General features: G+C 38.5%; 135 protein-coding genes and 3 pseudogenes (2 of these 138 only partly in view). 51 read left to right on the forward strand and 87 right to left on the reverse strand.

What is annotated here, in order from left to right; genetic code table 11:
* Positions 1–1,066, forward strand: partial view of a MocR-like pyridoxine biosynthesis transcription factor PdxR gene (gene pdxR, locus MMB68_RS07535; RefSeq protein WP_269871697.1) — the 3' portion only. Its footprint begins 368 nt before the window's first position; 1,066 of the gene's 1,434 nt are visible here — the last part of the coding sequence; its start codon lies off the left edge, out of view; the stop codon is at positions 1,064–1,066.
* Positions 1,067–1,144: 78 nt separating this feature from the next.
* On the opposite strand, the gene MMB68_RS07540 is transcribed toward pdxR, so the two are convergent.
* The 3 genes from MMB68_RS07540 to MMB68_RS07550 all read right to left on the reverse strand — a co-directional run bounded on the left by MMB68_RS07540 (position 1,145) and on the right by MMB68_RS07550 (position 3,248).
* Positions 1,145–1,969, reverse strand: a complete 825-nt coding sequence (locus MMB68_RS07540) for an STAS domain-containing protein (protein WP_221784307.1) — start codon at positions 1,967–1,969, stop codon at positions 1,145–1,147.
* Positions 1,956–2,621, reverse strand: a complete 666-nt coding sequence (locus tag MMB68_RS07545; RefSeq protein ID WP_277548507.1) for a cobalamin B12-binding domain-containing protein — start codon at positions 2,619–2,621, stop codon at positions 1,956–1,958. Before MMB68_RS07545 ends, MMB68_RS07540 begins: the two co-directional genes overlap by 14 nt.
* A gap of 363 nt (positions 2,622–2,984) precedes the next feature.
* A complete protein-coding gene (locus tag MMB68_RS07550; RefSeq protein WP_221784303.1) occupies positions 2,985–3,248 on the reverse strand; it encodes a hypothetical protein in 264 nt (87 codons plus the stop codon).
* 152 nt (positions 3,249–3,400) lie between these two features.
* On the opposite strand from MMB68_RS07550, the gene ytvA reads away from it, so the two are divergent.
* Both ytvA and MMB68_RS07560 read left to right on the forward strand, forming a co-directional pair.
* Entirely contained in the window at positions 3,401–4,183 is a 783-nt protein-coding gene (ytvA, locus tag MMB68_RS07555) for a YtvA family blue-light photoreceptor (RefSeq protein ID WP_277548508.1), read from the forward strand.
* 238 nt (positions 4,184–4,421) lie between these two features.
* A complete protein-coding gene (locus MMB68_RS07560) occupies positions 4,422–5,255 on the forward strand; it encodes an STAS domain-containing protein (RefSeq protein WP_221784299.1) in 834 nt (277 codons plus the stop codon).
* Positions 5,256–5,291: 36 nt separating this feature from the next.
* On the opposite strand, the gene MMB68_RS07565 is transcribed toward MMB68_RS07560, so the two are convergent.
* The 3 genes from MMB68_RS07565 to MMB68_RS07575 all read right to left on the reverse strand — a co-directional run bounded on the left by MMB68_RS07565 (position 5,292) and on the right by MMB68_RS07575 (position 7,287).
* Positions 5,292–5,768, reverse strand: a complete 477-nt coding sequence (locus MMB68_RS07565) for a hypothetical protein (RefSeq protein ID WP_277548509.1) — start codon at positions 5,766–5,768, stop codon at positions 5,292–5,294.
* Positions 5,769–5,906: 138 nt separating this feature from the next.
* Positions 5,907–6,383 carry a hypothetical protein gene (locus MMB68_RS07570; RefSeq protein ID WP_221784295.1) on the reverse strand — a complete coding sequence of 159 codons (477 nt, stop codon included), beginning with the start codon at positions 6,381–6,383 and terminating at the stop codon, positions 5,907–5,909.
* Between the two features lie 139 nt (positions 6,384–6,522).
* The gene (locus tag MMB68_RS07575) at positions 6,523–7,287 is read right to left on the reverse strand and encodes a GNAT family N-acetyltransferase (RefSeq protein ID WP_277548510.1); all 765 of its coding nucleotides are present in this window, start codon (positions 7,285–7,287) and stop codon (positions 6,523–6,525) included.
* A gap of 198 nt (positions 7,288–7,485) precedes the next feature.
* Here MMB68_RS07575 and MMB68_RS07580 point away from each other — a divergent pair, with 198 nt between their 5' ends.
* Both MMB68_RS07580 and MMB68_RS07585 read left to right on the forward strand, forming a co-directional pair.
* Positions 7,486–7,749: a GlsB/YeaQ/YmgE family stress response membrane protein gene (locus MMB68_RS07580; RefSeq protein ID WP_013057762.1), complete on the forward strand. Its 264-nt coding sequence runs from the start codon at positions 7,486–7,488 to the stop codon at positions 7,747–7,749.
* Between the two features lie 157 nt (positions 7,750–7,906).
* A complete protein-coding gene (locus MMB68_RS07585; RefSeq protein WP_221784292.1) occupies positions 7,907–8,092 on the forward strand; it encodes an aspartyl-phosphate phosphatase Spo0E family protein in 186 nt (61 codons plus the stop codon).
* A gap of 43 nt (positions 8,093–8,135) precedes the next feature.
* On the opposite strand, the gene MMB68_RS07590 is transcribed toward MMB68_RS07585, so the two are convergent.
* On the reverse strand, positions 8,136–8,951 hold the full coding sequence (locus tag MMB68_RS07590; protein WP_221784290.1) for an STAS domain-containing protein: 816 nt from the start codon (positions 8,949–8,951) through the stop codon (positions 8,136–8,138).
* Positions 8,952–9,301: 350 nt separating this feature from the next.
* Here MMB68_RS07590 and MMB68_RS07595 point away from each other — a divergent pair, with 350 nt between their 5' ends.
* On the forward strand, positions 9,302–9,571 hold the full coding sequence (locus MMB68_RS07595) for a GlsB/YeaQ/YmgE family stress response membrane protein (protein ID WP_013083843.1): 270 nt from the start codon (positions 9,302–9,304) through the stop codon (positions 9,569–9,571).
* Between the two features lie 273 nt (positions 9,572–9,844).
* On the opposite strand, the gene MMB68_RS07600 is transcribed toward MMB68_RS07595, so the two are convergent.
* From MMB68_RS07600 to MMB68_RS07615, 4 genes are all read right to left on the reverse strand, one after another.
* The gene (locus tag MMB68_RS07600) at positions 9,845–10,261 is read right to left on the reverse strand and encodes a YhfM domain-containing protein (RefSeq protein ID WP_013057766.1); all 417 of its coding nucleotides are present in this window, start codon (positions 10,259–10,261) and stop codon (positions 9,845–9,847) included.
* A gap of 161 nt (positions 10,262–10,422) precedes the next feature.
* The gene (locus tag MMB68_RS07605) at positions 10,423–10,587 is read right to left on the reverse strand and encodes a hypothetical protein (RefSeq protein ID WP_165574957.1); all 165 of its coding nucleotides are present in this window, start codon (positions 10,585–10,587) and stop codon (positions 10,423–10,425) included.
* Positions 10,588–10,599: 12 nt separating this feature from the next.
* On the reverse strand, positions 10,600–11,181 hold the full coding sequence (gene clpP / locus MMB68_RS07610) for an ATP-dependent Clp endopeptidase proteolytic subunit ClpP (RefSeq protein ID WP_221784363.1): 582 nt from the start codon (positions 11,179–11,181) through the stop codon (positions 10,600–10,602).
* Between the two features lie 427 nt (positions 11,182–11,608).
* Positions 11,609–12,031, reverse strand: coding sequence for a MerR family transcriptional regulator (locus MMB68_RS07615; protein WP_277548511.1), 423 nt, complete (start codon positions 12,029–12,031; stop codon positions 11,609–11,611).
* A 204-nt stretch (positions 12,032–12,235) separates the two neighbouring features.
* Here MMB68_RS07615 and MMB68_RS07620 point away from each other — a divergent pair, with 204 nt between their 5' ends.
* Positions 12,236–12,679 carry an HIT family protein gene (locus tag MMB68_RS07620; protein ID WP_277548512.1) on the forward strand — a complete coding sequence of 148 codons (444 nt, stop codon included), beginning with the start codon at positions 12,236–12,238 and terminating at the stop codon, positions 12,677–12,679.
* 32 nt (positions 12,680–12,711) lie between these two features.
* On the opposite strand, the gene aspA is transcribed toward MMB68_RS07620, so the two are convergent.
* Both aspA and MMB68_RS07630 read right to left on the reverse strand, forming a co-directional pair.
* Positions 12,712–14,142 (reverse strand): aspartate ammonia-lyase, encoded by a 1,431-nt coding sequence (gene aspA, locus MMB68_RS07625; protein ID WP_014459383.1) that lies wholly within the window; start codon positions 14,140–14,142, stop codon positions 12,712–12,714.
* 20 nt (positions 14,143–14,162) lie between these two features.
* Complete coding sequence (locus tag MMB68_RS07630; protein WP_221784282.1) at positions 14,163–15,146, reverse strand: asparaginase; 984 nt, start codon at positions 15,144–15,146, stop codon at positions 14,163–14,165.
* 267 nt (positions 15,147–15,413) lie between these two features.
* On the opposite strand from MMB68_RS07630, the gene MMB68_RS07635 reads away from it, so the two are divergent.
* On the forward strand, positions 15,414–15,770 hold the full coding sequence (locus MMB68_RS07635; protein WP_029714436.1) for a helix-turn-helix domain-containing protein: 357 nt from the start codon (positions 15,414–15,416) through the stop codon (positions 15,768–15,770).
* A 23-nt stretch (positions 15,771–15,793) separates the two neighbouring features.
* Here the strand turns inward: MMB68_RS07635 and MMB68_RS07640 are convergent, their stop codons facing one another.
* The 3 genes from MMB68_RS07640 to MMB68_RS07650 form a co-directional block, all read right to left on the reverse strand.
* A complete protein-coding gene (locus MMB68_RS07640) occupies positions 15,794–16,186 on the reverse strand; it encodes a hypothetical protein (protein WP_277548514.1) in 393 nt (130 codons plus the stop codon).
* A gap of 145 nt (positions 16,187–16,331) precedes the next feature.
* Positions 16,332–16,502 carry a hypothetical protein gene (locus MMB68_RS07645; protein WP_013057775.1) on the reverse strand — a complete coding sequence of 57 codons (171 nt, stop codon included), beginning with the start codon at positions 16,500–16,502 and terminating at the stop codon, positions 16,332–16,334.
* A 286-nt stretch (positions 16,503–16,788) separates the two neighbouring features.
* Positions 16,789–18,279 (reverse strand): MFS transporter, encoded by a 1,491-nt coding sequence (locus MMB68_RS07650; protein ID WP_277548515.1) that lies wholly within the window; start codon positions 18,277–18,279, stop codon positions 16,789–16,791.
* Between the two features lie 296 nt (positions 18,280–18,575).
* Here MMB68_RS07650 and MMB68_RS07655 point away from each other — a divergent pair, with 296 nt between their 5' ends.
* The 5 genes from MMB68_RS07655 to MMB68_RS07675 all read left to right on the forward strand — a co-directional run bounded on the left by MMB68_RS07655 (position 18,576) and on the right by MMB68_RS07675 (position 22,566).
* Positions 18,576–18,890, forward strand: a complete 315-nt coding sequence (locus MMB68_RS07655; RefSeq protein ID WP_013083854.1) for an ArsR/SmtB family transcription factor — start codon at positions 18,576–18,578, stop codon at positions 18,888–18,890.
* A 70-nt stretch (positions 18,891–18,960) separates the two neighbouring features.
* On the forward strand, positions 18,961–19,389 hold the full coding sequence (locus MMB68_RS07660) for a DMT family transporter (protein ID WP_221784276.1): 429 nt from the start codon (positions 18,961–18,963) through the stop codon (positions 19,387–19,389).
* Positions 19,390–19,401: 12 nt separating this feature from the next.
* Complete coding sequence (locus MMB68_RS07665) at positions 19,402–19,854, forward strand: DMT family transporter (RefSeq protein ID WP_013057779.1); 453 nt, start codon at positions 19,402–19,404, stop codon at positions 19,852–19,854.
* Between the two features lie 239 nt (positions 19,855–20,093).
* Complete coding sequence (locus MMB68_RS07670; RefSeq protein WP_277447599.1) at positions 20,094–20,549, forward strand: hypothetical protein; 456 nt, start codon at positions 20,094–20,096, stop codon at positions 20,547–20,549.
* A 394-nt stretch (positions 20,550–20,943) separates the two neighbouring features.
* Positions 20,944–22,566 carry an APC family permease gene (locus tag MMB68_RS07675; protein WP_153254910.1) on the forward strand — a complete coding sequence of 541 codons (1,623 nt, stop codon included), beginning with the start codon at positions 20,944–20,946 and terminating at the stop codon, positions 22,564–22,566.
* A gap of 31 nt (positions 22,567–22,597) precedes the next feature.
* Here MMB68_RS07675 and MMB68_RS07680 read toward each other — a convergent pair whose 3' ends face one another.
* From MMB68_RS07680 to MMB68_RS07705, 6 genes are all read right to left on the reverse strand, one after another.
* Complete coding sequence (locus MMB68_RS07680; RefSeq protein WP_221784274.1) at positions 22,598–23,017, reverse strand: Rrf2 family transcriptional regulator; 420 nt, start codon at positions 23,015–23,017, stop codon at positions 22,598–22,600.
* A gap of 98 nt (positions 23,018–23,115) precedes the next feature.
* Positions 23,116–23,760: a hypothetical protein gene (locus tag MMB68_RS07685; RefSeq protein ID WP_269871691.1), complete on the reverse strand. Its 645-nt coding sequence runs from the start codon at positions 23,758–23,760 to the stop codon at positions 23,116–23,118.
* A gap of 191 nt (positions 23,761–23,951) precedes the next feature.
* A complete protein-coding gene (locus MMB68_RS07690) occupies positions 23,952–24,317 on the reverse strand; it encodes a hypothetical protein (protein WP_025751140.1) in 366 nt (121 codons plus the stop codon).
* The gene (locus MMB68_RS07695) at positions 24,314–24,619 is read right to left on the reverse strand and encodes an antibiotic biosynthesis monooxygenase family protein (RefSeq protein ID WP_013057785.1); all 306 of its coding nucleotides are present in this window, start codon (positions 24,617–24,619) and stop codon (positions 24,314–24,316) included. Before MMB68_RS07695 ends, MMB68_RS07690 begins: the two co-directional genes overlap by 4 nt.
* Positions 24,620–24,783: 164 nt before the next feature.
* Positions 24,784–26,016 carry an NADP-dependent malic enzyme gene (gene ystJ / locus MMB68_RS07700; RefSeq protein WP_014459372.1) on the reverse strand — a complete coding sequence of 411 codons (1,233 nt, stop codon included), beginning with the start codon at positions 26,014–26,016 and terminating at the stop codon, positions 24,784–24,786.
* A 269-nt stretch (positions 26,017–26,285) separates the two neighbouring features.
* Positions 26,286–27,080 carry an AAC(3) family N-acetyltransferase gene (locus MMB68_RS07705; RefSeq protein WP_277548516.1) on the reverse strand — a complete coding sequence of 265 codons (795 nt, stop codon included), beginning with the start codon at positions 27,078–27,080 and terminating at the stop codon, positions 26,286–26,288.
* A 317-nt stretch (positions 27,081–27,397) separates the two neighbouring features.
* On the opposite strand from MMB68_RS07705, the gene MMB68_RS07710 reads away from it, so the two are divergent.
* Both MMB68_RS07710 and MMB68_RS07715 read left to right on the forward strand, forming a co-directional pair.
* Positions 27,398–28,402 (forward strand): DUF3231 family protein, encoded by a 1,005-nt coding sequence (locus MMB68_RS07710; protein WP_221784268.1) that lies wholly within the window; start codon positions 27,398–27,400, stop codon positions 28,400–28,402.
* Positions 28,403–28,638: 236 nt separating this feature from the next.
* Positions 28,639–29,169 carry a GNAT family N-acetyltransferase gene (locus tag MMB68_RS07715; RefSeq protein WP_221784266.1) on the forward strand — a complete coding sequence of 177 codons (531 nt, stop codon included), beginning with the start codon at positions 28,639–28,641 and terminating at the stop codon, positions 29,167–29,169.
* Positions 29,170–29,209: 40 nt separating this feature from the next.
* Here MMB68_RS07715 and MMB68_RS07720 read toward each other — a convergent pair whose 3' ends face one another.
* Complete coding sequence (locus tag MMB68_RS07720; protein WP_221784264.1) at positions 29,210–29,959, reverse strand: SDR family NAD(P)-dependent oxidoreductase; 750 nt, start codon at positions 29,957–29,959, stop codon at positions 29,210–29,212.
* 196 nt (positions 29,960–30,155) lie between these two features.
* Between MMB68_RS07720 and MMB68_RS07725 the strand changes: the two genes are divergently transcribed.
* Positions 30,156–30,422 (forward strand): hypothetical protein, encoded by a 267-nt coding sequence (locus MMB68_RS07725; protein WP_033580575.1) that lies wholly within the window; start codon positions 30,156–30,158, stop codon positions 30,420–30,422.
* Positions 30,423–30,471: 49 nt separating this feature from the next.
* Here MMB68_RS07725 and cysI read toward each other — a convergent pair whose 3' ends face one another.
* Entirely contained in the window at positions 30,472–32,193 is a 1,722-nt protein-coding gene (cysI, locus tag MMB68_RS07730; protein ID WP_221784263.1) for an assimilatory sulfite reductase (NADPH) hemoprotein subunit, read from the reverse strand.
* A 22-nt stretch (positions 32,194–32,215) separates the two neighbouring features.
* A complete protein-coding gene (locus tag MMB68_RS07735; RefSeq protein WP_214988391.1) occupies positions 32,216–34,024 on the reverse strand; it encodes an assimilatory sulfite reductase (NADPH) flavoprotein subunit in 1,809 nt (602 codons plus the stop codon).
* A 618-nt stretch (positions 34,025–34,642) separates the two neighbouring features.
* On the opposite strand from MMB68_RS07735, the gene MMB68_RS07740 reads away from it, so the two are divergent.
* Both MMB68_RS07740 and MMB68_RS07745 read left to right on the forward strand, forming a co-directional pair.
* A complete protein-coding gene (locus MMB68_RS07740; protein WP_221784261.1) occupies positions 34,643–34,825 on the forward strand; it encodes a YolD-like family protein in 183 nt (60 codons plus the stop codon).
* 25 nt (positions 34,826–34,850) lie between these two features.
* Positions 34,851–35,003, forward strand: a complete 153-nt coding sequence (locus MMB68_RS07745; RefSeq protein WP_013057796.1) for a hypothetical protein — start codon at positions 34,851–34,853, stop codon at positions 35,001–35,003.
* Between the two features lie 34 nt (positions 35,004–35,037).
* Here MMB68_RS07745 and MMB68_RS07750 read toward each other — a convergent pair whose 3' ends face one another.
* Both MMB68_RS07750 and MMB68_RS07755 read right to left on the reverse strand, forming a co-directional pair.
* Complete coding sequence (locus MMB68_RS07750) at positions 35,038–36,645, reverse strand: MDR family MFS transporter (protein ID WP_221784259.1); 1,608 nt, start codon at positions 36,643–36,645, stop codon at positions 35,038–35,040.
* Positions 36,646–36,667: 22 nt separating this feature from the next.
* A complete protein-coding gene (locus MMB68_RS07755) occupies positions 36,668–37,120 on the reverse strand; it encodes a MarR family winged helix-turn-helix transcriptional regulator (protein ID WP_221784258.1) in 453 nt (150 codons plus the stop codon).
* A gap of 158 nt (positions 37,121–37,278) precedes the next feature.
* Between MMB68_RS07755 and MMB68_RS07760 the strand changes: the two genes are divergently transcribed.
* The gene (locus tag MMB68_RS07760) at positions 37,279–38,040 is read left to right on the forward strand and encodes a MerR family transcriptional regulator (RefSeq protein ID WP_221784256.1); all 762 of its coding nucleotides are present in this window, start codon (positions 37,279–37,281) and stop codon (positions 38,038–38,040) included.
* Between the two features lie 239 nt (positions 38,041–38,279).
* On the opposite strand, the gene MMB68_RS07765 is transcribed toward MMB68_RS07760, so the two are convergent.
* The 4 genes from MMB68_RS07765 to MMB68_RS07780 all read right to left on the reverse strand — a co-directional run bounded on the left by MMB68_RS07765 (position 38,280) and on the right by MMB68_RS07780 (position 39,820).
* Positions 38,280–38,813 (reverse strand): GNAT family N-acetyltransferase, encoded by a 534-nt coding sequence (locus MMB68_RS07765; protein ID WP_221784255.1) that lies wholly within the window; start codon positions 38,811–38,813, stop codon positions 38,280–38,282.
* A 44-nt stretch (positions 38,814–38,857) separates the two neighbouring features.
* Positions 38,858–39,229 carry a hypothetical protein gene (locus MMB68_RS07770; protein WP_050691441.1) on the reverse strand — a complete coding sequence of 124 codons (372 nt, stop codon included), beginning with the start codon at positions 39,227–39,229 and terminating at the stop codon, positions 38,858–38,860.
* Positions 39,230–39,271: 42 nt separating this feature from the next.
* Entirely contained in the window at positions 39,272–39,463 is a 192-nt protein-coding gene (locus tag MMB68_RS07775; RefSeq protein WP_014459359.1) for a hypothetical protein, read from the reverse strand.
* Between the two features lie 84 nt (positions 39,464–39,547).
* Positions 39,548–39,820: a hypothetical protein gene (locus tag MMB68_RS07780; RefSeq protein ID WP_221784253.1), complete on the reverse strand. Its 273-nt coding sequence runs from the start codon at positions 39,818–39,820 to the stop codon at positions 39,548–39,550.
* Between the two features lie 220 nt (positions 39,821–40,040).
* Here MMB68_RS07780 and MMB68_RS07785 point away from each other — a divergent pair, with 220 nt between their 5' ends.
* On the forward strand, positions 40,041–40,274 hold the full coding sequence (locus tag MMB68_RS07785) for a hypothetical protein (RefSeq protein ID WP_014459357.1): 234 nt from the start codon (positions 40,041–40,043) through the stop codon (positions 40,272–40,274).
* A gap of 15 nt (positions 40,275–40,289) precedes the next feature.
* Positions 40,290–41,399: a GerAB/ArcD/ProY family transporter gene (locus MMB68_RS07790; RefSeq protein ID WP_115654309.1), complete on the forward strand. Its 1,110-nt coding sequence runs from the start codon at positions 40,290–40,292 to the stop codon at positions 41,397–41,399.
* A 148-nt stretch (positions 41,400–41,547) separates the two neighbouring features.
* Here MMB68_RS07790 and MMB68_RS07795 read toward each other — a convergent pair whose 3' ends face one another.
* Positions 41,548–42,264, reverse strand: a complete 717-nt coding sequence (locus MMB68_RS07795) for a CPBP family intramembrane glutamic endopeptidase (RefSeq protein ID WP_277548518.1) — start codon at positions 42,262–42,264, stop codon at positions 41,548–41,550.
* Between the two features lie 219 nt (positions 42,265–42,483).
* On the opposite strand from MMB68_RS07795, the gene MMB68_RS07800 reads away from it, so the two are divergent.
* On the forward strand, positions 42,484–43,671 hold the full coding sequence (locus MMB68_RS07800) for a macrolide family glycosyltransferase (RefSeq protein ID WP_277548519.1): 1,188 nt from the start codon (positions 42,484–42,486) through the stop codon (positions 43,669–43,671).
* Between the two features lie 30 nt (positions 43,672–43,701).
* On the opposite strand, the gene MMB68_RS07805 is transcribed toward MMB68_RS07800, so the two are convergent.
* Both MMB68_RS07805 and MMB68_RS07810 read right to left on the reverse strand, forming a co-directional pair.
* On the reverse strand, positions 43,702–44,202 hold the full coding sequence (locus MMB68_RS07805) for a DUF6584 family protein (RefSeq protein WP_277447592.1): 501 nt from the start codon (positions 44,200–44,202) through the stop codon (positions 43,702–43,704).
* A gap of 242 nt (positions 44,203–44,444) precedes the next feature.
* Positions 44,445–44,762, reverse strand: a complete 318-nt coding sequence (locus MMB68_RS07810; protein WP_014459353.1) for a hypothetical protein — start codon at positions 44,760–44,762, stop codon at positions 44,445–44,447.
* A 206-nt stretch (positions 44,763–44,968) separates the two neighbouring features.
* On the opposite strand from MMB68_RS07810, the gene MMB68_RS07815 reads away from it, so the two are divergent.
* Positions 44,969–45,088 (forward strand): DUF4023 domain-containing protein, encoded by a 120-nt coding sequence (locus tag MMB68_RS07815; protein ID WP_115654312.1) that lies wholly within the window; start codon positions 44,969–44,971, stop codon positions 45,086–45,088.
* A 173-nt stretch (positions 45,089–45,261) separates the two neighbouring features.
* Positions 45,262–46,302, forward strand: a pseudogene (locus MMB68_RS07820) (alkene reductase); the annotation flags it as partial.
* Positions 46,303–46,331: 29 nt separating this feature from the next.
* Here MMB68_RS07820 and MMB68_RS07825 read toward each other — a convergent pair.
* The 4 genes from MMB68_RS07825 to MMB68_RS07840 all read right to left on the reverse strand — a co-directional run bounded on the left by MMB68_RS07825 (position 46,332) and on the right by MMB68_RS07840 (position 51,518).
* On the reverse strand, positions 46,332–47,054 hold the full coding sequence (locus MMB68_RS07825; RefSeq protein ID WP_098524741.1) for a GDSL-type esterase/lipase family protein: 723 nt from the start codon (positions 47,052–47,054) through the stop codon (positions 46,332–46,334).
* Positions 47,055–47,299: 245 nt separating this feature from the next.
* Complete coding sequence (locus MMB68_RS07830; RefSeq protein WP_221784244.1) at positions 47,300–50,338, reverse strand: efflux RND transporter permease subunit; 3,039 nt, start codon at positions 50,336–50,338, stop codon at positions 47,300–47,302.
* A 121-nt stretch (positions 50,339–50,459) separates the two neighbouring features.
* Positions 50,460–50,909, reverse strand: a complete 450-nt coding sequence (locus MMB68_RS07835; protein ID WP_221784243.1) for a DUF6188 family protein — start codon at positions 50,907–50,909, stop codon at positions 50,460–50,462.
* Positions 50,910–50,942: 33 nt separating this feature from the next.
* Positions 50,943–51,518, reverse strand: coding sequence for a TetR/AcrR family transcriptional regulator (locus MMB68_RS07840; protein WP_221784242.1), 576 nt, complete (start codon positions 51,516–51,518; stop codon positions 50,943–50,945).
* Between the two features lie 259 nt (positions 51,519–51,777).
* Here MMB68_RS07840 and MMB68_RS07845 point away from each other — a divergent pair, with 259 nt between their 5' ends.
* Positions 51,778–52,071: a DUF3817 domain-containing protein gene (locus MMB68_RS07845; protein WP_013083888.1), complete on the forward strand. Its 294-nt coding sequence runs from the start codon at positions 51,778–51,780 to the stop codon at positions 52,069–52,071.
* A gap of 47 nt (positions 52,072–52,118) precedes the next feature.
* On the opposite strand, the gene MMB68_RS07850 is transcribed toward MMB68_RS07845, so the two are convergent.
* A complete protein-coding gene (locus MMB68_RS07850) occupies positions 52,119–52,493 on the reverse strand; it encodes a DUF7674 family protein (RefSeq protein ID WP_221784241.1) in 375 nt (124 codons plus the stop codon).
* Positions 52,494–52,568: 75 nt separating this feature from the next.
* The gene (gene hutI, locus MMB68_RS07855; RefSeq protein ID WP_221784239.1) at positions 52,569–53,846 is read right to left on the reverse strand and encodes an imidazolonepropionase; all 1,278 of its coding nucleotides are present in this window, start codon (positions 53,844–53,846) and stop codon (positions 52,569–52,571) included.
* Between the two features lie 413 nt (positions 53,847–54,259).
* Here hutI and MMB68_RS07860 point away from each other — a divergent pair, with 413 nt between their 5' ends.
* A complete protein-coding gene (locus MMB68_RS07860; protein ID WP_013057818.1) occupies positions 54,260–54,523 on the forward strand; it encodes a hypothetical protein in 264 nt (87 codons plus the stop codon).
* 34 nt (positions 54,524–54,557) lie between these two features.
* Here the strand turns inward: MMB68_RS07860 and MMB68_RS07865 are convergent, their stop codons facing one another.
* The 3 genes from MMB68_RS07865 to MMB68_RS07875 all read right to left on the reverse strand — a co-directional run bounded on the left by MMB68_RS07865 (position 54,558) and on the right by MMB68_RS07875 (position 56,576).
* A complete protein-coding gene (locus MMB68_RS07865) occupies positions 54,558–55,385 on the reverse strand; it encodes an LCP family protein (protein ID WP_221784237.1) in 828 nt (275 codons plus the stop codon).
* A gap of 133 nt (positions 55,386–55,518) precedes the next feature.
* Positions 55,519–56,061 carry a GNAT family N-acetyltransferase gene (locus MMB68_RS07870; protein ID WP_057235178.1) on the reverse strand — a complete coding sequence of 181 codons (543 nt, stop codon included), beginning with the start codon at positions 56,059–56,061 and terminating at the stop codon, positions 55,519–55,521.
* 101 nt (positions 56,062–56,162) lie between these two features.
* Positions 56,163–56,576: a hypothetical protein gene (locus MMB68_RS07875; protein ID WP_277447588.1), complete on the reverse strand. Its 414-nt coding sequence runs from the start codon at positions 56,574–56,576 to the stop codon at positions 56,163–56,165.
* A gap of 181 nt (positions 56,577–56,757) precedes the next feature.
* Here MMB68_RS07875 and MMB68_RS07880 point away from each other — a divergent pair, with 181 nt between their 5' ends.
* Both MMB68_RS07880 and MMB68_RS07885 read left to right on the forward strand, forming a co-directional pair.
* Complete coding sequence (locus tag MMB68_RS07880; protein WP_221784233.1) at positions 56,758–57,537, forward strand: undecaprenyl-diphosphate phosphatase; 780 nt, start codon at positions 56,758–56,760, stop codon at positions 57,535–57,537.
* Position 57,538: 1 nt separating this feature from the next.
* Positions 57,539–57,877: a hypothetical protein gene (locus tag MMB68_RS07885; protein WP_221784232.1), complete on the forward strand. Its 339-nt coding sequence runs from the start codon at positions 57,539–57,541 to the stop codon at positions 57,875–57,877.
* A 29-nt stretch (positions 57,878–57,906) separates the two neighbouring features.
* On the opposite strand, the gene qoxD is transcribed toward MMB68_RS07885, so the two are convergent.
* From qoxD to MMB68_RS07920, 7 genes are all read right to left on the reverse strand, one after another.
* Positions 57,907–58,215 carry a cytochrome aa3 quinol oxidase subunit IV gene (qoxD, locus tag MMB68_RS07890; protein WP_013057824.1) on the reverse strand — a complete coding sequence of 103 codons (309 nt, stop codon included), beginning with the start codon at positions 58,213–58,215 and terminating at the stop codon, positions 57,907–57,909.
* A 3-nt stretch (positions 58,216–58,218) separates the two neighbouring features.
* A complete protein-coding gene (gene qoxC / locus MMB68_RS07895) occupies positions 58,219–58,827 on the reverse strand; it encodes a cytochrome aa3 quinol oxidase subunit III (protein WP_013057825.1) in 609 nt (202 codons plus the stop codon).
* Positions 58,827–60,770, reverse strand: a complete 1,944-nt coding sequence (gene qoxB, locus MMB68_RS07900) for a cytochrome aa3 quinol oxidase subunit I (RefSeq protein WP_013083896.1) — start codon at positions 60,768–60,770, stop codon at positions 58,827–58,829. Before qoxB ends, qoxC begins: the two co-directional genes overlap by 1 nt.
* 46 nt (positions 60,771–60,816) lie before the next feature.
* Complete coding sequence (qoxA, locus tag MMB68_RS07905) at positions 60,817–61,770, reverse strand: cytochrome aa3 quinol oxidase subunit II (protein WP_013057827.1); 954 nt, start codon at positions 61,768–61,770, stop codon at positions 60,817–60,819.
* Between the two features lie 565 nt (positions 61,771–62,335).
* Positions 62,336–62,914, reverse strand: a complete 579-nt coding sequence (locus MMB68_RS07910; protein WP_025751110.1) for a hypothetical protein — start codon at positions 62,912–62,914, stop codon at positions 62,336–62,338.
* A 308-nt stretch (positions 62,915–63,222) separates the two neighbouring features.
* Entirely contained in the window at positions 63,223–63,570 is a 348-nt protein-coding gene (locus tag MMB68_RS07915) for a rhodanese-like domain-containing protein (RefSeq protein ID WP_221784230.1), read from the reverse strand.
* Positions 63,571–64,049: 479 nt separating this feature from the next.
* Entirely contained in the window at positions 64,050–64,202 is a 153-nt protein-coding gene (locus tag MMB68_RS07920) for a hypothetical protein (RefSeq protein WP_221784228.1), read from the reverse strand.
* A 505-nt stretch (positions 64,203–64,707) separates the two neighbouring features.
* Between MMB68_RS07920 and MMB68_RS07925 the strand changes: the two genes are divergently transcribed.
* The 6 genes and pseudogenes from MMB68_RS07925 (at position 64,708) to MMB68_RS07950 (ending at position 70,192) form a co-directional block, all read left to right on the forward strand.
* Positions 64,708–65,139, forward strand: a complete 432-nt coding sequence (locus tag MMB68_RS07925; RefSeq protein ID WP_277548521.1) for a PAS domain-containing protein — start codon at positions 64,708–64,710, stop codon at positions 65,137–65,139.
* A gap of 298 nt (positions 65,140–65,437) precedes the next feature.
* Positions 65,438–65,797 (forward strand): ArsR/SmtB family transcription factor, encoded by a 360-nt coding sequence (locus MMB68_RS07930; RefSeq protein ID WP_013057833.1) that lies wholly within the window; start codon positions 65,438–65,440, stop codon positions 65,795–65,797.
* Between the two features lie 31 nt (positions 65,798–65,828).
* Positions 65,829–68,387, forward strand: a complete 2,559-nt coding sequence (locus MMB68_RS07935; protein ID WP_277548522.1) for a heavy metal translocating P-type ATPase — start codon at positions 65,829–65,831, stop codon at positions 68,385–68,387.
* Between the two features lie 58 nt (positions 68,388–68,445).
* Positions 68,446–69,065 (forward strand): annotated as a pseudogene (locus MMB68_RS07940) (class I SAM-dependent methyltransferase).
* 84 nt (positions 69,066–69,149) lie between these two features.
* Positions 69,150–69,656, forward strand: a complete 507-nt coding sequence (locus MMB68_RS07945; RefSeq protein ID WP_277447584.1) for a PCYCGC motif-containing (lipo)protein — start codon at positions 69,150–69,152, stop codon at positions 69,654–69,656.
* Positions 69,657–69,874: 218 nt separating this feature from the next.
* A complete protein-coding gene (locus tag MMB68_RS07950; protein ID WP_013083905.1) occupies positions 69,875–70,192 on the forward strand; it encodes a DUF3243 domain-containing protein in 318 nt (105 codons plus the stop codon).
* Between the two features lie 47 nt (positions 70,193–70,239).
* Here the strand turns inward: MMB68_RS07950 and MMB68_RS07955 are convergent, their stop codons facing one another.
* From MMB68_RS07955 to MMB68_RS07980, 6 genes are all read right to left on the reverse strand, one after another.
* Entirely contained in the window at positions 70,240–71,085 is an 846-nt protein-coding gene (locus tag MMB68_RS07955; protein ID WP_221784220.1) for an N-acetylmuramoyl-L-alanine amidase family protein, read from the reverse strand.
* A gap of 219 nt (positions 71,086–71,304) precedes the next feature.
* A complete protein-coding gene (locus MMB68_RS07960; protein WP_221784366.1) occupies positions 71,305–71,463 on the reverse strand; it encodes a hypothetical protein in 159 nt (52 codons plus the stop codon).
* A 129-nt stretch (positions 71,464–71,592) separates the two neighbouring features.
* Positions 71,593–72,216 carry a LysE family translocator gene (locus MMB68_RS07965; protein ID WP_013057840.1) on the reverse strand — a complete coding sequence of 208 codons (624 nt, stop codon included), beginning with the start codon at positions 72,214–72,216 and terminating at the stop codon, positions 71,593–71,595.
* Positions 72,217–72,331: 115 nt separating this feature from the next.
* Positions 72,332–72,511 (reverse strand): hypothetical protein, encoded by a 180-nt coding sequence (locus tag MMB68_RS07970; protein ID WP_277548523.1) that lies wholly within the window; start codon positions 72,509–72,511, stop codon positions 72,332–72,334.
* 137 nt (positions 72,512–72,648) lie between these two features.
* Complete coding sequence (locus MMB68_RS07975; RefSeq protein WP_277548524.1) at positions 72,649–74,292, reverse strand: APC family permease; 1,644 nt, start codon at positions 74,290–74,292, stop codon at positions 72,649–72,651.
* 383 nt (positions 74,293–74,675) lie between these two features.
* Positions 74,676–75,233 carry a thioredoxin family protein gene (locus MMB68_RS07980; RefSeq protein WP_277548525.1) on the reverse strand — a complete coding sequence of 186 codons (558 nt, stop codon included), beginning with the start codon at positions 75,231–75,233 and terminating at the stop codon, positions 74,676–74,678.
* 349 nt (positions 75,234–75,582) lie between these two features.
* Here MMB68_RS07980 and MMB68_RS07985 point away from each other — a divergent pair, with 349 nt between their 5' ends.
* From MMB68_RS07985 to MMB68_RS07995, 3 genes are all read left to right on the forward strand, one after another.
* Positions 75,583–75,714 (forward strand): hypothetical protein, encoded by a 132-nt coding sequence (locus MMB68_RS07985; RefSeq protein WP_013057845.1) that lies wholly within the window; start codon positions 75,583–75,585, stop codon positions 75,712–75,714.
* A 342-nt stretch (positions 75,715–76,056) separates the two neighbouring features.
* On the forward strand, positions 76,057–77,190 hold the full coding sequence (locus MMB68_RS07990) for a processed acidic surface protein (RefSeq protein WP_221784212.1): 1,134 nt from the start codon (positions 76,057–76,059) through the stop codon (positions 77,188–77,190).
* Position 77,191: 1 nt separating this feature from the next.
* Entirely contained in the window at positions 77,192–77,917 is a 726-nt protein-coding gene (locus tag MMB68_RS07995) for a class D sortase (RefSeq protein WP_277447582.1), read from the forward strand.
* Positions 77,918–77,946: 29 nt separating this feature from the next.
* On the opposite strand, the gene MMB68_RS08000 is transcribed toward MMB68_RS07995, so the two are convergent.
* Positions 77,947–78,738, reverse strand: a complete 792-nt coding sequence (locus tag MMB68_RS08000; protein ID WP_013057848.1) for a sulfite exporter TauE/SafE family protein — start codon at positions 78,736–78,738, stop codon at positions 77,947–77,949.
* 312 nt (positions 78,739–79,050) lie between these two features.
* Between MMB68_RS08000 and MMB68_RS08005 the strand changes: the two genes are divergently transcribed.
* Positions 79,051–79,620 carry a GNAT family N-acetyltransferase gene (locus MMB68_RS08005; protein WP_013083913.1) on the forward strand — a complete coding sequence of 190 codons (570 nt, stop codon included), beginning with the start codon at positions 79,051–79,053 and terminating at the stop codon, positions 79,618–79,620.
* 127 nt (positions 79,621–79,747) lie between these two features.
* Here MMB68_RS08005 and MMB68_RS08010 read toward each other — a convergent pair whose 3' ends face one another.
* Both MMB68_RS08010 and MMB68_RS08015 read right to left on the reverse strand, forming a co-directional pair.
* Positions 79,748–79,885 (reverse strand): hypothetical protein, encoded by a 138-nt coding sequence (locus MMB68_RS08010; protein ID WP_193377160.1) that lies wholly within the window; start codon positions 79,883–79,885, stop codon positions 79,748–79,750.
* Between the two features lie 127 nt (positions 79,886–80,012).
* Complete coding sequence (locus MMB68_RS08015) at positions 80,013–80,837, reverse strand: 5'-nucleotidase, lipoprotein e(P4) family (RefSeq protein ID WP_277548526.1); 825 nt, start codon at positions 80,835–80,837, stop codon at positions 80,013–80,015.
* Between the two features lie 416 nt (positions 80,838–81,253).
* Between MMB68_RS08015 and MMB68_RS08020 the strand changes: the two genes are divergently transcribed.
* Complete coding sequence (locus tag MMB68_RS08020) at positions 81,254–81,886, forward strand: YitT family protein (RefSeq protein ID WP_098248079.1); 633 nt, start codon at positions 81,254–81,256, stop codon at positions 81,884–81,886.
* 40 nt (positions 81,887–81,926) lie between these two features.
* On the opposite strand, the gene MMB68_RS08025 is transcribed toward MMB68_RS08020, so the two are convergent.
* A complete protein-coding gene (locus MMB68_RS08025) occupies positions 81,927–82,925 on the reverse strand; it encodes an NADP-dependent oxidoreductase (RefSeq protein WP_221784204.1) in 999 nt (332 codons plus the stop codon).
* A 128-nt stretch (positions 82,926–83,053) separates the two neighbouring features.
* Between MMB68_RS08025 and MMB68_RS08030 the strand changes: the two genes are divergently transcribed.
* Positions 83,054–83,281, forward strand: a complete 228-nt coding sequence (locus tag MMB68_RS08030; protein WP_016764806.1) for a hypothetical protein — start codon at positions 83,054–83,056, stop codon at positions 83,279–83,281.
* 243 nt (positions 83,282–83,524) lie between these two features.
* Positions 83,525–83,983: a GyrI-like domain-containing protein gene (locus MMB68_RS08035; RefSeq protein ID WP_195696521.1), complete on the forward strand. Its 459-nt coding sequence runs from the start codon at positions 83,525–83,527 to the stop codon at positions 83,981–83,983.
* A gap of 28 nt (positions 83,984–84,011) precedes the next feature.
* On the opposite strand, the gene MMB68_RS08040 is transcribed toward MMB68_RS08035, so the two are convergent.
* Positions 84,012–84,485 (reverse strand): hypothetical protein, encoded by a 474-nt coding sequence (locus MMB68_RS08040; protein ID WP_221784203.1) that lies wholly within the window; start codon positions 84,483–84,485, stop codon positions 84,012–84,014.
* 98 nt (positions 84,486–84,583) lie between these two features.
* Positions 84,584–84,709, reverse strand: a complete 126-nt coding sequence (locus MMB68_RS08045; RefSeq protein WP_016764808.1) for a hypothetical protein — start codon at positions 84,707–84,709, stop codon at positions 84,584–84,586.
* 301 nt (positions 84,710–85,010) lie between these two features.
* On the opposite strand from MMB68_RS08045, the gene MMB68_RS08050 reads away from it, so the two are divergent.
* Positions 85,011–85,895 carry a YitT family protein gene (locus MMB68_RS08050; RefSeq protein WP_028409242.1) on the forward strand — a complete coding sequence of 295 codons (885 nt, stop codon included), beginning with the start codon at positions 85,011–85,013 and terminating at the stop codon, positions 85,893–85,895.
* A 38-nt stretch (positions 85,896–85,933) separates the two neighbouring features.
* On the opposite strand, the gene MMB68_RS08055 is transcribed toward MMB68_RS08050, so the two are convergent.
* From MMB68_RS08055 to MMB68_RS08095, 9 genes are all read right to left on the reverse strand, one after another.
* Positions 85,934–86,692, reverse strand: a complete 759-nt coding sequence (locus MMB68_RS08055) for a cytochrome c oxidase assembly protein (RefSeq protein ID WP_277447579.1) — start codon at positions 86,690–86,692, stop codon at positions 85,934–85,936.
* A complete protein-coding gene (locus MMB68_RS08060; protein ID WP_277447578.1) occupies positions 86,685–87,167 on the reverse strand; it encodes a DUF2243 domain-containing protein in 483 nt (160 codons plus the stop codon). Before MMB68_RS08060 ends, MMB68_RS08055 begins: the two co-directional genes overlap by 8 nt.
* Before the next feature lie 1,078 nt (positions 87,168–88,245).
* On the reverse strand, positions 88,246–88,656 hold the full coding sequence (locus MMB68_RS08065) for a disulfide oxidoreductase (RefSeq protein ID WP_221784197.1): 411 nt from the start codon (positions 88,654–88,656) through the stop codon (positions 88,246–88,248).
* Positions 88,656–89,363 carry a DsbA family protein gene (locus MMB68_RS08070; RefSeq protein WP_277447577.1) on the reverse strand — a complete coding sequence of 236 codons (708 nt, stop codon included), beginning with the start codon at positions 89,361–89,363 and terminating at the stop codon, positions 88,656–88,658. The genes MMB68_RS08065 and MMB68_RS08070 overlap by 1 nt, the downstream gene beginning before the upstream one ends.
* 36 nt (positions 89,364–89,399) lie before the next feature.
* Positions 89,400–90,251 carry a M56 family metallopeptidase gene (locus MMB68_RS08075; RefSeq protein ID WP_098598593.1) on the reverse strand — a complete coding sequence of 284 codons (852 nt, stop codon included), beginning with the start codon at positions 90,249–90,251 and terminating at the stop codon, positions 89,400–89,402.
* Between the two features lie 3 nt (positions 90,252–90,254).
* Positions 90,255–90,668 carry a BlaI/MecI/CopY family transcriptional regulator gene (locus tag MMB68_RS08080; RefSeq protein ID WP_028409248.1) on the reverse strand — a complete coding sequence of 138 codons (414 nt, stop codon included), beginning with the start codon at positions 90,666–90,668 and terminating at the stop codon, positions 90,255–90,257.
* Positions 90,669–90,752: 84 nt separating this feature from the next.
* Positions 90,753–90,890 carry a YvrJ family protein gene (locus tag MMB68_RS08085; protein ID WP_013057866.1) on the reverse strand — a complete coding sequence of 46 codons (138 nt, stop codon included), beginning with the start codon at positions 90,888–90,890 and terminating at the stop codon, positions 90,753–90,755.
* Positions 90,891–90,945: 55 nt separating this feature from the next.
* Entirely contained in the window at positions 90,946–91,158 is a 213-nt protein-coding gene (locus MMB68_RS08090) for a DUF2922 domain-containing protein (RefSeq protein ID WP_264407955.1), read from the reverse strand.
* Positions 91,159–91,173: 15 nt separating this feature from the next.
* Positions 91,174–91,392 carry a DUF1659 domain-containing protein gene (locus MMB68_RS08095; RefSeq protein ID WP_013057868.1) on the reverse strand — a complete coding sequence of 73 codons (219 nt, stop codon included), beginning with the start codon at positions 91,390–91,392 and terminating at the stop codon, positions 91,174–91,176.
* A 118-nt stretch (positions 91,393–91,510) separates the two neighbouring features.
* On the opposite strand from MMB68_RS08095, the gene MMB68_RS08100 reads away from it, so the two are divergent.
* Positions 91,511–91,954: a hypothetical protein gene (locus MMB68_RS08100; RefSeq protein WP_221784191.1), complete on the forward strand. Its 444-nt coding sequence runs from the start codon at positions 91,511–91,513 to the stop codon at positions 91,952–91,954.
* 38 nt (positions 91,955–91,992) lie between these two features.
* On the opposite strand, the gene MMB68_RS08105 is transcribed toward MMB68_RS08100, so the two are convergent.
* Together MMB68_RS08105 and MMB68_RS08110 are read right to left on the reverse strand one after the other, a co-directional pair.
* Complete coding sequence (locus tag MMB68_RS08105; RefSeq protein ID WP_013057870.1) at positions 91,993–92,139, reverse strand: hypothetical protein; 147 nt, start codon at positions 92,137–92,139, stop codon at positions 91,993–91,995.
* A gap of 157 nt (positions 92,140–92,296) precedes the next feature.
* The gene (locus tag MMB68_RS08110) at positions 92,297–93,619 is read right to left on the reverse strand and encodes an AlbA family DNA-binding domain-containing protein (RefSeq protein WP_264407958.1); all 1,323 of its coding nucleotides are present in this window, start codon (positions 93,617–93,619) and stop codon (positions 92,297–92,299) included.
* Positions 93,620–93,767: 148 nt separating this feature from the next.
* On the opposite strand from MMB68_RS08110, the gene MMB68_RS08115 reads away from it, so the two are divergent.
* Positions 93,768–94,322: an HAD-IIIA family hydrolase gene (locus MMB68_RS08115; RefSeq protein WP_277548527.1), complete on the forward strand. Its 555-nt coding sequence runs from the start codon at positions 93,768–93,770 to the stop codon at positions 94,320–94,322.
* On the opposite strand, the gene MMB68_RS08120 is transcribed toward MMB68_RS08115, so the two are convergent.
* Positions 94,273–94,848 (reverse strand): poly-gamma-glutamate hydrolase family protein, encoded by a 576-nt coding sequence (locus tag MMB68_RS08120; RefSeq protein WP_221784186.1) that lies wholly within the window; start codon positions 94,846–94,848, stop codon positions 94,273–94,275. The two genes, MMB68_RS08115 and MMB68_RS08120, sit on opposite strands and share 50 nt — an antisense overlap.
* Positions 94,849–95,076: 228 nt before the next feature.
* Here MMB68_RS08120 and MMB68_RS08125 point away from each other — a divergent pair, with 228 nt between their 5' ends.
* Together MMB68_RS08125 and MMB68_RS08130 are read left to right on the forward strand one after the other, a co-directional pair.
* Entirely contained in the window at positions 95,077–95,610 is a 534-nt protein-coding gene (locus MMB68_RS08125) for a TetR/AcrR family transcriptional regulator (protein ID WP_221784184.1), read from the forward strand.
* Entirely contained in the window at positions 95,607–95,933 is a 327-nt protein-coding gene (locus MMB68_RS08130; RefSeq protein WP_013057875.1) for a DMT family transporter, read from the forward strand. The genes MMB68_RS08125 and MMB68_RS08130 overlap by 4 nt, the downstream gene beginning before the upstream one ends.
* A 98-nt stretch (positions 95,934–96,031) precedes the next feature.
* On the opposite strand, the gene MMB68_RS08135 is transcribed toward MMB68_RS08130, so the two are convergent.
* Positions 96,032–97,609, reverse strand: a complete 1,578-nt coding sequence (locus tag MMB68_RS08135) for a peptide chain release factor 3 (RefSeq protein WP_221784182.1) — start codon at positions 97,607–97,609, stop codon at positions 96,032–96,034.
* 242 nt (positions 97,610–97,851) lie between these two features.
* Entirely contained in the window at positions 97,852–98,049 is a 198-nt protein-coding gene (gene cspD / locus MMB68_RS08140; RefSeq protein WP_013057877.1) for a cold-shock protein CspD, read from the reverse strand.
* A gap of 327 nt (positions 98,050–98,376) precedes the next feature.
* Between cspD and MMB68_RS08145 the strand changes: the two genes are divergently transcribed.
* Positions 98,377–99,099 (forward strand): DUF421 domain-containing protein, encoded by a 723-nt coding sequence (locus MMB68_RS08145; RefSeq protein WP_277447576.1) that lies wholly within the window; start codon positions 98,377–98,379, stop codon positions 99,097–99,099.
* A gap of 77 nt (positions 99,100–99,176) precedes the next feature.
* Here the strand turns inward: MMB68_RS08145 and MMB68_RS08150 are convergent, their stop codons facing one another.
* The gene (locus MMB68_RS08150; protein WP_221784180.1) at positions 99,177–100,664 is read right to left on the reverse strand and encodes a hypothetical protein; all 1,488 of its coding nucleotides are present in this window, start codon (positions 100,662–100,664) and stop codon (positions 99,177–99,179) included.
* 535 nt (positions 100,665–101,199) lie between these two features.
* Between MMB68_RS08150 and MMB68_RS08155 the strand changes: the two genes are divergently transcribed.
* From MMB68_RS08155 to MMB68_RS08165, 3 genes are all read left to right on the forward strand, one after another.
* Positions 101,200–101,814 carry an NAD(P)-dependent oxidoreductase gene (locus tag MMB68_RS08155; RefSeq protein ID WP_034267848.1) on the forward strand — a complete coding sequence of 205 codons (615 nt, stop codon included), beginning with the start codon at positions 101,200–101,202 and terminating at the stop codon, positions 101,812–101,814.
* Between the two features lie 22 nt (positions 101,815–101,836).
* On the forward strand, positions 101,837–102,085 hold the full coding sequence (locus MMB68_RS08160) for a hypothetical protein (protein ID WP_221784177.1): 249 nt from the start codon (positions 101,837–101,839) through the stop codon (positions 102,083–102,085).
* A 263-nt stretch (positions 102,086–102,348) separates the two neighbouring features.
* Positions 102,349–103,428, forward strand: coding sequence for a PrsW family intramembrane metalloprotease (locus tag MMB68_RS08165; RefSeq protein WP_221784175.1), 1,080 nt, complete (start codon positions 102,349–102,351; stop codon positions 103,426–103,428).
* A gap of 468 nt (positions 103,429–103,896) precedes the next feature.
* Here the strand turns inward: MMB68_RS08165 and MMB68_RS08170 are convergent, their stop codons facing one another.
* The 7 genes and pseudogenes from MMB68_RS08170 to MMB68_RS08200 all read right to left on the reverse strand — a co-directional run bounded on the left by MMB68_RS08170 (position 103,897) and on the right by MMB68_RS08200 (position 109,349).
* A complete protein-coding gene (locus MMB68_RS08170; protein ID WP_221784174.1) occupies positions 103,897–104,037 on the reverse strand; it encodes a hypothetical protein in 141 nt (46 codons plus the stop codon).
* 255 nt (positions 104,038–104,292) lie between these two features.
* Positions 104,293–104,565 (reverse strand): annotated as a pseudogene (locus MMB68_RS08175) (manganese catalase family protein); the annotation flags it as partial.
* 36 nt (positions 104,566–104,601) lie between these two features.
* A complete protein-coding gene (locus tag MMB68_RS08180; protein WP_260506694.1) occupies positions 104,602–105,540 on the reverse strand; it encodes a siderophore ABC transporter substrate-binding protein in 939 nt (312 codons plus the stop codon).
* A 41-nt stretch (positions 105,541–105,581) separates the two neighbouring features.
* A complete protein-coding gene (locus MMB68_RS08185; RefSeq protein WP_277548528.1) occupies positions 105,582–106,340 on the reverse strand; it encodes an iron ABC transporter ATP-binding protein in 759 nt (252 codons plus the stop codon).
* Positions 106,334–107,281 (reverse strand): iron chelate uptake ABC transporter family permease subunit, encoded by a 948-nt coding sequence (locus MMB68_RS08190; protein WP_264407967.1) that lies wholly within the window; start codon positions 107,279–107,281, stop codon positions 106,334–106,336. Before MMB68_RS08190 ends, MMB68_RS08185 begins: the two co-directional genes overlap by 7 nt.
* Entirely contained in the window at positions 107,274–108,224 is a 951-nt protein-coding gene (locus MMB68_RS08195; RefSeq protein ID WP_013057891.1) for an ABC transporter permease, read from the reverse strand. Before MMB68_RS08195 ends, MMB68_RS08190 begins: the two co-directional genes overlap by 8 nt.
* Positions 108,225–108,542: 318 nt before the next feature.
* On the reverse strand, positions 108,543–109,349 hold the full coding sequence (locus MMB68_RS08200; protein ID WP_013057892.1) for a cell wall hydrolase: 807 nt from the start codon (positions 109,347–109,349) through the stop codon (positions 108,543–108,545).
* A 362-nt stretch (positions 109,350–109,711) separates the two neighbouring features.
* On the opposite strand from MMB68_RS08200, the gene MMB68_RS08205 reads away from it, so the two are divergent.
* Positions 109,712–109,966, forward strand: a complete 255-nt coding sequence (locus MMB68_RS08205) for a hypothetical protein (protein WP_013057893.1) — start codon at positions 109,712–109,714, stop codon at positions 109,964–109,966.
* Between the two features lie 81 nt (positions 109,967–110,047).
* On the opposite strand, the gene MMB68_RS08210 is transcribed toward MMB68_RS08205, so the two are convergent.
* The 3 genes from MMB68_RS08210 to MMB68_RS08220 form a co-directional block, all read right to left on the reverse strand.
* Positions 110,048–110,212, reverse strand: a complete 165-nt coding sequence (locus MMB68_RS08210; protein WP_013057894.1) for a hypothetical protein — start codon at positions 110,210–110,212, stop codon at positions 110,048–110,050.
* A gap of 490 nt (positions 110,213–110,702) precedes the next feature.
* Positions 110,703–110,888, reverse strand: a complete 186-nt coding sequence (locus MMB68_RS08215; protein ID WP_014459286.1) for a hypothetical protein — start codon at positions 110,886–110,888, stop codon at positions 110,703–110,705.
* Positions 110,889–111,207: 319 nt separating this feature from the next.
* Positions 111,208–111,670, reverse strand: the 3' portion of a protein-coding gene (locus MMB68_RS08220) for an NAD(P)H-dependent oxidoreductase (RefSeq protein WP_264407969.1). The gene runs 101 nt beyond the window's last position; 463 of the gene's 564 nt are visible here — the last part of the coding sequence; the start codon falls outside the window, past its right edge — the gene reads right to left on this strand; it ends in the stop codon at positions 111,208–111,210.

Genomic DNA, 111,670 nt, shown 5'->3' on the forward strand with positions numbered 1-111,670 from the left:
TCGTCTCCTTCCTAATCAGTTTTTAGCGCAAGAAATGCAAAGTCTGTTACGTACCGATGAGCTTGTTTTAGCCACATACGGTCCAATTCAAGGAGATCGTGAGCTTCGCATAGAGCTTTCTTCTTATTTACAGAGAGAGCAAGGAATAAAAGCTGATCCTCATGAAATTGTGATTACAAGTGGCGCTCAGCAAGGTATTGATTTAATTGCTCAAACACTTTTAAAGCCAGGGGATACGGTTATAGTAGAGAGTCCATGCTACGGAGCTGCAATTGATGTCTTCACCAATAAAGGTGTTAACGTCATTTCAATTGAACTAGATGAAGAAGGAATACAATCTGATTTAGTAGAAGAAGTCTGCCAAAAAATAAAGCCTTCGCTTTTGTACGTAAACCCTTCTTTTCAAAACCCTACAGGTATACTAATGAGCAGACAGCGCCGCAAAGAACTAGTTGATTTGGCCGAATTGTATCACTTTTTTATTGTTGAAGATGATTCGTTTGGAGAGATTTATTTCGATGATATATCGGTGCCTCCACCGATCAAAACGTTTGATAAAAATGGGCATGTTTTGTTTTTGAAGGGGTTTAGTAAAACTTTGGCCCCAGGACTTCGAATTGGATTACTTTATGCACAAGGTTCTGTATTTGATTGGCTATATGCGGTTAAAGCATTGATGGATATTGGTAGTCCCTTACTAACTCAAAAAGCTGTGCTAGCTTTCTTACGCACTGAGCGAATGAAACAGCATATGGAAAAGTTGAGGACCGCTTTGCAATTGAGAAGAGATCATGCAAGCGACCTGCTTTCGCCTCTTTCCGACTACGTTCAATTCCAAGTCCCTAAAGGAGGCTTCAACTTATGGTTAAAACTGCCGCAAAATGTAAACACATTCGCATTATTAAAAAAAGCCCAGGAGCATAATGTTTGCTTTTTACCTGGTGAAGCTTGTTTCGTTCACAAACCTCCTCATGCTTACATTCGAATAAGCTACTCCCTTCTTAGTGATACTGATTTGAACATTGGACTTCAACGTCTTAATGCTATCCTTTCAGCTGAAATATAAAAAGAATGTTTAATTGTAAGCGAAGAAGTGTATACAGAAAGAGGAGAAGAAAGTTATTCTTTCTTCTCCTCCACTCTTTTAACTCACATTTTTATTCACAGCAATAATTTCACTCAGGTTATTCATATAAATAATTTGCTCACCAAACGTTCTATTTTTCAGAGCAGCCGTATGATGCGGCTTCATGCCAATAATATAGCATGTGATGCCCATGAGATAGAAGGACTGCATAAAGCCTGCAAAAGCTTGAATTCCTTCGGTCGTTAATATATCTAGTCCCCCAAAGTCAAATAGAAGCGTGGTGTAATTTCCTTCATGCGCAAAGTTTTGCAAAATGGACGTATTTTCAGCTACAAGAGCTGTATCTAAGTCTCCAAAAAGAGGTATAAGTCCTACTTTAGAGGATAATTTAATAAAAGAAGCGGACAATTGCTTAATTTTTTGTAATGATTTTTCAAGACGTTCTTTTTGTTCAAGCAGTTCAAAATCTGTATCTGCTAATCGTTTCCGATGGTCTTGAACAAGACTCGTTAGCTCTTGTATACGCTCATCTTGGCGAATACAAACTAAGTGACCTACATCACCATCCCATTGAATTAAGCATTCAAACAGTGAATAAGGCGAATCATTGGTTTGCATCACAAGTTCTACTTTCTGAATAGCCTGGCCTCGGCTTTGGACAAGCGTTTGCTCATCATGGGGTTCGTCTACAGACAATTCTCGAGAATCTTTTTGGCGCAAGCTTAAAAACTTTCTCGCCTTTTCTTGACTGAATACATCTACAAGATCTAAAAAATTAGCTGAAGGCTTAAATAAATGACCTGATTGTTGGGACCATTCCAAAATATTAAATTCAGTATCCACTAAAAAGTAAGGAACTGGAACATACTCAAGCATCGACATTAACTTCCACTCCTTTGTGATAACTGATTAACCAGTTATTTAGTTGGTGAAGATCCGGAATTAGGCGTGTATGCTCAGAACAGTAAGAACGGAAATCAATTTGAGAAACTAAGCGCCCTCCTACCATTACCGTTGGTCTTGGTTCTAATTTGTCCAAAGTTTTGGTGTATTCAGCAAGCCTCTCAATATGATAAGGGATGCTGACGGATAATCCTACCATGTGAGGCTTCCATTCTATAGCCATTTTCTCAGCGTATTCCAGAGGGAGATTGGCTCCTAAAAAGCGAGTATTCCAACCGTGTTCCTCAAACAATAAAGCCACCATCTTTAAACCAATGAAGTGCTGTTCTTGTTCCAAGCATAGAAGCAGTGCCCTTGGAGCGGTGTCTGAAGCGTGTCCCTGAATTTTTTTATAAAAGCGATAGCGAGTTAGCACATAATCACATGTCGTAGTTGCAACATGCTCATCAGCTACAGAAATGATATTTTCTTCCCACATATCTCCAGTTACTCGCATTGCGGTTGTAATTAAATTTTCATAAATATCTAGGCTGTTGTTTCCTTGGTGGATTTCTTCTAGCACAACTTCCCAAGCGCTGTCTTGATCACCAGCTAATAAATAGCCTACAAATTTTTGTACTTGAGACTTCATTGTTTCACCTCAGTAAACGTAAAGCTTTTAAGAAACTCTAATAAAAGCTTCTCGTCTCTCTTTTTCAAGATCGCCTAAAATGTATACTACTCTTAGACTAACACATGTTGCCAATAGCAACAACATAAAAATAGAATAATAACTTTTTATTTTACTATACTGAGTGAAATATGACTAGTATTTTTCTAAATATTCTCCTTTCCTTTTTATTTATGAAAAACACCTCGGCATCTTGTACCGAAGTGTTTTTCAAGTTGTTATCATTTCGTTTGCTAAAGGAATGTAAGTGCGTCTCTTTCTCTTTTATGCATCTTTTATGCATCTTTTTTTTTCCACGTTCAATAGACTTTTAAACATATGTATTTATGACTCTTCTGCTCCAACCATAATACTGATAAGATAGAGCGCTGTCATAACTGAGCCGACTGTATTGCATATCAAATGAATATATTGGCTGGTAGCCATAAACAAGTATAAACTTAGCGACAGCAGCACCGTTCCGAACAAAAAAGACCATTTGAATAATGACAGTGGCCGCTTGAACTTTATACGCAAACAAAAAATGAGAATAAAGCCTGCTAGCGCCATCACAAAGAAACTAACATTAAATAAATTGATGGTTATCACATTTGTTCACACTCCCTTTGCCCCTGAAATTATTATAACATATTTTTCCTTATCTTCATTCTTTCTCTAGGAACAAACGCGTCGAAAATTGTTTTTTTGATGTGTTTATGTCACAATATTTTTATAAAAATTCCAAGGAATGAGGGAATGCATTGACTACACCTGAAGCTCAAGATTCAAAATGGTCCATTTTAAACAAAGCCCTTCATAGCTCACAATCTGGTATTATCGTGACGGACCCTTCTCTGCCTGATAACCCAATTATTTACCTCAACCAAGGGTTTTCCCTTATGACCGGCTATAAGGAAGAAGAAGTATTAGGGGAAAATTGCCGTTTCCTACAAGGTCCTCTTACAAACCCGCACCACGTCGATGAAATTCGCAGCGCTATAAGCCGCAATCAGTCAGTCTCTGTTACGCTTGTTAATTATCGAAAAGACGGCTCTTTCTTTCATAATCAGCTAACGATTGACCCGACATATATAGAAGAAGAAGATAAATACTACTTTATTGGTGTTCAAAAAGACGTAACAATAGAAATTACAGCTCAGGAACAGCTTCAGCAAGCTTTGGAAGAAGTTGAAAGGCTATCCACCCCTATCGTGCCAATAGAAGAAGGAATCTCTGTTCTTCCATTAATCGGAACGTTAAACGAACGTCGTATAGAAATGCTATTTAATAGCTTCACCTCGCGTAACACAAGCAGCAAAGATCGTTATTTAATCCTAGACGTCTCAGGGTTAGCGCAATTTAATGATTCATTCGGCCGTGATATTCTTAATATTTACAATTGGCTGAAGCTCATGGGAACTCAGCTTGTTTTAACAGGAATTTCTCCTAACATGGCCATACATATGAGCACTATGGAAGATGATATGTCCTTTATTTTAGTCTATCAAAGCATTAAAGATGCCTTACCCAAGCTAAAGTTATAAGCACAAGAAGTGGTTCTGTATGAAAAATAGGTAAAATGCATGAATATGTTAGTTGAAAAATGTTTATTTTTTAATAAATTGGGTTTGAGAGTATACAGTTAGGGAAAACAAGGCGTATAGGAAAATAAATGCGCTTCATAATGGATTTATTTATAAGCATCCTCACTTTAGATCAGGGGATGCTTTTATGCCTTTATTTATAAATCAATTAGACTATACATATATAAGGAGAGTCTTCATGCATAAAAATCAGGACTTATATCATTTTTTCAAAGAACATTCTCTTCAATTAACTGAAGACTGGTACAATCAGCTCGACGATAAAAATGAGTTCTCTGTCTATTCGAGTAAAAATCCAGCAATTGTGAAAGAACTTAAGCAGCAAAATCAAGATTATTTCCAGCATTTATTTGACGTGTTTATAAAGGATGAGGAATATTTTTTTTCGGATTTTCAGCAGTGGTCAATAGAACTAGCGCGTGATCCAAAGCATTTAAGTACGCCTCTTCACTTTATCGTTCGAGAATATTTTAATTCACAAAAAATTGCCGTTAATTACTTAAAGAAGTTTATCTCTTTGCATTCGGATGAGATAAGCGTAGATAAGATATTTATGTGGTATGACATTATTGTTAAAGCGTTTGATTTATCTATTTACATCTTTATTCAAGAATATCATAAAAATACGCAAGAACAGCTGAACGCTCAGAAAGAGTTAATTAATGAATTAAGTTCTCCTGTCATCATGCTTCAAAATAAAGTTGCACTTCTGCCTCTTGTGGGGGATATTGGAACGGTCAAAAGTCAGTTTATTTTAGAAAACACACTTCAGCAATGCTCGGAAAAAGGCGTTGAACATTTATGTATTGACCTGCTCGGTGTAGCTACGATTGACACGATGATGGCACAAGAGATTTTTAATTTGGTAAAAGCTCTTCGTTTAATTGGTGTGCAAACAATTTTATCTGGAATTCGACCGGAAATTTCTCAAACTGCGATTCGTTTAGGGCTTTCATTTGAACATGTTAAAACTACTTCTTCTCTTGCACAAGCGCTTAATTCTATTAGTTAAGCATAAGGCTCTCTATTACAGCATAGAGAGCCATATCTATGGCGTTTCAAATTTTACCGGGGTATAATAGACACGCCCGATTAGCTTTTTTCCTTTGTTATCCTTCCAGTCCGCTACGAGTATATACCGATCACTGCGAGAGGCAGAATCTACTGTAATAGCGGATGTTTTTTTTATGTCCTTTTTTTCTACTATGTTTTCATAAATAGACTGATTGCGAATTTGTTTGTAATAAAGCGCATTAGGTTTTTTACCATCTATTTCAATGGACACTTGACCATCTTGAGAGACGGGAATACTATCTTTCATAACAATTTGTCTAAAATTTTTTCGTTCGCCAAAATCAGCTTCACATTCAGTCCAGCAAAAAAATAAAGGCTTGATGATGGCTTCTTTGCCTTCGGCTATTATTTTTATAGCGGGTGGATAAGGATCTTCAAGCGTTTCAGCTGTAGGAACCTGACATGCGGCTAATGAAAATAAACTAAATAGGATAACCACCACTTTTTTCATACTATGTCCTCCCTTTTTTGTGAACGTGGTGCACGTAAGTGAGTGGGTGCATAATATACTCTTTCGCCTGCAACCAAAAGATTCCTTTTATAATCAACAAAAAAACAGCTGCCTATTTGTTTAGACAGCTGTTTTGTTCTATTTACTTAGCATGCTTATTTCTTTTTTCATATCTTTTTCTACATATTCCATTAAATCAGATACGTAGGTTTGGAGCGGTTTTGTTGCGTCTTTATGATCATTCATCGTTAATTCATAAATGCTATCGATATTATCAATCATCAGTTCCATATCATCGATGACGCCCGTATGCTTATACATCGTTTTCATCGTAGGATCAAGGGAAGCTAATTCATTATATTCATAGTTTATCGTATTTGAAATATCATCGAGTTCATTGATAAATTGCTTTTTGGTTTTTTTTTCGGCCATAAGCTGATTATACTCTTTAAAAGCAGTTTGAAGGTTTTTCTGAGAGGTAGTCAATACTTTCAGCTGTTCTCGTCCTAAATAATAATCATAAATACTAGTAACAGTAAAATATCCCCCAAATGTGAGCGCGATTCCGACAACCAAACCTATCCAAAACGTGCTCGTTTTAAAAAAATGTTTCATAATGACTCCTTTTATCTGTGTTCTATGTACAACACTAGCTCCTGCTGCTTTTTCCTAGGATACACCAAAAACGAAGTGGAAGCTACACTTTTTTAAAATTTTGTCGAATTTTGTCTCTTATTTCGCAAGCTGCAGCACATTATGTTCCATCTCTATTTCTCCATCTGTATACATCAAATTCGTTAACCGCTGTAAAACCAAGTTTTTCATAGGCTGGCTTTCCTGCACTTGTAGCATGCAAAATACACGTATCCGCCTGTTTTTTTGCTTCAGTAAGAACTTCCTTCAAATATGCGGTGGCCAGGCCTTTTCTCCTCATATGTCTGGCTGTAGTGATACAGTACAAACCCGCTGTACCGTCATAAAAAAAGAGAGACCCAGCTACAGCTGGCCGGTTGTGATAAAGACCCAAATATAAGTGATATTGGTCAGTGTGCTGCATAAGCTCCCTAAACCTTTCAAGAAAGTCATCTTGATATTCTTTTGGTTTTTGATAGCCGTCTATGTATACCGTTATCCATTCTTTCAATTCAGCTTCTGTGTGCACTCGCTTACATTGAAACCCTTCTACTCCTGTATGTGCGTATTCTTTTTCTTGAATGTACTGAATCATTCCAATCCATTTTTCATAAGGAACAAATCCATTTTTACGAAGAACTGGCCTAAGGTTATCATATGAAGATGGACCAACAATCCATAGAGGTTTTTCCCCTTCCGCAGGGCATATCCCTAACGCAGGCTCAATATGATAGGTTCCTGCATATACGCCACGATTGTAAGGAGGTGCAGAAATCCATTTGATTTCTGACGTATCCACCTTCACAGATTTCTTCGTATGCTGAAAATACATCCAGTGCTGAATCAAGTGCCGTTCTACTACATCGCTTTGATTTTTTATTTTCACTTCATGTCTCCTTTCTCTTCTAAACTATGTGCCGTTTTCTATTATATACTAATTAGTCTATTTTCTATGACTCTATCGCAGTTCGTATATCCTTTTACAAGTTTTTTTTATTTTTTTTGCTATTCTATGAATAGTTTTCTTTTAAGTGGGGTACTAACCTATATAAGCAATACATCATTAAAAAGGAGGATGATATTTATGTCATTTTTATGGGCACTTATTGTAGGTGGTATTATTGGGTGGCTTGCCGGATTAATTACAGGAAGAGACGTTCCGGGAGGTATTATTGGTAACATTATTGCTGGTTTTATCGGTTCTTGGTTAGGTTCAGCTATCTTTGGAAGCTTCGGACCAGTTGTAGGTGGATTTGCTATTATTCCTGCTATTATTGGATCAATCATTTTAGTGTTAATCGTAAGTTTCATTATGAGAAAAATGCGTGGGAATCATAAACATGCATAACAAATTATTATATTAAAAAAAGAACCTCTGTTGAAAAAGAGGTTCTTTTTTATGTGAAAAATTCTTAAAATTTACTATTTTTAATTTCATAATATTGAAAAATAAACCTATTAATGTTAATTTAATCATAATCAATATAGAAAAACGAGGAATTAACATGCTGCTTTCAACCCATCAAAAAGACAAATCTATGTACCAAATACTAATAGAAGAAATCGAACAGACACGAACGTTGATGATTCAAACGGCTGTCCGTGAAGGAATGACAAGTCCTAACACACTTCAAATTAGTCAGTCATTAGATGCTTTATTAAATAAGCTTCAAATTTTCTTCTACCAATAAAAGCCCATGATATGGTTACATACTCATGGGCTTTTGTGTTGTATTAGTCCGCTTGATTAACGTATTCCACTGCTTGGTGAAGGCTACTGAAAGTCGTAATGTCAGCCAAATCTAACCCCAAATTCACCATTGTCTGAGCAATTTCAGCACGAATCCCGCTTAAAACCACTTGAATTCCTAATAATCTTAAAGCACCGATTACTTTAAAAATTTGGTCCGCTACCATCGTATCAATAATTGGAACGGCGTACAAATCAATAATCAACCAATTTAGCTTATAGTCACTGCCGTGCTGTAGCGCATTTTCCATTAAAATTTGAGCACGATTTGTATCTAAATCGCCAACAAGAGGAATCACACCAATTTCTTTCGTAATGCGTACCACAGGAATTGATAGTTCATCAATTGCATAGCGCGCGGATTGGATTTTATTTGCAAAGTCGGTCATATATGATTTACTAACCCAGTGCACAGCCTTGTCCACTACTACGTTGAAACGAGAAATAACTTGATAAAAGGCATCAAATGTAAACGTCTCAGCTTTTGCTTCTTCTTTAATAATTTCTCCGATAACATTTCGGTAATAGCTGATTTCTTCTAATGCTACATCCAATGGAAGCTGAAGTACAACGAGTAAATTCGCTACTTCTCTTCCCCATTCCTCAAGCACTTCAAAGTTTTTTATATCATTTGTTGAGATAGAATCAGCATATATTTGAATTAAATGAACGCGCCACGGTTCTAATTGTTGTTGAATATCTTTGTCTTCATATTGTTTTTGTTTTGAGAACTCTTGTTTTTTTTCTAGAATTAAATTTGTAATGTGTTTAAGTTTTTCATCTAATAATAATGATTCCATATTGTTCTCCCGTTAAGAATTTGTTTATTTAAAATGATATCACAAATACCGTTAAAAAAAGTAAAACTAAGGGAAAAAGCTTTTAAAAATGAACCAGATGTCCCCTTTTGCGAATAGAATAAGCTAAATTGAATCTAAAACGTACATAAGCTGAACTTCTCTCCTTTATTTTATCGTTACTTTCACAGTGAATTCTCATACATAACTCTTCAATTTAATGTTGGGCTATCTTAGCATATATGATAAATAGATGAAAAAATGTAAAAGGGTTTGCAGCAAGCATGTCGCATGACAAAATGTGTTTTAGGAAAGACTGAAAAGGAATTCCCTATAAAAAGGAGGTTAGGTATATGTCATTTATTTGGACGCTTATTGTTGGAGGACTTATTGGCTGGCTTGCTGGTGTGTTAACAGGACGAGATGTTCCGGGTGGAATTATCGGAAACATCATCGCTGGGTTCATTGGAGCATGGTTAGGCTCTCTAATTTTTGGAGATTTCGGTCCAGAAATCGGCGGATTCGCAATTGTTCCTGCTATTATTGGTGCTGTTATTTTAGTCTTAATTGTGAGTTTTGTTTTACGCAAAATGCGTGGAAATAATAATCATCGACATGCCTGAATAAAAAAGAGAAATCAGCGTTTTGATTTCTCTTTTTCCCTTACTTCTTATAGCAAAATGTTTTAACAATGACGTACCTGTAAGTGTAATTCTTTATTGCTACATTTAAAAATTGCTGCTTGTCACCTCTCACATTTAATACTTCTACACTCTCATATCAAGCGCGCTAGTAATGAGCAGCTTTGTACCTTCGAGATCCTCAAGCATATCGGTAAAGATAACTTCAATATGAACAGGTACAGCTTTTATTGGACATTGTTTTATAGCTGCTTTCTATTTCGGCTCTACTAATTCAATAAATGATCTTGCTTGTTTGCCCTTTAACTGTGCGTAGTGTGTATCTGTAGCTAATTCAACGGTTTCGTTTCCTAAGTTGACCCACATCCGATAAGATTGTACCTTTATATCCTTTTTTGTTTCTACCGGTTCAAAGTGAAGAATGTAGTTAGGTTTTCGAATCATTTCAGCTTTTTCTTCTCTCCATGATACATCTTTTAACCACTGCTGCACTTTCTGCACTTGATTTTGGTCTTTCATTTTAACCGCATGGCCATATTGATTATCGGCTATGTATTTTTCGATTACGAGCTTTTGTTCAACAGTACCGCTTGAAGCACTGCTTTGCTGACATCCTGTTATCACCCAACAAATAGCAATGAGAACAACTAATCCAGACCATACTTTTTTCATTTACATCTACCTTTCTTTTTGTAATTGAAATGAGATGTTCTTGCTGAATGATGCTACCAGCTGCTCGTTTTTAAATCTCTTTTTGCATTCTCTTTTCTTCATATAAATCCCTGCTTCATTTGCCTAAAAAAACTGAATCCCCGAAAGGATCCAGTTTTTCGTTACGATTCGACATCTTCTATGACATGAACAGCGCGAATAGCAGCGTTTACTTTTGTATGTTGAATGCGCTCTTTTGCTTCTTGTATAGTCATTGCCTCTACTTCTTGATAAAAAATCACGTTCGCCCATTCATATTCTACTGAATAACGATTTATTTTTTCCATACGGTACCCTCCTTATTGATGAACTAAAATTTGATCAATCAAGCCATATTCTTTTGCTTCATCCGCTGTAAAGAATGTATCTCGATCAGTGTCTTTTTTAATTGTTGAAAGCGATTGTCCTGTTCGTTCAGACAGAAGTTCATTTAGGTGATCTTTTAACCGCAAAATACGCTTCGCTCGAATCTCAATTTCAGCTGCTTGCCCTTTTGCTCCTCCTAGCGGCTGATGAATCATCACTTCGCTATTAGGAAGAGCAAAACGTTTCCCTTTTTGACCGCCCGCTAGTAAAAATGAACCCATAGATGCTGCTAGCCCTATACACAATGTGCTTACATCTGCACGTATAAGCTGCATCGTATCAAAAATAGCCATGCCCGCTGTAATAGATCCTCCCGGTGAATTAATATAAATGCTGATATCTTTTTCTGGGTTTTCTGCATCTAAAAATAAAAGCTGAGCGATAATGCTAGTAGCCACTTCATCCGTAACTTCACCTGTGAGCATAATCACTCGGTCAAGCAACAGCCTTGAATAAATATCATAGGCACGCTCTCCCTTGCTTGTTTGTTCCACTACATATGGAGTTAAGTTCATGTGACCGCCTCTTTCCACTGAATTAGTACGAGCAAATTTTTTCACTTTTGCACTGATTTCATGATTTAAAAATGAATCCCCTATTAAATCTTCGTCTGTAAATTTAATCATTAGAGAATGCCTTTCTTGCTGCATATGTAAGCGTTCATCCCGGTAAGTCACAGCAACTGCAATCTCCGCCTGTGGATATAAAACGGTCTCTTCTGTGTAAATCTCTATTAATAGAGGTTCATCGTCAATATGCTTTACTTCAATTTGCCCCTGTTTGTTTTCCCGGTATCCATTTAAGTTTGTCGTTTTAAACAGACCTTCGGGGAGCTGAATATCAATCGTGATGTTTTTAATTTTTACTTGTGAACGTTCAAATGTAATACAAAGGTGGTTCATTCCTTCTTCTTTTTCCATCACTGATTTTGCCAAGGCCAATTTAATCATGCGATGAATGATCCTTTAAAATTTGAGTAACGGACTCAATTACTTTTTGCCGTACGCCCGCTGATAAATTTCGATTCATAGCTACAAACACATCTTCATTGACTTGATGCATCTCTTGGTTTTGAATTTGTCTACTTTGATAAAGAGGAAGCTGCGCACCAATGCTTTTCACTTCTTCATCACTCATTGAACGCAGCGTTTCTTGAATGGAAGCTAGTGACTCACCTGCTTTTGATAATGTTAAAACGGCTCGAAAGTAGTGAACATGCTGATCTGTATACACGCGTTTATTCCCTACTAGCACCAGGGGAGGAACCATTTCTATTTGCGTGTAATACCGTACCGTGCGCAAGTTCAAGTCCGCACCTTCACTATTTAATAACTCCGTAATTTGCTTGCCTGTATACGAGTTCAAACAACCCCTCCTCATTAGTTACAGTTAACTGTTACAATGTCATTATACTGTAAATATCTTGTTTTTACAATTAAAACCATGGTAAATTTTAGATAAACCAGCTGAACATATAAAAAGAACAAAACAAAGAGCCCAGGTCATATATCCGGGCTCTCTTTACTAACCGAAAAAACAACTGTGTATACTTAAAAAAGGAGAGAACATATGATGGGGAATCCAAGTGTAGATTGCTTAGGGTGTCGATTAGCAAATAACCAAGAAAAATCGCATATGATATTTGAAGATTCGTTTGTGATATGCCTGTTAGATCACAAGCCATTTAACGAAGGCCACCTCTTAATTCTTCCTAAAACACATATAGTGGAAATCGACGAATTTGATACTGAACACGTACTGGCCGTGATGAATGCAGCGAAGCTAATGACAAAAGCAGTGAAGACACTCTTTGTTCCAGACGGAGTTACTCTCTCTCAAAACGGGGGAATGTTTAACGAGTTAACTCATTTTCACATGCACATCGTTCCACGCTACCAAGAGGAGTGTTTCGGAGATTTTTATACGCAAATTCCCCAGTTTGCTGAAAAAGATGACGCTTTGGCTGCAACAGCTCAGAAAATGCGCCGCGTCATTCAGCAAATGTCTTTATAAAAAAAACGGCTTCCTTATGGAAGCCGTTCTTTTTACTGACGATCAAACAATGAACTTCCTGCAATACCAGGGTTCGTCATTTCAAATGGATTTAAAATGAGATCTAATTCCTCTTCTGTTAACACATCGTATTGAAGGCAAAGCTCACGAATTGGTTTTCCTGTTAAAATCGCTTCACGCGCAATACGCGATACGACTTCATAGCCTAAGTGAGGGTTAACAGCTGTAATAATTCCTACGCTTTTTTCTACATATTCTTTCATGCGCGTTTCGTTTGCTTCAATTCCTGCTAAACAGTGATCTGTAAAGCTTCTGAAACCGTTATTCATAATGCTGATTGATTGAAGCAAGTTAAATACAAGCACAGGTTCCATGACATTAAGCTCCATCTGACCTGCTTCTGAAGCAAGAGAGATCGTTTGGTCATTTCCCATTACTTGAAACGCAATTTGATTGATCAATTCAGCCATAACCGGGTTTACTTTTCCTGGCATGATTGAAGAACCAGGCTGACGGGCAGGAAGGCTGATTTCTCCTAGACCTGCACGAGGTCCAGATGCCATTAAACGCAGGTCATTTGCGATTTTAGACATGTTCGTCATGCAGATTTTAAGCGCTGCAGATACTTCTGTATAAGCATCTGTATTTTGAGTAGCGTCCACTAAATGCTCTGCATGCACAAGAGGCAGACCGCTGATATCGGCTAAGTGCTTGACTACATTTTCAATATAGCGAGGATCTGCGTTTAAGCCTGTTCCAACAGCTGTCGCTCCCATATTTACTTCATGTAAATGGTCACGCGTTGCGCTAATACGCTTAATGTCGCGCGCCAACACGCGGCTGTATGCTTCAAACTCTTGACCAAGACGAACGGGTACAGCATCTTGAAGGTGCGTACGGCCCATTTTAATCACGTGATCAAATTCTTGCGCTTTTCGTTTAAATACATCATGCATATCATTCATTGTAACAAGAAGTTTATTTAATAAGTTCAGCGTTGAAATATGGATAGCCGTTGGAAATACATCATTTGTTGACTGAGACATATTCACATGGCTGTTAGGACTTAATTTACCGTATTCACCTTTATTGTCTCCCATAATTTCAAGGGCACGGTTTGCAATAACTTCATTAGCATTCATATTCATTGACGTTCCTGCTCCACCTTGGATAGGGTCCACAATAAAGTATTCATGCCACTGACCTGCTAAGATTTCATCAGCTGCTTGCACAATCGCATTTCCAATACCTTCATACAAGCGCTTTGTATCCATATTTGCAAGCGCTGCCGCTTTTTTTACAATAGCAAGCGCTTTAATCATTTCTTCATGTACTTTATAACCCGTAATCGGAAAATTTTCTACGGCACGTGCGGTTTGTACACCGTAGTATACGTCTGCTGGGATTTGTTTTTCTCCTAGAAAATCAGCTTCTGTACGATATCCTGCTGTTTCTTGTTTCATAGCTGTACCTGCTTTCTTTTTTAATTAATATCTTCTGCAATCGATGTTTCCATCATCTTTTTAACTTGGTGAGGATCTTTGGTTTGTCCGAGCACCCACATTAATTTAGGAACAATGGCTTCTGTGTTCATGTTTTTTGAGCGAACGACGCTGTCATGATTAATCATTCGGCCTACTTCATAAATGCCCATGTCTTCTCCTTCTTCAAGACACTGAGTCGTAATGACAACGGATACACCGTGATTTGTTAACTCAACAAGCTTGGCTAAAATGTTACGAACTTGAAATGGAATGCCTCCACTTCCATAGCTTTCAACAACAACGCCTTGATATACATCCTTTAATCCATCGAAAAATTCGGGTTTAATGCCGGGAAACAGTTTAACAACCGCTACATCCGTACAAAGAGATGTATTAACCGCCAACTCTTCTTTACTAGAGCGAACGGATTTTGTATATTCCACCGCATTATCATGGATAGACGCCACGTATGGATAATTAATGCTTTCAAATGCATCATAACTTTTTGTACGAAGCTTGATTGCTCTTGTGCCTTGAATCACACGACCGTCAAAGACTACATAGACTCCGCCTGTTTCTTCACAAGCAAAGCGAATCGCATCTGCAATATTGCGCTTCGCGTCCGTTTTACTAAATGAAATAGGAATTTGAGATCCTGTAATCGCAATTGGTTTTTTAGAATGCTGAAGCATGTAAGAAAGCGCTGCCGATGTGTAGGCCATTGTATCAGTTCCATGGGTGATAACAAAACCATCGTATTCATTATAATGCTCTTCAATCGCTTTTGCCATCTCTATCCAACATTCTGGCTGCATATTTGTACTATCAAGATTCATAAGAGATTTGCTGTCAATTTGACAGTGTTCATTTAAATCAGGTATGTAGCTTAGTAATTGATCTGGCTCCATTCCAGGAACAAGTCCATTTTCGCCTTCAAGTGAAGCGACCGTTCCGCCAGTTGATAACAATAATAGTTTTTTCAAAACCGACATCCCCTTTGCTTAATTTTTGTAAAAAAACCTGACAATCTATCAAATAAATTATATTCATTTCGCGTACTTCACCTGTAATTATAGTAACCAAAAATCAATAAATCAAGAGAAAAATTATTCGTTTCGCGTACACTTTTTTCTGCAGCAATGATATAATGAATAAAAATGTAAATTAGCTCACGGTTTGATTACAAAGATCTGCGCGCGAGCTGAATGCCTCGGTTTTTTACATACTACACCTACAAAGGAGCGTCATGAATGTTAAGCAGATTAGCTCAACTCAGGAAAGAAAAAAAATGGTCTCTTCAATATACAGCTGACCAGCTTGAAATCGCTAAAAGCACCTACGCAGGATACGAATCTGGCTATCGTCGTCCTTCTCTTGAAGCACTCGTTACAATCGCAGAACTATTTGATACATCAACAGACTACTTGCTAGGTAAGGAAAAGGAACCTCATTCTCCTTCAGATGCACCCATCGAATTAACATCGCCTCAAACTCATAGAATTACGGTCGACGGTGCGGAACTGTCTCAAGAAGAAATTCAGCAGCTGACGGCCTTTATTCGTGCTAAAAGACAAATTGAAAAAGAAACTGCACCTTCTTCAATGTAAAGAAGATTAGAAGCAGGTTGCTTCTAATCTTCTAGCTGCATTTCTAAATAGCCTACTACTTCTTTTGTTATTTCCTCTTCTGTTTCTTCCATCAGCTCCCCGGTTATCTTGCTGCCTGGGAGCTTCTTCGAAGAACGAATGCCCAAAAATGTGCGGACACAGTGCCAGATAGGAATAAAAAGACCATCTAAAAACTCATCTTTTTCTAAAATACCCACTTGAATAGTGGCGTGATAACCAGGGTGAAAAGGATTTTCCCCTTCACGGATCACATCTACAGAAAGCTGCATCCCTTTTTTTTCAAAAGCTTCTTTATATTGTGCATGTATTGATTTGAGAAGTTCTTGCACAGACCTTTCAACTGTATGTATATATTGTGCTAACTGCGGCGTAAATTGTTTTGCGGTGTATTCCATCTATCTCCCTCTTCCTTCGGTTCCCTATCCCTTATTTTAGCGACTTTCATTTTATTGTATCATAAGAAAAACGCTCATCTGTCTAGCAGAAAACCCCGCTTTTTGTAGAAAAGCGGGGTTCATACATACCTTTACTAGCAATAACTTACATTGCTTTATCTTGTTTAGAAGATGATTTTAATTTTTTATTTTTAGTTGGATCTGGCTCATTAGAAGACATGATAATGTTTCCTTCGCCGTTGCACACTTTGCACTTTATAAATCCAAATTTCTTACCGGCTCCTTGGCATTGTGGACAAACATATCGAATTGGCATAAACTGTACCTTCCTTCTTTCTAATTTATACCTGCGCATTGAGAGCGCCTGTGGTTAGTTTATAGTTTCATTATAAATTGTACCATTCACCCTATCAAGACGTGCCAAATTGCACATCTTTAATGGTAAGAAATCCTTCCTTTCTAAAATTCACCTAAAAAATGAGTCGATAGACAGGAGAATTTCTTTTCTTGTCAAAAGGCAATACGTCAGAGGAAGTTTCTTATTGGATATAATTAGCGAATCGCCGCGCTAAAAATTTTACTCTTTTTCTTGAAGCTAAAGGTTAAACAACCGTTTTGTCTCGAATTTCTTTTGAAATGGTTACGTCTTTCCAAAGCTGTTCGTATTTATAACCCGTTAAACTTTCACAAACCGCTTTCGCTTCAGGAGTAACGTCTTTCGCTCGGCCTCCCTTTTTTCTTCTTTGAATTTCAGTTAATAAGATTTTGTGATTTTCCGGACTTATTTTAAACCATATGGTTGCGATAATTCCAGCGAGAATCAAAATAGCAGGTACAATCATGAACAGCTTTTGCAAGCCGGCTAGTGTAGACACTGACTGCTCAGCATTTGGTACATAGCCAATATTCTTTAAGGCAACACCAACAAGAAAAATCGCAAGCGCCTGAGAAGATTTTCGAATAAACGACATCAGCCCTGCATACACGCCTTCTCTTCTTTTTGTCGTAATCATTTCATCTACATCTGATACGAACGGCAGTACATTCCATGGAATCATAATCGCTCCAGAATGACCGCTTCCTAAGAAAAATGCTGCTAGATAAATAAGAACTAATGAGCTATCTGCTGTTAGGAAACTGAATAAAACAATGCCCGTTCCCCAGATGATCATGCTGAAATTATAGGTTAATTTATTTCCTAATTTGATGGCTATGTACGTAACAAGAGGAATAAATAGTACTTGTGTAATTTGCACAAAGCTCAGGGTATCTGCATAGATCGCTTCGCGCAGCATGTAATAGGCAATAAAATAAAAGAAAAGAGCATTAAATACATCCATTGCAATGTAAGATGCTAAATACATGGCAAGATACACGTTAAACGACTTATTTTTAAATGCACTTCCAAAACTGATAAAAAGCTGCTTAAATTCTAACCAAAAACCGTTTTTCTTTTTTCGTTCCACTACTTCTCCGCTATCCCATGTTCCTTTATAGACAAAAATCCATGGAAGAGCAAAAAGAAGACCAAAGATAATGCCCATGATTAAATATCCTTGTCCACCTGGAAACGCATCAATGATTCGTTTTGGGAAGAAAGCACCTAAAAATGAAGCGCCTTGTGAAAAGACCATACGTATTCCCGTCATTTTCGAACGAATGCTATAATCTGTCGTCATCTCTGCTGCTAGCGTATTGTAAGGAACCATGACCATACCAAACGCCGTGTTAAATAAAAGATAGGCTAAGATAAAATAGGTGTATTTGAACATATGCGAGCCTTCAATAGGAATCCACAGCATACTGAACGTGATGGCAACTGGAATGATTCCAAAAAGAAAAAAGACTCTTCTTCGTCCTTTTTTTGTCTGAAGATGATCAGATATGTACCCAATGGTTGGATCTAACAAAGCATCCCACACTTTTCCAAGAGCTACAATCGTTCCTGCTTCTACAGGAGAAAGCCCGACTACATCCGTTAAAAAAACCATAAATAATGTGCCGATAATAAAAAAGGATCCTCCGCCAAACAAATCCCCAAATCCATACGCTACCATATTACGAAAGCGCACTTGTTTTGTTTTCCCTTGCATATGCAGCCCTCCCCCTGAGTAAATAGACTAGCTTCTTTTGTTATTCACTTTTTTCTATTCTACTAAACTATCCCTTGAAAAATAAGGAATATGTCACCTTTTCTACTCAAAAGAATAAGATACTTTTTGATCCTATACACAGAAAAATGACTGAGTAAACCGTTTTTCTTTATCCTCAATATATAAGTTGACTTTTTTTGCACAGCTGTTATAATTCAACCCATCGCTTGTTATTCGACTATAAAATGCAAACTTGAACATTTGACATCTGAGCTGTTACGAATAAAATAATAAGTATGAAACCTATTGATATCTTCAAAGCACTATCCAATGAAACTCGATTAAATATATTAGAGTGGTTAAAAGAACCTGAAAAGCATTTTAAAGACAAACAAGCACATTTGCCTAAGGAGGTCAGCAGCAGAGGCGGTGTATGCGTGGGAGATATTCAGGAAAAAGCTCAGCTGTCTCAGTCCACAGTGTCCAGTTATCTTTCCATGATGCAAAAAGCAGGTTTGTTAGAGTCAATTCGGCACGGTCAATGGACATACTATCGCCGAAATGAAGAAACGCTTCAAGAGCTTTCTTCATTCTTACGAAAAAAACTTTAACGAGTTTTTTTCACTTAGTATATCTATTTTTCTAGATATACAAATATAAAGAAATATTGGAGTGATAAATGTGAGGTTGTTGGTTTATTTAGTTGCGGTTCTAGGCGGCGCTGCTTTAAGTATGGAAGGCGCTATTGCCGGAGAACTCGGAAAAACAGTTGGAAAACTTGAAAGCAGTTATTATATTTTTATCATGGGAACGCTCATTTTAGGTCTGACCACTTTATTTGCTGGAAAAGGAGATTTACCTTACGTCTTAAAAGCACCTAAGTGGAATTTAACCGGCGGTTTATTAGGTACGGTTTATTTAACAATTCTAGTGATTAGTATCCCCTTTATCGGAATTGGCGTTTCAATGGTTGCGGTTATTGTGGGGCAAATGATTACAAGCATGATCATTGAGCATTTTGGTTGGCTTGGCAGCAGCAAAATTAAAATTAACAAAGAACGCGTAATGGCTATTGTATGTATGGGAATTGCGCTTGTACTTATTTTCTAGGAGGGTTTTACGATGAGTTTATTGATGGTGATACTTACCTTAATAGGAGGATTGACGCTAAGCGCTCAGTCTTCTATTAACGGCACACTAAGTAAAAAAACAGGTACGTTTGAAACAGCTTTTTTAACCTTTGCGACAGGTGCCATGATTTTAACGATTGTCGTTGTCTTCTTTGGGCAAGGAAACATTCTCTCCGTTTTTGATGTCCCTAAATGGCAGCTTACCTGCGCTTTATTCGGAGCATCTTATTTATTTCTAACGGTTTTAGCTGTACCTAAAATTGGTGTAACAGCAGCTAATATCTCAACTGTTATCGGTCAGTTATTTGCAAGTATGATTATCGACCATTTTGGCTGGTTTGGAAGCAAGGAAGTACCTTTTGATCTATCCCGCTGGATTGGTGTAGCGTTTATGTTATTAGCTCTTTATTTTATTTTTAAAGGCAATAAGAAAACAGCAGCATAAAAAGATCATGAAAATAGCCAAGTGTCTCCATAAAAGTGCACTTGGCTATTTTTTTGTGCGTAAACCGCATTTGAATTTTCAATCAATTATTTAGAACATATTTTATTTAAACTAAATTGATTTTAAATAAGGTAAATTCCACAAAAAAATTGTGCATACCTTCCTGCCTTTGTTCAAAAGATAAAGAGGCAGATCTAGAAAATCGGCTACATAAACGAACAGGTAAGGTGGGTTTTTTCGTGGGAAAATTTTTATTTTTAGCAGCATTTGTCTTTTTTTGTTTTACGCTTTCCATTTCCGCAGAAGAAAATATACCAGAAGAAAATATAGAATCACACGTAAGTCAGCCTGTTGTAAAAGACTTTATTTATCAATCTCTTGAACCTTGGGTACATCAAGATATTACTTCTCATTATGAGAAGGTTTACGGTAGACAGCATAAAAAAGTAAAAGTTCGTCCGATTAAAAAAGATGATATCGGGATACAAATGGGTGAAATACAGCCCGGTAAAGGCGGTAAGTTCACTCATATTGTGCGGGTGAAAATCTTAAACTTAAAAGTAAAACCCGAGGGAGAAGATGAATTTTTTGCAACGGATACGCTTATTTATAAAGTGAATATTAACGAACTTTCTGCTGAAAATGATGTAGAAAACGTCGTAAAACTACTTGAGTATAAACATCAAGAAAGATAAAAGTCCAATTCTTCCCCCCTTTTGAAGGTATTTATCCCTCTCTTCAAAAGGGGCTTTATTATGAAGCGTGTTTTCTCTTCAAAATTTCAGGGAATATAACTACCACTTATCCCCTAATTTTTTCATATTGCTAGTGCATAAGGTATGAACTTGATAACTTTTTGTCGGTTTTTATCTATTTCTGTAGGGTTTCCTGTAGGATGAAAAAGAAAGTAAAGCGCTTTAATTACCGTGACAGAAAGGTTGAGGATAGCTGTCCTATATAACTGGAAATCAATAGGTACCAAGAACTTCATGTAACGACAAAAGTTGACAACTAAAGATTTCAGAATAATAATAATAAAGCAACAATGTTTAATTGAAGGACTTATTTTACATGAAAGGTGTTAGTCAGATGAACAATTTACATCGAAGAATGGGAACATTCGCATTAACTATGACGGGACTTGGATCAATTATTGGTTCTGGCTGGTTATTTGGAGCGTGGCGAGCAGCTCAAATTGCAGGGCCGGCTGCTATTTTATCATGGGTCATTGGAATGGTCGTTATTTTATTTATTGCACTTTCTTACAGTGAATTAGGATCCATGTTTCCTGAAGCCGGCGGAATGGTCAAGTATACGCAGTACTCACACGGTTCGTTTATTGGTTTTATTGCTGCTTGGGCAAACTGGATTGCGATTGTATCCGTTATTCCAGTCGAAGCAGTAGCTTCTGTACAGTATATGAGCTCGTGGCCTTGGAAGTGGGCACAGTGGACAAGCGACCTCGTAGAAAAAGGAACGTTAACGGGCGAAGGATTAGCTATCGCTACTGTGCTATTAGTTATTTATTTTTTACTGAATTATTGGACAGTTGGACTATTTTCCAAGGCCAACTCACTAATTACTATTTTTAAAATTGTTATACCGGGACTTACAATTGGAGCACTTTTGTTTGTAGGCTTTCACGGTGAGAACTTCACTTCTGGAAGCAGCATCGCACCAAACGGCTGGGCTAGTGTGCTAACAGCTGTTGCTACGTCTGGGATTGTATTCGCTTTTAACGGTTTTCAAAGCCCCATTAATATGGCTGGAGAAGCAAAGAATCCTGGAAGATCTATTCCAATTGCGGTTGTAGGCTCAATTTTAGTGGCTACAGTCATTTATTTGCTTCTACAAATTGCCTTTATCGGGGCAGTAAATCCTTCTGATATTGCGAAGGGATGGAGTCATTTAAATTTTAACTCTCCATTTGCGGATTTAGCCATTGCGCTTAACATTAACTGGCTTGTCATTGTACTGTATGCAGATGCGTTTGTTTCGCCATCTGGAACGGGTATTACGTATACAGCTACTACTGCTCGAATGATTTATGGTATGGAACAAAATAAATATTTGCCAAGTGTTCTAGGACGCCTTCATCCTATTTATGGTGTTCCGCGTCAAGCCATGTTTTTTAACTTAGCTGTTGCTCTTGTCTTTTTGTTTTTATTTCGGGGCTGGGGCGTGCTTGCTGAAATTATTTCAGTTGCTACGCTTATCTCTTACATTACAGGTCCTGTTACAGTTATGACGCTAAGACGAACTGGCAGCGATTTATATCGTCCCCTTCGTTTAAAAGGATTAAGTATTATTGCGCCACTCGGCTTTATTTTTGCTTCTTTAACGTTATATTGGGCGCGCTGGCCGCTGACTGGACAAGTTTTGTTTATTATTTTAATCGGCCTTCCTATTTATTTTTATTATCAAGCAAAGGCTAAATGGAAAGGTTTTCGACAAAACTTCAAAGGCGGCGTATGGATGGTTGTATACTTACTTTGTATGATGACTATTTCATGGCTTGGAAGCGAAAAGTTTGGGGGCCTTAATGTCATTAAATATGGATGGGATATGGGAATTATTGTTGTTGTTTCTCTTCTCTTCTACACATGGGCTTTAAAAAGCGGCTTTAAAACTGAGTATTTAGAGAATGGAAGAAAAGTAAATGATGACTTAAAAGCAGCAGCGGCTGAAACAGCTGCTTCCAAAGAGTCATAACAAAAAGCACCTTGCTCATGCAAGGTGCTTTTTAGTGAGCAGTTCTAACTTTTTTCAGCACGTCTTCGATCGTCATTTGCTCTAAATGCCTGATTACGCTTTGCTCACTCTCTGTAAAAATGTCATCCATCACTGTTTGAATGTTTGATTTCACAATACAGTCAGCGTCAGGGTCGCCGCTGCACCAGTGAGGCTTCAGTGTTCCTGTCGATATAACTCGGTAAATCAACCCAAGACTTATTTCAGCAGGACTGCAACCTAAAGTATAACCGCCGCCTAGCCCTTCTTTTGTCCGAACCAAGTTGTTTTTTCTGAGTGTACTCATTATTTTCCGAACCCGTGCAGGATTGGTACAGATGTTATAAGCAATCGATTCACTGCTTGCTCTGTGATCTGGTAAATTCGCTAGGAACACTAAGCTGTGCACGGCAATGGTAAATTCACTGTTCATCTTCCATAAACCACCTTTTTTCTTTCTCTACTGTAACGTTAAGTGACACAGTTGGAAAAGTCAAGAGAGCAAGGAGGGAAAGAAGAACTGTAGTTTATTTATTCACGGTCTTCTTTTTCTATACTTCCTACTTCATTAGCTGAGTTGATTTCAAGGTATACCGTCTTTTCTTTTAAACTGCCTTTTTCTTCTTTTTCAAAATCTGTGCTTTTTTGATACGTTTTTTTGCCGTTTGGAACTTTTACCGTTATATGTTTGTTACTTTCTTCTATAAAAGTACCCACAATTTTACGCTCGTCTCCATCTTGTTCATACACGCCATTTTTATCTGCTTTTGCTTTTGGAGTTAATTCAATACTAGTTGCTTCTTGTTTAGCTGCGTCAATTTCAGCTTCTACTTCTTTATTAATCATGTCTTTTAGCTGTGAGCCTTCCACTTCCATCCTAGAGCTTTTTGGTACTTTAACGAGTTGATCATCGATATTCAGCGTCATTTCTTTTTCAGCGTCTTTTTTTAACGTACCGATCAAGTCAAAATCTTCATCTTTCCCCTTTTTAATGTTTGGGTCGCTCGAATACTGCTGTAGCTTGGTCAATTCTTGACGGTCTTCAATTGGCTTTTCTTCTGCTTTATGATTATCGGATTTTGTTTTATTAGCTGGTTCACCTGAACAAGCTGCCGCACTTCCAACCATACACATAGTGATTAAGAACATGATTCCTTTTGTTAGCTGTTTTTGCATATGTATTCTCCTTTTTCTTTTTTATTTCCACCTTTATACATATGTAAAACAAAAAAGTGAGACATAACTACATATAGGAAACCTACGCTCACCCTACCAATAAAAAAATCCGAACGGGTTAAATTCTCTATCAAGAATCAAACCCGTTCGGATTTTCATTTAACTAAAACACTTTTGTAATAGCCTCTTTTTTAAAGCTGCTGTTGCTTCAGTATATGATTTGCTTCTTCTAAGTAAGTCACATACGCCTGTACTTGTTTATCACCATAATTATCTAGTTCAAACAGCGCTTCTTGTATAAAATTAAAATTATCAATAATATGCTGTGTTTTCATGCCTCTGCTTGTGAGTAAATTATTTAACCATAAGGCATAGTCCGTAAAAATTTGCAGGTTGTCTAACTTATATGTTGTCTCAAGATACTTCATATGGTAGTGATTATCTTCATGACATCTTTCTTTGCCGCGCTCTCCGAATTTTTCGAGCAAAGAAGGTTCTAACTCGTAGATTTTCTCCGTTACTCTTTCGACGATCTTATTAACGGGAAGTGAGCTCATCGTGCCACCACTTTGTACTGAGAAACTTTTGGGATAACGGCTGCCAGTTCTTGATCAGGGTACTTTTTCTCTAAATCATGAATACGCTTGAAATCTTCGCTTCGTACCCAGCTTAAATAATTCTCTTTTGTATCAAATGTAAGCTGAACGGTGAGCTCCCCTGCTCGCTTATCGTTTTGAAGAAGTAGAAAGTCTACAAATCCTGGAGCCTCGTCGACTGATTTTGAACGATTTTTATAAATTCCAATCACTTCTTCAGCTTTTTCATCCGGTACATTAAATGTTGAAAATACGGTGTACATCTTTGTTCCTCCCTTTATGATACAAAACCTGGGTTCTTTTCTCTTTATTGTACATCATAAGGGAGATGAAATGGTGTTACGTTTAGATTTCACTGCGATTACAGCAGGTCTTTAACATAAAAAGCCCTTTGAAACAGCGTTTCAAAGGGCTTTTTTATCCGTTATTAGTTTTCGATTTTTGTTAATTGTTCTGTATGTGTTTTTACACGTGCAGGGTCAATTGTAATGCGGGCAACGCCTGAATCCATTGCCGCTTTTGCTACAGATTCTGCTACAGCTGGCGCTACGCGAGGATCAAATGGTCCAGGGATAACGTAATCTGCGTTTAGCTCTTCTTCTGTAATAAGGGCTGCAATTGCTTCAACAGCAGCTTTTTTCATTTCTTCATTGATATGAGTAGCGCGAACGTCTAACGCACCGCGGAAAATTCCAGGGAATGCAAGAACGTTATTTACTTGGTTAGGGAAGTCTGAACGACCTGTTCCAATAACAGCCGCTCCTGCTTCTTTTGCAGCGTCTGGCTTGATTTCCGGATTAGGGTTTGCCATCGCAAAGATAATTGCATCTTCATTCATTGATTTAACCATCTCTTGAGATAATGCATCTGCTGCAGATACGCCGATAAATACATCTGCGCCTTTAATTACATCGCTTAGCGTACCGCTTTCTTTGTTTACGTTTGTATAAGAAGCCACTTCCGCTTTTACTTTGTTCATACCTTGAGGGCGTCCTTCATAAATAGCACCTCTTGTATCACACATAATCATGTCACGTACGCCGTAAGAATAAAGAAGTTTTGTAATGGCAATGCCGGCAGCTCCTGCTCCGTTTAAGACGATTTTTAAGTCTTCCATTGATTTGTTTACAATTTTCAATGCATTTACAAGTCCTGCTACCGTTACGATTGCTGTACCATGCTGATCATCATGGAATACAGGAATATCTACTTCTTTTTTCAAGCGCTCTTCAATTTCAAAGCACTGTGGAGCTGCGATATCTTCTAAGTTAATGCCTCCGAAAGTGTGAGCCATTAATTTCACAGTTTCAACAATTTTATCTGTATCTGTTGTATCAAGGGCAATTGGGAATGCGTCTACGCCTGCAAAGCTTTTAAATAAAATTGCTTTTCCTTCCATAACAGGAAGTGAAGCTGCAGGTCCGATGTTTCCAAGGCCAAGAACAGCCGTACCATTTGTCACAACGCCAACCATGTTTCCTTTCATTGTGTAATCATACACTGTTTCTGGATGTTCATGAATTTCTTTACAAGGTTCTGCTACTCCTGGAGAGTAAGCTAAGCTTAAATCTTGAGCGTTTTGAACTTCAACTTTTGATTTAACTTCTAACTTACCTTGTTTTTCTTGATGCATATGTAGTGCTTGATCACGTAGTGACATAATTGTATTCTCTCCTTTTTTTCTATACATTTAAATTTTTTAATGAATTTATTTAACACTTGCTTTTTATCTCCATAATTGTAAGACAACCTGACCGAATAAATTCACTGCCAAGTGCCATTATGAAACAAGGAATATAAAAAGTAAACTATCTTGCTTAACCTCTTATGCGCTTTGTTAATATAAAGTCTGGACGCGGCGGCGACTCATGTTTGTCTCACTTTAAGTTGTCTGATATACAGACAACTTAGAAAGCATACAGCCGCTCACTATAGCGCTTTCAAATACGTTTCAGCAAAATCGACGGCTTTAGGCATTGAAAAGAAGTATGCACATGCTGAACCGATTTTTTCAGCTTTTATTCCTTTTGCTTCAATAAACGCTTCACCTATCTTTTCAAACAGCTCTTCTCGAAACTCTAATTCTTTATACGTCTTCCATACTCGCTTTCCTGCATCCATAACTGGAGATCCTTTTTGAATCACGTTTCGATATGGAATACGATATTCCGCTAGATGAAAAGAAGTATTGTTCCCAAACCCGACACCTAATAATAAAACAAAGGCATGTTTTTTGTAAAGCCTTTCAAGAGGAGAATTTTCGCCTAAACTGAATTCAAGGGGATGATCTCTTAAGATATCTTCGCTGTCCTTTCCCCAAGCGGCGAATGAATACATTGGATGGCTGCTTCTTCTTACGCCAGGGTATGTTCGAAAAGTTTCTACGATTTGTCCCATCCCGCTTGTTGGTGTGTACACTGGATCATATGCGGGCATCGTTTCCCGAATAGTTTCCCACCACTCTTTCGGCACAGCCGGATTGCCCCATTCTGATGGATCCGAAAGATCGACCGACTGTGACGGCATAACGATCGTTCCTCCCTCTGTCACTGTCTCCATTAAAGCTTGAACAACGGCTACTGAACCTCCGTTTACCCACCCTAATGAAGATAGCGAAGAATGAACCATGATAGTCATCCCTTGTGTTATGCCTAACCTGCGTAAATCTTCTTTTAATGTATCTTTCGTTCTAGGATGATCTGTTGCTTGAACAATGTGCTTCATCGTAAGCTCCTTACTTATAGTGCTGCTAGAATGTGTTGCCGAACTCTAGCAATATATGTAAAACTTATGTTTCCATAATAGTAAGAATAACAACAATTGTCAAATTATTTAAAGTAATAGAAAAACTTAGTTTTATTCATATCAGTTATCATACAACTGACTTGTTGGTAAGCTTTATTTCCTTCAATTATCTTACTATAATAACGGCTGATGAAGCTTTTCAATAAATTAAAAAGAAGAATATTCCTATAAATAAAAGAAATACTAATGAAGCTATACATATTTACCTATCACTATTTTCAGGAGGAATGTGTACAATGAGCACATCAAAACTTCCGCCGCTCACGTCCTCGGAGCTTGCTAACTTATGGATGACTTATCAGGAAAAAACGATGATTTTGAGGTTTTTAGAATATTTTCTAGAAGATAAACAGGATTACAAAGAACTTTTTGAGCTATATTACAGCCAATCTTTAAAAAGTGTAGCGCAAATTAAAGAAATATTTGAGAACGAAGGCGCTGTTATCCCAATTGGTTTTACGAAAGATGACGTGAATGTAGGAGTTCCTAAGCTATACGATCATATGTTCGAAGTTATGTATATACGCTTAATATCTCAAATTGAAACAGGACTGTTTGCTTTGCATTCGACCATGTCTTACCGAGAAGATATCCGGAATTTCTTCGTAGAGGCAACAGCAGAAGCACAGGGCATATACAATCAATCCACACAAGTATTGTTAGAAACGGGTGTCATCGCAAAACCCCCATACGTTTCTATGCCTAAGGAAGTCCATTTTGTCCATGCGCAAAATTATATAGGCGGATTGAGCTGGTTTAGCGAAAAAAGATCGTTGAATACCATTGAAGTGTCGCTTATTCAACATGCTGTTGATACAAATCTTGTAGGAATGCAGTTGATGATTGGTTTTGCTCAAGTGGCCAACAACAAAGAGGCACAGCAGCATTTTGTCAGGGGTATGAAGCTTTCGAAGAAAATTGAAACAGAACTAGGTGATATTCTACGCGATAGCTACATAGAACCTCCGGCTACTCATGCCGGAAAAGCGACGAATTCAACCGTTCCTCCTTTTTCAGATAAACTGATGATGTACAATACGAGTCTTTTAAGTACGTTCGGTCTGGGGAGTAACGCTTTAGGAGGAGCCTTTAGTTTAAGAAGTGATTTGCCATTAAAGATGCTCCAGCTTGCAAAAGACATTTACAGTTTGGCAAAAGAAGGCGGTAAAATTATGATTCAAAATGGATGGCTTGAAGAGCCTCCTCAAATTGAAGATCGCAATCAGTTAACTAAAAAATAGGTTCTTTCCTGCAGGAAAGCTAGCTGCTCTACGTGCAGCTAGCTCTATTTGTTTTTTTAGTATACTGTTTTTAGTGCTAGTACGTAACAAATGTTTGCGTTATTTAGAAGTTGTTTCTGTCTTTTTTTTAGTCGTTTAGCTCATATTTCTACTTAATTTATAACAGAAAAATAAAATAAAAGGTATTTTCCCTGAGCTGACGAAATCTTTCTATATGAAATAGAAAGGAGAAAAGTATGTTTCCTATTCTTCGTACACCTCGCACTACACTGCGTGAAATAACAGAAGCGGATGCAGATACTATTTTTGACTGCTTCTCTCAGAAAGAAGTTATTAGATATTACGGGCAAGAAAAATTCACAACTATTCAAGAAGCTCGGGTTCTGATTGATATTTTTGCTGAAAATTACACAAATCAAAAAGGTATGCGCTGGGGAATTGAACGGCTCGATACGAGGGAATTAATTGGAACAGTTGGATTTAATCAGTGGAGCCAAAAGCATAAGCGCGCGGAAATTGGCTATGAGCTACACCCTCAGCACTGGGGTCATGGCTATGCTTCGGAAGCTGCTTCGGCTGTTATGGCTTATGGATTTGATACCCTTCAGCTAGTGCGGATTGGAGCTGTTGTGTTTCTTGAAAACAAAGCATCACAGCATGTGCTTGAAAAGCTCGGGTTTCAAAAAGAAGGAGTGTTAAAAAACTATATGTATCAAAACGGAAAAGCTCACGATACGTTTGTTTATAGTTCCCTGCCTACTACATAATAAAAAAGGATTCTTTTATTTAAAAGAATCCTTTTTCCTTTTATTTAAATGCCGCATACCCATCATCAGCCATGATGACACTGCCGTTTACAGCTCCCGCTTCTTCTAAAGAAAGCAAATAAACCATATCTGCAATTTGTTTTGGTGCAGTGAGCTCCCTGCTCATCGTTTTAGCTTTCATTCCTTCAATCATACCGTTGTCTTTATAGCCTTGAATAATGGCCGTGTCAACAAATCCTGGTGCAATGGCGACGACGCGAATACCGTATTTAGCGAGATCTAGCGCAGCTGATTTTGTCATCATCACAACGGCTCCTTTCGTCGCGTGATAAGCATAGGTACCGGGTGAAGCTAAAAAGCTAAAAATAGAGGCTGTATTAATAATAACGCCTTTTATTCCTAACTCTCTCATTTTCCTGCCCGCTGCCATAATGCCATATGTAACGCCGTGCTGATTGACATTAATAATACGGTGATATTCTTCTAAGTCTTGATCTAAAACAGATGTTGGACGTCCAATCCCTGCATTGTTGAACATCACATCAATTCGTCCAAATTTGTTCACCGTTTCCTCAATCAGTGCTTCTACTTCTTCGAACTTTGCGACGTCCGTTTTCACAAACAAAGCGCTGCCTCCAGCTGCTTCAATTTGTTGAAGCGTCTCTTTTCCTTTTCCTTCATCGTAATCAGCAATGACCACCGCGTCTCCTTTTTGGGCAAACTTTAAGGCCGTTTCTTTGCCAATTCCGCTTGCTCCCCCTGTAATAACCGCTACTCGTTTTTGCTGCATGTTTCTCCCTCCTTGGTGAAATTCCTTTCTTTTACATTATAGCATTCTTTTTTCTATGAGCCGTTTCTATTCATCACCTTATTGCCATGAAATTGGTTAATTTAAGCGTAGTTAAACGCCTTTTTACTAAAAATCAGGATGTGTACAAGCAGTCTGTCATTTATTGCATTTACTATAGGGTAAGGAGGTGATGGTTATGCATGAACACACAGGTAATGTATCTATTCCCCGTCCTCCGGATGTGGTGACAATTCTGTGGGAGCGAAATCCTTTGGATAGACAAGCTCCTCGTACCATCGTAGAAGCAACGGTAATTGGCCGCGCAAATCCTTGCGGACGTTTGTTAGCTCAAGGTCAGCGCTACCGCACTGCAGCTCATTGTTTACTTGACAACGGCTTTGAACAAATTACTGCTGAAAGATTAGGGGTATTTGGAGTAGCTGTATTTGTTAGAGAATATTAAAATAGAAAAAGGGACTTTTCTGTAAGTTAGAAAAGTCCCTTCATACGTATTACGCGTGGAAATTCGTGCCGTCTGTTACAGCTTCGATTACACCAGCGCGGATGACAAAGTCACCAAAGTGCTCGCCTTCTTCTCTTTCTTTTGCATAGCGAGGAAGTAAGACGCGCAGTTCCTTTAAAATTTCTTCTTCACTGATATTTTCACGGTACATTTTGCTTAAGCGACTGCCATCAAACGCTGCTCCAAGATACATATTGTATTTGCCCGGTGCTTTACCGATAAAAGCAATTTCACCTAAAGCAGGACGTGCACAGCCGTTAGGACAGCCCGTCATACGAATGGTGATTTCTTTATCGCGAAGACCGTTTTCATCTACAATTGCTTCAATTTTCTCAAGAAGAACTGGGAGATAACGCTCAGCTTCTGCCATCGCAAGCCCGCAAGTTGGAAGCGATACGCAAGCTAATGAGCTGCGGCGAAGAGCCGAATAATGCTTGCCGTCAGTTAATCCGTATTGTTCAATCAAGTCGCTGATTTGCTTTTTCTTTTGAGTGGATACGTTCGCGATAATTAAGTTTTGATTGGCCGTTAAGCGGAAATCACCGCTATGAACTTTTGCAATTTCACGAAGACCCGTCATAAGCTTATAATCTTCAAAGTCAGCAATACGTCCACCTTGAACAAAAAGAGTAAAGTGCCATTTTCCTTTTACACCTTTTTCCCAGCCGTAGCGGTCGCCGTTATGATCAAAGTGATAAGATTTTGCTTCGTCTAAGCTCCAGCCTAGACGATTTTCAAGCTCTTCTTTTACCGTTTCTAATCCAAGACGATCAACCGTGTATTTAAAACGCGCATTTTTACGCACAGAGCGGTTTCCATAATCACGTTGAATCGTAATGATTTTTTCCGCTACTTCTAGAATTTGATCAGGTCGACAGAACCCAACCACTTTTGCAAGCTGAGGGTAAGTTGCTTTATCTCCGTGCGTCATACCCATACCGCCGCCGATTGCTATGTTAAATCCAACAAGTTTCTCGTCTTCTAAAATGGCAATAAAGCCAAGGTCTTGTGAATACACGTCAATATCGTTAGAAGGTGGAACAGCTACGCCAATTTTGAACTTTCTTGGCAAATAGAGCGGACCGTACATTGGTTCTACTTCTTCTTCCACTTCCGGTGTGCTGATCACTTTCTCTTCATCTAGCCAAAGTTCGTGGTACGCTCTTGTACGAGGCAATAAGTAATCACTTAATTTTTTTGACCATTCGAATACTTCAGCGTGTACTTCTGACTGATACGGATTCGGATTGCACATTACGTTACGGTTCACATCTCCGCAAGCTGCAATTGTGTCTAATAAAGAAGCATGAATTTCTTGAATCGTTTTCTTCATGTTCCACTTTAAAATGCCGTGCATTTGGAATGCCTGACGAGTTGTCAGCTTTAACGTTCCATTTCCGTATTTTTGTGCTAAATCATCCATCACTAGCCACTGTTCTGGCGTTGAAACACCGCCTGGCGTACGGACGCGAAGCATGAATTGGTAAGCTGGCTCTAGCTTTTGTTTTTGACGTTCATTACGAAGATCTCGATCATCTTGCAAGTAGCTTCCGTGGAACTTCATCAAACGATTATCGTCTTCAGAAATACCTGAGCTGATGCGGTCGAGCATTGTTTCTCCTAATGTACCGCGCAAATAATTACTTTCATCTTTTATGCGCTCAACGTCACTTGGAGGACCTTCGGGCGCTTTTAAAATTTTGTTTACCATGTTGAAAATCTCCTTTCAATCCTCAGTATACATCACGCTGATAACGTTTTTGTTTCTTCATTTCAGCAAGGTAACCTTCCGCCTGTTCACGGCTCATCTTGCCTTCTGTTTCGATAATTTCAACTAGCGTGTTGTGCACGTCGCGTGCCATATTTGTTTTATCTCCGCACACATAAAAAGATGCGCCTTCCTCTAACCATTGGAATAATTCTTTACTATGTTCGAGCATACGGTTTTGTACGTATACTTTTTCTTCAGTATCGCGTGAAAACGCCACGTCCATTTTTGTCAGTACGCCATCTTTTAACCACTTTTGCCATTCTGTTTGGTAAAGGAAGTCTGTTACGAAGTGCTGATCTCCAAAGAACATCCATGACTTTCCTTTTGCTCCTGTTTCTTCACGCTCTTGCATAAATGAGCGGAACGGAGCCACACCTGTACCAGGTCCTACCATAATAATTGGCGTTTCTTGATCTTGAGGAAGCTTAAAGTTTTTATTGCTTTGAAGGTATACAGGAATCGTATCGCCTGGCTGCAAACGTTCTGAACATAGAACTGAACAAACACCTTTACGCTCGCGTCCATGCGCTTCGTAGCGTACCGCTCCGATTGTTAGATGAACTTCATCAGGGTTTGCTGATAAACTGCTTGCAATCGAGTAAAGGCGCGCTGGCATTTTACGTAAAATGGCTACAAACTCTTGTGCCGATACGTTCCATGGGCCGAAGTCACGAACTAAGTCAATCACATCACGGCCTTGTGTGTATGCTTTTAATTCCTCACGATTTTCTACAAGCGCTTTTAACTTATCGTTTCCAGTAAGCTCAGCTGCTTGCTTTAAAAGCGGTTTTGTTAAAACGGTAATTTCAAAATTAGAGATTAGCGCTTCTCTAAGAGGACGCGTTTCTCCTTCTTTATTAACCGTTACACTTTCACTTGCATCCCACTTGAATTCGTTAAGAAGAAGATCAACAAGCTCCGGGTCATTTTCAGGATAAATACCCAAACTGTCTCCTGGTTCATACGTCAAACCTGAACCTTCTAGAGATAGTTCTAAGTGTCGCGTTTCTTTATTTGATCCGCGGCCGTTTAAGTTTAAGTTCTCAAGCACTTCTGCTTTAAAAGGATTTGTTCTTGAATATGGTGAAGTTCCTGCAGGAGCTTCCGCTGGAACAGCTGCCGAAGCGCTGTGTCCTTTTGCTTCGCTTAATCCGTCAATAACACCTTTAAGCCACTTATTCGCGGGCTCTTCAAAATCTAAATCACAGTCAACGCGCGGATACAGTCTTTCACCGCCAAGTTCTGCTAAGCGCACATCAAATTCTTTTCCTGTTTGACAGAAAAATTCGTATGAGCTGTCTCCAAGCGATAAGACAGAGAAACGGAAGTTCTCAAGTTTTGGTGCTCGACGGCCGTGAAGAAATTCATGGAAAGACAGGGCATTATCAGGCGGCTCTCCTTCTCCATGTGTACTTACGACGATTAATAAATTTTCAAGTTTCTTTAAATTATTTGGTTTGAAATCATTCATAGAAGATACAGTTACATTAAAACCTTTTGCTTCAAGCGTTTTGCCTGTATTTTCAGCAAGTCCTTGAGCATTTCCTGTTTGTGATCCGTAAAGAATCGTTACGTCTTTTGAAACCGTCTGTTTCGTTTGATCAGGCGCTGCTGTAGAAACGTCTGGCGTTCCTTCGGCAGACGTAGATTGAGATGCTGTTAAATAACCGCTCAACCACATTTTTTGTGCTTCTGTTAATGTCGGCAGAAGGCGATTAAGCAAATCTGCTTGTTCTTGATTAAAAGGGCTGTTTACTACCTTAAGTTGCAACACTGTCCACCTCACAAAAATATATAATTTAAATATGTATGCTTTTACGAATCATCTTCAACAACATTTAATACCTGTGTCTAATTAATCAATGATGTTTCCCTTCATACATTATTATTCCTATAGATTATATCAAATTTAATTATATAAATCATTAGAAAATTCTTATCAAATTCGTCTACCTGCATTTTATCGGAGAAGAATAAATTAGTAAAATACATATAATTGATAACTAGTATTAAGATCATTAATATTTGAAGCTGTCGTTACGTTTTTTATAAAAGCAGTTACTTCTATATTTGCTCATTCTACATCCTTCACATAAATATGAATATTTTGTAATTTTTAGAGAAGTTTTGTAGAAACGGTTTTCTTTCTCATCAGAATGTTACATAATAAATGTAACATTAATCCTTTTAAAAAACACTATATGAAAAAGACAGTATATTCTGAAATTTAGGACATTTTATAGGTGAGCTAGCAACCTTTTATTCGATCTATTCATACACATTGAAGAATATAAAGGGAAGCTTGCAGTACATACAATTCCCTTTTGCTCATCTCAAATGAAAGGACTGGCTTTTAAATCAGGTAATCTTTTTTAAGGAGGCTTCTTGAATGTTTTTGCGAGAATTAACGAAAAGTGGGACGATAACTGTTTCTTACTATAAAGATGGAACGTTGCAAACGTGCAAAGGCCGCGTGCACAACTTAAATATCCATCAGCAAATTCTATCCGTAAAAGACGAAAATGAAGCCGTTGTTTCCCTTTTGCTTTCTGATATTAAATCCATTCATTAGTATGTAAAATTAAGGAGGAATTACCATGTGGAAAGATAATAAGCAAGCGCTTACAGATTTTGTGTCAGAAGATAGGTTTGAACTGAACTTATATTTAACGTATTTACTTGATCAAATTTCGTATGACACGTCTAAACAATCCCCTTTTCTTCGTAAGCCTAATGAAACCACTAGTTGATATAGAAAAAAGCGCACAAATTTGTGCGCTTTTTTTAATGTGATGGCTCTACTTCAGCAATGCCTTCTTCTGGTTTTTCTTCGGCTTTTTTATTTGAAAGCTTGATTTGCCTTAAGAACAATGTGCATACCGCCCCTAAAACAATAAAAGCTAAGCCCATGAAAAAGACGCTGTGCAATGCGCTCATTAGCGAGGTCTTCAAAATTGGCACAATGCTGTCTGAAAGCGCAGCTGGGATATTCTTTAGCGCCTCAGGGCTAAACAGCATCTGCAGCACACTTTCAGGATTCGTATCAATCGCTTTTTTAAATCCGTCTGCAAAAGCACTTGCTTGAGCAGGCAATGTGTTTAAATATGGAACGAGTTTGTCAGTAAGAAGCGTACCTGATTTTGCGTTCATTACCGCTCCTAAAATGGTAATACCGAACGTTCCTCCAATTGAACGGAAAAATTGACTTGATGATGTAACCACACCGAGCTCTTCTTTTGAAAAGCTTTCTTGAAGAGCAAGCGTTAAAATTGGCATCACAAGACCCATTCCTAAACCGATTATGGCCATATAAGAAGTGGCAACAAGCTTGCTAGTATGAAGGTCTAATGTTGTTAATAAAAAGAATCCTCCTGCCATAATAAGCATACCCGTAACAATTTGAGGTTTGATTCCAACTTTATAAACAAGCTGTCCTCCAATAATACTCGTTACGATCATTGAAATCATCATCGGCGTCATAATGGTACCTGATTCCGAGGCGCTGACTCCAACGATTCCTTGCATAAAGAACGGAACAAACGTAATGGCTCCGAACATGCCGATGCTCATAAAAAAGCCAACGATATTTAAAAGCGTAAACGTTCGATTCTTAAATAAATACATCGGAAGAATCGGCTCTTTCGCTTTCGTTTCCACAATAATAAAGCTTATGATCCCAACAACAGCCAGTGTAAATAGACTAACAATTTGCCAAGAATTCCAGTCGTAGTCTTTTCCTCCAAAGCTCAGGGCCAAAAGCAAGCTCACTACTCCGATAACCATTGTGAACATACCGGCTACATCGAATTTCACAGGTCCCGTATGTTTCTTTCCTTGAAGTCCCAGTGCAATAAAAACGGTAGCGAGTATCCCTACCGGCAAGTTGATGTAAAACACCCATTTCCAATTCAGTGAATCAACAATCCATCCGCCAATTTGTGGACCAATGACAGAAGCAAGACCGTAAATTCCTCCGAATACTCCTTGAAACTTTGCTCGTTCTTTTCCTGTAAATAAATCACCGATTACAATCATTGCCATCGGCATCATAACGCCGCCGCCAATTCCTTGTAATGCACGGAATAAAATAAGCTCTGTCATATTATTTGCCATTCCACATAGAGCAGAAGCAACCATAAAAATAATAAGTCCTGTAACATAAATTACTCTGCGGCCTACTAAATCAGCGAGCTTCCCTGCAATCGGAACAACCGTTGTGGATGTTAACAAATAGGCTGTTGTCAGCCATGTCATCATGCTTAAACCACCAAGATCTCCTACGATTCTTGGCATAGCTGTTCCGACAATGGTTCCATCAAGTGCAGAAAAGAACATCGCAATAATTAAGCCAATTAATAAAAGCGTGCGCTTTGAATTTTTTTGATTTTCCATCGTGTGTCTCTCCTCTTTTTTGTTACTGCTGCTTCTCTTTATAAGAAGCAGCTGACGTTGCAAGCTTTTTCGTAATAGAAGCCATCATGGAAAGCTCTTCTTCTGTTAGATGCAAAAGATAGCGGTCCATAATGGCTTTTCGACTATTCAGCACATCTTCAAGCTTGCGATGCCCAAATTCCGTTAAGGTAATATCAACGACTCGTCTGTCCTCTTTATTATGTTCTCTTACAACAAAATTGTGCTGTTCGAGACGATCTACTAAAAGAGTCACGGCGCTCGGTTTGACATCCATCATTTCTGCAATTTGAGAAACCTTACTGCTCCCTACTTTCTTTAAATAAGAAAGAACAAATAATTGCGTAGGAGTCATCTCATGCTCATTTAAACTCTCCATCATTTCGGGCTGCATTTTTTCAAATAGCACTTGAAGCGATGAACGAATCTCTCCAAGATACTGATTGCTTTTTGTCACATCTATTCCTCCAGGCTTGCTTATTTATTTCATGTTATAAATAGTTAATGCTAATTAAATATAAATGCATATAAACTAAAAGTCAATTATTTCTTTTTTAGTATTGACCCTTACGCTGCGTTATATTTTATAGTAGATTTCAGAAGGGAGATGAAAGAATGAACAGAAAAGTAAAAGAAGTTGCTGACTTAGTAGGAATCAGCGTCCGCACGCTGCATCATTATGATGAAATCGGGCTATTAAAACCTGATGCCGTCAGCGAATCCGGTTACCGGCTTTATTCACCGGCTAATCTCGATATGCTTCAGCAAATATTATTTTTTAAAGAACTTGGATTCCCTTTAAAACAAATTCACGAGATTATAACAGACCCGACGTTTAATCGTACAGAAGCGTTGATACTGCAAAAAAACATGCTGATTGAAAAACGCAGTCGGCTCGATCAAATGATTGTAACCATTAATAAAACGATTCAATATGAAAAAGGAGCGATTGAAATGAACGAAAAAGAGCGGTTTAACGGACTGGATTTTTCGCATAACCCATACGAAGAAGAAGCACGGAAGCGCTGGGGAAACCAGCGGATAGATCAAGCGAATGAAAAAGTACAAAGCTTTTCACAAGAAGAACAGCAGCACATGTCAAACGAATGGGAAAGTATCTACACTCACTTAGCTTCGCTCCGTGATCTGTCACCCTCTTCTACAGAAGCTCAAAAAGCTATTGCGACATGGTATCAATTTTTAAATGAGAACTTTGGAACGTATTCATTAGAAGCCTTTAAAGGTCTTGGAGAAATGTATGTGCAAGATGAGCGATTTACAACTACCATTGACCGCTATGGAAAAGGATTAGCCAAATTTATGAACGAGGCGATGAGTGTATTTGCGGACGCTAAAAATAATAAACCCAAAGACTGAGATATAACTACATCAATTCAATCTAAAGAAGAACAATTAGCATATATGATCTGACCTGCTTGTTCCGCCGCTGTTGATTTCCGTCCAAGGCTTTGCGTTCCGCGGGCGCCGCTGAGCCTCTGAAACCACTAGAAGCACCTATCTATATGAAGCCTATATTCATCACCACAATGAAAAAATCCGAACGATTCATCGTTCGGATTTTCATTCACTTGATATACTTTTGTCCCAGCCTCTTTTTATAAGTGAAGACCCATAAGCATTGTATTATAGTACACGCCATTTATATAGGTGTCTTTTTCTTTTAATCCTTCTGTTTGAAAACCTAGCTGCTTGTATAAAGCAACAGCTCTTTGATTATCTTCCCGCGTCACCAGTTCAATTTTTTTTGTTTGTTTATTCGTACGTGCCCATTCAATCAGCTCAATCATGAGCTGTCTACCTAATCCTAGCCCGCTATAAGATTTCTCTACTACAATACCGAGGGTTCCCACATGCTTATTGCGCGGGTTTTGAGACGAGGTGATGGATGCAATACTAATGATTTCCTCTTCTTTTTCAACCACAACTATAAGAGAATTGTGCTCTCGATTTACAGAAGCTAAAAATACTTCATACTCTGAAACAGGTCTAAGAAACTCCCCTTCTCCAAATGAAAGAAAATCACTTTCTCCGCCTACCTGGTTGTAAAAAGCAATCATTTTCTCTGCGTCTTTTGGCTCTGCTCCTCGAATAGTGACGCCTATTCCGTTCTTTAATATACGTAAACTCATATATCTATCTTCCTTTTAGTTAATCTGGTTTGCCTAGCTTAATTCTAGCGCTGTTTTTCTCTCCACTGATCTAACCACATGCGATTTCCTAAAGCTGTAAAATCATTTTCGTCGGCGTAGCGTTCGATGACGGAAAGCGCGTTGTCCTCAAGCATTGGTGAATAGCTCATGATTTCTAAAATATGATGTGCAGCCCATAGGTCAATTCGATAAGTAGGATTCGTCAGCAGTGTTGCAAATTCAAACAGCATGCCTGGATAATATAAATGAATGAGCTGCGCAATTTTTTTCATATCTTCTGCAGCTCGATTGCCTTTTTTTACAGATTTTTTATTTCGATAATCGATTTCATAATGAATTTTGGCGCTTTTTTGATAAAGATCAACTAGCGTTTCATACGTACGGTGTTTCCGCATTTCTCATCTTCCTTTGCTTCTAGATTTCCTCGTTTGAAGATGCTATAGTTCATTTTTAGGTTTCATATATTCAAATAAATGCAGCAAAAATATAATACTTCCGCCAATACACATCACAAAACTTAACGTAGCAGGATACTGAATAAAGAAACCGACAACACCAAAAATCAGCATAGCAAGCGCTCCTATCATCATAAACAGATGATAAGCCGGTGTATTTTCTTCATTATTCATACATAACTCCTTTTCACTATTTTTTAAGTTATTAAAAAGATATGACGCTTCTTTTGGACTATGATCTTTTATTTTGCTGCCGCTTTATTTCTTTAGCTTAGCACGAAGTAACGTGAAAAGGCCTCCTCCAAACATGACGCCACCCACAATTTGATACAGATGTATGTAGCTTTTTATCGTTTCAAGATAGAGATCCGTGTCTGCGTTCCCTTGACTTTCTAGCCATTTTTGACCCATGGCCTGCCCTGTTGCAACGCTTTTTAACAAAACGACCAGGCCTCCAAGCATCACAACAGCGGCGATAATAAGCTGCACCTTTTCTTTGTCATCTAGCATTTTTTTGAGCTCATCTGCCATATATATCTCTCCCATCCTTACCTTGTTATGTATCTACTTGTTTGTAATCATGCTGTTTTTTCTATTATAACGCTCAACTTGGTCATTATAACACGGTTTTGCCCTGCCTTTAGTCTCACTTTTCATAAATGAAGCCTTTTTGGTTCATACTATCTTTGAAACACAAACGTCTTTAACATCCCTTCATTATTTTTGAAGGGTTACTAATTGAGGTTGATACATGCTTATATTTTTAGGGATTTTTTTACTTTGTGCATCTGTTTGTTTAGTAGAAATACCTTATTTAAAAAAAGTGAACAATAAAAAAGAAAAGCGAATTTTTTGGAGTTTGTTCACAGTAAGTATTTTGATTGTTAGTTTAAAATACGGCGGTGTGGAAATCCCCAACCCCGGAGACGGCATTGCTTTTTTATTAAAACCTTTTAGTGATTTTTTGTTCAGTCTGCTGAAGTAAAAGGAAGTGAACAACGTGCATAGTCAGATGAAATTATCCGCAGCACAGTTTCGAATACTCGTTATTTTTTATAGCTTAGGCGATACTATTTTAGTCGTGCCTGGAAGCTTAACGGCTGATTCTAAACAAGAGGCATGGATTCCAGCTATTTTAGGCGTAGTTGTAGGCGTTTTACTTGTATGGATGTATATCAAACTCTCTAGCCTTTATCCGAATAAAACCCTTATAGAACTAAACGAAGCCATTTTAGGCAAGTGGCTAGGAAAGTTTGTCTCTCTTTTATTTGTCGCTTCTACTCTTCTTTTTTGCAGTCAAGTTTTGTTTTACGTGGGCTCGTTTCTAACAACTCGCATTATTATTCAAACCCCTATGCTTGCTGTTCATATTTTGTTTATGGGAATTGTGATTGTCGGTGTTCGGCTTGGCATTGAAACGATTGCCCGCTGTGCTGAAATTCTCTTTCCTTGGTTTGTTATTCCGTTTTTAATCTTAGTTTTTTCGATCTTCCCTCAAATTCATTATGAGAATTTGCAGCCTTTGTTAGAGGTGGGCGTTAAGCCTATTATCAGATCTATTCTGGTCTTTACAAGTATTACTTCTCTCACCTTTATTGTATTGCTAACCGTTTTCCCTGCTCACGTAGCGGAACCAGATCAGCGAAATCGCGCTTTTTTTACAGGAAGCTTAATCGGTGGAGGCATTATGATTATTATCTTGTTGCTTGGCATTCTTGTACTTGGAAATACGTATACACGTATCGCTTTATATCCAAGCTATGAGCTTGCAAGGCGGATCGAAGTCGCGGATTTTCTAAAAAACATTGAAGTCATTATGGCTATTATGTGGTTTTTATCTCTTTATTTTAAAACGTCTCTCTACTACTATGCGACCGTTTCTGGACTTGCTCAAATTCTTGAATTAAAAAACTACCGAATTTTAACTCTTCCACTAGGCATTATTGCCGTTACATTTTCACTTATCGTGTATCCAAGCATTCCATATGAACAAACGTGGGACCGAGATACGTGGATTCCGTACAGTCTGTTATTTGGGCTGTTTTACCCTCTTGGATTATTAATAGTCGGGAAAATCCGCGTAAAGCATTCGGCGTCTTTATCGAAATAAAAAGAAATTGAGACATAACAAAATCCATCCAATCAACAGCTAGAAAGAGCTACATACATGAAACTTAGGTACATCCTATCAATAAAAAAATCCGAACGATTCATCGTTCGGATCTTCCCTCAACGAAACTACTTTGTTTCAGCCTCTTTTAAAAGAACACGGTTATACTCACTAATCCATTCCACAGCATATGCAGGATCATAGATGGGAAAATAGATTTTGTTCGATAATAAATAATGGCAAAGACAAGTCCCATGACGGTAGCTGTAATCGGAAAGCCAATATGTAAAAGACCGAATACAAGAGCGGAAACGAAAATGCCCACAAGCACGTGGTGGCGTTTGGTTAAGAAACCACATAAAACACCTCTATAAAGCAGTTCTTCTTTAATAGGCGTGATAACTGCTACACTTATAAAAAATATCCAGCTTGAAAGCAGCGTTTCATTAAAACTGCCTTGATTTAAATCTTTTTGCTGCTGATCTGCGCTTTCTACGTTTAAAAATGAAAGCATCACGTACTGCACCGCGGCTACAATTAAAAAGCCTGCCACAATATATACATACGTTTTTCTTTCTTTTAATACTGAGAAGTTCCACATAGGCTTTAAAAATCTGCGCACAGGTCTATAAAGCACCGCAACTCCTAGAAAAAACGCTGCGTCTACGAGCAGAGCATAGGGTCCTTCTAATAAAATCCCTGTGATATTTGAACCCGTAACTTCATCGTAAACAGCTACTCCAATTCCGGCTATGATTTGCAGTCCAAAGCCCAACACGATAAATAGAAGCAATGTGAAGTAAGTAAACTCTTTTTTCTTTTTAGGCTTTAAAACTGGTTCTGAATTTGTTGATAACGTACTCAAAATAGCAACCTCCAAAAATGATTCTTTCTCTCTAGTGCTCTCAAAATTCTATCATAAACTCAGTTTAATTATGTTATTTTTTAGGAAAAAAGTTATATTTTTTCACATTTTATACACAAAGGAAGTGAGTTAAAAAATAAATGGGCTAACCAAATTAGTTGTCAACTTCCTTATATTTGATTACGCTTGAAGAAATCTTACCGAAAGTGAAGTGAAAAAATGGCAAACATTTTAATGATCAACTTTCCCGCTGAAGGTCACGTAAACCCAACGCTTGGAATGGTAAAAGCTTTTTCAGACCGAGGTGATACCGTTCATTACATTACGGCCGAGCGATTTAAAGAGCGCCTTGAAAACGCCGGGGCTATCGTACACACTCACCCAGACTTATTAAGCGGTGTATCCATCAGGCCTGAAACTCCTCAAGGAATCAACGCTTTTTTAAACATCCACATCCAAACTTCTTTAGATACGCTGAAGCTTGTTCATACATTATCAAAAAAAATTGAATTTGATTTTGTGTTCTACGACAAGTTTGGAGCAGGCGAATTAGTGCGTGATTATTTGCGGATTCCCGGCATTGTCTCATCTGCTTCTTTTTTAATGCCAAAAGACCGCTTAGCAATGATGCCTCTTCATCCGGATTCAGGCGTTCCATTTCAGCCGGATGAACAAGCTCAGTACGGGCTCAGCTTGCTTAAAAATCAGTTTGGCGTAGAGCCTAAAAATCTGCTTCAATTTATGAACAATGAAGGCGAATTAACGGTCGTGTACACAAGCCGCTTTTTCCAGCCTCTTCATGAACATTTTGATGACTCATGTTTATTTATTGGGCCAAGCTTTCCAAAGCGTCACAGCTCTCATGATTTTCCGTTAGAAAAACTAAAAGACGAAAAAGTTCTTTATATTTCAATGGGAACGGTACTTCATGATGTAGAAGGCTTTTTCAACCTGTGCATCGACGCATTTAGCGACTTTGATGGAAAAGTTGTGATTGCCGCGGGCGATCGAGCTGATTTTAAAAAAATTAAAAAAGCCCCGGAGCATTTTATTATTTCGTCTTATGTTCCCCAGCTTGACGTGTTAAAAGAAGCGGACGTTTTTGTCACGCACGGAGGCATGAACAGCGTAAATGAAGCTATTCATTTTAACGTACCGCTGGTCGTTTTACCTCATGGCAAAGATCAGCCTCTCGTTGCTCAAAGGCTCGTGGAACTAAACGCCGGGTATCGCTTAGCAAAAGAAACGGTAAATGCTTCTCTTTTAAGAAATGCCGTTGACGAAGTTGTCAGTGAAGATTCCTATAAAAAAGGAATTAAAGAAATTAACGCAAGTTTCCAAGAGGCATCTGGCCCGGCTGCAGCAGCCGAGCAAATTATCAATCACGTAGTGAAGGAACATTCATAAAGAAAAGGTGCACTGATGTGCACCTTTTTCTCATAAAAAAACCCATGTACAAACGGTATATACGCCAATGATTAGAAAACTGACGACTGTAAGAAAAATCAACGCGCATCCAGCTACAATAAGCTTATCCCCTATCGTTTCTTCCTCCGGCGGTTCAATCAATTTTTCTATGACCGTACGCTGAGTTTGTGAGAGCATTTCCTGAATACGTAAATCGTGAATTTGCTCTTTGTCTCCTTTGAATTTTAATGCTCTTGCAATTACAGCTGGATTATCGCCGCACTTCTTTTCAAAGAGCAGACAAGCGCGAGTCATTTCCACTGTTTTTTCTTTTTCTAAATACCAGTAGCGCCCTGCCATTTGAAGGTCTTGAAGACGATAATAAATATCTCCGAGTTCTTTTCGCAAAGACAGCTCATTTGGATATGTAACGAGCAAACCGTGCAGGCGGTCTCTCACTTTTCCTAAGTTCCCTTGTTCAATGTCTCGATGAATATTTTGCCTTGTTTTTTTGGAAACTACATCCCTCATGCGCCTCTCCTTTTTTATCTTTTATACTCATTTTACTAAGCGTACAATGAACGATAGTTAATTTTTGAAAGAGCATGGTCATGAACAAAGACCTCCTACTCCTTTAAAAGAGAAAAAGCTGAAGAATAGAGGCGTTTCTTAAGCTTTATATAGAATATACCCTGCTTTTTCATCTTCTTGTATGTTCAAAAGTAAGAGACCTATAATTTGCGAAAGCATGTTAACAAAGCTATTCAAAAAAATTATGAATACAAATCCATATGACTGAAATAATCAAAAATATGACGTAAATCTGTAATCTTTATGCTATGAGTGCTATAAGCAACGATTATTTCAGCCAGCATAAGAACGAATAAAATGGCCAATAGCACTTTAACAAGCGGAAATTGTCGGAACTGAGGAGAAAAAAGCAGCTTACTGACTGTATACAAAAACAGCAGGATAAAGTAAATCATCATGGCATTTGTTGCCTGAAGGGGAACATTCCACACAAATATGTACACGCTGAATGTCAAAATTAAAATAAACGACATTTCTTTCCCGCTAAAAAAATCACTCATTGCGTAACACCTTTTCTTGTTCATGAATGAATAAGAAGTTATAAACTCACGAAACATTAACGTTATTTTTACAACAGTATACACGATTTTCCTATTAATTTCTATATACGGATGCATATACGGAGTGGCTTTTAGCGGATTGGGGTCATGTTTTTGAGTGCAATGGGTTATAGTAACAGGGAAAGCTAATAAAGGAGGTTTGAATAATGGAAAACACAAATGAATTTGTTCAAAAGCTGAACGATAATCAAGAAAAGCAGCTTAAAAATAAGCAGGGTCAAGCTACTGGCCACCCTGAGAAAAAACTTCCTAACAAACAGCATTAATGTTGTAAAAGTTGGCTGTAAAGACAGCCGGCTTTTTTTGTGGACATTTTTCGGAAGGCGAAATGTTTGAAGATAAAACAAATCCCCTGTTACAATAAACTGAACCCGCTGCAAAAACGTTCGCAGCTACACTTTCCTCTTAAGGAGCTGAATATAAAATGAGTAAATTTGAAAAATTATTCGAACCAACAAACATTGAAGCATTTGATTTACAAACTCGTACAGCAATGGCACCGATGACAAGATGCTTTGCTGATCCAGAGACAGGCGTAGTCGGTCAGGACGTTGTAGACTACTACCGTCGCCGCGCAAAGGATGGTATTGGCTTAATTATTAGTGAAGGAATTGTTATCAGCGAACGCGCAAAAGGAAATCCTGGCGTTCCGGGTATCTATACCCAAGAACAAATTGATTCATGGAAGCCTGTAACAGAAGCTGTTCACGAAGAAGGCGGCACGATTATCGCTCAAATTTGGCACGTTGGCCGCTTGAGTCATTCCGGGTTAATCAATGGACATAAGCCTCAGGCCCCTTCCGCTATTGCAGCACAAGGCCAAGTGCCTCGTTTCCGCAAGCCCTACGAAGAGCCTGAAGAAATGTCAAAAGAAGATATTAAAAAAGTTGTAGGACAGTACGCTCAAGCCGCTAAAAATGCCATTGAAGCAGGATTTGACGGCGTTGAAATTCACGGTGCTCACGGCTATTTAATCGATCAGTTTAATTCAGACTGGTCTAATAAACGCACTGATGAATACGGAGGCGACCTTGCACAGCGATTGACGTTTATGAAGGAAGTGATTTCTGCTGTTATCGACGCCATTGGAAAAGAGCGCGTTGTGATTCGCTTCTCTCCTCATAAGCTTGATAAACCCGACTATCGCTGGGACGACACTGAAAAAGCTATTCAAACGTATACAGAAGCATTTAAAGAAACAGGAATTGAGATCATTCATCCGTCTATGCTGGATTTTTATGAAGATGTTCAAAACGGTCAAAATCTTTATGAAATTACGCGTAAGTACTGGGATGGACCGATTATCGGTGTAGGTGACTTAACGCCTGAATCAGCTGAAAAAGCGCTGCAAGCCGGCTGGATCGACGTAGCTGCTATTGGCCGCCCGCTTATTTCAAATCCTGATTATTTACAGCGCATTAAAAACGATGATGCTCTTGTGGAATACGATGCTAAAAAACATTTACCAGAGCTTATCTAAAAAAAAGCGCTCCTTTCGGAGCGCTTTTTTTATTGGTTTACGTATGCCTGAACTTCTTGTTTCCAAATAGCATAGCCTTGGCCTTTTAAATGAAGACCATCAACCGTGAAATTACTTTTCAACTGATTATGTGTAGATACTTTCGAATACAGATCAATGTAAGAATCGTTGTGTTTCTTAGCCAGACGCTCTAAATAGTTATTTAATGCGATAACATCTTTATTGTCCACTGCGTCGCCACATTTTTTATTGTTAACGGGCAGTACACTTTGAATATAGACTTTTGTATTCGGTGATTCTTTATGAATACGCTCAAGAATTTCAGCATAATTGGCTTTGGTTTTTTTTACAGATTTTTGCTCATTTAAATCGTTAATGCCAATCATCAAGAAAATCTTTTTTGGCTTAGCATCTGTAATACTTTTTAGGCGATGCAATACCCCTTCTGTTGTATCATCAGCTACGCCTCGATTGACAATCTGCTTATTATGAAAAAGTTCGCTCCATTCAGAGCGCTGGGTAATGCTATCACCGAGAAATACGATTGACTCTTTAGGAATACTTAATTGCTTGAACAAAGTGGTCCGTTCAATGTAATAAGGATTATCTCTATAGCTTTGCTTAGACGAATTTTTAGATGACAGCGGATTTTTCATCGCGCTGCTGCTACTTGCATAAAAAGCAAAAACACCTATGAAAAGGACATTTAAGATAATGGAACTGATAAATACAACTTTCTTTGTTGAACTCACGAAAACGACACTCCTGTACTTTGTATGTTTTTTAGATAACTCTACGATGATATAGTAAAGCTTCCTGTTAACACTCTTTCCCTCCATACAAGACATTTAATCATTTTTTGTAAATAATGATTTTACATAAAAAAGAAGCGGCGCTCGAAAGCGCCGCTTCTTTTTCTATAATATAAGGGGTTAAAACGTACTTTTATTATAACATATAGTACATGGTCATATTTTCCTCTATTAGAAAATAGTTCTTATGTCGTTTCTTTTTCCAGCTGTTTTTCTCTTTTTACTTGTCTTGCGAAGAAGAGTTCGTATACAACTGGAATAATAATTAAGGTAAGAAGAGTAGATGACGCAAGCCCTCCGATCACCGTGATAGCTAAGCCTTTTGAAATCAGCGTTCCGCTTGATGTAGTAAGCGCCAGCGGAATTAATGCAGCAATGGTAGCAAACGCCGTCATTAAAATTGGACGCAAGCGCGTTTTCCCAGCTTCAATAAGGGCTTCACGGATTGTCATGCTTTTTTGTTCACGATTTTGGGTAATTCGATCTACAAGCACAATCGCGTTTGTTGTAACAATTCCAATCAGCATTAAGAATCCAATCATGACGCTGACGGACAGCGGTTCTTTTGCAAGTACTAGACCAACTAACGAACCGATTGGCACAAAAATGAGTGACGATAAAATGATAAATGGAATACGCGCTTTTCCAAACGTAACGAGCATTGTTAAATACACAAGGCCGATTGCTGTTAAAATGGCTAGACCTAGAGATTGGAAGACTTCTACTGTCTCGTCGCTTCCGCCTCCTCCGTCCAAGCTCACATCTTTCGGCAAGTCTAGCTTTTTCACTCCATCTACAACATCTTTGGTCACGGCTTGAACATCATCGCCTTTGATGTCTGCTTCTACTCGCGCAAATACTTTGCCCTCGAGCTTTTGAATAGAAGTGAACGTATCAATTGTACGAACGTCAGCGATATTTTTTACTAACACAGGCCCTCGTTCTGTAAATACTTGAAGATCTTTAATTTCTTTTACTGAACTAAGGTCTTTATCGTATGAAAGCTGAACCGCTCGTTTTGTATTATCTAATTTTAAGTCTCCGACGGATACCGGTTTGGTTTGATCAGAGATTGTACCGAGCAGCTGAAATCCAGATACTCCATACTCTGCGGCTTTATCAGGATCTACTTCTACTACAAGCTGCTTTTGCTTATCTGAGAAGTTATTTGTTACATATTTAAGACGTTTATCTTTGTTTAAGTGGTTTTCCACTTGCTTAGCTGCCTTTTGCAAGTCATCTAAGTTAGAAGAATATAAATCAACCGTTACGTTATTATTTGTAGGAGGCCCTCCTGTTGATGCTTCTTGTACATTAACCGTTGCTTTCGGTGATTCTTCTTTCGTGATGCTTTCCATTTTCTTTTGAACTTTATCAATAAACGTATCAACATTCACGCCTTCTTTTACATTCAAGAAATAGCCAACTTGGTTCGGGCGTTTTACACCTGTTGAAAAGTCGCGTGATCCAACTTCGGTGGTCACGTCTGAAATTTCGTTTTGGTCTGCAAACATCTTTTCAATTTTTAAGGATACATCGTTTGTTTTTTCAAGGGACGTAGATGCCGGTAATTGAACGTTGGCTTGAAGCATTTTTTGTTCTTCATTTGGAATAAACGTAAAGCCTAATGAAGGCACAAGCGCAAATGAACCAAACAGTAAAATAAAGGATAAAATTAAAATTTTAATTTTATGATTAAGCGACCATGCAATCGCTTTTGCATACCCGCGCTGCAGCTTTCCTTCTTTTTCTTCAGGCGGTACTTTTTTAAATGCAAACTTTGCTAGAATCGGCACGATTGTAATCGCTACAAGAAGAGATGCTAACAGTGAAAAAACAACTGTTAAGGCAAACGGCAAGAAGAACTCTCCTGTAATTCCTCCTACAAAGCCGATTGGCAAGAATACGACAACCGTTGTAATCGTAGACGAGGTAATCGCTTTTAAAATCTCTTTTGTGGACGATTCGACAAGCTCATTGCTCATGCCTTCTTCTGAACGGCGCACGCGTCTGAAAATGTTCTCAATAACAACAATACTGTCATCCACTACGCGCCCAACGGCTACAGCCATTCCGCCTAGTGTCATAATGTTAAGTGAAATATCAAGCTGGTTTAAGAAAATAGCTGATACTAACAGCGATAATGGAATCGATATAATCGCAATGATCGTAGCTCGGAAGTTACGCAAGAAAATCAGCACGGCGAGTGACGCAAATAATGCTCCGAGCAATCCTTCGCGCACTAATGTTTCAACAGACTTTTCAATACCGTCAGCTGAGTCAAAGCCGATTGCGTAGTCTAACTGATCGTCATATTTTTTCAAAATTTTCATCGTTTCGCTGGCCACTTCAACCGTATTGGCATCTTGTTTTTTTGTGATGGCCATCGACAGCGCATCTTTGCCGTCATAGCGCGTATATTCGCCTTGTTCCGTTACGGCTTCGACTTTGGCAATATCGCCAAGCTTCACAGGCTTTGCTTCAGGATTCATCGTAGATTTCAGCTGGATTTTCTTTAATGCATCGATCGTCGCAACTTTTTCTTCTACTCGCACTGGAATTTGAAGCTCTTTTCCATTTAATGTTCCTGCTGGGAATGAAACAGCTTTTTGATTAATTTGTTTTTTCATCTCATCAAGCGTTAAGCCAGCTTGAGCTGCTTTTTCTTTATCGACCGTAATTTGTAAAAGGTCCTCTTTCACGCCGCCAACTGAGACGGAGTTAATACCTTGAATTTTATTCAATTCAGGAATCACTTCATCGTTTAATACTTTTTCAAGATTTGCATCATCTTTCGCAAACAGTGAAATGTTGAAAATCGGGAATGAACCAAATGAAAAACGGTTTACGTCTACATTTGATGACTCTGGTAAATCTAATTCTTTTATCGACGAGTTAATTTGCTGTTCAACTTTATCTAAATCCGTATTAAACGGGAATTCTAAATTAATAATACCCACGTTTTCGTACGATACGCTTTGTACGCTTTTAACGCCTTCAATTCCTTTCACTTGGTCTTCGATTTTCGACGTGACGCTTTCATTTACGTCATCAGGAGAAGCCCCGGGATACGTTGCTTCAATGGACAGCTGCGGAAATTCGATATTCGGCAGTAAATCAATTTTTAGTTTTGAAAATGAATATAGCCCCGCTAAAATAAGTAAAAATGAAACGATAAATACAGCTACCGCATTTTTTAAACTAAATCTCGTCAAAAAATTCATCTTTTTCCTCCGTTACGTAACTAAGTTATTTGAGAAACCTTCATCCTTTAATAGCTGCAGACCCGTTTTATTTTTTTTAACAATTTTAGAGTACCCGTGGGTCAGTTTTTTGCAAAAAAACTCACCTCCTTTCATGTGCTGATGAACTGTCTATACAAACTGAAATTTGATGGTCGCACGCTCCCCCTGGCAGCGAGATAAAGGAAAAGCCGTCTTGACCATATAAATCCCAACCTTCAAAAAAAGAGCTGTCGTGAAACATATCTAGTGAATACCCATTAGAAAATGTAATTCGAAGTATACCGATATCTTCATACCACTGTATAGAGATAATGTGTTGGCCAAGCAGCAGTGCTTCGACTTGCTGGCGCTGTTCGGCAGAATGCAGCGATTTCCAGTCCGCTTGACCAAGCAAGATGCTGCGTTTGTTTTTTAGTCTCCATGGACATTCTGCCACAAGTCCACCTTTACTAAATCCAAGAGAAAACGGCAGGGTATTGTCAGTGTTCACCTTGGTTACGATTTGCTCTTGAAAATATGAAAAGTTAATTACTGTGCTGCTGTTATTCATCATATCCCTCCATTATCAACCAGTACCGACGAGTCATTTTTGGGTCTCAAAATAGCAGCCTTCAATGTATAAGTTCACAATGAACTCCGCATAGTTCATGATATCTTCTTCTGTTATATCATCATCGGAAACGATATCCATCCTATACCCATTTAACATGCTGCAAAACGCTTGTGAGTGTAAAAAAGCATTTTTTATTTTTTGCTCTTCAATCAATTTAGCAACAAGCCCGTGATAATCCTCAAAAAATTGATGAAGACGGCCCATCATTTCTGGCATTTGGTGAGGGGCTTGCCAAAAAGAGTCCGGATATTTTTTAGTTTCGTAAAAAAAGAGCAGGTGATGCTTCGCAACTGAATACAGCTTTTCATAAAACGTTTGGCATTCATCCGTTCTTCGCTTTGCATGATACAAAAACTCATCAAACGAACGATTGTTCACAGCGATATAAAGCGACTCTTTAGACGAAAAGTACAAGTAAAGCGTTCCTTTAGATACACCCGCTAGTTTAGCAATATCAATCATTTTTGCTTCATAGTAACCTTTGGATCCGAACACTTCAAAAGCAGCATCTAAAATTTTCTCCCGCTGCTGTTTTCGGTTTGTCATGGTAAAAATCCTCTCATACGTTTTCGATACTATACATATAAAATAATTAAAATAACTTGTCAACACATAGTGTGCTCTTTTATCCATTGCATCACAAGAGTATGTCAGTTTTTCAAACCAAACACTTCTATAGAGCAAATTAAAGCGTTTTCGACTTTTTTGTGACAGATACAAATGATGCTTGTATATGAAGAGCTCGCTATGGTACATTTTTGTCATTGATACAGAAATTTATTCCGTCGTTACGGGAGGAGAAAACATGGTTCTTACATCACCAATCGGTCGCCTGCGTTTAGTAGGAATTTTAGAAGGAATTTCATTTTTGCTGCTGCTTGGCATTGCTATGCCGCTAAAATATGCAGCAGGCATACCCGAAGCTGTATCAGTTGTAGGCGCAGCACACGGTGCACTTTTTGTGCTGTACGCTCTTGCAGTCGTTCATGTAAAATTCGCGCATAAATGGTCAATCGGCCGCTCTTTATTTGCATTTCTTATGTCGGTTATTCCGTTTGGCCCTTTTATTTTAGAGCGCCAGCTGAAAAAAGAACAGTAAAAGAAAAGAACGTCACGGACATCATGTTTCCATGACGTTCTTTTTCCTTACTGTTCACCACTGTTTTCGCTGAAATGGTCAATCGTTTTCCACCACTTCAGTGAGTGAGGTTTTAATAGCATTCCAATTTCTTCTGGACTAATTTGCTGATCTATAATCATTTCATGCATTGCTTGAAAGAGTCCTGTTGTAACAGCTTCTTTCACATCAGCTTCACCTTCTATATACAGCTGTTCAATCGCTTCAAATACGTCCGGTTCACGCTGGAGCTGGCCATTATATTCAAGAGAGATTAAATGACCCGCAACACGGCTTAATTCATGCTGCAGCTCGTTTTTATCGTTGAGGTCCACTTCTTCGCTTGGCTCAAAAGAGGGGCAAGCTTCTTTTAGTAATGGAATAACATTTTGTTTTGTAATCATATCTAAATTCCCTGCCTTTGCATGTGTGACAAATTCTCTATTCTTTACCCTTTTCTCTTTTTCTATAAACTTGTTTTACAAAACTTTTCCGTTTTCTACAACTACTTCTCCTTTTTTCACTACGCAGTCAATATGATTTAAACCATACTGATATTGAAGGGTTCGATAACTAGAGACATTAAAAATCGCTAAGTCAGCCTGTTTTCCGGCTTCAATACTACCAATCTTATCTCCTTGATTAATAGCATGCGCTGCGTTAATAGTTGTAGCTACAAGCACTTCTTCAGGACTCATATTCATATTCATACATGCCAGGTTCATCACAAATTGCTGTGAAGTCGTTGGAGATGAACCTGGATTGCAGTCTGTAGAAAGAGCAACCGGAACGCCTAAATCGATCATTTTTCTAGCATCTGGCCATTTCATTCCAACAAATAAGGAATTCCCCGGTAAAAGTGTGGCTACGATCCGTTTTTCAGCCAGTTTCTTTAATCCTTCATCGGAAGCATACAAAAGATAATCTGCTGATATCGCTCCTACCTCTGCTGCGAGCTCCGCTCCTCTGCAGTATTCAAAGGGGTCGGCATGTATTTTAGGAAGCATGCCATGGCTTTTCCCGGCTTCGAGTATTTCTTGGCATTGTTTGAATGAAAAAGCATTTGGAAGACATACAGCATCATTAAATGCTGCAAGCTTATAAGAAGAGATTTGAGGAATCATTTCGTGAATAAGTAAATTGACATATTTCTGCGTATCTTTTTTATATACAAGAGGTACGACGTGTGCGCCTAAAAAGGTACTTACTACATCAACTGCGTGCGTATCATTCAGCATTTTCGCAATTTGCAGCTGTTTTAGTTCTGTTTCTAATTCTAACCCATACCCGCTTTTCACTTCTATAGTTGTGACTCCGTGAGCTAGAAAAGACGTAAGACGCTCATAGCTCTGCTGATAAATCCGGTACGCATACTCTTCCTGTGTTTGAACGACAGTGGAGTGAATACCTCCACCTTCTTCTAATAAATCCAAGTAAGAAGTTGGCCTTTCAAACCGCCTATAAAATTCTTCCTCACGCGAGCCAGCGTACACAGCGTGCGTATGGGGATCAATCAGACCCGGAGTCACAATTTTATGAGAAGCATCAATAATCGTTGCATCATTTCTTTCCCTTTCATATTTTTGTTCTAGCTCTTTTGTTGTACCTACGGTCACAATTTGATCTCCTTCTATCCAGACTGAGCCATTTTCAATCACCGTCAAGTTTCTCATTTCTTTTCCAGCTAAAGGACCTTTATTTTCTCTGGCCGTTACAACTTGCGAAGCATTTTTAATCCATAGCGCTTTTTTTGACATCGTTGAATTTCCCCCTTTTCTAGCGTGTACCACGTTTTGGGGCCTCATGTTTACCGTAAACTCATTTAGATTCACCTACACATTTCGCATCTCTGCCTTCTTTCTTGTAGGTAGAAATTTGAAAAAGCATGTCCATGGTCTGAAAAGCGTGTTTTTAAGTCTTTAAAGCTAGATAACTTATATTTTTTTCAATTATATACGCTTTTAGACCCTTCTTTTCTCCGTTTTCTTACTTATTGACTCTCATTTTATACAAATATATCCTTATATACTAAATCTTTTATCACATGTATTTTATAAACATCACGGCCAGTTCCCCTCAACAGGATAAATAATAGATTTCTAGGAATAGAACGTTTATAATATTCTTTGAAGTTTTACTTTTAGAAAGATTCACTAATGGAGGAAGAAATATGATTGTCAACTATAAAAACCAAGCAACCGGTCATCGCATGAATAACGGCTGGAATCTTTTCTACGCGTCAAACTTAACGATGTGGCGCAAAGACGAAAAGTATTTGCTTTTAGATGAAAACCAAGATGTGGTGATGATCTTTGGCTTTAAAAAAGACGAAATCATTCTAGATAAATTGCAAACGTGGGGCTATACATTTGGTGTCCATCCAGAGAAAAAACAAATTTCCTGCTTGCAGCGTCAAGAAGAAATTGGTGAATAAAAAGAGGGCTGAATTTCTTCAGCCCTCTTTTTTATTAATGAGTTTGTTGAAACATAGCGCTCAGCTGTTTTTTTTCAGATGGTTTGACAACATAATACCATGTACCATCTACCACTTGCCCTTCTCCTTTTACCGTTACCGTTTCGAAATCAGGCCGGCCATTCTTAATGATGTTATACATCGTAAATGCATCGCTGACATCAATATTCGTTCGAATATGCTTCTTTACAAGCGTGAGGAGACTAGGAATGTTTTTCACCGTTGACATGTTCATTCCTTTATCTAATAGGGCTTCCACTACTTGACGCTGTCGATTATTTCTTCCTAAATCTCCTTTTGGATCTTCGTGTCTCATCCGCACATAGGCAAGAGCTTTTTCGCCGTTCAACGCATTTTCTCCTTGAGGAAAGATAAATGAATCAAACACAAAAGGAAACGGGTTCTTAACGTTTACTCCGCCAAGTTCATCTACTACATCTTTAAAGCCTTCCATATTTACTTTCACATAATAATCGACATCGATATCTAAGAAGTTCTCAACCGTGCGCACGGTTAAAGGAATGCCTCCGTATCGATAAGCATGATTAATTTTCTCATCCGTTCCTTTTCCATCAATGTGCACGCGCGTATCTCTAGGGATCGGCATAACTTTTGCTTTATTGTGGCTCGTATCTAAGTTGACCACCATTAATACATCTGAGCGGCCCGTATCTCCTGGCCTTTCATCTACGCCCATCACCAGTACATTAAACGAGTGAGGCTGCTCTTTAGCAGATGTTTGCTGTTGATAGGCAATTCCAAATCCAGCGGTTCCTAAGAGCAAAATACATGCCGCTAAGATCCCTATTTTGTATTTTTTCATTCATACGGTCTCCTTTACACATCACTTACTCTCTATATGCCTTAATGAATGAAAATTTATACCTTTTTAGAGAAATTTAAACACACGTCAAAAAAGCCTGCTTGTTGAGAAGCTGGCTTTTCACTAGTAGATTTTAGCCTGATTTTTGATGCACATCACGCTGTGCCCATTCACTTTCTAGCATACTCATTTCAATTAAGCTCCAGTACTGTCCATCTACAAGCCGAACGTCTCGAAGAAGGCCTTCGCGTGTAAAGCCAATTCGTTCATAGGACTGAATCGCCCGCTCGTTAAAATCAAAGACGCCGAGCGAAATTCGGTGAAGACCCAGTTCTTCAAAACCGAAAGCTAACACTTTTTCAAACATGTGCGAGCAAAGCCCTTTTCCTCTATACTTTTCACCAAGCAGTACTCGGCCAATTCTTCCTGTTTTATGATAATAATCAATATGAGCCAGAGAAATATGCCCAATAAGCTGTTCATTTTCATCTATGACGGAAAAAGCATAGGTAGAAGCACCATCTTCATTTGCATATCGAATGTAGTGTTTTAACTGTCTAGGAGTAAGCGGAAAAGAAAAGCTAGAGCCGCTCCACTGCACCATAAATGACTCGGAGGGAATCCAATCCATTAGCTGTTTAAAGTCTTTTTTGGAGAACGGTCGTAGAGCTATCACATAATTCTCCCCCTTATTATTTCTGACTTTTCTAAATATATTACATTTATCATAATAAACTGTCAACTGTCTATGTAAAAAAAAGCCATCATTTCGATGACTTATAGCTGTAATGCTTTTCTGAGAAGAGTTAAATCATGAGTAAATTCAAAAAAATAGGTTCTATTTTCATTGTCAAATACCATCATGATTGGTTTTTGATTCGGCTCAAGAACAAAAATAACTTCACTTGCCAGCGTGTTGACCGCACTATTTTCAATTTTTACGGCTGGATCAAGAGGTACTTTGACAAGATAGCCTTTTTTAGGAAGCGGACTTGCCTTTTTATATAAACCAGTAATGGACGCAATACTTTTTTCGGCTTCTTTTTGAACACTTGGAGGTTTGGGCGTTGAACGAACGACTCTGCCCGTTTCAATTTGAAATACCTCTACTTTTGGCTGTTCAGCACTTACTGCCTGCGGAAAAATAAAAGCAGCGAATACGACGCATACAGCAACCCATTTTCGTATCATTTTCAACACCTCTTTCCATTGTGGATGAGATGGAGATAAGAATGGTCGTCTCTTCTTATACTATGACCTATTTTTATGTATTTATTTCACTAAATGAATGCCTATACTTCCATGTTTTTGTCATGTTCTCAGAACTTCCTCTATACACTACTAATAAGGACACGCTGTATGAGGTGATAAGATGTCATGGTTTGAAGCATTTATTTTGGGAATCATTCAAGGGCTTACAGAGTTTTTACCGATAAGCAGCACGGGGCATTTGTATTTAGGGCGCCACTTATTTGGCTTAGACGATGCAGGATTGTATTTAGATACGATGCTGCATATGGGCACTCTGCTTGCTGTGTTTGTCTTTTATAAGCGTGAGCTATGGCATATTATTCGTCATCCATTTAGCAAGCTTACAGGGCTCTTAGTGATAGGAACGATCCCTGCAGTTGCAATTGGTCTTTTGTTCAAAGACTATTTTGACAGTATTTCTAGATCTGGCTTAACGATTGGCTGGGAATTTCTTGCGACGGGACTGCTGTTATGGTTTGGTGATTCCGTAAAAAATGGCTATAAAAAAATGGATCATATTTCATACGGAGATGCCTTTTTTATCGGCTCGTTTCAAGCAGCTGCGATATTCCCTGCTGTATCCAGGTCAGGCTTAACGATGGTAGCTGCGTTAATGCGAAAATTAGACCGTGAAACAGCCGCTTACTTTTCATTTTTATTGTCCACTCCCGCCATTTGCGGAGCGGTGTTACTTCAGTTAAAAGATGTAGTCACAGGTGAAGTCGAGCAGCTTTCCGTTTTCTTTTTATTCGTCGCCACCCTTTCATCTGCTTTATTTGGTTATGTAGCGGTAAAATGGATGATCAATTATTTAAAGCATCATTCGTTAAAAACGTTTGCGATTTACGTTTGGGTATTAGGTGCAGTCGTGTTGGTTTGTCAGTTTACGGGGGTGTTTTAAGATGAAGATGAAAGTCCGGACGCTTTTTTTAGTATTGTTTTTTGCCGGCATTTTAGTCGTGACAAGCTATGTTGATAACAATTCCCAGCAGTCGTTTGACAGCTTAGCTCACCTTTCACTTGATGGAGGAGCTGTTGAAACCTCTGCAGATGAAGACGAGGCGGAACAATTAAATATGTCAGTCAAAGAAGTTCATGTTAAAACAGAAAAAAGAGGCGGATACCGAATTGAAGTGTACGAACAAGTAAATGTTTATAGCGATGATAAAGGAAAGGTAGTAAAAAAAGTTCCCACGGGAGAATATCAAACGTTGAAATATAAACTGAATGAAAAAAAATAAACCACTTACCGAAGTAAGTGGTTTTATTTTTAATGGTTAAAGTGAGCTGCAAGAATCCACAGTGTACCAACAACGATACAAAGTGCAATAAAGAAACTGTAAAGAATATTTGCAACTTGTACTTTACCATTTTCACTTTCAGTCATGTGCATGAACATTACTAGCTGCATTGCTGCTTGTAATAACGCTAGGATCATGATAAGAGTCATCGTAATGCTTCTTGATAGATCAGCTAGCACTACTAAACCAAGCGCTGCGAATGTTAAGGCTAGTGAAAGGATAAGCCCAAATACATGACTAAGCGGAAAACCTGCTTTTTGGCCTTGTTTATTTTCCATGTCTTATCCCACCAATCCGTTCAAGTATACAAGCGTGAAGATGAAGATCCATACAACATCAAGGAAATGCCAGTATAAACCGATAATAAATACTTTACGAGCAGTAACTGGTGTTAATCCTCGTCTTACTAATTGAATAATAATACTGATTGCCCAGAATACACCGACTGTTACGTGAAGACCGTGCGTTCCAAGTAGTGTAAAGAACCCTGATAAGAAGGCACTTGTTTGCATTGTCGCACCTTCGTGAACTGCGTACATGTAAAACTCACGAATTTCGTAGAAAAGGAATCCTCCACCAAGCACAAGCGTAATAACGAACCAAACTAAAAGTCCTTTTAAATCATTATTACGCATTTTAAAGATGGCAATTCCCATCGTGAAACTACTGAATAGTAGTAACAGCGTTTCGATCATAAAATCTTTAACAACGAACAGTTCTTCTGCAGTAGGGCCACCCGCTGTGCGCGTATGGTACGTTAAGTACGTTACGAACAGCGTAGAGAACAACGCGATCTCGGCACCTAAGAAAATCCAGAATCCAAGGATATTCAGGCGACTTTGTTCTTCTTGGTATTCTAACGGCAATGATTTATCTAAATGTCCTGCCATTATTTGTCACCCCCTGTAATTCCTTCAACCTTCTTGATTTCATCTACTTTTACATAGAAGCCCGGATCATAATCAAATGAACGAGCAAGCATACAAGCAAAAATACCTGCTAATCCAACGATTGCCATTGGAATCCATTCAAATACTAAGCCAAATCCACCGATAAACCAGAAAATACCTGAGATAAACGGCACACCAGAGTTGCTTGGTAAGTGAATTGGTTTTAAGTCTTCTGCTTTAATTTCTGTTTCATTACGTTTTTTCATGTGCCAGAATGCATCCATTTCTTTCACATGAGGAATTACTGCAAAGTTGTAAGCTTGAACTGGTGATTTAGTCCACCACTCAAGTGTACGACCATCCCAAGGATCGTTTGCAGTGTCGCGTTTGTTTTTCCATGCACTGTATAATAAGTTAACTACTAATACGAAGAAGCCAAGACCCATTAAGAATGCACCGATTGTTGAAACTAAGTTTAATCCGTTCCAGCCAAGGTTGTCTGCATAAGTTTGCATACGACGAGTCATACCGTCTAAACCTAGGAAGAATTGCGGGAAGAAACATACGTTAAATCCAACAACAAAAATCCAGAATGAAATTTTTCCTAATTTTTCGTTCAACGTGTGACCGAAAATCTTTGGATACCAGAAGTATAAACCTGCGAAACAGCCAAACACTGTACCAGAGATTAATACATAGTGGAAGTGAGCGATTAGGAAGTAACTGTTATGATATTGATAATCGGCTGATGCCATCGCAAGCATAACCCCTGTTACCCCACCGATTACGAAGTTTGGAATAAACGCTAATGACCAAAGCATCGCAGTCGTAAATTTGATACGGCCTTTATACATTGTAAAGAGCCAGTTAAAGATTTTAACTCCGGTTGGTACGGCGATTAACATCGTTGTGATTGAGAAGAACGAGTTAACTGACGGTGAGTTACCCATTGTAAAGAAGTGATGCACCCATACAAGGTAACTTAAGAATGCGATACCGACCATTGATACAACCATTGCTTTATAACCGAATAAGTTCTTACGAGAATGTGTACTGATAACTTCTGAGAAGACACCGAATACCGGTAAAATAACGATATATACTTCAGGGTGACCCCAAATCCAGAATAAGTTAGCCCACATCATTGGAAGACCGCCGTTAGCCATTGTGAAGAAGGCTGTTCCGAATACACGGTCAAGTGTCATAAGTGCAAGCGCTACTGTTAATACAGGGAACGCGAAAATAATAATAATTGATGTGATGAAGATTGACCAAGTAAACATTGGCATTTTCATCATTGTCATGCCAGGGGCACGCATTTTTAAGATTGTTACAAAGAAGTTGATACCAGTCATCAATGTACCAGCACCAGCAATCTGTAGTGAAACGGCATAGAAGTTATTTCCAATACCTTCACTAAATTCTTTACCTGCAAGCGGGAAGTAACTTGTCCAACCTGCATCAGGAGCTCCTCCGATTACGAAAGAAAGGTTAAATAGCATTGCTCCCATAAAGAATGTCCAGAAACTAATTGCGTTTAAGAACGGATATGCTACGTCACGCGCACCAATTTGTAATGGAACGATTACGTTCATTAGTCCGATAATAAATGGCATTGCCATGAATAAGATCATGATAACACCGTGAGCCGTGAAGACTCCGTTGTAGTGATGTTCATCTAAAATGTTCATACCCGGGAATGCAAGCTGCATACGCATCATGATTCCATCGATTCCGCCGCGGAAAAGCATTAATACAGCTGAAAGGATGTACATGACACCGAGTCTTTTATGGTCAACTGTTGTTAACCATTCTGTCCATAACCATTTCCATTTCTTGAAATATGTTAAGACAAAAACGATACCGATGACCGTCATAGCGATTGCTGCATCAGCAGCGTAAATCATAGGTTCGCCAGTGACGAAAAATTCATCTAGCTTCATTATGTCTTCCCCCAATCATTACGTTATTTAGTGTAATAAATGAATGTTATTCATGATTTGAGTGATCCATGTTTTCCATTTCTTCATTACTCGTTTTTTCGTCTTCTTTCATCTTGCTGTGATCATGTCCTGTACCACGTTCTAGCTCTTTGCCAGGAATGTATACATCTTTTGCATGGTCAATCCATTTTAAATGTGTACCGTTGTAAGTTTGACGACCAACAACGCCCGGGCTTAGGATTTGATCATATTTCTTTTCAGTCAATTTACCAGCTGTGCCTTTTACGTCACTAACCCACTCTTTGAAGTCTTTGTCCGTTTGAGCTTGAACTTCGAACTGCATTTGAGTGAAATGTTCACCAGAGAAGTTAGCACTACGTCCCATATAAGAACCAGGTTTATCAGCTTCTAAGTATAATGGCATTGACATGTTGTTCATCGAATATTTTTGTCCGCCAAGTTCTGGTACCCAGAATGAGTTCATAGGCCCTTGAGCTGTTAACTCAAATTTCACTGGCGTATCCGCTGGAATGTTTACGTAGTTAACCGTCTCGATATTTTGTTCCGGATAACTGAAAATCCATTTCCAGTTTGCAGATGTAACGTGAATCACGATTGGATCTTTATCCTTTGATTCTGCCGGTACTTCTTCTGCAGAATAGATCGCTTTAACAGTTGGCACTGCTAATAGAATTAAGATGATGATTGGGAATGCTGTCCAAATAACCTCCATCTTTAAGTTACCTTCTTGCTCAGGTGGCTCATAGTCCATGTTTTCAGGTTTTTCACGATATTTGACAAGAACAAATATAAAAATAGCAAATACGACAACAACCACGATCAACATCATCCACATAGACCAAATGATTAAATCAGATTGCGTTTTTGCAACAGGACCTTGCGGGTTCAATACAGCAAGCTTTGAACAACCGCTCAAAAATACTAGTGAAAGCGCAGATAGTAAACCTACTAGCTTCCAAAATCCTTTTTTTGGTTTCACTTAAAACTCTCCTTTCTAACAACACATGATGCGAAGCCTATATTGATGAACATTCAAAATGCGCTATCTTTCGCTAGATAACGACATTTTTATACAGACTCTCTTCCCCCTTATTTGTAGGCCACTACTATTGTAATACAAAATGACATTTTTTTCGTCCCTTTTGCTTTATTTTTTTATATTAAAAATATTCTAATATAGTGACTGTACCAATGGGGTTAGAGTGCTTCAACCTTGCGATATTCTATCACATAATTTGGTATGAATAAATGTAAATAAAAGGATTCAGCTCCCATTTCTTAACTATTTCTTTAGGAATAACTGCAAAATTAGCTTTGTATGTTTGCTTCAACATTGATATATCAATACACATCGACATAATTGAATATTTTGTGACAAATTTTCAAAGAAAATGTGACGCCTTGTATGAAACTTATTTTGCCCGTTAATTCCCCTTTACTTTGTAGCAAATATTTGATTTTTTTGCTTAAAATTCTTTCTTTCGAAAATATGAACAAAACGTGAATTTTTTTAAAAAGCTTTTATTATAGAAAAAAGCTGCGTGTTATTCACGCAGCTCTTGATCCATAAATTCTTTAACCGTGATATCATCCCCTGCTTTATCTAGCAGCGTTGTCGTTGCTGGAAACGGATGTTTAATATGACTCGGTATCTTTTCATACAGCACAAAATAATCACTTTTTGGAACCGCGGCATCAATTGTATATGTATCGTGCACCAAAGCCGCCTTTACTCGCTCAATTTGTTTACTTCTATTTGTTCCGGTAAACAGCGCATATGTCCCTTTATTTGTATGGATATCATCATAATCCACTAAATTGCTCATTTTGGTACTGACTTCAATACGCAGGCGTTTGTTCCATCCTTGCTTCAATACGGCCATTCCTTCTTTATCACCAGGTATGGAGAATAAGGCTATGTATGTATTAGAGTGATCAACCCGTTTAAAATCTTGCAGCGTAATCTTTGCAGAACCATCAATACTTTCTTTATGCTCCCAATTTCGCAAATGCTGCTGCACACTTGCAGCATTGTTTTCAATCGGATATCGAATCATCTCATACGCAACAATTACAACCGCTATACAAATGAACAGAAATAGCAACCGCTTTATCTTTCGCACATCTATTCACCTTCCTTAGCTTACTCCCCTTTTATGTAATTGCCTAAATTATAACTTCCTATTAAACCTCTGTCTATGCACTAGGAGAACTACGTTTTTTTTTACCACAAAAGGGATTTTTCAAACCTTTTGTCATAAAAATACGCTAAAAGACTCAGTAGCTGTTGAACCAAAAGAAACCGGTCCCTGCCCCTCTTCTTATCTTCATAACAAAAAAAGATACCCATTTTGACACAGGTATCTTTTAGCTTATATATCACAGCTTTCCAAAAGGAAACCCTATAAAGGGTCATTTGCTGTTCTTTTTATTACACACATCTTTCCGCACACATGTATCCCTTGACCTGATACCCATGTTTTTTGAGCTGCCGAATGCTTAAATTTCGGGAAATGCTGTCAGGAACAATTACGACCACTTCTTTATATGGAATTTCCTCATGCTGTCTCTCTAAATAAGGAAGCGGAATATGAATTGCTTTTTGACAGGGGTTTTGTTTCATTTCATGAAAATGACGAACATCTACATACGAAACCGTTGTAGAAGCACAGTCGACGGTCGTCACTTTCTTTATTCCCTGCACCGGCACATAGCGTTTATAAAAACTGTAACAAATTAATAAAAGTAAAATACCTATGCTCATATATAGTATCGCCATGTTTTCCTCCCAATTAATTTCTATACCCCTGTATGTATACTATATTCAAAAGAAAGAATCAACACAGAAGCACTCTATCTCATTTCTCTCTGTAAGAAAAATGGTCTTTTTACACTTTATTATGAAACCACAATAAAGTGACGAAATCAATCATTATTTATTTTGATTTTTCGAAAGATTTAAATACTAGTAAACAGATCGTTTTTTCTTATTATAATGAAGAAACGCAAAATTTTTATTTTCATTTCCCCTTTTCTTTCCCGTTAAAACTGCGGTTCGCTTATGAGTAATATAGTAGAACCAATGTTGCAAGAACGTTAGAAAAATGATCCTAAAAATGAACGATGCGAGATAGGATAGTATGAACACGTGAAGCGAGAGACTATATTGTGATTGGCTCAGAAAAATACGAGTTAACTTAAAAATGCGCTATACACAAAAAAGGAAAGCTTCGGAAACGAAAGCTTTCCTTTCTTAGATTAATCTCCATCAAGGTTTGCCCGACAATTGTTATGAGACAAAGAGGTACTTTGTGCTTCATGCTGGTTTTTCTCACCCTGCATTGTCATATCATCTTTTTCCGTTCTCCCTTTAGCGATGTGTTTAGTTTTATTTCCTTGGTTTAATGTCATGTTCATTCCCCTTTCTGGTGGATATAGTGTATGAAAATAACTCACACGCCATAAGAGGAAATGATATGAAAAAGCCACTCTTAAATTGAGTGAGCTTTCTGCCTAAAACTGCTTTTTCTTTTATTGCTGAATCCGCATGAAAGGATATTCTCTATTTTAAACGTTCGTTTCTCGTTCCTTAGTAAGCACCAAGCTTTTACGCTCTGAGGATAAATTTTATACACAATAATAAATCGCTGGGTCAAACATCCTTTATCGTCCATATAAATAATTTCAACAGGTCGTTTTGAAGAGTAGCTTTCTTGAAGTAGCTGTCGCATAGAATTCGCTCCTTTAATTTTTAGTTTACCGAACTTATGTTCTTTTTTTCAAGTGTTTTAAACTGAATAATTCTTTAGCTTTTACAGCTTAAAACGGGGAAAAGCATGGGGAAAATAATAAAAATCATACAAATATTAGGTAATTGTGATATGGTAAAAGGGATTACTTAAGTTGGGAGAGGTGCATGATGGAAAGTAACATACTTAAATGGATCCCCGTTCCTTACTTTCAATTAAATCAAGAAGGTGAAATCCTTCATTTTTCTAGTCAAGCACATTCTTATTTTTCTTCAGTCTCCAGTCTGTGGAGCATTATTCATAAAGACGACCGGAAACAAGCAATGTGGATGCTGTCACAGCACTCCTTATCTAACCCCATCATCAGGCATTTGCGTTTGAGAACGACCGATGATACATTTGCGAATTTTAAATGCACGATTCATTGGAAAAATGGTGTAGGGCATTTAGTATGTACCGAAAAGAAGAATGTCAAGGATCCGTTAGATGTTGTATTATCTGCTCAATCCTATTTAGAAAACTCGGACAAACGATTAAAAGAGTCGGACAAGGTGTTAAATAATTCAGCAGATTTATTATTTAACCGATTAAAACGCTAATTAAGTAAACAAAGTCTAAGCTGTATTCCATTATTTCTATCATTTTTAAAATCATTAAAAGGCTACCTACAGGGGTGGCTTTTTGTTTTGGCCTCATGTAAAGTCATTCTCTTTTCGCCCGCACCATTTAGTACAGAGTACATACACTAATAGGCATACTTTCCATATTTATTCTTCCTATATTTATGTTTTGCTCAGAAAAAAATTCCGAATAATCAATAAATGTTTGAACATTTTTCAAAATTGACATATATTATAAACAAACAATCATTTGAATGTTTGAATGAAGGAGGAAATTATGCCAAAAGACCGCTGTGATATTTATTGTTTTAATGAAGAAAAAGTGAATCGTATTAAGCCTGCTATCGATGCCGAAGCTGTTCAAGGTGTTTCTGCCCTGTTCAAAGCGTTAGGAGATGAAACGAGGCTTAAAATCGTCTTGGCTCTGTATAAAGGCGAGGAATTATGTGTATGTGACGTAGCCAATATTGTAGGCTCTACAGTTGCGACTGCTTCTCATCACTTAAGACTGCTGCGTAATATAGGAATTGCCAATTATCGCAAAGAAGGAAAGTTAGCTTTTTATTCTTTAAGAGATGCACATATTAAACAAGTAATTGATATCATGTTTGCTAAAAAAGAAGACGTAACTATTTAAGTTTTTCTTACCGTATAGGGAGTGGGACACAATGAAACACGAAGATAAAAAAAATCATCAGCATACCGGAAACTGCTGCAGCGGATCTTCTTCACCAGAAATTGAAAGCAAGACCTGCTGCTCCTCTTCTTCAGAAGCCGCATCTACTGAAGAGCCTTCTTCTTGCGGCACAAAGAGTCATGAACACAGTCACAGCTCCTGTTCAGATACGATTGCGTTAACGACCGATAAAAGCCAGCATTCCTGCTGCGGAGACCATGATATAGCAACAGGCGGCAACATAGAAGAAACGGCTGAATACCGCGTGTATGGAATGGATTGCCCTTCCTGTGCTGCTACCATTGAAAAAAGTTTAAAAACGTTAAACGATATTCAACATGTAGCAATCAACTACAATACAGGAAAGCTTCAAGTGGCGGCAACAAGCGAGTCAGCTCTGTCACTCATTCCAAACTCTGTGGAAAGACTGGGGTTTAGTATTGAGCCTATTCAATCAAACAAGAAAATGAAAACGTATTTGATTGAAGGAATGGACTGTGCAGCTTGTGCGAACACGATTGTGAATCATTTAAAAACAGTTCCTGCTGTCAAAGACGTACGCGTTAACTTTTCAACGGGAAAAGCACAAATTGAGCACGATAACGAAGCGGATGACATTATTAAAGAAGTATCTAAAGCTGGGTATACCGCTACTTTAATAACCAGCAGCAGGCAGCCTGCTGAATCTAGGCATCATAAAGGCCAAAACGGACCGATTGTTTTTTCGGGTATTCTCATCGCCTTAGGTTTTATCGGTTCTCATACAGGAATTGCTTCTTATATGACAACTGTACTGTACGCTATTGCTATGATTGTTAGCGGATATAAGCCGGCTAAAAGTGCTTATTACGGAATTAAAAGCCGTTCTTTAGACATGAATGTTTTAATGACCGTTGCAGCACTTGGAGCAGCTGTTATTGGTGAATGGCTTGAAGGTGCTACGGTCGTTTGGCTATTTGCTTTAGGCGTTGCTCTGCAAACAAGGTCGATTGAACAAACAAGAAACTCAATACGAGGTTTGATGGATTTAGCTCCTTCTGAAGCATGGGTGAAAGAAAATGGCCAGCTGATTAAAAAAGCAGCGGAAGATATTTCAATCGGTACTACGATTGTCGTAAAGCCAGGAGATCGAATTCCGCTAGATGGTGAAATTACAAACGGCGAATCCAGTATCAACCAAGCTCCTATTACAGGTGAATCTATTCCAGTTGATAAAGTAATCGGTGATGCTGTTTATGCAGGCACCATTAACGAAAGCGGATCGTTAGAAATTAAGGTAACAAAGCTAGTCGAAGATACGACGATTTCTAAAATTATTCATTTAGTGGAAGAAGCACAGGAGAAAAAAGCGCCTACTCAAGCATTTGTTGATAAATTTGCAACCATTTACACGCCTATCGTCTTTATTTTAGCTTTATTCATTATGGTCATCCCTCCCCTGTTTGATGGTGCATGGAGTGAGTGGTTTTACAAGGGGCTTGAATTATTAGTTGTGGCTTGTCCATGTGCGCTAGTCATTTCTACTCCTGTCGCTATTGTATCTGCGATTGGAAACGCGGCGAAAAATGGCGTGCTCATTAAAGGCGGGACGTTCTTAGAAAAAGCGGGTGCAATCAATGCGATTGCTTTTGATAAAACAGGAACACTGACAGAAGGCAAACCAGCCGTTTCAGAGGTTGTTTCCCTTGCTACTGAAGAAAATCAGCTTTTAGCAATAACAAAAACGCTTGAAGATTATTCGAATCACCCCATTGCCCGCGCTATCGTGGATTATGCAGCGGAGAAGAAAGTCGTTTCTTTACAAGGATCAAATTTTAAAATCCTTACAGGAAAAGGCGTGCAAGCAACAATTCAAGAAACGGTTTATTACGCAGGTAATGCAAAATTATTCTCAGATTTAGAAACACCTCTATCCCACTGCTGGTCTCATATTGAAAAGTTTCAAAACGAAGGCAAAACGATTATTATTGTCGGAACACCTAAAAGTGTTCTAGGCATTATTAGCGTAGCTGATACGATCAGACATACAACCGTATCTGCTTTAGAAAGCCTCAAACAAAACGGAATGCAGCAAATTGTGATGTTGACCGGTGATAACGAAGGAACAGCTAAAATGATTGCCTCTGAGTCTCGGGTAGACCGCTATTTCGCTGATTTGCTGCCTGAAGACAAAGTAAAAGCCATACAGCAGCTTCAACATGAAGGGTATCAAACCGCTATGGTTGGAGATGGAATTAATGACGCCCCTGCCCTCGCAACTGCTGATCTTGGCATTGCAATGGGCGGTGCTGGTACTGATACGGCCATGGAAACAGCTGATATTGTCCTGATGGCAGACAATTTAGAAAAGCTTCCTCATACGATGAAGCTAAGCCGCAAAGCGTTAGCTGTCATCAAACAAAACATTTGGTTTTCTATTATTGTTAAAGTCATCGCCTTAGCCTTTATCTTCCCAGGGTGGCTTACTCTATGGATTGCCGTCTTAAGCGATACAGGAGCAGCGCTACTTGTTATTTTAAACAGTCTTCGCTTACTCAAAATGAAAAATTAAATGTAATCCATAAGCTTTCCAGCAGGCCTTGGAAAGCTTATTTTCTAGGAGGGTTTACGTGAATAACCGCTGGAATCAATTTATTTATAAGTGTTGGGCTCCTTTTTATGATGCGTTTTTTAATAACGGGATGTTTTATCGAGCCAGAAAAAAGTCTTTCATGACGTCCACTTTTCATCTGAACAGCGCATTTTATTTGTAGGTGTTGGAACGGGGGCAGATTTAGCTTTTATTCCTCACGAAGTAAATGTAACAGCCATCGACTATTCCAGTGAAATGCTTCAAAAAGCAAAAGATAAATACAAAAATCGATCTATAACCTTCCACCAAATGGACGCTCAGCAGCTAACATTCGACTCTTTTTCGTTTGATGTAGTGGTAGCAAGCTTAATTCTTAGCGTAGTACCTGATGCAGAGCAAGCTTTAAAAGAAATGACAAGAGTAGTAAAGCCTAAGGGAACTATTCTGATTTTTGATAAATTTGAAACTAAAAAGAAATCAGCGGCTTTTCCTAAAAAAATATTCCGCCCTTTCGTAAAATTACTGGGAACGGATATTGGACTCTCTTTTGAACATGTGTTTGAAGCAAGCCGGGATCAGCTTATCTTGAAGGAAAATTCAAGCGTCATGTTGAAAGGTATGTATCGGAAAATTATTTTGCAGAAAGTTGATGAATAAATTCAAAGACGAATGATGCCTGTTTAACATGATGGGTCTACATATTATTGTCTAGCTTTAATTGAAGAAAGGATGAACATTTTGATGATGAAATCAAAGGTCATAACAGTTGTCCTTGCAGCGAGCATGGTCTCCGGCTGCGGAAACGAAAGTGAAGAAAGTTCAAGCAGCAAACGTACAGAAGCAACACAACATGAAGAACATCAGCAGCACACATTAGGTGATAAACGAGAAGAAACAAAAAATAGTGAAACTCTTCCCTCTTTTCTGAGTGACAAGCCCGAAGATATGCAGCTTATTTATGCAGCCGCTGCTAAGCATCAAACCTTACTTGAAAACATTCCTTGCTACTGCGGATGTGGAGAAGAAGCTAATCATCAAAACAACTACGACTGTTTTATTTTTGAAAACAAAGGAAACGGCGCAGTGACGTGGGATGATCACGGAACAAAATGCGGCGTCTGTTTAGAAATAGCCGCTCAAGCTGTAGTAGACTACAGCAAAGGCAAAAGCATCGAAGACATTCGTCAAGAAATCGACGATAAATATAAGGAAGGCTATGCCACGCCTACTCCTACGCCCGAAGTATGATGTTTCAGTATAAAAATCAGTAAAAGACTTTGATTTCTTTATTCAAAGTCTTTTTTGTCCTTTTATTATCGGTTGATAAAATCTTATTTGACCTCACCTTTTTAAGTCCTTCTAAAACGCCATAATATAAAAATAACACATTCGGACGTTTATTTACTGAACCCTCAGGGAATATGCTTTCTAACACCTAAATATAACCATGAGAGGAGAAAAAAACTATGAGTAATTCTGTAGAAACAAATCATTCAGCAAAAGTTGAAGGAGCAATTAATTCTATGAGCGAGGAGAAAAAAGAGGATATTCTCTCTAGCTTCGAAGGATTTAAAAGTTATCTAGGGGACAAGGTCTCAAAAGGTGAAAAGTTAGGGATGAATGAGGAACAGCTGGCTAAAACAGCTCAAAAAGTAGCTGATTACCTTGCTAAGCATGAAGAGCCGCGCAATCGAGAGGAAAACCTGCTTCACGAACTGTGGAAGGTTGGAGACAAAGAACAGCAGCATCACCTTGCCCATATGCTTGTAAGATTAGTTCAATAAATAAAAAAGATGACACGCTGCCGTGTCATCTTTTTTATTTACAGATATTAAACAGCGGGAATGATAATTTGCTGGCCAATTTGTAATTTTGCAGGATCTACGCCGGGGTTTGCATCCTGCAGCTGCTGAACGGTCATGCTATATTTTTTCGCAATGCTATAAAACGTATCTCCTGCTTGTACAGTATACGTAGTGACAGGAAGAACAATTTGCTGACCAATTTGCAGTTTTGCAGGATCTACGCCAGGATTTGCATCCTGCAGCTGCTGAACGGTGATATTATACTTCTTTGCAATGCTATAAAATGTATCTCCAGATTGAATGATATAGAATGTAACTCCATTAGAAGGTAAGTTTAAATACTTAGCAATTCCACGCGCATGCGCTTCTCCCACTTCCCGAAGAAACGTCGCGTTTTTTAATTTTTCAGCGTCGGCTGCCGTATCGATAAACAAGTTTTCTGTTAAAACAGCTGGCATATTTGTTTCACGCAGTACAGCGTAATTAGCCGTTTTTAAACCGCGATCTGCAATCGTCCCAAATTTGCGCATGGTTGGTAAAATCTCCGTGTGCAGCTCTTTTTGTAAAAGAGAAGATTGACTTCCCTCTTGTGATGGATACCGATACGTTTCGAATCCAGTACCTTCTCCAGCATTGATGTGCATAGAAACAAAAATATCCGCTCCCCATGCATTAGCCCGGTTCGCTCGATCTGATAATGAAACAAACACATCGGTTGAACGAGTTACTTGAACATCTACGGAATAGTTATGTTCTAAATACGCCCGCGCGTGTAGTACAAGCTGCAGCGTAATATCTTTTTCACGCAAATTATTTCCTAAAGCACCTGAATCTGTACCGCCGTGTCCTGCATCTAGCCATACTTTTTTCATATGAACCTTTCCTTTCAATCATAATATGAAAGAACTTGTGATTAACACTGGCTTTGCCTGATGTTTTATCTCTCATTCTATATATATATGTGATTGGACAAGAAGGGTTCGTCCCCTTAAAACATTCGAGAATATTCACTCAAAAAAGCAGGATTTTGCTAGGCACTGCTGTTTTAAAGCACAAAATAAAGACGGCTAAATGAGCTAGCGTGAATCTCGTTACACCGCTGTTGATTTCCGTGCAAGACTTCGCTTTCCGCGGGCGGCCGGGGTGCCCCCTCGTCGCTTGCGATTCTGCGGGGTCTTACCTATTCCGCTTTTCGCGCAGGAGCCTTCGCCTTGCCCTCCAATCACCCAGCTAAAAGCGACTATATACATGAAACCTGCTTTTACCATAAACATAAAAAATCCGAACGAACTAGATTTATCGTTCGGATCTCCCTTTAACTAACCTATGTCCACGCCTTTTAATAGAGATAAAAAGCAGGTTCGCCATCTTATCTTCTGCTATTTCTCACTAAAAGCGATTTTCAAGCCAATAAGCGTAAAGATAGAGCCTTGCACGAGATTAAGCCGCTTAGACAGCGCTGGAGATTTCCGCAAAAACTCCCCTACTTTCCCTGCAAATAGACTAATTAACGTAAAAATAATCAGCGCTTGAACTAAAAATACAGCTCCATAAACAAGCATTTGCTGTGTGGCGTGTCCGGTTGAATGATTAACAAACTGAGGTAAAAGAGCAAGAAAAAAGAGCGAAACTTTTGGATTTAGGAGATTCATAATCACTCCTTTTTTATATAGCACCTTGTACTCAACAGCTTCTTTGTTTTCAACAGCGAGAGCGGAATCTTTTGCTGTAAACGTCTTATAAGCCAGATATAATAAATAAGCTGCTCCAGCGTATTTTACAATAGCAAACGCTAAAGCCGATTGATAGATAACAGCCGATAGACCCAATGTTGCTGCAGCTATATGACCAAGCAAGCCCGTACAAAGCCCTAATGAAGTCGAGATTCCTGCATATCTACCGTTTGATATGCTTTGTGCTAAAACAAATAAGTTATCAGGTCCAGGCATAACCGTAAGCAAAGCGGCTACGCCTAAAAAAGAAGTGATTGATACGATATCCATAAGTCGTTCTCCCCCTGCATGATTTTGCCCACCATTATAGCATTTTTTACTATCTAGTATTCAAAAAAATAAAATTTATCCACAAAAGAAGAGGCTGGAACATAACTAAATCAATCTAATCTAAAAACAAACAAATTGGATACATGAGCTGGACTGCTTGTGACACCGCAGTTGATTTCTGTGCAAGGCTTCGCTTTCCGCGGGCGGCCGGTGAGCCTCCTCGTCTCTTGCACTCCTGCGGGGTCTCATCCCTTCCGCTTTTCCCGCAGGAGTCTTCGCTTTGTCCTCCAATCAACTGCTAGAACCAACTATACACATAAAATCTATATTCAACATAACAACAAAAAAATACGAACTACCAATCAAAAAATAATTAATAGTTCGCATTTGACTTCAACTGAAATACTTTTGTCCCAGCCTCATTTTTACTACTTATTTAATTTGTTTTTCTATGATCTGTTCTTTAGCTGAGGCTGTCTGTGCTTCCGCTGCTTTCATTTCATTATTAACATCGATTGCTTCTTTTAAATACTCGGTTTTGTATCCGCTTTTAAGTGCCCAAGCATAAAAGAAAAGTGCAACAATTGCAATAAGACCCATATCCCAGCCGTATTTAATAATATTAAGTCCCCCGAACTTTTCACTTCCTATCCAAGAGATTGTCATCATACATAATAAGTAGACAATCATCCAAACGCCGGCTCGGAAGTTTTGACCAAAGCCTTTCCATTTTGATTTTGCTTGGTAGTAAAAATAAATTGGTAACCCTATTAAAATAATAAATAATACCTGTCCAGTTAACGGCCATCTTGCCCAGTAAAGAGTAAGTGAAGCAAAGATGAAGCCAAGAGGCGCTATTACATTTAACCCTTTTATACGTAAAGGTCTATAAAGCTCGGTCCCCGTTTTTCTTAACGTCATAGCTGTGATAGGACCAGTAAGGTATGAAATTAACGTAGCTACAGAAATAATTTCGGCTAATATTCCCCAGCCTCTAAATAAAAATAAAAAGATGAATGAGACAAATAGATTAAAAAACATGGCTTGACGAGGAACTCCATAAAGCGGATGAACTCGTCCCAATATATTCGGCAAATATTTATTTTTTTCCATACCATAAATCATGCGTGACGTGGTAGCTGTATACGTAATACCTGTTCCTGATGGCGATACAAAAGCATCGGCATATAACACAATAACAAGCCAGTTAATATTTAACGCAATTGCTAGATCGGCAAACGGCGAATTAAAGTTAAGATGACTCCATCCTTTTACGATTTCTGAAGGATTTACCGCTCCAATAAACGCAATTTGAAGCAATACATAGATCACGGTTGCAATTAAAATTGAGCCTACTACTGCAATCGGAATAGAGCGACCCGGATTTTTTGCTTCTCCCGCCATATTAATAGGGCTTTGAAAACCGTTAAAAGCAAACACAATCCCAGACGTAGCAACAGCTGTCAAAACGCTTGCCCATCCATTTGGAGCAACGCCTCCTGCAGAGGAAAAGTTTCCGCCGTGAAACCCTGCGAATAAAAGAGCACCAATTGTAAGCCCTGGAATCACAATTTTAAAAACGGTAATAAGTGAATTAGCTTTCGAAAATAAGCCTACGGTCCAGTAATTTAAAAGAAAATAAATGATTAATAGTCCTGTAGCAATAGCTAAACCTTTTCCGGTAAGAATCCCGTTTTCTACTAAACTGGCTGTCCATTTCGCCCACTCCCAAGGCCATGAACTCATATACTGAACAGAAGCAACGGCTTCAACAGGAATAACCGATACGATTGCAATCCAGTTTGCCCAAGCCGCAATAAAGCCCAGAAATGAGCCGTGCGAGTACTGCGTATACTTAACCATACCTCCTGCTTCTGGAAACATTGATCCTAGTTCACTGTAAGAAAGAGCTATAAATAAAATAACAACCATTCCAATAATCCAAGAAGCAATTGCTGCGGGACCTGCAATTTGAGCAGCTCTCCATGCCCCAAACAGCCATCCTGATCCAATAATAGATCCAAGACCAACCATCATGAGAGAAAACGTTCCCATTTTTCTATGTAAGTTATTCATGTATCTAACACCTTTCTTCTATATATTCTGAGAAGTGAGTCGTTAAGCGCTTTCATTAAATTTTAAAAAATAAAATTCATTTTGATCTCTAAAATGCTGCTTAAAAGTACTAACCAAAAGCTTTTACATTTATTCACACGTCCCCTTTCTTCATTTATTATTTGTTATTATATCATCATCAAGTTAAAAAGTACGCGTTTCGAATAAAAAATATTTTTATTTTTAGAATTTTATGCGTTTTCCCAATTAAAAGTGCGCGTTTAGAACACTAACATTCATAAGGGCAGCCTTTTCATTAAAGTGATATATAAACGATTTTGTTGCAATAACCAGAAAAAAAAGCAAGATAAAATGAAGCGCTCATTTTACCTTGCTTTTTTAAGTTATTTCACAACAGCTAATACTGTTTCTTTAAAGCTGTTATAAACATACGACCACAGAGCCGGTTCCTCTTTATATCTTGTTCGTAACGAAGAAAAGACTTCTTTTTGCTTTTCTTCAAACGAAGGATCTTCTTTTGAAGGAAGTTCGGCGCGAAGCTCATCCACGATTTGCTGAACTTCGGGAGCACGGGGGCCCCACTTTCCAAGTAACGTACCTTCATTATTAAAAATTAAAATAATCGGAATAGCACGTCCTCTGTTTGTTAAGTGACGGTCAATTAATTCAGTGTCTGCATCTCGCAGTGCAACGCGCACATCAATACCGGCAGCTTCAGCTACTTTACGAATGATTGGGTTAATCATCATCGCATCTCCGCACCAATCTTCAGTAATCGCTAAGAAGTGAAGCTTGTGAGCCTTTAATTTGTCAGCCAGTCCATCTTTAGGAAGCTGAAATTGTTCATAAACAGCTAAACTTTCTTCTTTTAATGTACTCATGTCGTTCATATATGTTTGAATTGATTTTCCTTCTTCAAAATACTGCTGTTCTGTTTTCATCAAAATCCCTCTTTCTTTTTTGTATACGAATAGATGAGATGTAAAAATACGGTTTACTCTTTCCTATACGCACTACTAGTATAGCTTTTAAGCACAGCGAATCAAAATATAAAAGCCAGCGCGTTTTTTTAATTCCGTTTTTTAGCCTGCGACACGATTTACAAAACTTCAATTTAAAAACAGCACATTGAGATGTTATAAAAAAAGAGAATGGGGTACATGTACACTATCAATGTAACAAATTTTAAATCTTTGTGAATATTTGAGAATGTTTATTGTGTAACCGCCATCTTTTGATTATGATAATGATATGTTAGCTACTTGACTAAATATGGAGGATGAGGCAAATATGAATCAATCCCCGCATGAAAAGCGAAAAAAACGCAAACAGTTTGTAGAACGTTTAAGGCTAAAAGGAATCAAAATAGAGCTGACAAAACCGCGCTCTCACTTTTCTTCACTATCCTTACTAAAATCATAACTCGTAGCCACCTTTTTTTAAAGCGGAACGGTATCGAATTTCAACTATCTATGCTAATGCTTACATATCATTTCAAAAAGAACAGCTTCTAAGTGCTGTTCTTTTTTGATACTTTTTTATATTTCTGCTCTGTCAAAAAAAATTATAAACCTTTTTCTTTATTTCCTCTTTTTCTATCTGGGGCTTTCCTCTCCCTTTTATACGGGATTCTCAAAATCTATAGTTCTATAATTCCCTTAAATTACCACTATATTCAAGCTATATATAATATAAGTATATATTGTAAATTTATAACTCTTACTATATAATCTTGTAGAAAACGTAAAAAAAAGGAGAAAATTGATGAAAAAACTGGGGGCAATACTATTATCATTTCTGCTGTTTGTTGGCGTATTTCCAACGTCTTCATTCGCAGCCGCGTCAACATTTGACGCAGACTTCAACAAATATTTAAAATCGGTAAGCCAAACGCGAGGTTTTGAAGTAACCAAAGACGACGTTGAATATTCACTTTCACTGTATGACGATAGTCTTGAAAACTACGATACAATCGCAGATTTAGAAGATTTTCTAGGTGAACCGATTGCAGCTGACTTACATAACCTGCAAGATGTGTATGCAGATTTTGACTTAGACAAAACAAGCTTAAATGCGTTATTAAAAGAGAACGGCCAAAGCTTAGACGATTATGTGTATCTAGATGATTTATATGAGGATGTTGGCTTCTATCTAGAAGGCGACGACTGGTATGAAGATGATGAGTCATATGACGAAGAAGACGCTTCTTACGATGATGAATTAAGCGAAGAAGATTTAAGCGGCTTACTATCATTTATGCAATCCGAATTAGGCTTAACTTCAGAAGAGTTAAATCGAATTGAAGCACATTTTACATCGTTAGAAGATGAGCTTTCAAATGAAGCAACGCTTAACCGCTTAGATCAATTAGGCGAGCGCTTAGCGGCATTCGAAGATTTTGATACAGCAACCGAATTATCTGCTGATCAAATCGCTGAATTAATGTCTATTTATAAAGAAATGCTATCAATCTTCCATTTAGACGCTAAGTTTTCACTTGTACAAGGCGGAAATGAAAGACCGCTTTCTCTTACTGATTTAATCAACTTAGAAGAATTAAAAAATGCAAGTCTAAAAATTTCTCTTTATACAACAGACGGTAAATTTTTAGCAGACATGGTGATTACAGGTGATATGTTTAATTCTGATATCATCACAGACACAGGAAAAGAAGTAGAAAAATCTGCTGAAGCTGTAGCAAAACCAGCTCAAGCGCAAAAACCAGCAGTAGAAAAGAAACAAGAACCTGTAAAGAAACAAACGAATGGCGCTGTACAAAAAACCGTTAAAGGCGGAAAGCTTCCGGAAACGGCTTCTAATTATGTAACAAATGCATTAATTGGATTAGTGCTTGTAGCAGCTGGCTTTGTTCTTTTCCGCAAAGTGAGACGCGCATAAAATGGAACCAAGAAAAACAAGAAGAACAATCAATCGCAAAAAGCGGTTGATTGTTCTTTCCCTTTTAACCGCCGTCATTTGCTTTGGTCTTTGGTTTACAACAACAAACGCCTATAAATTTGCAAGAGGCTATTTGGCATTTAAAACAATGGATACAGAAGAACCAGCCGCAGCTTCAGTTTCTAAAAGCAAGGATTCTACAACAGCGGACTCTTCTGCTGAAGCTTCTTCTGTTGAAGCTAAAAAAGCGGTACACTCTCGTACTGCTGGATCGGAAAAAAAGCCGAAAGTGTCAAATGTGTCTTACCCGAAACAGCCGAAAATCGGTGATTTAATGGGAGAATTATATATTCCTAAATTAAACGCTAAGCTGCCGATTTATCACGGTACGAACGAAGATGAATTAGAAAAAGGCGTGGGTCATTTTGCAGGAAGCGTGCTGCCTGGTCAAAACGACAATTCTGTTCTATCAGGACATCGCGATACGGTTTTTCGTAAGCTTGGAGACGTGGGTGAAGGCGATTCGCTCGTGGTGAACACGGCAGCAGGCACCTTCACATACAAAGTGAACAAAGTACGAATCGTTGATGCGGATGACCGGACTGTTATTGTACCAAAGCCTAGAGCCACTTTAACCGTCAGCACCTGTTATCCGTTTAATTACGTTGGTTCAGCACCTGAACGCTATATTTTAGTCGCTCACCTTGTGTCATCAACAACAAAATAAAAAAGCTGTCCTTAAAAAGGCAGCTTTTTTTAATGAATAGATTTCATTAGTAAATCAAACCATATTTTCAGCGAAGTCGCCGTAATAACGATCGCTAAGATAACTTGCAGCGACGCTACCTTCGTCTTTTGCCCAACAAAAGCACCGATTGGAGCTGCTAGTAAGCTTGCTCCAATAATCATAAGCGCCGGAAGCAAAAGGACTTGATGCGTCATTACTTTACCAAATGTTGTTCCCATAGACGAAATAAACGTCACGGCTAATGAGCTTGCAATCGTTACGCGCACAGGAATTTTTAATACGGTAATCATAATAGGAACAAGTAAAAATGCGCCCCCTGCTCCAACAATCCCCCCGCAAATTCCAACTAAAAACGCCAGAGCTGCTGCCAAAGGTTTTGAAAATGTCACTTCGAATGAATCGGCCGCTGGATTATTTTTTTTGGGCATAAACATTAATCCTGCAGCAATTGTTGCCATCACGCCGTAAATGAAATTGATCATTCCTTCTGAAAACGAGTTTGATAGCGTTGAACCAATGAGACTGCCAACTAAGACGCTGATACCCATATATAAAATTAACGGTTTATTCAAATAGCCGCCCTTTTTGTAAGCAAGAGCTCCTGAAACAGACGCAAACAGCGACTGTACGGCTCCTATACCAGCTACTTCGTGCGCGCTGAACATTCCCACTCCTACAAGAGGCGGAACAAATAGCAGCAGCGGGTACAAAACAACTGATCCTCCAATTCCAAGCATACCTGCTAAAAATGACCCGAAAAACCCGAGTGCAAATACCGTTATTAATAGTTGTACATCCATGTTTTTACCACCTGCTTTTATCAATCCAATGTCATGTTTGTTAGAAAGTATGTATACATACAACGCCTTATCTCTTCTTCCATTGTATCACTGTATATGCTTCTTTTCTGTAAAAATATTGATAAAAGTGCTTTCAATTATTAATTTTTTTAATCATTAAAATCCTATCGACTTGATGCGTTATTTACTTTTAGCTCAAACTTCCTCGTTCTCCTCTCTGTTACTTGTGGTAGAATAAAGAAAAACTAGATGTTAGAACTGCCTACACGCTACGCTTATCTCAGCAGGCCCATCATCACAGGAGGCTTTCGTATGTTTGAATACAAAATTGATGACGAAGTTAGTTTGCATTTGATTGAATCAACTGACGCTTTCCCCTTGCTTTCTCTTATTAACGAGTCAAGACCTTACCTAAAAGAATGGCTCCCATGGGTAGATAGCATGCAAAGTATTGCTGACTATGATGAACTCATCCCTGAATGGAGAGCTCAATATTATAATAACCAAGGGTTCCAGGCCATCATTCGGTACTACGGAGAAATCGCCGGGATGATTGGTTTTCACGGAATTAATTGGGGAAACAAAAGTACAAGTCTTGGCTATTGGATTGGACATGATTTTCAAGGAAAAGGTATTATGACAAGAGCCGTACACGGATGCCTGAATTATGCATTTAATACGTTAAACCTTCATCGAGTCGAAATACGCTGCGGCGTTAATAACGAAAAAAGTAAAGCCATTCCTACGCGTCTAGGTTTTACAGAAGAAGGCATTTGCAGAGAAGGTGAATATCTATATGATCACTACCATGACCTTGTGATTTATGGCATGTTAAAACACGAGTGGAAGCAAGCCCCTTATGCTCCTTGGCTTCTTTCTTAAAAAGCAGGATCATTTGGACAAGCTATCGCTTGAACTGACTATATTGGAAAAATTAAAAAGAGGTTGAAGACATAACGAAATGAATCCAGCCTAAAGACGAACAAATGAGATACATGAACCGAACCGCTTATGACACCGCAGTTGATTTCCGTGCAAGGCTTCGCTTTCCGCGGGCGGCCGCTGAGCCTCCTCGTCGCTTGCGCTTCTGCGGGGTCTCACCTGTTCCGCTTTTCCCGCAGGAGTCTTCACCTTGCCCTCCAATCACCTGCTAGAAGGAACAAGACAGATGAAACTATATTCACCATAACAAAAAAAACGAACGGTTGATCACATGCTGATCAATCGTTCGTTTTTCACTTGGGTTAAAATCCTTTTGTCCCAGCCTCTTTTTTTTAGTTGAAATACTGAAGCTGTTCGCGGCGAAGCTTATCTTTTTGTTTGTCCGAAATCGAGTAGTCGTAGTTATAAATAGCTCCTTCCCAATCTCCATACATTGGATTTGGAAATACGATCAGCTTTTGGCCAAACGCTTCTTTTTGCTCCTCTACAAGCTTATTTCGATCGTTAATCGACTTTTTATCAAAGCCGCTAAAATCAGATAAATTATCCCCAAATAGCAGGACTACATTATGATTTGTCGCTACTTTTTGACGGCGCGTTTCTTTTCCTTCATCTTTTGGACCCGTTAATAGCACATGGTCTTTGGTTGCTTGAGGAATATGTAAATTCTTTAGGTTTTTAATTGTTGCCTCAAGCTGAGAAGTTGTACGGCCCGAAATATAGTAAATATCTACGCCTTTTTGATCCGCATACGTCAAGAAATCAACAGCACCTGGTACTGCTTTCGCTTTTGCTGCTTGCACCCACTCATCCCACTTATAAGGAAATCCTTTTCCAGTTTTGATTGCTGATGCTTGAAATGGACTATTATCAAGCACGGTCTCATCTAAATCCAAAATAATGGCAGGCTTTTTATCGGTACTTTTTGCAAGCGCCTCACCTAAACGAAGCTTTCCTGTATTATAGCCTTGGTAATACAAAGCTTTCATTTCGCCGGATGTTTGGTACCAAGCGTCGGCCATGATTTGCTGATCAGCGAGGTGTTGAGCGGGTTCTTTTTTCTCAGCAGACACTTCTTTTTCCTGCTGAGGGGCACATGCTGTCATTGAAAAAGCAAGTACAGCCACCCCTGTCAACGCTGATAATTTCTTATTCATTTCGCATCCACTTCCATCTCTATATATTTTCATGCCAATGATGTTATATATTACCTCAATTAAACAAAAAATCAACGCAAATCCGAATTATATTTTGATTTTAGTTAAAATTGTTCGTTTCAACTAATGTTTCCTCCCTTTTTTTAACCGTTATCCAAATATTTGTTTATACATTTTCCAAATTCCGTTTTTCTCATTCTTTCTTTGTAATCTTTTTTTAGAAACATATTGGTTTATCAATCATTCGCTTCAAAAAAACTTAATAAATCTGAATTATCTAACTTTTTATCTTATGTTAGATTCTCTCACAAAAGTGCTTTTTTTTGAAAAGATATATAGTAAAATAGATTTTGTGAATTAAAAGACGGTGTTTTCTATCGAAAGTATTGTATAAATATACAAAAGGGGATGGAGATATGAATCACGTAAAACAATGGGGATGGATTACCTTTGGCTGTTTGTGCGTTGCCATCGGAATTCAATTTTTAACCGCTTCTAACCTCGTTATTGGCGGAACAGCAGGACTTGGAATCGTCCTGCAGCATTTAACCGGTATTTCATTTGGGGTATTGTTTTTTATTATCAATTTACCATTTTATTTTATGGCTCTTACACAAATTGGACTTCAATTTACGATAAAAAGCTTTATCAGCGTTAGCCTGATGTCAGTGATGTCCGATTTATTAGCTGCCAACTTTTCTTTTGCGCTTCCGCATCCGCTTGTAGCTGCGGTTGTGGGAGGCGTTATTGTCGGCATTGGACTGATTTTTTTGTTTCGCCACGGCTCTTCTCTTGGCGGAATCAACATGCTATGCGTGTTTCTTGATAAACGATTTGGCATTAATCCAGGTAAAACAATGCTTTTGACGGATGTGTTGATTGTAGGCTCTGCAACGGTGGTATTCGGCGTAGTTCAAGTTCTTTATTCGTTAATTGGTATCTTCATCATGACAGGACTGCTTGGACGCTACCACAAACGCTCGCCAATCGAACGAACTGGTGAACATATGGAAGAAGAAGCGAAACAGCAAACGGCTTCAACCATGTAAAAAAAACCGTGCGGAAATGATCCCGCACGGTTTTTTCCGCTTATTCTGCTACTTTTACAAGCTGTTTTCCTAAGTTTGCTCCTTCAAATAAACCAAGGAACGCTTCAGGTACATTTTCAAAACCTTCTACAACGTTTTCGCTGTACTTGATTTTCCCTTGCTGCACCCATTCGCCTAACTGCTTAATGCCTTCAGGGAATTTCTCTGCATAGTCCGCTACGATAAAGCCTTTCATTAACGCACTGTTAATTAATAAAGGTGTTTGAACACGTGGCCCAACGTCTTGTTTTTCTAAGTTATACAGTGAAATTTGGCCGCAAAGCGGAATGCGCGCAAATTTATTTAACAAGCTAACAACTGCATCTGAAATCTCTCCGCCGACGTTTTCAAAGTAAACATCAACGCCATTAGGACACGCTTCTTTCAACGCTTCTTTCACATTTCCTTTTTTATAATTAATCACTTCATCAAATCCGAGCTCATCTTTTAAATAAGCAATTTTATCTTCAGAACCTGCGATGCCCACAACACGTGCGCCTTTAATTTTAGCGATTTGACCAACAACAGATCCAACAGCACCTGCTGCACCGGAAACGACTACTGTTTCGCCTTCTTTTGGCTGACCGATTTCAAGCAGTCCAAAGTAAGCTGTGAGACCAGGCATACCAAGAACGCCGATAGCCGTTGTAATTGGCGCTAGCTCTGGATCAACTTTCTGTAAGTTTTTTGCTTCTGCAGCTGAATAGCGTTTCCAAGGAAGCATACCTGTCACGATATCGCCTTCTTTAAAGCGATCTGATTTTGATTCCGTTACGCGTGCTACAATGCCGCCTGCAAGCGGTGCGTTTAGCTCAAATGGAGGAACATATGATTTTGTATCGTTCATGCGTCCTCTCATATACGGATCAACAGAAAGGTAAAGTGTTTGAACAAGTACCTCGCCTTCTTTCGCTGTAGGCATTTCAATTTTTTCGTATTTAAACGTATCTCTTGTTGGCATTCCCTTTGGGCGTTCTGCTAATAAAATTTGTTCATTCATCGATATCGCTCCTTTTTATTTCTCTGTTTTTTGTAAAATGTGCTAAACTTACCTTTGTTATTTTAAATTATATATTGTGCACAACGCAAAAAATATGATTGTGCAATAACACCGAAGGAGAAAAAGACATGGAGCTAATTCGCTGTAAAGAAGATGTTGTAAAAAAACTAAACGAGTTTGTTGAAGTAACTCCCCCCGTTATTTTGTTTAAAAAAGGAAATATGTATCCGATTAAAATGGATATCAACTACAACTGGATTGCCACGGACGAACAAGGTCATGAGCATATTGTCGCTTCAAACACAAAGAATGTGCAGGACGACTACTGGTTTAGCTACCATTTTGACTTATATTAAGGAGTTTCCCGGATTTACTCTTCATAAAACGTTATATAAATAAAGTGTTGCATCAGCAAAAACAGCGCGCGAATTCCCGCGCTGTTTTTATGTAATAAATAGAGCAACTTAAGCATGGGTTTAAAGCTTTGCTTATGTTCCATTTTCTGCATCGATATCTACTTAAGATTATGTTACAATCACGGTAAAGTAATTTATGATTGATAGAATAAAAGCTAGAGCTTGAAAAATTCGAGGTGGATTATGCAAGGTAAAGTTGTATATAAAGAAGGATTTTCAGTGATAGGCATAGCAAAAAACGGAGAGTATCAAAAAGAGAATCTTTTGAAGCAAATACTTAAAGAAAAAGAAATGATTAGCACTTCAAAAGAACCTCATATGGTTACAGGCATTTGCATGGCTCCGAAAAAAGAAAACTATTTTTATATTGCAGGGACAGAAGTTGCTGATACAGCTTGTATTCCAAACGGTATGAGCGTTCATACGTTTCCTTCGTTTACATACCTGCAGTTTAAACACAGAGGCCCCATTACATCGCTCGGGTCGACGTACAACAGCATCTGGAATGAATGGCTGCCGAACTCTCCTTACAGCATGATTGAAGGTCCTGCTCTTGAAATTGTAAATACAGCTATACACAGCAATTTATATAGTGATACATATGAAATGGATATTTATATTCCCATAAAGCTGGGACAATAAAAAAGGTGAACTTATGTTCACCTTTTTCCTATTTTTGCAGCTGTTTATATAAATGATAAAGAGTAAAAACGCACTCTGGATGACGCTCTTTATGGTTAAAAAAGCCGTGGGGAAACATGAGTGAAAGATTCCCTTTTTCAATTCCGGTCACATACTTGTTTTCCATAAGCGGATATTCTTTTACAACCCAGCGCGCTTCGTCAATAGTAGACGTAACCACTTCACCAAAGTATACGCCCATACACTCTTCGAATTCTTCTTTTGTCATCGAAAAATAGTCAAAACAATTGCTGTCTTCTAGATCATAGTAAAGAAGCTCTAATATTTTCAAACTTTCATCTGTAAAATCAACGGTGAATTCATCTACCGCTTTGCTTATTTCATGAATGTAATTCATGCACTGTTCGCGCACTTGATGATAGTAATAGCTAGCTTCAAACTGATGTTCACACGTTACTAACGATTCTCCGTATGATGCTGTTAGATCATGATGCTTGCTCATGCTGACACCTCCACGCTAAGCTTATGGAGCAAGTATAACATTAACCAAGCTGCTATTGAGCATCTTCCATCAACAACCTATCCGTGGCAAAATTAGGTTCACTTTTTGCTCATTATTCTGCCGTACACAAATCCTCCGCTAACAAGAAGAATACCGCTAATTAATACGCTGCTTAGAAAGATTTGCGAATGCATCAAGTGATTATACATCATCCACACGCTCATTTCGTCATCTCCTTTTGGCTTTTTTAACTAGTATCCCCGATTTTCTTGGCGCACATGCCGGCATTTTCACTGTTTTTTCATCAATTTTCTATATAGTTAAAGCCGTGAAGCCAACTATCTTTTTTCATCGTTTTACTCCTTAAAAAGCCTGCTTATGACTCTAAAGCAGGCTTTTTTTATAGAGTGAAACAAGTAATTAAGCCGTCTATCCCCACTAATTGTGCATAGTAAGGTATAATTAAAGATAGTTTCACTTTTCTAAAGTGAGAAATACATAGGAGACATCAAAGGAGACATGCAAATGACAGAACTCGAAAAAGCGAAAATTCAGCACCGAAAGCTGTCCAAGGGACAGGTATTTGGTAGGGCCATCGCTATTGCGATCGGTGCCCTGCTCATGGCCACAGGACTTGAAATTTTTCTCGTTCCAAACCACGTTGTCGACGGAGGAATTACCGGTATTTCCATCATGCTTTCGCATATTACTGGCGTAAATCTAGGAATCTTTCTTTTTGTACTAAATCTTCCGTTTGTATTTATCGGATACAAGCAAATGGGAAAAACATTTGCCCTTTCCACTATTTTTGGCATACTGGTTGTATCCATCTTAACTTCTATGTTTCACCATGTCCCCGCGTTTACCGCAGACGTTCTTCTTGCTACCGTTTTTGGAGGGATTATTCTCGGAATTGGAATTGGACTCGTAATTCGCTACGGCGGAGCGCTTGACGGTACGGAGATACTTGCCATTTTAATCAGTAAAAAAATTCCGTTTTCTGTAGGAGAAATTGTGATGTTTTTCAATTTCTTCATTTTAGGAGCAGCGGGATTTGTGTTCACGTGGGACCGCGCCATGTATTCCATCCTTGCGTACATCATTGCGGCCAAAGCCATTGATACAGTTGTAGAAGGATTGGAAGAATCAAAATCAGCTTGGATTATTAGTGATCATTCTGATGACATCGGCGATGCGATTAATGCGCGTCTAGGTCGAGGCGTTACCTATTTGCACGGTGAAGGTGCTTATACGGGCGATGATAAAAAAGTGATTTTCTGCATCATTACGCGCCTTGAAGAATCAAAGCTAAAAACTATTGTTGAAGATTTTGACCCTACTGCCTTTTTAGCCGTTGCAGATATTACCGAAGTCCGCGGCGGACGCTTTAAAAAACGAAACATTCACTAAAAAAACGCGCAGAAAGCATGATGCTTTCTGCGCGTTTTTTATGTAAAAGAGACTTTTTGAACCCGCTTAAACCATTCATAACAAAGAAGCACAATTAAACATAAGTCGATTAAATCGCCTCCGTAATACATCAGCATAGCCCCTTGCTGCGCCCCTTCCGCCGAGACGTACATAGGCGGGTGAGCGTACACATATTTTGATAAAATACCGTGAGCGGCAAGAGCAATTATTAATACGGAAGCTCGGTGCGTAAAGCTTTTCTGATGCGGCGAAGGGTCGATTGAAATCATCGATACGGTGAATAAATAGCCGGCTAAAAATAAGTGAATATGTACAGCGACATGCACGAAAAAAGAGTGATGCATCATGCCATACAGACTTGTTGTATAAAGAATCCAAAGTCCTCCTACGTTAAGAACAGAAGCTGTCACCGGACTGCTGATGAATCGAACAAACTGTCCTTTTAAAAGTTTTGACACTTTTCTGGCTGCATGAACCGGCAGCGTGCGAAGCAGCAGTGTAAGAGGTGCTCCTAACGCCATTAAAAGCGGAGCTAGCATACCTAAAAGCAAATGCCCCGTCATATGCGCGGTAAAGTCCATATGAGCACGGGCTGCGAGCGGTCCGGCTACAGAAGATATAGCGCATAAAATACCAAGTGTCCAGCTGGACGTCCTATATAATGACCATTTTCTATACGTTGCATTTGAAGACGCTACAGCCCACATGTATAAAAAAAAGGCAACGGCAAAAGGCAGAGCTAATAAGAGCTGAGACAATACTTCATATTTAATCATGATGTGCACCTTGTTTACGTGTAAACCATATTAAAATGATGCCAATAAGCAGCATCAAACATGCAAGTACATTCCACGTAATGTCGTAAGGTGCAATCTTCACTCCGTACCGGATTTGATGAAGTCCCATAAGCTTATGCTGCACGGTCCCGTCATAAAGCTGAAACGCCCCGGCTCCAAGCAATACTCCTCCTATCCACCTTTTCACCCACCAGCCGCCTCGGCGCCTGAGATCTGCCACCATAAAAAGTGATGCAATTGTAGCGAACCAGCTGAATGCATGAAACAAACCGTCCGACACTAAACCAGCGGCCGTTGTGGACTTATCATAAAAATGATGCCAATGAAGCAGCTGATGAAACACTGCTTCATCAATAAAAGCAACTAACCCTACGCCAAACAAAAAGCCTGACCAGCTATTTCGAGTGCGATGAACCACGCGCTGATTTGCAGTTGCTTCGTGTTTCTTTTCCATATATATACCTCCCTGGCAGCTCTTTAAGTTTATATCGATTCTAATGAACGTATACCCTATTAAAGAGAAATGAATCTATAATGTGGAAAAATAGGAGCTATATCCTAATATCGTTTTCACTATCTTTTCACCATAAAGGTATAGGATAGTATTTGCGAAGCCAATTAGCATATTTTTTCATAGTTTTACTTCCTTTCTAATGACCTGTTTCCCCAAAGCAGGTCTTTTTTATATCCCACTTCTCTTTTCACCATTTTTTCACCATAAAGGTATAGGATAGTACTTGCGAAGCCAATTAGCATATTTTTTTCATAGTTTTACTCCTTTTGAAGACCTGCTTCCCCAGAGCAGGTCTTTTTTTATATCCCGCTTCTCTTTTCATCATTTTTTCATCATAAAGGTATAAGATAGTACTTGCGAAGCCAATTAGCATATTTTTTCATAGTTTTACTCCCTTTCTAATGACCTGTTTCCCCAAAACAGGTCTTTTTTATATCCCGTTTCTCTTTTCACCATTTTTTCACCATAAAGGTATAGGATAGTACTTGCGAAGCCAATTAACATATTTTTTTCATAGTTTTACTCCTTTGTGAAGACCTGCTTCCCCAGAGCAGGTCTTTTTTTGTTTGATGTTTCTTTTCACTGTTTTTTCACTATTGGGCGTTAAGATAGTATATGTAAAGCCAATTAGCATATTTTTTCATAGTTTTACTCCCTTTCTAGTGACCTGTTTCCCCAAAACAGGTCTTTTTTTATTTTTTCTAAAAGCTTCCATCTTTTCACCGTTTTTTCACTTTTCTTTTGTATACTAAGTTTGTCAAAGCAATTTCATCATTTTTCATAAATGACCCCTATTTATTCCCCGCTTTTTGTGAGCGGGGCTTTTTTTATAAGAAAAGCATATTTTTCCCCTTATTTTTAAAAAAGCTTTTCTCTTTTCACCGTTTTTTCACTTTTCTTTTATATACTGTATCTTGTCAAAACAATTTCATCATTTTTCATAGATGTACCCTATTTGCACCCGCTTCTTGTAAGCGGGACTTTTTTTGTTTTCATACAAAAAAGCTTAACCCGTAGGTTAAGCTTTTTTCGTCTGCTTGCGAAGAACAAGCATCATAATCGTAATAATGGTAAACGCAATAAACGCTAAAAAAGGAATGGTGATAAATCCAAGCCAGTTAATATATTGACCTGAGCAAGGAACCCCGCTTGTACACGTTTCAAATGCTTTAAGAGCCGGTATCTTCTGCAGGCAATAATGATAGCCTGAAAGCGCCATACCAATCACCGAAAACGGCAGGACGTATTTGTAGATGAACGTATCATTCCGGTACACGGCTACACCTAGCACAAACGCGAGCGGATACATTAAAATTCGCTGATACCAGCAAAGTTCACACGGGATAAAGTGAAGAACTTCACTAAACGTCAAGCTTCCAAGCATCGCGATAAGCGCTGTAATCCATCCGAAAACCAAAGACTTGTTCATTATTTGTTCTCCTTAGCCGCATCTTTGACCATTTGATCAAAGTCATCGATTGTTTTTCCTTCGAATTTTTTGCCGTCTACATAAATGGTTGGTGTACCTGTGATACCTAAATCATTCGCTGTCTTCATATCTTGATCAAACCCAGCTCTTCCTTTTCCGTCTTTAAATGCACTCGCTACTTTTTTCGCATCAGCATCGCTAGATACTTCTTTCAGCGTCTCTTCTAAGTAAGATTCCGTTAAGACATCTTTCTTTTCGTCCGCTGCGTTTTGCTTTTTATAAAGAAGTTCATGGAATTTCCAAAATGTATCGTTTCCAAGCTCTTTGTATACCGTTTCAGCAAACTCTGCTGCACGAGAAGAGTCGTTGTTGATAAACGCATAGTTCATAAAGTAGAATTTGACTTTGCCTGTATCTACATAATCTTTTTGAATCAGCGGGAAAAAGGATTCCGTGAAGTTTTTACAAGCGGGACATTTGTAATCTCCAAACTCTACTACTTCTACCGGAGCTGACTCTTTTCCAAGATACGGCTGATTATCATATGTAAGAGCGGCCTTTTCATCTCCTCCGCCCTTTGACATATTAGAAAGGACGATTAACCCTAAAATACAGACCGCAATAATTCCAATCACCCAAAAAATCCACTTGCTCGAGGACGTTTGCTGATTGGGCGTTACTTTTTTCTTTTTCTTTGCTTTTGACACAATCTCATCTCCTTCTTTTCTTTCTCTCTTACAAACTTACAAAGCTGTTAGAGCTGTAAAAATTAGCGCACACAAAATAAAAAACACGTATAGCGACGTCAGCGTTAAAACAACAGGAGGCTGCATCGGCATTTTCGTTTCCGGATTTAAAATATATTGAATGCGATAATTAACCGACGTATCAGCAAACGACACGTGCGCACACGAGAGACTTGTCTGTCCCGTTTTAACCATTTTTAAAAGGGCGCTGCCGATGTGAGCAGATGTGCCATTTTTCACAATGGCATCTTGATCAGCCAGCACTTCACGCATGACTTTGAAACGTTTATGGCTCCATTTAATAAATGGAATATACCATAATGCAGAAGCAAGCGTGCTGAGTAAAAACGTTTTGAGCGGATCTTTGTTTGCAACGTGTGACTGCTCATGGTAAATAACAGCTTCTAGTTCATTTTCATCAAGCACCGAGAGCAACCCTGTAGACAGAACGATATGCGGTGTAAACAATCCCATTGTTAATGCAATGGGCTGATCTGTTGTTAAGACTGTTAAATTCTTTCCGTACGCTTTTTGCAGGTGAGCCGTTGTTGTTTCATTTCGCAGCTTCGTAATCATTTTACGGACTTTCCGCATTTGAATCACTTGCTTTACAGCTTTAATGAACAGTACAAACATCGTATGAAAAATAACCGCATTCAGCATGTATTCAATAAAAAACAAGCCGAAAAAGTGGGCTACTTTGTTACAAAGTAAAATTAAGTTAAACGATAAATTCCATCCAAACAGCAAATGCAGCACATACATGCCCATTTGCATAAGCAACGTCACGGCAATAAAAAAGCACAGGTTAAAAATAAGCTTAGAACGCTTTAGTATTCCTTGATTCATTGATTATTCATCCTTTTTTAACTGTTTGACTTTTGATTCGAGCATGCTTAACAGTGAATCATCCACTTCTTCTAGCGCATCAAGCATATGAGTAACAGCAAGCGAGCCAAATTCGTCGATCAATTCGTGCGTTAACTCTTTCGACTGAGCGTCTATAAATTCCTCTTTAGACAGAATCGGCTGATACATCGACGTACGTCCTTTTAAACGCTTTTGCAACACGCCTTTTTCCACCAATCGATTCATAACGGTCATAACGGTGTTGAAGTTCACTGCTTTTTCTTTCTCAAGCACGTGCTGCACATCTTTAATGGACATTTCACTTCCGTCCCATAAAGCCGTCATAATTTTTGCTTCAAGCGGGCCAAAAAAGCGATTAAGGCCGGTTTCGTTAAATTTGAATTTTTCAATTTTCATATTTGACACCTCACACTACTAATTGTAGTGTGAGGTGTCAAATCCGTCAACTTTTCCAAGACAACTGCCTTACAATTGTCATAATCACTTTTTTACTTCGTCGGTTAAATGCTGAATGGATAGCACAACTGTATCGAGCTTGGCTTCGATTCGGTGAAGTAAATAAAGCGTCACCACAACGGGAAAACCAACGTCTGAGACAAGCGTAAACCACTCTGTCATCTTCCTCTCTCCTTTTAAAAAAGCCCTTCGCACCGAAGTGGAAGGACTTTCATTTTTAAATCGTAAATTCGGTTACATTTCGCTCGACAATTTGGGCGCCTTTTCTGGCAACGAGCGCTCCGCCGCTTGAAGTAAAGACATCGCTTGCGATCAGCGCGTTCATTGCTGCTGCAATGACTGCTGCGTCTAACGTATCTTTTGGTGATTCAATCGATAGGCTTACTGCTTTTTGGGACTCATTTAAAAACTGCATCGTTAAAGTTTTCATACTCTACCTCTTTTCTTATTTTAAAAGTGAAAACGTGACAACTTCGTTGATTTCAACAAGCGGCAGCGACTGCAGGCTGGCAATGGTTTCACTTGCTGTAATAAGCGCATCTGCAGAACTTCCAGGCTGAATGTTCATATAGGATTTTGTCTTTAAATCGGGTTTTCCATCCTCTTTTATTCCTTGTTCTAATACTAAGCGAAGCTGGCTTGAATGCTGAATTTTTTCTGCCATCTTTTATTCCCCCTTTCACTTTATATATAGAAATGGAAATAGGAAAGAGGGATGATGGAAACATAAAATTTTTTGGTTTATAATGGGAGATAGTCTGAGTTAGAAAGAGGCTTTGGTAATGAGAAAGTGGAGCTTTTTATTTTTTGTTCTAGCATTCATGCATCCAGCTTCAGCACTTGCTGATGACGGTGCAGATGAAAAAAAGCTTGGTCCGTTTTACTACACGGTTTCTCATGATTATAGTCGAGAAAAATGGGATGTAGGGGTGTTAAATCAGCAAGACAAAACGAACATTCCTGAGACTGATTTGAACGATGAAACGCTAAAATTGTTTCAGCGTACGGTTGATGATTTAGCAGACCTCGCGATTCGATTTGCTGCTATGAGCGTACTGCTTGTGTGTTCACTCGCTGTTTTTACGTACTTTCGCATTCAAAAAAAACGCCCTTTTCTCCGCTTGTTTTTTATTTTTTCAAGCGTTGGCTTTCTATTTTGCGTCTATACATCATTGGAGTTATTTAAAAAAACTGAACAAGCAAAATCTTTATTTTACTTACTATGACTTGAAACCCAAAAAAACCAGCCGATCGGCTGGTTTTTTCATGCATTTCTTACGGTTATGTACTTCTGTTCATACGTCATTTCTTCCGTTTGCTTTTGCTGCTCCAAATGGTAATAAGCAGCGCATACTCCTCCTAACCCAGCCAGTGCTAGGACAATTAGAAGTATGGATGTCGCTTTTTTCATTGCCTTTTCTCCCCTTATGTTTAACCCTACCTAGCAACGGCATCCGTAAAAAAGAGTCCCCTTTCTCTTCTTTACTTGCTCATTACTTACGAAAGATATTATCATACTTTTTTTCACTTTTGTCATTTTTTTAGTTATTGTCAAAAAATTGTATATTTTATCCTTGATTTAACGAGTGTTTAAGAAAGTCAATGGACTGGTTTTTTGAAAGGCCAAACGCTGTCACGATATAATCAACGTAGGCAAGAAGCTCCAAATTCCCTCCCAATTTTGTCGTTTTAAATGATCGATTAAATCGGTATTGCTTTTTATCTGAAAAGACGAGCCCTTCTTCTTCTAAAAATGTTTGAAATTGCTCATGCGGAAAGTAAAGCACATCGTTTCGAACGTTCTCTAAGTCAATCACAATAATCATATCTTCCAGCTCTGCTTTTAATTCCATCATACAATCAATGTATCCGCCGATGCAGCTGATTAAAGATGTGAGAAAAAAGGGTCCGTTTATATATTGAAACTGCTCAAAAATCGTCTCATCGATGTAGCTTGAAATACTTGACTTTAATACGTCATGAATTTGTTTTGATTCTTCCATATACGGAATAGGTATATGAAACTTAGCTGATCCGTTATAAAACTGCTCCCACGCAATTGTTTTATCATACGCATCAATCACATCTGTGCTTCGAAAAATGATGGATTCCGCTGAATAAGAGGCTTTAACAAACGGTGTATGCAGCATCACCGTACTCTCGTCGTCCAACCGATAGTGTTTTGGCTCGCTAGACTTGCTTAAAATATATTGCTTTAACCGTTCTTCTTCCATTTGTTCAACTAAATGCAAATCATATAGTGGCAGCACGTACATATTACACATCCCGTAATGAATATAGCTTTTCCCGTGCATCGGCCATTTTCTGTTATAGATAGACAGTTCTTTTGTACAAAATTCCTCTATTCGCTGCGTTTGATCCTCGGATTTTTGATAGAGTCGATCTAAATGATAGCGATCATCGATTTCCGTAACGGGAGATGTGCCGCTTCCAATTCTTCTGTAAATTTTCCCGTAAGACATGTACGGAGGGTTCGGACCTTCGGGAATCCAAATAACAAAAACACCTTGCCCGGTGTGATCTTCAGGTGATAAAAAACGCGTAACGATACGAGGAATGGGATTGGTGACATCTTTCAGCATATTATTAATAAACAGCTCATATTCCTTGCGCTCGAGCAGGTTAATGGAATGGTCGTCTTCATCTACGCCAAAAATAAGCCACCCTCCTTTTTCATTGGCAAACGAAGCGATGATATTTGGAATTTTCCGTTTGACCGTTGAGCTTACTTCGCGCTTGAACTCAAGCTGATAGCCTTCTTCTAAATGTTTTTCCATCATGCGCTGCACATCTGAAAACTCAATTTCTCCAATTGTTTTTTTCTTTCCGTCTTCGCTTATAAATGGTGAATAAAACGATTCTTCGTTCACTTGTTTTCCCCTCCTCACCATTTCTATTTAACTTATCCATATGATGAGAAGTAAAAAGACAGTCATATTTCTTTGATTTTTTTCAAAAAACAAAGTTTTTACCAAATTAATCCTGTTTTATATTATGATAGAAAAAGAGGTGATTAACATGATTGAAGCAATATTTTTAGATCGAGACGGAACCATTGGCGGCAGTAATGACATTCAATATCCAGGTGATTTTCAGCTGTTCCCCCAAGCAAAGCAAGCGATTAAAGACATAAAGAAACAAAACATTCCGCTGTTTTCCTTTACGAATCAGCCCGATGTTGCAAAAGGAAAGGTAAAGAAATCACAGTTTATCTCTGAGCTTTTAGCTTTTGGGTTTGATGATGTTTACCTTTGTCCTCATGAAGATTCAGACAATTTTTCGTGCCGCAAACCAAGGACGGGCATGCTGCTACAAGCAGCCAAGGAGCACAGCTTAAATTTGGCTAACTGCATCGTGATTGGGGACCGGTGGAAAGACCTCGTAGCGGCCGATGCAGCAGGAGCACAATGTATTTTAGTGTTAACAGGAGCTGGACACGACACGTTACATGCACGGGAAAAATGGGCTGACGTACAAGCAGCTTTTATTGCATCCAACGTGCAGGAAGCTGTTGAATTTATTTTCACATCACAGAGTTCACAGCCGATACTACCGCATTCACATACTCGTTAAACAGCTGCTCATCCTGTAATAATTGTTCATACTGCGGAGTGGTGATTTCAAGCTGCAGTCCTTTATGCCGTTGATTGCTGTTGGCGATATTTCGAGGTGAAACGCCTTTTAAATGGACGGGCGTTTCACTGATCGGAAAATTCGAAAGCGCTTGACGCACCGCTTTTTCTAACTTTTCGTCTCTTCCTCCGATATAAGTTGTGCAGGCATCGCTGTAGGCACCGTGAAGAGAAATGGTGATCTCTGATTTTTTAACGAGATGACGCGCCATTTCTTCATCGTAGTTTGCAGACGTAATATGTAATTCAAACGGATTTTCTGCTTTCAGCGTTTTAAATACGTACACCGTTGCGTTCAGCTTTTCCGCTATTTTTTCCGCTACTTCTTCTGTCCCAATTTCCATCGTTCCCCCGTGAATCGCAAGCACGACGATTTCCCTCCGGCGAATGACACACTCTATTTCGTAATCGATTCCGGCTCGTTCACACTGAGATAATTCTTGAAAACTTTGATACACATCCCTCATCTGTTTCTTCACACCTTTCTTTGTTCTTTCGAATACCCAGGCTTTATTTTTCCTTTTTCTTCATATAGTAAAGAGATAAATCCTGTAATTCATCCTTTATTTTTCTTTTTATACTTTACTTGTTAGTGTGCGCAAAAAAAATTTTTGAAATTCGAAATAAAAGTATTGCCAAACAAACCGTCCAGACGGTAAAGTATTCTAGGGAAAATCAAAAAGGAGGAAATTCATGTGTCTACATATGATGATATATTGCTTGCGGCCACTCAGGTCGTACAGCGTGACGGCGTTGGAAAGTTAACGCTTGAAAAAGTAGCAAAAGAAGCCGGCGTCAGTAAAGGCGGTTTGTTGTATCACTTCTCTTCAAAAGATGAATTGATCAAGCAAATGCTCTATTCAGTCACAAAGCAATATGATGACGGGCTACACGTACAAATTGAACATGATGATGCTCCTGGCAAATGGAGCCGGGCTTATCTCGCTGAGACGCTTCATGACCTTCAGCGTGAACAAGCGATGAGCGCAGGGTTGCTTGCAGGTATTGCAACCAATCCTGAACTCCTGCAGCATTTTCAAAAGCAATACGAAAAGTGGCAGCAGCACATTGAACAAGACGACATTGATCCAGTCCTTGCTACCATTGTGCGCTTAGCAGCTGACGGATTATGGTTCAGTCAAATGTTTGGGCTCGCACCCGTGGATCCAGACATGCAAAAACAGATTCAACAACAACTTCGGAAATTAACAGAGGAGGGTTTTCGATGAAAGCCTATTTATTTTTAGCAATTGCAATTAGTTCAGAGTTATTTGGTACATCTATGTTAAAAGCATCAAACGGATTTACAAAATTTTGGCCTAGTCTTGGTGTTTTATTAGGATTTGGTCTTGCTTTCTATGCGCTTTCCACATCGCTTCAGCACATTCCACTCAGCGTTGCATATGCCATTTGGTCTGGTGTAGGAACTGCTGTGACAGCTGTGATTGGTGTAGTCATTTGGAAAGAAAGCGGCAGTCTTACGATGGTATTTGGCATCGTATTAATCATTGCAGGAGTCATTCTTTTAAATTTAAAATCAGTGGCTCATTAAAAAAAAGAGCCAGTAAATACTGACTCTTAAGCAAAGGAGGAAAATCGACTGTCTACTTATGAAAGTAGTATGTATCGTTTTCCTTTTTTTATACTCTTTTATAGATTAAACGGGTCTAGGAATTTAACAGATGGATATTTGTCCTGGAACAAACGCCATACAAAATCGTTTTCAAACATAAGAACGGCATGCTTATCACGATCTTCTACTAGCATTACGCGAGAATCTAGCATGCGATCTTCAATTGTTGATTTGTCTACCCATTTTGCAATGTTATGAGACATGCGCGTGAATTCAAGATCGACATTGTACTCACCTTTCATACGGTGTTCAAACACTTGGAACTGAAGTTCACCGACTGCTCCTAAAATATAGTCTCCAAAGAACGGCGTACGGTAAAGCTGTACGGCTCCTTCTTGTACAAGCTGATTAATCCCTTTTTCAAAGTGCTTGGATTTCATTGCATTTTTCGCACGAACTTTTACAAACAGTTCAGGCGGGAACTTTGGAAGAGCGTCAAATTCGAATACTTTTCCCTCTCCTACAATGGTATCGCCAATTTGATACGTGCCTGAGTCATACAAGCCAATGATATCCCCTGGATACGCTATGTCTACTGTTTCACGGCTTGATGCCAAGAACTGATGAGACTGCGCTAGCTTCATTTTACGGTTCGTTCTTGCTAACGTCACGTTCATTCCACGCTCGAATTTTCCTGAACATACGCGTACGAACGCAATGCGGTCGCGGTGAGCCGGGTTCATGTTCGCTTGAATTTTAAAGATGAAACCTGAGAAGTTTTCATCCGTAGGCTGAACGGTGCCATTTGTTGATTCACGAGGCTGCGGCGGTGATGTTAATTGTAAAAATGAATTAAAGAAAGACTGTACGCCAAAGTTTGCAATCGCACTTCCGAAGAAAACAGGCGTTAATAAGCCTTGCTTTACTTTTTCGATTGAAAAATCATTACCTGCTTCGTCTAATAGAGACAAATCATCCACTAAGCCTGGTAAATACATTTCATCGACGTGTTTTTTAATTTCATCGTCGATATTTTCACCGTCAAAGTCTGCAAAATAAGACTCTTTGTTTCCTTGATACACTTCAATTTGCTTTGAAAAACGGTCATACGTTCCTTGGAATCGTTTCCCCATGCCAATTGGCCACGTTACAGGGTATGATTCAATACCGAGTACATCTTCAATTTCTTCAAGCAGCTCAAGCGGCTCTTTTCCTTCACGGTCTAATTTATTGATAAATGTTAGGATGGGAATACCGCGCATACGACAAACTTTAAAAAGTTTAAGCGTTTGTGCTTCAATCCCTTTTGTTCCGTCAATAACCATGACCGCACTGTCTACAGCCGTTAAGGTACGATACGTATCCTCACTGAAGTCTTCGTGTCCTGGTGTATCCAAGATGTTAATAAAGTGATCTTTATACTCAAACTGCATAACACTTGATGTAACCGAAATTCCACGTTGTTTTTCGATTTCCATCCAGTCAGATGTAGCAAACTTGCCTGATTTTTTTCCTTTAACCGTTCCGGCTGAACGAATCATTCCGCCCAGTAACAGCATTTTTTCTGTTAACGTTGTTTTCCCGGCATCCGGGTGAGAAATAATGGCGAATGTACGACGTGAATCGACCATCGTTTCTTGAAGTTGGTTGCTCATACGTTTTAAAATCCTTTCTGCTCTACAATTCCTATTTTCATCATTTCATTATACGCTTTTTTTATACTGCGTGACTAGTTTTTTTCATATTTGAATACTTCTACAAAATCAAAGAAATCGTCAACAAGGTGTAAAAAGCGAACAAGAAAAGACCCCTTTTATAAAAGGGGCCTTCTCCCAGTTTAGTTTAACGAACGACCAGAGAAACGTTCTGCTGATCGGCTTAAACTTTATAAAAAAAATTACTTTTGAACGTTAGCAGCTTGTGGTCCACGGTTGCCTTCAACGATTTCAAATGTAACTTCTTGACCTTCTTCTAAAGTTTTGAAACCTTCGCCTTGGATAGCAGAGAAATGAACGAATACATCGTCTTGTCCTTCTACTTCGATGAAACCGAAACCTTTTTCAGCGTTGAACCATTTTACTTTACCTTGTAACATATCTCTTTTCCTCCTTGTGTGACAATCCACACATTGTGTATTACTCTATTCCTGCTCTTACAATAAGTCAAGACGAACACTTCGAACTATCCTTACCGAACAAAAATAAGCACCTTTATTGTAACAAATCCTCCAAAAAAATTCAAAGGAATTTGCACATTCTTTTTGTTTGCTTTTATCCCTTACCTACAGCCTTTCTGCCCCTTTTTAAGCAGCTGAATGTGAACGCATTATCAGCACTTCTTCTTGATGTTTTTTCTTGTATAACGATCCTTTAAATGGATAACGCTATAGAGATAGATACTCTTTCTATTTATGAGAAAGCAGGTGACATCCCAACTTATGGAAGACATTCTCATGTCCCTTCTTAGAACCTTTGTTTCTTTTATTATCTTGAGTGTTACAACTTTCCTGATTGGAAAACAAATTAACACGCATAATAATCATTTTACATTTGCGATGTCCATCATCATTGGGTCGTTCATCGCAAATATGGGATTTGATTTAAAATTAAAATTTCTGCCGATGTTCGCTTCTTTTGCTTTTCTTGTGGCCACTCATTTTCTTTTAGCATCAACAGCTTTAAAAAGCAGACGCTTGCGAAAATGGATTTCAGGTCGCCCGACGGTTATTATGGAAAAAGGAAAGCTTCTTGAAGCAAATATGAAAAAAGTCAAATATTCTATTGATGACTTGAATCAGCATTTACGAGAACTAGGAACGTTCAATATTGCTGAAGTAGAATTTGCTGTTTTAGAAGTAAGCGGAAAACTGTCGGTATTAAAGAAAACTGCTTATCAAAACATTGCCAAACAGGACGTTTTGTCTAAGCCGTTTAAAGAAATGAATTTACCGGTAGAGCTCATCATGGACGGAGAAATTATTCATAAAAATTTAACATCTCAATATACCGAACAGTGGATCAACCTTGAGCTTTCAAATCGTCAGCTTCAGTTGAACCAAGTGCTGTATGCAGTTGTGTCAACAAACGGCATGCTCTATGTAGATGAGTATAAAGATCAGCTGTCCGCTCCTACAGACAGAGAATAAGATTGAGACATAACTAAACGAGTTTGATTCTCCATCAAGAATCAAACTCGTTCGGATAAAATACGTTTGTCCCAGTTTCACTGTGCCATCTCTTCAATTGTTCCTTCTTTTAAGCCGTAGTAGTTCCGTTCAAATCGCTTTATTTCTTGATCATAGCGGCGTACTTTTGCATCGGCTAGCTGGCGGCTTTGTTTTGTTTCTTCAAGCAGCTCGACCTGCTGATTAATTTGAAAAATAGTCGTCGTCAGCTCGTCTTGATAATCATAAATTTCATTTTGAATATCCACGCATACGGGCAAGCGATTTGCTAAAATAAAGTCCGTCATTTGCATAAGCACTTTTTTACGCTCTACTTCTTTCACTTTGCTTTTGACGGCTCGTTCTGCAGAACGGAACGTCAGCCTTACTTTAGAGAAGAAGTCACCTTTAATCGAAAGCTTGCGCTGCAGTTCTTCTACATCTTGTTTTAATGATTCATGCTCTTCAATCATTTTTTGAAGCACAAGCCCTCCGTTTAATGATGTGAGCTCCATTTCATCAAGCTGATGGCGAATGGCTGTTTTGAGCGTTTCAATTTGCTTCACCGTCTTTTTCTCCGTAGCGCGGAGCTGCTTAACATACTGCTCTGTTTTGTAAATAAAGCTGTCTAACCGTTCACGGTCAAACAGTGACTGCTCTTTCTTTTTCATATAATCTTGATACGCTGTGTGTACAGATGACCACTTGATCAGCAGAGACTGATAATTCAACAGCTCATCCTGATGCTCAAGCTTGTACGTCCACATCAGCTGAACAACTACTAATAACAGCGGTAAAAAAGTTCCAGCTTCTTTGCGTTTTGCAATAATTTCATGACTTTCAAAGCTCGCCATTAAAAACAGAGGCGCATTCATACTAAATAGCAGTGCTGGCGGATAATTAACGGGAATAAAGATACTCATTACGGTTGCCATAAGGCTTGAAATAGCAGGGTATGCGTGCGGAGGAAGCTGTTTGTATAGCTCGATTGTCCCTTTTTTTTGCAGCAGTTTTACAAGTGCTTCCTGCTGATATTCTCCTAATGCATCAATCATTCTTTCCTGATACATGGGGGGCAGCTGTTCAATCCAATTCATCAGCTGCTGCTGAAACACAGCTTGCTGACGATTTGTAGCAATCATGTATTGCGAATCAATTAGATGAAAGAACAGTCGGATTTGATGGCGCATTACGTCTTCTAGCGTATGACAGCGTGCAATTGAAAACAGCTCATTGTATTTAGATACAAGCAAATTTCCAATGTTATCGCTTAACTCGTACAGCTCGCCATTTGTTGTAGCATGAGAAACGGGAAGTTCAAAAAACTTCGCCATTTCAAGCAAAATATGCAGATGCATGTCTACTTCAGGCTGTTTTTCAAGCAATTTCATTTCTTCTACCAATGACGCTTGAAAATCCGTATGCTCCGTTTGCTGATACTGTGCTGACATTTCCGTATAAATGCGGTGGTCACATAACACATAAGCAGCTCTTAGGATATCGCCTTTAGACGTAAGCAGCCCATACAATAACTGTTGTCCGTTCATCTTCACACCGTCCTTCATTAAATTTTCTTACTATAGCTTTCTATCATTTTATACTTTTTCTATAAATTCGATGCAATAGTTCAAATTTCCTGTTATCTTTCTTCTTGCTTCCTTAATACGAAGAGTGCCGTCCAACATGACATCAGTGCAGGCGGGATCATCCAAGTCATATATCGCCACTCACCCGTCACAAGTGCCATAATGAGAAAGATGAGCGGAAAACCTATTAGTACTATGATAACACGTGCTCGGCTTACCGATTTTTTCATAGTGCATCGCCCCTTCTGTTCGTCCCTTATTCCTATAATACCCTTTCGCTTCTATAGCATTAAACACCTTTATAAACCGTTCGTACATTTCTTTGTTTTCTAGACAGTCTATGACATAAGTTTCAAAAAAGAACAGAGGATACCTCTTACTTTGATGAATCTCGTAAGTAGCTTTTATGTTTTGACAAGCTAAATCGAGAAAAATGTGTTATGGTAAAAGAAAATTTCGTTTTTACTACCTACATTGAAACGAAAGGGTTGATCGTATGAACATTTTTTTGATTGGCGCAAGCGGCAGGACCGGACAAGAAGTGATCAAGCAAGCGATTAAAAACGGACATTATGTAAAAGCTTTTGTGCGAAATCCATCTAAGCTTAAGGTAACGCATGCGAACGTACACATCATACAAGGCGACGTGCTTGATTATTATGAAGTATGTCAGGCTATGCGAGGGTGTGATGCAGTAATTTCTTGTCTTGGAACCGAAAATCTAGGGCATTCTACCCTTTTAGTAGAAACGACAAATCTGCTGATTCAATGTATGAACGAAAACGGAATTCAGCGTATCGCCTACACGGCTTCTGCCGGAATCGACGGAGAAATTCCAGGCATGACGGGCTGGCTTGCTCAGCGTATTTTAAAAAATGTGCTTCGCGATCATCACGAAGCCGTGAAGCTCTTGAAGGTAAGCGGACTCGACTGGACCGTTGCTCGGCCAATGGGTCTAACGAGCGGTCCACTAACTACGTATTATCGTATAGGAGAAGCTAGCATACCAGAAAACGGACGCAACATCAGCCGTTCTGACGTCGCTCATTTTCTCCTTCAAGCGGTAGAAAACAACAGGCACATAAAAAAATCACTAAGTCTTTCGTATTAAGTGTTCTAAAGGAGTGTTGATAGTGAACCTATCAAAAATTTTTCTAAAAATAAGTCTTGTACTTTTAATGGCATGCGTCTTTATTGAAGGGAATTTTCAGGTGACGCTTGGCATCTTTGCTGCTGTTTGCATGCTTGTCATCATTTTTGCCAAGCCTCTTGCAAAATCGCTGCTTCCTGCTAATAAAAAATCCGGAAAAAAAGACCGCGAAACATTAATGATGGTTATTGGTGTCATCGTTTTTATTTCAGGAAGCTTTTTTATTGCGTAGTAGCATTGTAAAGAAAACAGGCTTACATCCACATTTTTAATCATATAAAGGGCTGTGCTGTAAGTCGAATGTTCGGCTTATCACGCAGCCTTTTTTTAGTTTCATGAGGTCTCTTTCAGCAATAGCTTCTGTACCATTCCATTATTTAAGCAAATTACCTGCCAAACCCTCTTATGCTTTTTTCATCAGTTCACATAATATATGTAGAAGATGTCATAAGACAAGCGTCAAACGATTTCTATCTAGAAAAAGGAGGAAGATAAATGAAATGCCCCCATTGCGCTTATTCTAATCCGGAAGGGGTAAAATTCTGCTTAAATTGCGGCCATGAGATCGTGAAACATGACGAAAACTACAGCATATTCTACTTGTTTGCCCATCGTGTTGATAAAATTCCAAGAAATGAACGTTCGGTTGAACCTAAATTTCGAAATATATTCTCTCGAGTCTTTCGACAGCACAGTGAAATGGAAGCTGAACGGCTTTTTATTGTAGGAACAGGGCTTACGACTCCTAAAATAGAAGAAGTTGTAAATACATGGCCAAAGCCATGGCTTTTTGCAAGGGTCTTTCTTATTGCGCTTGTTGCATACTTAGGGCTGTATCTAGGCGTGAGCTTGTTCGAAAATATTAACTTCATACCCGGTCTTATTGTAGTTGGTGCTTTTGCAGTGCCATTTACTACGCTCATTTTCTTTTGGGAAATGAACGCTCCGCAGAATATTGCTATTTACAAAATTGTTTATGTCGTTTTTATTGGCGGAATCCTCTCACTTTTATTAGCACTTGTGTTTTACGATATTCTTGGAAATAACACAAACGTGATCGTAATTGGAATATGTGAAGAACTGGCCAAAGTTATCGCTGTTATTTATTTTGTGCGCAATCTTAAATATAGATATATCCTTAACGGCCTTCTTTTAGGAGCTGCAATAGGAGCTGGTTTTGCTGCTTTTGAAACCGCTGGCTATGCTTTGCGAGCACTTCTTTCCGGCAGCTTTCACATGCTTTATTCTACAATACTCTGGCGCAGTATTTTTGCTCCTGGAGGACATGTGGCTTGGGCTGCCTTGACTGGAGCTGCCGTCTGCATCGTGCAAGGAGATAAGAAATTTCAGTGGAACATGTTGATAAAACCAAAATTTCTCGGTGTATTTTTGCTTGTCGTTTTTATGCACGCTCTTTGGGACTCACCTATACTAGGTATTTTTCCAGCGGGACATACGATTTTAACGGTTATCTTATGGATTTTGGTATTCAGTATGATTCGTATTGGTCTAAAAGAAATCGCGAATAAAAAGTTGGAGTTGACCCACTACAAAGAAAAGCCTACACCCTCATAGGAAATATTCAGCGTGCGTTAAGCTGCTCGTTTTAACTTTTTATTACCTTTGTGTTTCATTTTAAAAATTGTTGTTACAAATTGTAAAAAACAGTATTCAAATTACCTGTACATGGTATGATAACCTCAATAACATGAAAGGGTGACTTGGTGGATGAACCTAACTGAAATTAAGCACATGATAGCAAATTTATTAAATTATAAAGATAGCGACATTACTCATACTCTTGCCAATAGGTTTACACTAAGTTATTCAAAACAATTAAACAGTTTTCAAATCTGCGATATTGAAAACAATTTCATTTATCGTTATGAAGAACCAGAAACAGCTGCGTTAGCTCTGTTTAATATGATTCATAATCTTCCCAAGATCATGTATAGACATACTAATTCGTTTGAACAAGTTTAAAGCAGGCAAAAAAAGCTCATTTATTAACCAACATGAGCTTTTTTCTAGTTTTTGTCTATTTCAGTTATTTATAACCTTCTTCAAAAGAAGAATATCCTTTTTAATTGCCCGTCTAATTTCTTCAACTTTACAGCGTTTGTATTCTTGTACTAAGCGATAGAGCTCTCTTTTAAATAAAAATTCATCTTGTTGACTACTCATAGCAGCATGCCCCTTATTAGCTTTCAATTACAAGCGATTAAAGAAAGTATTCCCTTTTCTTCTTGTAAAAAACAATTAAATTAACAAATAGATGTAGAACAAACATTTCATCCGGAGCTTATGCAAACGACGAGATGTTCTTACCTTTAGAGGAATGACAGTTGAAGAAACATAAAAAAACATTGACTACTAGCTCTCAGTCAATGTTTTTTTATTTACTTTAGCTCTAATTCATTAAAGCTAATTCGCATATTTTTATGCGTTCATGTCTCCTAAACCTGGAGCGTGCTCATTTGGCATTTCAGATAAGTGAGGAACGGGAAAAGCTTCCGGTGGAGGCGTTACGCTCAAGTCTCCGCCATTTCTGCTTGGCGTCTGTCCCTGGAATATTTCTCCCATTCGGTGCGGATCTAACCTAAAATCAAATTGCGTGTTATGATAGCCCATCTCCACAAATTTTCTGCATTCAGGGTATTTATTAATATCATAATTTGGTACAGGGAAAAGCTTGCCCCAGTCGATGCACAAAAAAAGAGCTGATTATAACCAGCTCCTTTTTCTCTATTACTTCTCTATACCTGCTTTAATTTCTTTAATCATGCCTGCCATTGACTCAAGGCCTCCTCCAGATAAATACCAAAGACCTGGATCAAGATACACAACGTGGTTGTTTTTCACTGCATTGACTTCTTTTACATACTCATTTTCAACAATTTGTTTGGCTGATGATTTTTCACCAATTGCTGCACCGCGGTCAACCACGAATAAGTAGTCCGGGTTTTGTTTAACTAAATATTCATATGCAATGCTTTGACCGTGCTTAGCCGATGGATCTAGGCTGTCGTCTGCTGGCTTGATACCGAAGACATCGTGAATTAATCCGTATTTAGAACCTGGACCAAACGCTGTCATTTTGCTATCATTCGCCATCATTACAAGCGCTTTTTTATCTAGTTTGTCCGCTTGTTTTTTCAAATCTGCAATTTGCTTATCAATTGCTGCTAGCTCTTTTTTCGCTTGATCTTCTTTATCAAAAATTTGTCCTAGTACTTTTGTGTTTTCTTTAAATGACTTCATATAGTGCTGGTTGTCCGTATCGATATAGATCGTCGGGGCAATTTTTGAAAATTCATCAAATGAATCTGCTTGGCGGCCTTGAATAATAATTAAGTCTGGCTTTAGTTCTGCAATTTTTTCAAAATCTGGCTCTTTTAAGCCACCTACATTAGCGTACTTATCATCTTGATACTTCGATAAATACTCCGGGATCGCTTGTTTTGGCAAGCCCGCTACTTCAACGCCTAGTTTATCTAGCGTATCAAGTGCACCCATGCTGAATACTACAACTTTTTTAGGGTTTTTTTCAATTTTAATTCCGTCTTTATTGAACTGATCGGTTACTGTTACCGTCTCTTTTTGCTTACTTTCTCCACCTGTTGTTTCTTTTGCTCCTTGATTACCGCAAGCAGCTACAACAATCGCAGTTAAGACTGCTACAAACATTACTAACACTTTTTTCACTTTTGTCACCTCATGAATAAATTTTATGAAAAATACACGCAAATACGCTGTCCGCCAACCGTTTCGATTGGAATATCCATATCGTATATATCCTTTAATACAGACGTTTGAATGATGGTTTCTGTTGGGCCTTCACGGATCACTTCACCGTTTTTAAGCGCCACGATGTAATCCGAATAGACAGACGCAAAATTAATATCGTGAATGACAATCACAATGGTTTTGCCTAAATCTTCTACGAGACGTTTCAACAGCTTCATAATTTCAACAGAATGCTTCATATCTAAGTTATTGAGCGGTTCATCTAAGAAGATATACTCCGTGTCCTGTGCGATGACCATGGCGATAAAAGCTCGCTGACACTGTCCCCCGCTCAGTTCATCTAAGTATTTATCTTGAATACTTTCAAGCTTCATATAGCTCAGCGCTCGATCAACCGCTTGTTCATCGCTTTTTGTTAACCGTCCTTTTGAATAAGGAAACCGGCCAAAATTGACGAGTTCACGCACGCTAAGCCTGATATTGAGCTGATTGGACTGTTTTAAAATACTCATTTTTTTGGCTAAATCCGAGCTGTCAATATTCTCTATATTTTTTCCTTCTATTGATATTGATCCTGAGTCGGCTTTAATGAGACGGCTCATAATTGAAAGCAGCGTACTTTTACCCGCTCCGTTTGGGCCGATAAATGACGTGATTTTCCCTTTTGGAATCACGACGGATGTTTTTTCTAAAACGGTTTTTTCTCCGTATGTTTTACTGACATTTGTTACTTCTACCATGATTTATTCTCCTTTAGCAGCAAATAAATAAAGTAAATTCCGCCGGCAAAGTCAATGATGACGCTCAGCGTGGTGCTGAAGGTGAACACTTTTTCAACGATAAACTCTCCTCCGACGAGGGCTATAACACTAAGCAGCAGTGATCCCATCATTAAATAGGTGTGCTTGTACGTTTTGAACAGCTCTCTCGCAAGGTTCACAACAAGCAGTCCAAGAAAGGTGATCGGTCCAACTAACGCTGTAGCCACTGAGACAAAAATGGCAATCACAATCAGCATTTTTTTGACAAGCCTGTCATAATCAATCCCTAAATTTACTGCATGTTCTCTTCCTAGCGACAGTACATCAAAAATGGATGTAAAACGCCATACGTAAATGCCAAGCAGGATAAATATGACGGCTGCTATGTATAGCAAATCAGTATTGACATTGTTAAAGCTTGCAAATGATTTATCTTGTACAACTTGAAATTCATTGGGATCAATCAGCATTTCCATAAATGAAGACATGCTTTTAAATAACGTGCCGAACACAATTCCAACCAGTAAAATAAAGAAAATATTCTTACCGGCTTTTTTGAACATCAGTATGTAAAGCAAGACCGAAAAAATAATCATCAGCGAAACGCAAAGAAGAAAGTTAAGATTTTTGTTCATGATGACAATATTCGTTGAGCCAAAAATGTACACAATAAACGTTTGCAGAAATAAATACAGTGAATCCAGTCCTAGAATACTAGGAGTTAGAATTCGATTATTGGTAATCGTTTGAAAGATAACGGATGAAAACGCAATGGCTCCTCCAGTTAAAACAATCGCAGCGACTTTTTCAATTCTTCGCGGCAGCGTGTACTGCCAGTAGCCTAAATCGTAGCTGATAAACAGCGCCGCTGATAAAATGGCCAGCGCGGCAAGAATGATAATTTTATGTTTGTTATGCATAACGACCTCTCCTTATCAGCATAAAAAGAAAGATCGCACTTCCTATTACACCTACCATTAACCCAATAGAGATTTCATAAGGGAAAATAATGACTCTGCCTAAAATATCGCACGCAAGTACGAACACAGCTCCAAGCAGCGCTGTATGAGGCAGGCTTTTGCGCAAATGATCTCCACGGTAAATCGATACGATATTTGGGATGATTAATCCTAAAAAAGGCAGCATGCCAACGGTCAAAATCGTAATCGACGTAATAAGCGAAACAATGACTAATCCAATGTTTACGATTTGTTTGTATTTCACGCCTAAATTGATTGAAAAGCTTTCTCCCATACCAGCAACCGTGAACTTATCTGCGTAAAGATAAGCAATTATTAAGAGCGGTATACTAAGGTATAAGAGTTCATATCTCCCTTTGACTACTAGCGAAAAGTCGCCTTGAAGCCATGAAGAAAGGTTTTGAATCAAATCGTATTTGTAGGCAATGAAGGTAGCCAAGGAACTTACGATACTGCCGAGCATTAAACCGACTAGTGGAATATAAATCGTATCGTTAAATTTAATTCTGTCTAGTATTCTCATAAACAATAGATTGCCCGCCAGTGAGAAAATGAAAGCAATGCTCATTTTTAATAGAGGACTTGCTGAAGCAAATACTAGTAGAGAAATCAACACACCAAGCCTTGCCCAGTCCATCGTTCCTGCCGTTGTTGGAGATACAAACTTATTTCGCGTAATTTGCTGCATAATTAATCCGCAAATACTAAGGCTCATTCCCGCCATAATAATACTCAAAAGCCTAGGAAAACGACTAAAAAACAGCGTTTGGCTTTCTTCTTTTGTTAAATGAAATAGATCCATCGCTGACAGATCTTGTACTCCTACAAAAAGAGACAAAATCGATAGTACAGCAAACACAAGAATTAACTGATAAAACTTCAACTTCCCTTGCTCCTTTCTTTCATCTAGAAGTCTAGTTATCTCCTCCTCTATCATATGTAAATGATTATCATTATCAATTGACTTCCTTTATCATATCATTATTCTCTAAATAATCAATGGTTTTCTCGAAATTTAAGCAAAAAAATACCTTAACAGATGGATCTGTTAAGGTATTTTAAGGTTCAATTAGACTTAAAAATCCAAACTATTAATATTAATAGTTTGGATTTTACTTTAACCAAGATACTTCTGTAGCAGACTCTTTGCATCAACATTACATATATATGAAATATATGTTTATATTTGAAAGAAATCTACTTATTTTGCAAATACATGGTTTCCGATAACTGCCGTTACTTGCTGCGTTGCAACCCATTGGCTTTCAGCGATTTTCGGATTATAGAAAAACAGCGCATCGTTTTCATGCGGGTTTGATAATGCTTCGCTTACCGCTCGTTTTGATTCTTCTGATGCAGGCTGATTAATTGCTCCATTTGCTACTGGTGAGAATTGATATACGCCGTTTCCTAGCTGCTGATAAATAACGTCGTGAATGTTATTTGGGAATTCTGGTGAAGCTACACGGTTTAATACCACAATTGCTACCGCTACTTTTCCTTGGTACGGCTCACCTTTTGCTTCTGCCTCTACTAATCTAGCTAGTAAATCTTGATCTTGTGCAGAAACCGATGTAGACGGAGCAGTTTGTGCCGGCGCCGGTGCTTCTCCTTGAAGTTTTAATGTTTGTCCGATGGTAATGATATCACTTTGTAAACCGTTAACAGCTTTTAACTGATCCACAGTCATGCCGTTTTGTGTTGCAATATGATATAACGTTTCGCCTTGTGCTACTGTATGTACAGATGTTGCCGGACTAGCGGCAGGTTGTGCTTGTCCCTGGTCAGGAATCGTTAATGTTTCTCCAACGTAAATCATGTCGTTTTGGCGGTTATTAGCACCTTTCAGCTCATCTACCGTAACCCCATTTTGTTGGCCAAGCCCCCACAAGGTATCTCCTTTTACGACTTTGTGCGAAGCTGCTGCTGATGCTGTTCCTTGACTTGCTAGAAATGCTACAGACGCTGCAGAAGCAACTGCCCATTTTTTTACACGTTTTTTACTCACAAAAACTACCTCCTAAAATTTGAACCTGTTATTACCTTAGCACATAGATTCGCCTTTTCATTAAAAAAAACAGTAACATTTGTTCTAATTGGATTAAGTTTCTTACAGTGCCATTCATTATGTTACAACTTTTACATGACCCTTAAAGAATATGTAGAAATATGACGATTTCATTGCGAAACGAGCTTTTTATCTGTTTACTTACATTCCTCTTTCTGTAAAAAACTTGTTTTAATTATGATTAATCTCAGAGATTAAAAGGAAAACAGCAGTCAAATAGAGAAATAGTGTAACTATTGAGGAATGATTCAGCGCTTCTTTGTCAATTTACGTTTGTTTATTAATAAAGGAGGTCTATTTGGATGTGTGCAAATAAAATGTATGTGACGTATAACACGGAAAAACCGGCTATTACAATTCAAGGAGCTTTTTATCATACGGGAGGAACGCAGGAAGAGTTTTTGCGGGAATTCAAGTACTGGCTTGAATCTCACGGCTGGTCATTTATGGGCGTAACAAATGAAACAACGATGACAACGGCGAACAAAGAGTTAAAAGAAACGATGGAGCAGCACAAAATAGAAGGCAAAAAAGTTCAAAGACTAGAAGATTTATAACGATTGCTTCTATGACCCTTCACACATGTCCAAACGCCAATACGTAAAAAAGCCTTTAGATGAGCTAAAGGCTTTTTTACATTAACGAGAAAGTGCGACCACCTTCTGATTTTCTACTCTCTCTTCAACAGGCTTTCTCATTTCTTTTTCCGTCCATACGCCAATGCGTTTTTGTCTTTTCCCAAGAGGCTGTTTTTCACATGCATAGCAAATTTCTGAAATATCATCAAAATGAGCTAACGACATCTTTATCCCTCCTTTTCTAAATATACACAGGCAAGTTAGTATGCTTCTTCCCTTATTTTCCAAAGCTAAACTGCTTCATCTTATATTTAAACAATTTATAAACAAACGGAATAAATAATTTCTACTTCATTATCATTTAGATTGTTTTATTTAGATATAGACGGGTAAACAAAAACTATCCCACCTCACACCCTGAAGTTTGAAACTGTCACATAAAAAAGCTGCTTTATATAAAGTAGCTTTTTTATGTTTTTACTTTTCCCAGCTCCATACGCGATAAAATTTATATAACATCTAAAAAAGCATTCTCACGATTAAAATTGCTGCTTGATGTGCAAATCCTGTAAGTGCTCAGCAAGCTTGTTTTCAAAAGATTCCAGTTAAACAAAAAACACCTGTAGCATTTTAAAAAAGATAAATGCTACAGGTGTTTGTGCATGAGTCATAATAACAGGCAGCGCTAACTCACATCTCTTTTACAAACATCGCGCTATGTTTTTGATACATCCCCGGTATTTGTTATAAAGCAAGTATGACAAATATCTTCAATGCCTGTACAACTGGTGATGATGTCTTTCTTTCCTTCTTTTTTAATAGAAGAAAGTTCTAGATTTACGAGCCGATCCGTCACAGGGCAATAGGCAACCCAACGTTTATTTTCTAGTCGTTCATCCATCCCATACCTTCACCTTCTTAGACTTTAAAGTAAAGATACGTGTAAGTACTGCTTCATAATTCATTTCATATCGGAGAACTATTTACTTTACCCTTTCCTTAAACATCCAAAACATGATTTTTAAGGAAATCATTTGTATAAAAATTTTAAGAGCAGCAGTTCATTTTTTGTATCGGTGAATAGTATGCATGGATTCGTTAAAATCTTTTATTAGACGATAAGGCTTGCTCACTAACCTTATAGGAACTCCAATTAAAAATTTATTTATATCTTTTTTATATTCTTTTGATACTCGGTTAGGTTTCGTAGAGACTGATTTTTAATGCCCCTCTCCTATTCCAAATACTTCTGCTACATGATTTTCTAATTTATGCTTGTAGTGATCAATGTTTGGATGTTTGACTACATCATGAATAGAGTAAGTGGGAAGTGGACTCATACCGACGTACTGATTCATTTTATGCAAATGCATAATGGCTTCGTCTAAACTTTCTCCTTCATAGAAAGCTTCGTCATTGTCGAAAATAGCTTCCGGCGCGTTCCACGTGAGAGAAAACATGTATTTTTTCCCCGTTAATAAGCCGCCTCGCCCGTATTGATTTGAACCTTTAAAGAAAATGTTATCCATATACACGCGATCAATATATTGCTTAAACTTTCCGGGAATGCTGAACCAGTAAATAGGCGTCTGCATAATCACAACATCAGCCCATAGCCACTTTTCAATTTCTTCTTCTACTTCGTAGCCTTTATCAACCACCGTTGTTTTAATGTCAAATTGA

Origin of the sequence: Priestia sp. Y58, assembly GCF_029522095.1 — a bacterium.
In the GTDB taxonomy this organism is placed as follows: domain Bacteria; phylum Bacillota; class Bacilli; order Bacillales; family Bacillaceae_H; genus Priestia; species Priestia megaterium_E.

Coding starts and splice junctions, on each gene's coding strand:
- aspA (WP_014459383.1), bottom strand. CDS start 14,142: ATGAAACAAGAAACAGCAGGATATCGTACAGAAGCTGATTTTCTAGGA.
- MMB68_RS07915 (WP_221784230.1), bottom strand. CDS start 63,570: ATGGCGATACTATATATGAGCATAGGTATTTTACTTTTATTAATTTGT.
- MMB68_RS07715 (WP_221784266.1), top strand. CDS start 28,639: ATGTTTCCTATTCTTCGTACACCTCGCACTACACTGCGTGAAATAACA.
- MMB68_RS07640 (WP_277548514.1), bottom strand. CDS start 16,186: ATGGAATACACCGCAAAACAATTTACGCCGCAGTTAGCACAATATATA.
- MMB68_RS07740 (WP_221784261.1), top strand. CDS start 34,643: ATGTTTTTGCGAGAATTAACGAAAAGTGGGACGATAACTGTTTCTTAC.
- MMB68_RS07965 (WP_013057840.1), bottom strand. CDS start 72,216: ATGGATATCGTATCAATCACTTCTTTTTTAGGCGTAGCCGCTTTGCTT.
- MMB68_RS07695 (WP_013057785.1), bottom strand. CDS start 24,619: ATGTACACCGTATTTTCAACATTTAATGTACCGGATGAAAAAGCTGAA.
- MMB68_RS07760 (WP_221784256.1), top strand. CDS start 37,279: ATGAACAGAAAAGTAAAAGAAGTTGCTGACTTAGTAGGAATCAGCGTC.
- MMB68_RS08050 (WP_028409242.1), top strand. CDS start 85,011: ATGACAGAACTCGAAAAAGCGAAAATTCAGCACCGAAAGCTGTCCAAG.
- cysI (WP_221784263.1), bottom strand. CDS start 32,193: ATGGTAAACAAAATTTTAAAAGCGCCCGAAGGTCCTCCAAGTGACGTT.
- hutI (WP_221784239.1), bottom strand. CDS start 53,846: ATGTCAAAAAAAGCGCTATGGATTAAAAATGCTTCGCAAGTTGTAACG.
- MMB68_RS07590 (WP_221784290.1), bottom strand. CDS start 8,951: ATGGAATCATTATTATTAGATGAAAAACTTAAACACATTACAAATTTA.
- MMB68_RS07930 (WP_013057833.1), top strand. CDS start 65,438: ATGCCAAAAGACCGCTGTGATATTTATTGTTTTAATGAAGAAAAAGTG.
- MMB68_RS07840 (WP_221784242.1), bottom strand. CDS start 51,518: ATGACAAACCGAAAACAGCAGCGGGAGAAAATTTTAGATGCTGCTTTT.
- MMB68_RS07665 (WP_013057779.1), top strand. CDS start 19,402: ATGAGTTTATTGATGGTGATACTTACCTTAATAGGAGGATTGACGCTA.
- MMB68_RS07765 (WP_221784255.1), bottom strand. CDS start 38,813: ATGAGTTTACGTATATTAAAGAACGGAATAGGCGTCACTATTCGAGGA.
- MMB68_RS07650 (WP_277548515.1), bottom strand. CDS start 18,279: ATGCAAGGGAAAACAAAACAAGTGCGCTTTCGTAATATGGTAGCGTAT.
- MMB68_RS07725 (WP_033580575.1), top strand. CDS start 30,156: ATGCATGAACACACAGGTAATGTATCTATTCCCCGTCCTCCGGATGTG.
- MMB68_RS07810 (WP_014459353.1), bottom strand. CDS start 44,762: ATGAGTGATTTTTTTAGCGGGAAAGAAATGTCGTTTATTTTAATTTTG.
- MMB68_RS08025 (WP_221784204.1), bottom strand. CDS start 82,925: ATGAATGAACAAATTTTATTAGCAGAACGCCCAAAGGGAATGCCAACA.
- MMB68_RS08040 (WP_221784203.1), bottom strand. CDS start 84,485: ATGAGCAAGCATCATGATCTAACAGCATCATACGGAGAATCGTTAGTA.
- MMB68_RS07875 (WP_277447588.1), bottom strand. CDS start 56,576: ATGATACGAAAATGGGTTGCTGTATGCGTCGTATTCGCTGCTTTTATT.
- MMB68_RS07675 (WP_153254910.1), top strand. CDS start 20,944: ATGAACAATTTACATCGAAGAATGGGAACATTCGCATTAACTATGACG.
- MMB68_RS08210 (WP_013057894.1), bottom strand. CDS start 110,212: ATGTCGTTAGCTCATTTTGATGATATTTCAGAAATTTGCTATGCATGT.
- MMB68_RS08130 (WP_013057875.1), top strand. CDS start 95,607: ATGAAAGCCTATTTATTTTTAGCAATTGCAATTAGTTCAGAGTTATTT.
- MMB68_RS07815 (WP_115654312.1), top strand. CDS start 44,969: ATGGAAAACACAAATGAATTTGTTCAAAAGCTGAACGATAATCAAGAA.
- MMB68_RS08030 (WP_016764806.1), top strand. CDS start 83,054: ATGGAGCTAATTCGCTGTAAAGAAGATGTTGTAAAAAAACTAAACGAG.
- MMB68_RS07850 (WP_221784241.1), bottom strand. CDS start 52,493: ATGATTACAAAACAAAATGTTATTCCATTACTAAAAGAAGCTTGCCCC.
- MMB68_RS08055 (WP_277447579.1), bottom strand. CDS start 86,692: ATGATTAAATATGAAGTATTGTCTCAGCTCTTATTAGCTCTGCCTTTT.
- MMB68_RS07770 (WP_050691441.1), bottom strand. CDS start 39,229: ATGCGGAAACACCGTACGTATGAAACGCTAGTTGATCTTTATCAAAAA.
- MMB68_RS08215 (WP_014459286.1), bottom strand. CDS start 110,888: ATGGATGAACGACTAGAAAATAAACGTTGGGTTGCCTATTGCCCTGTG.
- ystJ (WP_014459372.1), bottom strand. CDS start 26,016: ATGTCACTACGTGATCAAGCACTACATATGCATCAAGAAAAACAAGGT.
- MMB68_RS07605 (WP_165574957.1), bottom strand. CDS start 10,587: ATGGAAAAAATAAATCGTTATTCAGTAGAATATGAATGGGCGAACGTG.
- MMB68_RS08090 (WP_264407955.1), bottom strand. CDS start 91,158: ATGAAAACTTTAACGATGCAGTTTTTAAATGAGTCCCAAAAAGCAGTA.
- MMB68_RS07570 (WP_221784295.1), bottom strand. CDS start 6,383: ATGAAACATTTTTTTAAAACGAGCACGTTTTGGATAGGTTTGGTTGTC.
- MMB68_RS07705 (WP_277548516.1), bottom strand. CDS start 27,080: ATGAAGCACATTGTTCAAGCAACAGATCATCCTAGAACGAAAGATACA.
- MMB68_RS07800 (WP_277548519.1), top strand. CDS start 42,484: ATGGCAAACATTTTAATGATCAACTTTCCCGCTGAAGGTCACGTAAAC.
- MMB68_RS08060 (WP_277447578.1), bottom strand. CDS start 87,167: ATGGAAAAGAAACACGAAGCAACTGCAAATCAGCGCGTGGTTCATCGC.
- MMB68_RS08170 (WP_221784174.1), bottom strand. CDS start 104,037: ATGAGTAGTCAACAAGATGAATTTTTATTTAAAAGAGAGCTCTATCGC.
- MMB68_RS07960 (WP_221784366.1), bottom strand. CDS start 71,463: ATGTATATAGTCGCTTTTAGCTGGGTGATTGGAGGGCAAGGCGAAGGC.
- MMB68_RS07750 (WP_221784259.1), bottom strand. CDS start 36,645: ATGGAAAATCAAAAAAATTCAAAGCGCACGCTTTTATTAATTGGCTTA.
- MMB68_RS08205 (WP_013057893.1), top strand. CDS start 109,712: ATGTGTGCAAATAAAATGTATGTGACGTATAACACGGAAAAACCGGCT.
- MMB68_RS08015 (WP_277548526.1), bottom strand. CDS start 80,837: ATGAATAAGAAATTATCAGCGTTGACAGGGGTGGCTGTACTTGCTTTT.
- MMB68_RS07540 (WP_221784307.1), bottom strand. CDS start 1,969: ATGTCGATGCTTGAGTATGTTCCAGTTCCTTACTTTTTAGTGGATACT.
- MMB68_RS07645 (WP_013057775.1), bottom strand. CDS start 16,502: ATGCCAATTCGATATGTTTGTCCACAATGCCAAGGAGCCGGTAAGAAA.
- MMB68_RS07585 (WP_221784292.1), top strand. CDS start 7,907: ATGCTGCTTTCAACCCATCAAAAAGACAAATCTATGTACCAAATACTA.
- MMB68_RS07710 (WP_221784268.1), top strand. CDS start 27,398: ATGAGCACATCAAAACTTCCGCCGCTCACGTCCTCGGAGCTTGCTAAC.
- MMB68_RS07880 (WP_221784233.1), top strand. CDS start 56,758: ATGTCATGGTTTGAAGCATTTATTTTGGGAATCATTCAAGGGCTTACA.
- MMB68_RS08095 (WP_013057868.1), bottom strand. CDS start 91,392: ATGGCAGAAAAAATTCAGCATTCAAGCCAGCTTCGCTTAGTATTAGAA.
- MMB68_RS08190 (WP_264407967.1), bottom strand. CDS start 107,281: ATGCATAACAAACATAAAATTATCATTCTTGCCGCGCTGGCCATTTTA.
- MMB68_RS08005 (WP_013083913.1), top strand. CDS start 79,051: ATGTTTGAATACAAAATTGATGACGAAGTTAGTTTGCATTTGATTGAA.
- MMB68_RS07945 (WP_277447584.1), top strand. CDS start 69,150: ATGATGAAATCAAAGGTCATAACAGTTGTCCTTGCAGCGAGCATGGTC.
- MMB68_RS07830 (WP_221784244.1), bottom strand. CDS start 50,338: ATGAATTTTTTGACGAGATTTAGTTTAAAAAATGCGGTAGCTGTATTT.
- MMB68_RS08120 (WP_221784186.1), bottom strand. CDS start 94,848: ATGAGGGATGTGTATCAAAGTTTTCAAGAATTATCTCAGTGTGAACGA.
- MMB68_RS07685 (WP_269871691.1), bottom strand. CDS start 23,760: ATGCAAAAACAGCTAACAAAAGGAATCATGTTCTTAATCACTATGTGT.
- qoxC (WP_013057825.1), bottom strand. CDS start 58,827: ATGGCAGGACATTTAGATAAATCATTGCCGTTAGAATACCAAGAAGAA.
- MMB68_RS08150 (WP_221784180.1), bottom strand. CDS start 100,664: ATGAACGGACAACAGTTATTGTATGGGCTGCTTACGTCTAAAGGCGAT.
- MMB68_RS07925 (WP_277548521.1), top strand. CDS start 64,708: ATGATGGAAAGTAACATACTTAAATGGATCCCCGTTCCTTACTTTCAA.
- MMB68_RS07595 (WP_013083843.1), top strand. CDS start 9,302: ATGTCATTTATTTGGACGCTTATTGTTGGAGGACTTATTGGCTGGCTT.
- MMB68_RS07680 (WP_221784274.1), bottom strand. CDS start 23,017: ATGAACAGTGAATTTACCATTGCCGTGCACAGCTTAGTGTTCCTAGCG.
- MMB68_RS08080 (WP_028409248.1), bottom strand. CDS start 90,668: ATGAAAATTGAAAAATTCAAATTTAACGAAACCGGCCTTAATCGCTTT.
- cspD (WP_013057877.1), bottom strand. CDS start 98,049: ATGTTACAAGGTAAAGTAAAATGGTTCAACGCTGAAAAAGGTTTCGGT.
- MMB68_RS08135 (WP_221784182.1), bottom strand. CDS start 97,609: ATGAGCAACCAACTTCAAGAAACGATGGTCGATTCACGTCGTACATTC.
- MMB68_RS07860 (WP_013057818.1), top strand. CDS start 54,260: ATGATTGTCAACTATAAAAACCAAGCAACCGGTCATCGCATGAATAAC.
- MMB68_RS08165 (WP_221784175.1), top strand. CDS start 102,349: ATGAAATGCCCCCATTGCGCTTATTCTAATCCGGAAGGGGTAAAATTC.
- MMB68_RS07805 (WP_277447592.1), bottom strand. CDS start 44,202: ATGAGGGATGTAGTTTCCAAAAAAACAAGGCAAAATATTCATCGAGAC.
- MMB68_RS08185 (WP_277548528.1), bottom strand. CDS start 106,340: ATGGTAGAAGTAACAAATGTCAGTAAAACATACGGAGAAAAAACCGTT.
- MMB68_RS07720 (WP_221784264.1), bottom strand. CDS start 29,959: ATGCAGCAAAAACGAGTAGCGGTTATTACAGGGGGAGCAAGCGGAATT.
- qoxD (WP_013057824.1), bottom strand. CDS start 58,215: ATGGAAAATAAACAAGGCCAAAAAGCAGGTTTTCCGCTTAGTCATGTA.
- MMB68_RS07845 (WP_013083888.1), top strand. CDS start 51,778: ATGGTTCTTACATCACCAATCGGTCGCCTGCGTTTAGTAGGAATTTTA.
- MMB68_RS07690 (WP_025751140.1), bottom strand. CDS start 24,317: ATGAGCTCACTTCCCGTTAATAAGATCGTCGAAAGAGTAACGGAGAAA.
- MMB68_RS07955 (WP_221784220.1), bottom strand. CDS start 71,085: ATGAAAAAAGTATGGCTAGATGCAGGACACGGCGGTACAGATTCAGGT.
- MMB68_RS07600 (WP_013057766.1), bottom strand. CDS start 10,261: ATGAAAAAAGTATGGTCTGGATTAGTTGTTCTCATTGCTATTTGTTGG.
- MMB68_RS07935 (WP_277548522.1), top strand. CDS start 65,829: ATGAAACACGAAGATAAAAAAAATCATCAGCATACCGGAAACTGCTGC.
- MMB68_RS08155 (WP_034267848.1), top strand. CDS start 101,200: ATGAACATTTTTTTGATTGGCGCAAGCGGCAGGACCGGACAAGAAGTG.
- qoxB (WP_013083896.1), bottom strand. CDS start 60,770: ATGAAGCTAGATGAATTTTTCGTCACTGGCGAACCTATGATTTACGCT.
- MMB68_RS07560 (WP_221784299.1), top strand. CDS start 4,422: ATGCATAAAAATCAGGACTTATATCATTTTTTCAAAGAACATTCTCTT.
- MMB68_RS08045 (WP_016764808.1), bottom strand. CDS start 84,709: ATGAGCGTGTGGATGATGTATAATCACTTGATGCATTCGCAAATCTTT.
- MMB68_RS07920 (WP_221784228.1), bottom strand. CDS start 64,202: ATGACATTAAACCAAGGAAATAAAACTAAACACATCGCTAAAGGGAGA.
- MMB68_RS07885 (WP_221784232.1), top strand. CDS start 57,539: ATGAAGATGAAAGTCCGGACGCTTTTTTTAGTATTGTTTTTTGCCGGC.
- MMB68_RS08020 (WP_098248079.1), top strand. CDS start 81,254: ATGAATCACGTAAAACAATGGGGATGGATTACCTTTGGCTGTTTGTGC.
- MMB68_RS07995 (WP_277447582.1), top strand. CDS start 77,192: ATGGAACCAAGAAAAACAAGAAGAACAATCAATCGCAAAAAGCGGTTG.
- MMB68_RS08180 (WP_260506694.1), bottom strand. CDS start 105,540: ATGTTTGTAGCAGTCTTAACTGCGATTGTTGTAGCTGCTTGCGGTAAT.
- MMB68_RS08065 (WP_221784197.1), bottom strand. CDS start 88,656: ATGAACAAGTCTTTGGTTTTCGGATGGATTACAGCGCTTATCGCGATG.
- MMB68_RS07950 (WP_013083905.1), top strand. CDS start 69,875: ATGAGTAATTCTGTAGAAACAAATCATTCAGCAAAAGTTGAAGGAGCA.
- MMB68_RS07565 (WP_277548509.1), bottom strand. CDS start 5,768: ATGAAAAAAGTGGTGGTTATCCTATTTAGTTTATTTTCATTAGCCGCA.
- MMB68_RS07620 (WP_277548512.1), top strand. CDS start 12,236: ATGATGGGGAATCCAAGTGTAGATTGCTTAGGGTGTCGATTAGCAAAT.
- MMB68_RS08075 (WP_098598593.1), bottom strand. CDS start 90,251: ATGAATCAAGGAATACTAAAGCGTTCTAAGCTTATTTTTAACCTGTGC.
- MMB68_RS07545 (WP_277548507.1), bottom strand. CDS start 2,621: ATGAAGTCTCAAGTACAAAAATTTGTAGGCTATTTATTAGCTGGTGAT.
- MMB68_RS07635 (WP_029714436.1), top strand. CDS start 15,414: ATGTTAAGCAGATTAGCTCAACTCAGGAAAGAAAAAAAATGGTCTCTT.
- MMB68_RS07580 (WP_013057762.1), top strand. CDS start 7,486: ATGTCATTTTTATGGGCACTTATTGTAGGTGGTATTATTGGGTGGCTT.
- MMB68_RS08100 (WP_221784191.1), top strand. CDS start 91,511: ATGAGAAAGTGGAGCTTTTTATTTTTTGTTCTAGCATTCATGCATCCA.
- MMB68_RS07990 (WP_221784212.1), top strand. CDS start 76,057: ATGAAAAAACTGGGGGCAATACTATTATCATTTCTGCTGTTTGTTGGC.
- MMB68_RS08115 (WP_277548527.1), top strand. CDS start 93,768: ATGATTGAAGCAATATTTTTAGATCGAGACGGAACCATTGGCGGCAGT.
- MMB68_RS07835 (WP_221784243.1), bottom strand. CDS start 50,909: ATGAATAACAGCAGCACAGTAATTAACTTTTCATATTTTCAAGAGCAA.
- MMB68_RS07780 (WP_221784253.1), bottom strand. CDS start 39,820: ATGGCAGATGAGCTCAAAAAAATGCTAGATGACAAAGAAAAGGTGCAG.
- MMB68_RS07745 (WP_013057796.1), top strand. CDS start 34,851: ATGTGGAAAGATAATAAGCAAGCGCTTACAGATTTTGTGTCAGAAGAT.
- MMB68_RS08000 (WP_013057848.1), bottom strand. CDS start 78,738: ATGGATGTACAACTATTAATAACGGTATTTGCACTCGGGTTTTTCGGG.
- MMB68_RS08105 (WP_013057870.1), bottom strand. CDS start 92,139: ATGAAAAAAGCGACATCCATACTTCTAATTGTCCTAGCACTGGCTGGG.
- MMB68_RS07785 (WP_014459357.1), top strand. CDS start 40,041: ATGCTTATATTTTTAGGGATTTTTTTACTTTGTGCATCTGTTTGTTTA.
- MMB68_RS07865 (WP_221784237.1), bottom strand. CDS start 55,385: ATGAAAAAATACAAAATAGGGATCTTAGCGGCATGTATTTTGCTCTTA.
- MMB68_RS07985 (WP_013057845.1), top strand. CDS start 75,583: ATGAATCAATCCCCGCATGAAAAGCGAAAAAAACGCAAACAGTTTGTA.
- MMB68_RS08085 (WP_013057866.1), bottom strand. CDS start 90,890: ATGACAGAGTGGTTTACGCTTGTCTCAGACGTTGGTTTTCCCGTTGTG.
- MMB68_RS07775 (WP_014459359.1), bottom strand. CDS start 39,463: ATGAATAATGAAGAAAATACACCGGCTTATCATCTGTTTATGATGATA.
- MMB68_RS08035 (WP_195696521.1), top strand. CDS start 83,525: ATGCAAGGTAAAGTTGTATATAAAGAAGGATTTTCAGTGATAGGCATA.
- MMB68_RS07655 (WP_013083854.1), top strand. CDS start 18,576: ATGAAACCTATTGATATCTTCAAAGCACTATCCAATGAAACTCGATTA.
- clpP (WP_221784363.1), bottom strand. CDS start 11,181: ATGAACTTAACTCCATATGTAGTGGAACAAACAAGCAAGGGAGAGCGT.
- MMB68_RS07975 (WP_277548524.1), bottom strand. CDS start 74,292: ATGAATAACTTACATAGAAAAATGGGAACGTTTTCTCTCATGATGGTT.
- MMB68_RS07980 (WP_277548525.1), bottom strand. CDS start 75,233: ATGAAAACAGAACAGCAGTATTTTGAAGAAGGAAAATCAATTCAAACA.